At 69.7% G+C, this 113,202-nt stretch carries 110 protein-coding genes (1 of these 110 only partly in view); 56 read left to right on the forward strand and 54 right to left on the reverse strand.

The genetic code is table 11. The annotated features are described in order from the left end of the window. The coding region (locus tag ASC61_RS02255; RefSeq protein WP_235503458.1) for a WS/DGAT/MGAT family O-acyltransferase at positions 1–1,302 on the reverse strand (1,302 nt) is incomplete at its 3' end. 146 nt (positions 1,303–1,448) lie between these two features. Here ASC61_RS02255 and ASC61_RS02260 point away from each other — a divergent pair. The 6 genes from ASC61_RS02260 to ASC61_RS02285 are packed head-to-tail and all read left to right on the forward strand — an operon-like array spanning position 1,449 to position 7,587. Beyond that, positions 1,449–2,504 (forward strand): alpha/beta hydrolase, encoded by a 1,056-nt coding sequence (locus tag ASC61_RS02260; RefSeq protein WP_056208732.1) that lies wholly within the window; start codon positions 1,449–1,451, stop codon positions 2,502–2,504. A gap of 5 nt (positions 2,505–2,509) precedes the next feature. Beyond that, a complete protein-coding gene (locus tag ASC61_RS02265) occupies positions 2,510–2,947 on the forward strand; it encodes a hypothetical protein (RefSeq protein WP_056208735.1) in 438 nt (145 codons plus the stop codon). Positions 2,948–2,995: 48 nt separating this feature from the next. Next, positions 2,996–5,356, forward strand: coding sequence for an FdhF/YdeP family oxidoreductase (locus ASC61_RS02270; RefSeq protein ID WP_056208738.1), 2,361 nt, complete (start codon positions 2,996–2,998; stop codon positions 5,354–5,356). After that, a complete protein-coding gene (locus ASC61_RS02275) occupies positions 5,353–5,790 on the forward strand; it encodes a DUF1810 domain-containing protein (protein ID WP_056208741.1) in 438 nt (145 codons plus the stop codon). Before ASC61_RS02270 ends, ASC61_RS02275 begins: the two co-directional genes overlap by 4 nt. Positions 5,791–5,831: 41 nt before the next feature. Beyond that, positions 5,832–7,094 (forward strand): magnesium transporter MgtE N-terminal domain-containing protein, encoded by a 1,263-nt coding sequence (locus tag ASC61_RS02280; protein ID WP_056208744.1) that lies wholly within the window; start codon positions 5,832–5,834, stop codon positions 7,092–7,094. Continuing rightward, entirely contained in the window at positions 7,087–7,587 is a 501-nt protein-coding gene (locus tag ASC61_RS02285) for a DUF1003 domain-containing protein (protein ID WP_056208747.1), read from the forward strand. Before ASC61_RS02280 ends, ASC61_RS02285 begins: the two co-directional genes overlap by 8 nt. Before the next feature lie 92 nt (positions 7,588–7,679). Here ASC61_RS02285 and ASC61_RS02290 read toward each other — a convergent pair whose 3' ends face one another. After that, a complete protein-coding gene (locus tag ASC61_RS02290) occupies positions 7,680–9,362 on the reverse strand; it encodes an ABC-F family ATP-binding cassette domain-containing protein (protein WP_056208749.1) in 1,683 nt (560 codons plus the stop codon). A 60-nt stretch (positions 9,363–9,422) separates the two neighbouring features. On the opposite strand from ASC61_RS02290, the gene ASC61_RS02295 reads away from it, so the two are divergent. The 4 genes from ASC61_RS02295 to ASC61_RS02310 are packed head-to-tail and all read left to right on the forward strand — an operon-like array spanning position 9,423 to position 12,411. Next, on the forward strand, positions 9,423–10,358 hold the full coding sequence (locus ASC61_RS02295) for a TIGR01777 family oxidoreductase (RefSeq protein WP_056208752.1): 936 nt from the start codon (positions 9,423–9,425) through the stop codon (positions 10,356–10,358). 50 nt (positions 10,359–10,408) lie between these two features. Then, positions 10,409–11,548, forward strand: coding sequence for an Mrp/NBP35 family ATP-binding protein (locus ASC61_RS02300; RefSeq protein ID WP_056208754.1), 1,140 nt, complete (start codon positions 10,409–10,411; stop codon positions 11,546–11,548). 7 nt (positions 11,549–11,555) lie between these two features. Continuing rightward, the gene (locus tag ASC61_RS02305; RefSeq protein ID WP_056208757.1) at positions 11,556–11,873 is read left to right on the forward strand and encodes a sec-independent translocase; all 318 of its coding nucleotides are present in this window, start codon (positions 11,556–11,558) and stop codon (positions 11,871–11,873) included. A gap of 31 nt (positions 11,874–11,904) precedes the next feature. After that, a complete protein-coding gene (locus ASC61_RS02310) occupies positions 11,905–12,411 on the forward strand; it encodes a hypothetical protein (RefSeq protein WP_056208759.1) in 507 nt (168 codons plus the stop codon). Here ASC61_RS02310 and ASC61_RS02315 read toward each other — a convergent pair. Both ASC61_RS02315 and sigE read right to left on the reverse strand, forming a co-directional pair. Further along, positions 12,408–13,250: an anti-sigma factor family protein gene (locus tag ASC61_RS02315; protein ID WP_056208761.1), complete on the reverse strand. Its 843-nt coding sequence runs from the start codon at positions 13,248–13,250 to the stop codon at positions 12,408–12,410. The two genes, ASC61_RS02310 and ASC61_RS02315, sit on opposite strands and share 4 nt — an antisense overlap. Next, positions 13,250–13,816: an RNA polymerase sigma factor SigE gene (gene sigE, locus ASC61_RS02320; protein WP_056215196.1), complete on the reverse strand. Its 567-nt coding sequence runs from the start codon at positions 13,814–13,816 to the stop codon at positions 13,250–13,252. The genes ASC61_RS02315 and sigE overlap by 1 nt, the downstream gene beginning before the upstream one ends. A 122-nt stretch (positions 13,817–13,938) precedes the next feature. Between sigE and ASC61_RS02325 the strand changes: the two genes are divergently transcribed. Further along, positions 13,939–14,595, forward strand: a complete 657-nt coding sequence (locus ASC61_RS02325) for an O-methyltransferase (RefSeq protein ID WP_235503459.1) — start codon at positions 13,939–13,941, stop codon at positions 14,593–14,595. 144 nt (positions 14,596–14,739) lie between these two features. Here ASC61_RS02325 and ASC61_RS02330 read toward each other — a convergent pair whose 3' ends face one another. Together ASC61_RS02330 and ASC61_RS19265 are read right to left on the reverse strand one after the other, a co-directional pair. Beyond that, positions 14,740–15,102 (reverse strand): hypothetical protein, encoded by a 363-nt coding sequence (locus ASC61_RS02330; protein ID WP_056208764.1) that lies wholly within the window; start codon positions 15,100–15,102, stop codon positions 14,740–14,742. After that, complete coding sequence (locus ASC61_RS19265) at positions 15,102–15,263, reverse strand: DUF3117 domain-containing protein (RefSeq protein WP_082530405.1); 162 nt, start codon at positions 15,261–15,263, stop codon at positions 15,102–15,104. The genes ASC61_RS02330 and ASC61_RS19265 overlap by 1 nt, the downstream gene beginning before the upstream one ends. A gap of 108 nt (positions 15,264–15,371) precedes the next feature. On the opposite strand from ASC61_RS19265, the gene ASC61_RS02335 reads away from it, so the two are divergent. Continuing rightward, entirely contained in the window at positions 15,372–16,172 is an 801-nt protein-coding gene (locus ASC61_RS02335; RefSeq protein ID WP_056208767.1) for an enoyl-CoA hydratase-related protein, read from the forward strand. Positions 16,173–16,174: 2 nt separating this feature from the next. Here ASC61_RS02335 and ASC61_RS02340 read toward each other — a convergent pair whose 3' ends face one another. Together ASC61_RS02340 and ASC61_RS02345 are read right to left on the reverse strand one after the other, a co-directional pair. Beyond that, positions 16,175–16,768, reverse strand: coding sequence for a hypothetical protein (locus tag ASC61_RS02340; protein ID WP_157439348.1), 594 nt, complete (start codon positions 16,766–16,768; stop codon positions 16,175–16,177). Positions 16,769–16,813: 45 nt separating this feature from the next. Then, entirely contained in the window at positions 16,814–17,377 is a 564-nt protein-coding gene (locus ASC61_RS02345) for a DNA-3-methyladenine glycosylase I (RefSeq protein WP_056208772.1), read from the reverse strand. Positions 17,378–17,381: 4 nt separating this feature from the next. On the opposite strand from ASC61_RS02345, the gene folP reads away from it, so the two are divergent. The 4 genes from folP to ASC61_RS02365 all read left to right on the forward strand — a co-directional run bounded on the left by folP (position 17,382) and on the right by ASC61_RS02365 (position 21,340). After that, positions 17,382–18,266 carry a dihydropteroate synthase gene (gene folP, locus ASC61_RS02350; RefSeq protein WP_442854207.1) on the forward strand — a complete coding sequence of 295 codons (885 nt, stop codon included), beginning with the start codon at positions 17,382–17,384 and terminating at the stop codon, positions 18,264–18,266. Between the two features lie 110 nt (positions 18,267–18,376). After that, positions 18,377–19,414, forward strand: coding sequence for an efflux RND transporter periplasmic adaptor subunit (locus ASC61_RS02355; RefSeq protein ID WP_157439349.1), 1,038 nt, complete (start codon positions 18,377–18,379; stop codon positions 19,412–19,414). Continuing rightward, positions 19,414–20,112 (forward strand): ABC transporter ATP-binding protein, encoded by a 699-nt coding sequence (locus ASC61_RS02360; RefSeq protein ID WP_056208779.1) that lies wholly within the window; start codon positions 19,414–19,416, stop codon positions 20,110–20,112. The genes ASC61_RS02355 and ASC61_RS02360 overlap by 1 nt, the downstream gene beginning before the upstream one ends. Positions 20,113–20,140: 28 nt before the next feature. Continuing rightward, complete coding sequence (locus ASC61_RS02365; protein ID WP_056208782.1) at positions 20,141–21,340, forward strand: ABC transporter permease; 1,200 nt, start codon at positions 20,141–20,143, stop codon at positions 21,338–21,340. Between the two features lie 73 nt (positions 21,341–21,413). On the opposite strand, the gene ASC61_RS02370 is transcribed toward ASC61_RS02365, so the two are convergent. The 4 genes from ASC61_RS02370 to ASC61_RS02385 are packed head-to-tail and all read right to left on the reverse strand — an operon-like array spanning position 21,414 to position 24,420. Further along, on the reverse strand, positions 21,414–22,154 hold the full coding sequence (locus ASC61_RS02370) for a TIGR00730 family Rossman fold protein (RefSeq protein WP_235503460.1): 741 nt from the start codon (positions 22,152–22,154) through the stop codon (positions 21,414–21,416). Then, complete coding sequence (dapE, locus tag ASC61_RS02375; RefSeq protein WP_056208788.1) at positions 22,151–23,212, reverse strand: succinyl-diaminopimelate desuccinylase; 1,062 nt, start codon at positions 23,210–23,212, stop codon at positions 22,151–22,153. The genes ASC61_RS02370 and dapE overlap by 4 nt, the downstream gene beginning before the upstream one ends. A gap of 37 nt (positions 23,213–23,249) precedes the next feature. Beyond that, complete coding sequence (locus ASC61_RS02380; RefSeq protein WP_056208791.1) at positions 23,250–23,921, reverse strand: VOC family protein; 672 nt, start codon at positions 23,919–23,921, stop codon at positions 23,250–23,252. 28 nt (positions 23,922–23,949) lie between these two features. Beyond that, a complete protein-coding gene (locus ASC61_RS02385) occupies positions 23,950–24,420 on the reverse strand; it encodes a DUF2867 domain-containing protein (RefSeq protein WP_056208795.1) in 471 nt (156 codons plus the stop codon). Between the two features lie 87 nt (positions 24,421–24,507). On the opposite strand from ASC61_RS02385, the gene ASC61_RS02390 reads away from it, so the two are divergent. Next, the gene (locus ASC61_RS02390; protein WP_200935379.1) at positions 24,508–25,083 is read left to right on the forward strand and encodes a TetR/AcrR family transcriptional regulator; all 576 of its coding nucleotides are present in this window, start codon (positions 24,508–24,510) and stop codon (positions 25,081–25,083) included. On the opposite strand, the gene ASC61_RS20355 is transcribed toward ASC61_RS02390, so the two are convergent. Together ASC61_RS20355 and ASC61_RS20360 are read right to left on the reverse strand one after the other, a co-directional pair. Next, a complete protein-coding gene (locus tag ASC61_RS20355) occupies positions 25,080–25,556 on the reverse strand; it encodes an aminoglycoside phosphotransferase family protein (RefSeq protein ID WP_268750598.1) in 477 nt (158 codons plus the stop codon). The genes ASC61_RS02390 and ASC61_RS20355 overlap by 4 nt on opposite strands. A 28-nt stretch (positions 25,557–25,584) precedes the next feature. Then, on the reverse strand, positions 25,585–25,977 hold the full coding sequence (locus ASC61_RS20360) for an aminoglycoside phosphotransferase family protein (protein WP_268750599.1): 393 nt from the start codon (positions 25,975–25,977) through the stop codon (positions 25,585–25,587). Between the two features lie 94 nt (positions 25,978–26,071). Here ASC61_RS20360 and ASC61_RS02400 point away from each other — a divergent pair, with 94 nt between their 5' ends. After that, complete coding sequence (locus tag ASC61_RS02400; RefSeq protein ID WP_056208807.1) at positions 26,072–26,536, forward strand: hypothetical protein; 465 nt, start codon at positions 26,072–26,074, stop codon at positions 26,534–26,536. Between the two features lies 1 nt (position 26,537). On the opposite strand, the gene ASC61_RS02405 is transcribed toward ASC61_RS02400, so the two are convergent. Then, the gene (locus ASC61_RS02405; protein ID WP_056208810.1) at positions 26,538–29,528 is read right to left on the reverse strand and encodes a hypothetical protein; all 2,991 of its coding nucleotides are present in this window, start codon (positions 29,526–29,528) and stop codon (positions 26,538–26,540) included. Between the two features lie 113 nt (positions 29,529–29,641). On the opposite strand from ASC61_RS02405, the gene ASC61_RS02410 reads away from it, so the two are divergent. Together ASC61_RS02410 and ASC61_RS02415 are read left to right on the forward strand one after the other, a co-directional pair. Further along, complete coding sequence (locus tag ASC61_RS02410) at positions 29,642–30,457, forward strand: Ig-like domain-containing protein (RefSeq protein WP_056208812.1); 816 nt, start codon at positions 29,642–29,644, stop codon at positions 30,455–30,457. A gap of 8 nt (positions 30,458–30,465) precedes the next feature. Next, positions 30,466–31,035, forward strand: coding sequence for a DUF3558 domain-containing protein (locus ASC61_RS02415; protein ID WP_056208815.1), 570 nt, complete (start codon positions 30,466–30,468; stop codon positions 31,033–31,035). Here the strand turns inward: ASC61_RS02415 and ASC61_RS02420 are convergent. Beyond that, positions 30,991–32,619 carry a helix-turn-helix domain-containing protein gene (locus tag ASC61_RS02420; RefSeq protein ID WP_056208818.1) on the reverse strand — a complete coding sequence of 543 codons (1,629 nt, stop codon included), beginning with the start codon at positions 32,617–32,619 and terminating at the stop codon, positions 30,991–30,993. The two genes, ASC61_RS02415 and ASC61_RS02420, sit on opposite strands and share 45 nt — an antisense overlap. Before the next feature lie 32 nt (positions 32,620–32,651). After that, positions 32,652–33,803, reverse strand: coding sequence for an acyl-CoA dehydrogenase family protein (locus ASC61_RS02425; RefSeq protein ID WP_056208821.1), 1,152 nt, complete (start codon positions 33,801–33,803; stop codon positions 32,652–32,654). Positions 33,804–33,905: 102 nt separating this feature from the next. Between ASC61_RS02425 and ASC61_RS02430 the strand changes: the two genes are divergently transcribed. Both ASC61_RS02430 and ASC61_RS02435 read left to right on the forward strand, forming a co-directional pair. Then, entirely contained in the window at positions 33,906–34,499 is a 594-nt protein-coding gene (locus ASC61_RS02430; protein WP_056208824.1) for a hypothetical protein, read from the forward strand. A 10-nt stretch (positions 34,500–34,509) separates the two neighbouring features. Next, complete coding sequence (locus tag ASC61_RS02435) at positions 34,510–35,130, forward strand: pyridoxamine 5'-phosphate oxidase family protein (protein ID WP_056208825.1); 621 nt, start codon at positions 34,510–34,512, stop codon at positions 35,128–35,130. Positions 35,131–35,133: 3 nt separating this feature from the next. On the opposite strand, the gene purE is transcribed toward ASC61_RS02435, so the two are convergent. Genes purE through ASC61_RS02460 form a run of 5 tightly spaced genes read right to left on the reverse strand, consistent with a single transcriptional unit; the run spans position 35,134 to position 39,090 of the window. Next, positions 35,134–35,649 carry a 5-(carboxyamino)imidazole ribonucleotide mutase gene (gene purE, locus ASC61_RS02440; protein ID WP_056208828.1) on the reverse strand — a complete coding sequence of 172 codons (516 nt, stop codon included), beginning with the start codon at positions 35,647–35,649 and terminating at the stop codon, positions 35,134–35,136. After that, complete coding sequence (locus ASC61_RS02445) at positions 35,642–36,769, reverse strand: 5-(carboxyamino)imidazole ribonucleotide synthase (protein ID WP_082530408.1); 1,128 nt, start codon at positions 36,767–36,769, stop codon at positions 35,642–35,644. The genes purE and ASC61_RS02445 overlap by 8 nt, the downstream gene beginning before the upstream one ends. A gap of 9 nt (positions 36,770–36,778) precedes the next feature. Then, positions 36,779–37,768 carry an adenylate/guanylate cyclase domain-containing protein gene (locus tag ASC61_RS02450; protein ID WP_056208837.1) on the reverse strand — a complete coding sequence of 330 codons (990 nt, stop codon included), beginning with the start codon at positions 37,766–37,768 and terminating at the stop codon, positions 36,779–36,781. Continuing rightward, a complete protein-coding gene (locus tag ASC61_RS02455) occupies positions 37,755–38,267 on the reverse strand; it encodes a PH domain-containing protein (protein WP_056208840.1) in 513 nt (170 codons plus the stop codon). Before ASC61_RS02455 ends, ASC61_RS02450 begins: the two co-directional genes overlap by 14 nt. A gap of 13 nt (positions 38,268–38,280) precedes the next feature. Further along, positions 38,281–39,090 carry a biotin--[acetyl-CoA-carboxylase] ligase gene (locus ASC61_RS02460; RefSeq protein ID WP_056208842.1) on the reverse strand — a complete coding sequence of 270 codons (810 nt, stop codon included), beginning with the start codon at positions 39,088–39,090 and terminating at the stop codon, positions 38,281–38,283. A 51-nt stretch (positions 39,091–39,141) separates the two neighbouring features. Here ASC61_RS02460 and ASC61_RS02465 point away from each other — a divergent pair, with 51 nt between their 5' ends. The 8 genes from ASC61_RS02465 to ASC61_RS02495 all read left to right on the forward strand — a co-directional run bounded on the left by ASC61_RS02465 (position 39,142) and on the right by ASC61_RS02495 (position 44,339). Then, a complete protein-coding gene (locus ASC61_RS02465; protein WP_056208844.1) occupies positions 39,142–40,734 on the forward strand; it encodes an acyl-CoA carboxylase subunit beta in 1,593 nt (530 codons plus the stop codon). Then, positions 40,731–40,982, forward strand: coding sequence for an acyl-CoA carboxylase subunit epsilon (locus ASC61_RS02470; protein ID WP_056208847.1), 252 nt, complete (start codon positions 40,731–40,733; stop codon positions 40,980–40,982). Before ASC61_RS02465 ends, ASC61_RS02470 begins: the two co-directional genes overlap by 4 nt. Before the next feature lie 2 nt (positions 40,983–40,984). Beyond that, the gene (locus ASC61_RS20010) at positions 40,985–41,509 is read left to right on the forward strand and encodes a hypothetical protein (protein WP_200935380.1); all 525 of its coding nucleotides are present in this window, start codon (positions 40,985–40,987) and stop codon (positions 41,507–41,509) included. Further along, a complete protein-coding gene (locus tag ASC61_RS02480) occupies positions 41,506–42,171 on the forward strand; it encodes a hypothetical protein (RefSeq protein WP_056208850.1) in 666 nt (221 codons plus the stop codon). Before ASC61_RS20010 ends, ASC61_RS02480 begins: the two co-directional genes overlap by 4 nt. After that, entirely contained in the window at positions 42,168–42,761 is a 594-nt protein-coding gene (locus tag ASC61_RS02485) for a Maf family protein (protein WP_056208852.1), read from the forward strand. Before ASC61_RS02480 ends, ASC61_RS02485 begins: the two co-directional genes overlap by 4 nt. A gap of 44 nt (positions 42,762–42,805) precedes the next feature. Continuing rightward, positions 42,806–43,027 (forward strand): hypothetical protein, encoded by a 222-nt coding sequence (locus tag ASC61_RS19585; RefSeq protein WP_056398807.1) that lies wholly within the window; start codon positions 42,806–42,808, stop codon positions 43,025–43,027. 134 nt (positions 43,028–43,161) lie between these two features. Beyond that, on the forward strand, positions 43,162–43,650 hold the full coding sequence (locus ASC61_RS02490; protein ID WP_268750623.1) for an RNA polymerase sigma factor: 489 nt from the start codon (positions 43,162–43,164) through the stop codon (positions 43,648–43,650). Continuing rightward, a complete protein-coding gene (locus ASC61_RS02495) occupies positions 43,647–44,339 on the forward strand; it encodes a hypothetical protein (protein ID WP_056208858.1) in 693 nt (230 codons plus the stop codon). The genes ASC61_RS02490 and ASC61_RS02495 overlap by 4 nt, the downstream gene beginning before the upstream one ends. A gap of 26 nt (positions 44,340–44,365) precedes the next feature. Here the strand turns inward: ASC61_RS02495 and ASC61_RS02500 are convergent, their stop codons facing one another. From ASC61_RS02500 to ASC61_RS02510, 3 genes are read right to left on the reverse strand one after another with little or no spacing between them, the layout of a single operon-like run. Further along, a complete protein-coding gene (locus ASC61_RS02500; RefSeq protein WP_056208861.1) occupies positions 44,366–45,418 on the reverse strand; it encodes a hypothetical protein in 1,053 nt (350 codons plus the stop codon). Further along, on the reverse strand, positions 45,418–46,086 hold the full coding sequence (locus ASC61_RS02505; protein ID WP_056208863.1) for a hypothetical protein: 669 nt from the start codon (positions 46,084–46,086) through the stop codon (positions 45,418–45,420). Before ASC61_RS02505 ends, ASC61_RS02500 begins: the two co-directional genes overlap by 1 nt. Positions 46,087–46,126: 40 nt before the next feature. Continuing rightward, a complete protein-coding gene (locus ASC61_RS02510) occupies positions 46,127–47,293 on the reverse strand; it encodes an acyl-CoA dehydrogenase family protein (RefSeq protein ID WP_056208866.1) in 1,167 nt (388 codons plus the stop codon). A gap of 116 nt (positions 47,294–47,409) precedes the next feature. On the opposite strand from ASC61_RS02510, the gene ASC61_RS02515 reads away from it, so the two are divergent. Beyond that, complete coding sequence (locus ASC61_RS02515) at positions 47,410–49,215, forward strand: vWA domain-containing protein (protein WP_162243634.1); 1,806 nt, start codon at positions 47,410–47,412, stop codon at positions 49,213–49,215. A gap of 78 nt (positions 49,216–49,293) precedes the next feature. Then, complete coding sequence (locus tag ASC61_RS02520) at positions 49,294–51,072, forward strand: acetyl/propionyl/methylcrotonyl-CoA carboxylase subunit alpha (protein WP_082530409.1); 1,779 nt, start codon at positions 49,294–49,296, stop codon at positions 51,070–51,072. A 3-nt stretch (positions 51,073–51,075) separates the two neighbouring features. Here ASC61_RS02520 and ASC61_RS02525 read toward each other — a convergent pair whose 3' ends face one another. The 4 genes from ASC61_RS02525 to ASC61_RS02540 form a co-directional block, all read right to left on the reverse strand. Beyond that, entirely contained in the window at positions 51,076–51,450 is a 375-nt protein-coding gene (locus tag ASC61_RS02525) for a hypothetical protein (protein WP_056208873.1), read from the reverse strand. Positions 51,451–51,492: 42 nt separating this feature from the next. Beyond that, positions 51,493–53,142 carry an N-acetylmuramoyl-L-alanine amidase gene (locus ASC61_RS02530; protein ID WP_056208876.1) on the reverse strand — a complete coding sequence of 550 codons (1,650 nt, stop codon included), beginning with the start codon at positions 53,140–53,142 and terminating at the stop codon, positions 51,493–51,495. A 40-nt stretch (positions 53,143–53,182) separates the two neighbouring features. Next, positions 53,183–56,269 carry a SpoIID/LytB domain-containing protein gene (locus ASC61_RS02535; protein ID WP_082530410.1) on the reverse strand — a complete coding sequence of 1,029 codons (3,087 nt, stop codon included), beginning with the start codon at positions 56,267–56,269 and terminating at the stop codon, positions 53,183–53,185. A gap of 158 nt (positions 56,270–56,427) precedes the next feature. Then, a complete protein-coding gene (locus ASC61_RS02540; RefSeq protein WP_056208882.1) occupies positions 56,428–57,798 on the reverse strand; it encodes an NAD(P)H-quinone dehydrogenase in 1,371 nt (456 codons plus the stop codon). A gap of 74 nt (positions 57,799–57,872) precedes the next feature. On the opposite strand from ASC61_RS02540, the gene ASC61_RS02545 reads away from it, so the two are divergent. From ASC61_RS02545 to ASC61_RS02555, 3 genes are read left to right on the forward strand one after another with little or no spacing between them, the layout of a single operon-like run. Continuing rightward, positions 57,873–58,664: a purine-nucleoside phosphorylase gene (locus tag ASC61_RS02545; RefSeq protein WP_056208884.1), complete on the forward strand. Its 792-nt coding sequence runs from the start codon at positions 57,873–57,875 to the stop codon at positions 58,662–58,664. Then, positions 58,664–59,443: an NAD-dependent epimerase/dehydratase family protein gene (locus tag ASC61_RS02550; protein ID WP_056208887.1), complete on the forward strand. Its 780-nt coding sequence runs from the start codon at positions 58,664–58,666 to the stop codon at positions 59,441–59,443. The genes ASC61_RS02545 and ASC61_RS02550 overlap by 1 nt, the downstream gene beginning before the upstream one ends. A 10-nt stretch (positions 59,444–59,453) precedes the next feature. Beyond that, complete coding sequence (locus ASC61_RS02555; RefSeq protein ID WP_056208889.1) at positions 59,454–61,073, forward strand: phospho-sugar mutase; 1,620 nt, start codon at positions 59,454–59,456, stop codon at positions 61,071–61,073. On the opposite strand, the gene ASC61_RS02560 is transcribed toward ASC61_RS02555, so the two are convergent. Then, a complete protein-coding gene (locus ASC61_RS02560; RefSeq protein ID WP_056208892.1) occupies positions 61,039–61,410 on the reverse strand; it encodes a hypothetical protein in 372 nt (123 codons plus the stop codon). The two genes, ASC61_RS02555 and ASC61_RS02560, sit on opposite strands and share 35 nt — an antisense overlap. 145 nt (positions 61,411–61,555) lie before the next feature. Between ASC61_RS02560 and ASC61_RS02565 the strand changes: the two genes are divergently transcribed. Further along, positions 61,556–62,734, forward strand: coding sequence for an HNH endonuclease signature motif containing protein (locus ASC61_RS02565; RefSeq protein ID WP_056208895.1), 1,179 nt, complete (start codon positions 61,556–61,558; stop codon positions 62,732–62,734). Positions 62,735–62,799: 65 nt separating this feature from the next. After that, positions 62,800–63,336 (forward strand): hypothetical protein, encoded by a 537-nt coding sequence (locus ASC61_RS02570; protein WP_157439350.1) that lies wholly within the window; start codon positions 62,800–62,802, stop codon positions 63,334–63,336. Positions 63,337–63,338: 2 nt separating this feature from the next. On the opposite strand, the gene ASC61_RS02575 is transcribed toward ASC61_RS02570, so the two are convergent. Continuing rightward, on the reverse strand, positions 63,339–63,794 hold the full coding sequence (locus tag ASC61_RS02575; protein ID WP_056208901.1) for an anthrone oxygenase family protein: 456 nt from the start codon (positions 63,792–63,794) through the stop codon (positions 63,339–63,341). An 80-nt stretch (positions 63,795–63,874) separates the two neighbouring features. Here ASC61_RS02575 and ASC61_RS02580 point away from each other — a divergent pair, with 80 nt between their 5' ends. Next, complete coding sequence (locus ASC61_RS02580; protein WP_056208904.1) at positions 63,875–64,810, forward strand: AraC family transcriptional regulator; 936 nt, start codon at positions 63,875–63,877, stop codon at positions 64,808–64,810. Between the two features lie 10 nt (positions 64,811–64,820). Here ASC61_RS02580 and ASC61_RS02585 read toward each other — a convergent pair whose 3' ends face one another. After that, positions 64,821–68,168, reverse strand: a complete 3,348-nt coding sequence (locus ASC61_RS02585; protein WP_056208907.1) for an ExeM/NucH family extracellular endonuclease — start codon at positions 68,166–68,168, stop codon at positions 64,821–64,823. 75 nt (positions 68,169–68,243) lie between these two features. Then, positions 68,244–71,030, reverse strand: coding sequence for a 5'-nucleotidase C-terminal domain-containing protein (locus ASC61_RS02590; RefSeq protein WP_056208911.1), 2,787 nt, complete (start codon positions 71,028–71,030; stop codon positions 68,244–68,246). A 286-nt stretch (positions 71,031–71,316) separates the two neighbouring features. Here ASC61_RS02590 and deoC point away from each other — a divergent pair, with 286 nt between their 5' ends. From deoC to ASC61_RS02625, 7 genes are all read left to right on the forward strand, one after another. Further along, positions 71,317–72,249 carry a deoxyribose-phosphate aldolase gene (gene deoC / locus ASC61_RS02595; protein WP_235503461.1) on the forward strand — a complete coding sequence of 311 codons (933 nt, stop codon included), beginning with the start codon at positions 71,317–71,319 and terminating at the stop codon, positions 72,247–72,249. Between the two features lies 1 nt (position 72,250). After that, positions 72,251–73,693 carry an aldehyde dehydrogenase family protein gene (locus ASC61_RS02600; RefSeq protein ID WP_056208919.1) on the forward strand — a complete coding sequence of 481 codons (1,443 nt, stop codon included), beginning with the start codon at positions 72,251–72,253 and terminating at the stop codon, positions 73,691–73,693. Next, positions 73,690–74,553 carry an aldehyde dehydrogenase family protein gene (locus tag ASC61_RS02605; RefSeq protein ID WP_056208922.1) on the forward strand — a complete coding sequence of 288 codons (864 nt, stop codon included), beginning with the start codon at positions 73,690–73,692 and terminating at the stop codon, positions 74,551–74,553. Before ASC61_RS02600 ends, ASC61_RS02605 begins: the two co-directional genes overlap by 4 nt. Before the next feature lie 72 nt (positions 74,554–74,625). Next, complete coding sequence (locus ASC61_RS02610; protein WP_056208925.1) at positions 74,626–75,198, forward strand: uridine kinase family protein; 573 nt, start codon at positions 74,626–74,628, stop codon at positions 75,196–75,198. A 73-nt stretch (positions 75,199–75,271) separates the two neighbouring features. After that, positions 75,272–75,904 carry an RNA polymerase sigma factor gene (locus tag ASC61_RS02615; RefSeq protein WP_235503462.1) on the forward strand — a complete coding sequence of 211 codons (633 nt, stop codon included), beginning with the start codon at positions 75,272–75,274 and terminating at the stop codon, positions 75,902–75,904. Between the two features lies 1 nt (position 75,905). Next, positions 75,906–76,871 (forward strand): RsiV family protein, encoded by a 966-nt coding sequence (locus ASC61_RS02620; protein WP_056208931.1) that lies wholly within the window; start codon positions 75,906–75,908, stop codon positions 76,869–76,871. A gap of 81 nt (positions 76,872–76,952) precedes the next feature. Further along, a complete protein-coding gene (locus tag ASC61_RS02625) occupies positions 76,953–77,492 on the forward strand; it encodes a DUF488 domain-containing protein (RefSeq protein WP_056208937.1) in 540 nt (179 codons plus the stop codon). 2 nt (positions 77,493–77,494) lie between these two features. Here the strand turns inward: ASC61_RS02625 and ASC61_RS02630 are convergent, their stop codons facing one another. Further along, a complete protein-coding gene (locus ASC61_RS02630) occupies positions 77,495–79,666 on the reverse strand; it encodes a thiamine pyrophosphate-dependent enzyme (protein WP_056208941.1) in 2,172 nt (723 codons plus the stop codon). A 181-nt stretch (positions 79,667–79,847) separates the two neighbouring features. Here ASC61_RS02630 and ASC61_RS02635 point away from each other — a divergent pair, with 181 nt between their 5' ends. The 5 genes from ASC61_RS02635 (at position 79,848) to ASC61_RS02655 (ending at position 87,119) form a co-directional block, all read left to right on the forward strand. Continuing rightward, positions 79,848–81,110 carry a choice-of-anchor P family protein gene (locus tag ASC61_RS02635; protein WP_056208946.1) on the forward strand — a complete coding sequence of 421 codons (1,263 nt, stop codon included), beginning with the start codon at positions 79,848–79,850 and terminating at the stop codon, positions 81,108–81,110. 154 nt (positions 81,111–81,264) lie between these two features. Continuing rightward, on the forward strand, positions 81,265–81,621 hold the full coding sequence (locus ASC61_RS02640) for a cupin domain-containing protein (protein WP_056208948.1): 357 nt from the start codon (positions 81,265–81,267) through the stop codon (positions 81,619–81,621). Positions 81,622–81,718: 97 nt separating this feature from the next. Beyond that, complete coding sequence (gene lon, locus ASC61_RS02645; protein ID WP_056208951.1) at positions 81,719–84,049, forward strand: endopeptidase La; 2,331 nt, start codon at positions 81,719–81,721, stop codon at positions 84,047–84,049. A gap of 158 nt (positions 84,050–84,207) precedes the next feature. Next, positions 84,208–86,064, forward strand: coding sequence for a 2-oxoacid:acceptor oxidoreductase subunit alpha (locus ASC61_RS02650; RefSeq protein ID WP_056208954.1), 1,857 nt, complete (start codon positions 84,208–84,210; stop codon positions 86,062–86,064). Continuing rightward, a complete protein-coding gene (locus ASC61_RS02655) occupies positions 86,061–87,119 on the forward strand; it encodes a 2-oxoacid:ferredoxin oxidoreductase subunit beta (RefSeq protein ID WP_056208959.1) in 1,059 nt (352 codons plus the stop codon). The genes ASC61_RS02650 and ASC61_RS02655 overlap by 4 nt, the downstream gene beginning before the upstream one ends. Before the next feature lie 71 nt (positions 87,120–87,190). Here the strand turns inward: ASC61_RS02655 and ASC61_RS02660 are convergent, their stop codons facing one another. The 12 genes from ASC61_RS02660 to ASC61_RS02715 form a co-directional block, all read right to left on the reverse strand. Further along, positions 87,191–88,273: an adenosine deaminase gene (locus ASC61_RS02660; protein WP_056208964.1), complete on the reverse strand. Its 1,083-nt coding sequence runs from the start codon at positions 88,271–88,273 to the stop codon at positions 87,191–87,193. Between the two features lie 12 nt (positions 88,274–88,285). Continuing rightward, positions 88,286–88,741 (reverse strand): MaoC family dehydratase, encoded by a 456-nt coding sequence (locus ASC61_RS02665; protein WP_056208970.1) that lies wholly within the window; start codon positions 88,739–88,741, stop codon positions 88,286–88,288. A 9-nt stretch (positions 88,742–88,750) separates the two neighbouring features. Next, positions 88,751–90,034, reverse strand: a complete 1,284-nt coding sequence (locus ASC61_RS02670; protein WP_056208973.1) for a thymidine phosphorylase — start codon at positions 90,032–90,034, stop codon at positions 88,751–88,753. Continuing rightward, a complete protein-coding gene (locus ASC61_RS02675) occupies positions 90,031–91,221 on the reverse strand; it encodes a cytochrome P450 (RefSeq protein ID WP_056208976.1) in 1,191 nt (396 codons plus the stop codon). Before ASC61_RS02675 ends, ASC61_RS02670 begins: the two co-directional genes overlap by 4 nt. Beyond that, positions 91,218–91,637, reverse strand: coding sequence for a cytidine deaminase (locus ASC61_RS02680; RefSeq protein ID WP_056208979.1), 420 nt, complete (start codon positions 91,635–91,637; stop codon positions 91,218–91,220). Before ASC61_RS02680 ends, ASC61_RS02675 begins: the two co-directional genes overlap by 4 nt. After that, a complete protein-coding gene (locus tag ASC61_RS02685; protein ID WP_056208981.1) occupies positions 91,637–92,890 on the reverse strand; it encodes an ABC transporter permease in 1,254 nt (417 codons plus the stop codon). The genes ASC61_RS02680 and ASC61_RS02685 overlap by 1 nt, the downstream gene beginning before the upstream one ends. Then, positions 92,887–93,975: an ABC transporter permease gene (locus ASC61_RS02690; RefSeq protein WP_056208984.1), complete on the reverse strand. Its 1,089-nt coding sequence runs from the start codon at positions 93,973–93,975 to the stop codon at positions 92,887–92,889. Before ASC61_RS02690 ends, ASC61_RS02685 begins: the two co-directional genes overlap by 4 nt. Continuing rightward, positions 93,972–95,483 (reverse strand): ABC transporter ATP-binding protein, encoded by a 1,512-nt coding sequence (locus ASC61_RS02695; protein ID WP_056208986.1) that lies wholly within the window; start codon positions 95,481–95,483, stop codon positions 93,972–93,974. Before ASC61_RS02695 ends, ASC61_RS02690 begins: the two co-directional genes overlap by 4 nt. Positions 95,484–95,592: 109 nt before the next feature. Further along, positions 95,593–96,669 carry a BMP family lipoprotein gene (locus ASC61_RS02700; RefSeq protein ID WP_235503463.1) on the reverse strand — a complete coding sequence of 359 codons (1,077 nt, stop codon included), beginning with the start codon at positions 96,667–96,669 and terminating at the stop codon, positions 95,593–95,595. Positions 96,670–96,807: 138 nt separating this feature from the next. Continuing rightward, positions 96,808–97,974, reverse strand: a complete 1,167-nt coding sequence (locus ASC61_RS02705; protein WP_056208991.1) for an amidohydrolase — start codon at positions 97,972–97,974, stop codon at positions 96,808–96,810. 37 nt (positions 97,975–98,011) lie between these two features. Further along, the gene (locus ASC61_RS02710) at positions 98,012–99,352 is read right to left on the reverse strand and encodes an MFS transporter (protein WP_056208994.1); all 1,341 of its coding nucleotides are present in this window, start codon (positions 99,350–99,352) and stop codon (positions 98,012–98,014) included. Continuing rightward, entirely contained in the window at positions 99,349–99,759 is a 411-nt protein-coding gene (locus ASC61_RS02715; protein ID WP_056209004.1) for a MarR family winged helix-turn-helix transcriptional regulator, read from the reverse strand. The genes ASC61_RS02710 and ASC61_RS02715 overlap by 4 nt, the downstream gene beginning before the upstream one ends. A 92-nt stretch (positions 99,760–99,851) precedes the next feature. Here ASC61_RS02715 and ASC61_RS02720 point away from each other — a divergent pair, with 92 nt between their 5' ends. The 4 genes from ASC61_RS02720 (at position 99,852) to ASC61_RS02735 (ending at position 103,272) form a co-directional block, all read left to right on the forward strand. Then, positions 99,852–101,075: a sensor histidine kinase gene (locus ASC61_RS02720; protein WP_162243635.1), complete on the forward strand. Its 1,224-nt coding sequence runs from the start codon at positions 99,852–99,854 to the stop codon at positions 101,073–101,075. After that, entirely contained in the window at positions 101,072–101,710 is a 639-nt protein-coding gene (locus ASC61_RS02725; protein WP_056215208.1) for a response regulator, read from the forward strand. Before ASC61_RS02720 ends, ASC61_RS02725 begins: the two co-directional genes overlap by 4 nt. 75 nt (positions 101,711–101,785) lie before the next feature. Further along, positions 101,786–102,784 (forward strand): hypothetical protein, encoded by a 999-nt coding sequence (locus ASC61_RS02730; protein ID WP_056209008.1) that lies wholly within the window; start codon positions 101,786–101,788, stop codon positions 102,782–102,784. Further along, complete coding sequence (locus tag ASC61_RS02735; protein WP_056209011.1) at positions 102,781–103,272, forward strand: hypothetical protein; 492 nt, start codon at positions 102,781–102,783, stop codon at positions 103,270–103,272. The genes ASC61_RS02730 and ASC61_RS02735 overlap by 4 nt, the downstream gene beginning before the upstream one ends. Before the next feature lie 67 nt (positions 103,273–103,339). On the opposite strand, the gene ASC61_RS02740 is transcribed toward ASC61_RS02735, so the two are convergent. The 6 genes from ASC61_RS02740 to ASC61_RS02765 form a co-directional block, all read right to left on the reverse strand. Beyond that, a complete protein-coding gene (locus ASC61_RS02740; RefSeq protein WP_056209014.1) occupies positions 103,340–104,086 on the reverse strand; it encodes a succinate dehydrogenase/fumarate reductase iron-sulfur subunit in 747 nt (248 codons plus the stop codon). Next, the gene (locus tag ASC61_RS02745) at positions 104,083–106,032 is read right to left on the reverse strand and encodes a fumarate reductase/succinate dehydrogenase flavoprotein subunit (RefSeq protein ID WP_056209018.1); all 1,950 of its coding nucleotides are present in this window, start codon (positions 106,030–106,032) and stop codon (positions 104,083–104,085) included. Before ASC61_RS02745 ends, ASC61_RS02740 begins: the two co-directional genes overlap by 4 nt. A gap of 1 nt (position 106,033) precedes the next feature. Then, the gene (locus tag ASC61_RS02750; protein WP_082530413.1) at positions 106,034–106,756 is read right to left on the reverse strand and encodes a succinate dehydrogenase cytochrome b subunit; all 723 of its coding nucleotides are present in this window, start codon (positions 106,754–106,756) and stop codon (positions 106,034–106,036) included. 103 nt (positions 106,757–106,859) lie between these two features. Next, on the reverse strand, positions 106,860–107,621 hold the full coding sequence (locus ASC61_RS02755) for a succinate dehydrogenase/fumarate reductase iron-sulfur subunit (RefSeq protein ID WP_056209023.1): 762 nt from the start codon (positions 107,619–107,621) through the stop codon (positions 106,860–106,862). After that, complete coding sequence (locus ASC61_RS02760; protein ID WP_056209026.1) at positions 107,622–109,514, reverse strand: fumarate reductase/succinate dehydrogenase flavoprotein subunit; 1,893 nt, start codon at positions 109,512–109,514, stop codon at positions 107,622–107,624. It abuts the gene before it with no gap. Between the two features lie 12 nt (positions 109,515–109,526). Then, positions 109,527–110,345: a hypothetical protein gene (locus ASC61_RS02765; RefSeq protein ID WP_056215211.1), complete on the reverse strand. Its 819-nt coding sequence runs from the start codon at positions 110,343–110,345 to the stop codon at positions 109,527–109,529. An 81-nt stretch (positions 110,346–110,426) separates the two neighbouring features. Between ASC61_RS02765 and ASC61_RS02770 the strand changes: the two genes are divergently transcribed. Together ASC61_RS02770 and ASC61_RS02775 are read left to right on the forward strand one after the other, a co-directional pair. After that, complete coding sequence (locus tag ASC61_RS02770; protein WP_056209029.1) at positions 110,427–111,332, forward strand: LysR family transcriptional regulator; 906 nt, start codon at positions 110,427–110,429, stop codon at positions 111,330–111,332. Between the two features lie 32 nt (positions 111,333–111,364). Next, a complete protein-coding gene (locus ASC61_RS02775) occupies positions 111,365–112,030 on the forward strand; it encodes a hypothetical protein (protein WP_056209032.1) in 666 nt (221 codons plus the stop codon). Positions 112,031–112,036: 6 nt separating this feature from the next. Here the strand turns inward: ASC61_RS02775 and ASC61_RS02780 are convergent, their stop codons facing one another. Then, the gene (locus ASC61_RS02780; protein ID WP_056209034.1) at positions 112,037–112,567 is read right to left on the reverse strand and encodes a 2'-5' RNA ligase family protein; all 531 of its coding nucleotides are present in this window, start codon (positions 112,565–112,567) and stop codon (positions 112,037–112,039) included. After that, a protein-coding gene (trpS, locus tag ASC61_RS02785; RefSeq protein WP_056209038.1) for a tryptophan--tRNA ligase crosses the window boundary here: on the reverse strand, positions 112,564–113,202 show its 3' portion. 384 nt of this gene lie beyond the right edge of the window; only the last 639 of its 1,023 coding nucleotides appear in the window; its start codon lies off the right edge, out of view — the gene reads right to left on this strand; it ends in the stop codon at positions 112,564–112,566. The genes ASC61_RS02780 and trpS overlap by 4 nt, the downstream gene beginning before the upstream one ends.

Raw genomic sequence — 113,202 nt, forward strand, 5'->3', positions numbered from 1 at the left:
GTGAGGGACGGAGCGGCGGCAGCCGATGAGGCCGAAGTCCAGGTAGCCGGCCCGGCTCGTCAGCGTGATGTTGAGGGCGAGTCCGTCGGTGACGATCGACACCGGATACATCCCGTCGAGGCGTGAGCCGTTGAAGTACATCTCATTCTTGGGCCCAGGCACGTTCGACACGACGACGTTGAACGGCGGGTTCGTGTACTTCACGAAGCCGGGAATCGGCGTCAACGCCAGCGGCAGCATCTGAAGCGCCGAGAACGCCAGGATCTGGGTCGGGGTGAGGTCGCTGAGGATCTTCTTGGCCTGCCGCGACGAGTACGAGATCTCCTCGAGGCGGGTCGCCCCCTGGTCGCGGTCGGTCGCGAGGTTGACGATGATCGCACCCGTCGCGTTGCCGGTGCCGGTGTCCTTGCCCGCCGACTCGGCCCGCAGCGACAGCGACACCGGCACCATCGCCGTCATCGGCTCGTCGGGCAGGGCGTGCTGCTCGAGCAGGTAGTCCCGCAGCGCGCCCGACACCATCGCGAGGACCACGTCGTTGAGCGTCGTCGCCGAGGACTTGGCGACCCGCTGGATGCGCTCGATCTCCCACGACTGGGCGGCGAACCGTCGAGCGCCACCGATCGAGCCGTTGAGGATCGTCTTGGGGGCGCGAGGGAGCGTGACGTCGCCCTCGCGGATGATCTGGTTGGCGATCTTGAGCCCGGCCGGCACGAGCCCGGCGATGTCACCCGCAGCACCCGCCCCGGTACGTACGAGGGCCAATGGGTCGAACCCGCGCTTGTCGGACGACGGCTTGCGCGCGGGCAGCGCCCAGGGCGGCAGGCAGTCCTGGGCGTCGGGGTCCTCGCTCAGCGAGCGCTGCATGAGCCGCAACGCCGAGACGCCGTCGACCATGGCGTGGTGCACCTTGGTGTAGACCGCGATCCGGCCGTCCTGCAGGCCCTCGACGACGTGCACCTCCCAGAGGGGCCGACGCCGGTCGAGCAGCGAGCCGTGCCACCGGGACGTCAGCTGCAGGAGCTCACGGATGCGGCCTGGGCTCGGCACGGCCGAGTGGCGTACGTGGTGGTCGTAGTCGATCGTCTCGTCGCTCTTCCACCGCGTGCCGACAGGCTCGCCCGGACGCTTGCGGAACAACGGCGAGATGTTGTCGGTCTGCCGGAACGCCTCGAGCATCTCGCGCACGAACTCGGGGCCCGCTCCGTCAGGCGGCACGAACAGCTGGAGGCCGCCGACGTGCATCGGATGGTCCCGGTTCTCCGCCAGCAGGAACATCGAGTCCGTGGGTGGCATGAACGACATCGGCAATCCTCACGAAAAGTTGGACGTACTGGCAGTACGCTAACGATCGCATGTGGCGCAAGTCACTTTGTGTGAAGTATTCGTTAACGACTGTTCACCATGGCGGTGGGTAAACCACAGTTGCATGACAGTCTGAAGGGATTCCGATGGCTCCGCATCTGTCGCTGGCCGCTCAACCGCAGTTCTTCCGCGGAGCGAGCGTCCAGTCCCGCGTTCTCGGCTTCGGGCTGCGCCACACCGTACGCCCTCTGCTCGGCGCGTGGGCCCGCCTGCCGTTCGACGTCTTCCCGCCCAACGTGGTCGAGCAGATCGCCCGGATCCTGCCGGTGCACGAGGGCACGATGTGGCGGTCCGTCGACCTCGCCGACTGCGGCAGCGAGTGGCTGCAGGCCAAGGGCGTCTCGGACATCCACGGCGGCAACCGCGGCGCGATCCTCTACTTCCACGGTGGGGCGTTCCTCACCTGCGGGCTCAACACACACCGCCGCCTCGTGTCCCGCATCTCGTACGCCGCCAAGCAGCCCGTGCTCAACGTCGGCTACCGCCAGATGCCCTACGAGCCGATCACCGAGTCGGTCGCCGACGGCGTCGACGGCTTCCGCTGGCTGCTCGAGCAGGGCTATGCCCCTGAAGAGATCACCATCGCGGGCGACTCCGCCGGCGGCTACCTCGCCTTCAGCGTCGCCAGAGCGGTCATGGACAAGGGCTGGGGCCAGCCGGCCGGCGTCGTCGCGATCTCGCCGCTGCTCGACTTCGACCCCGCGGGCAAGCAGGGCCACCGCAACGCCAACCGCTGCGAGACGTTCCCGATGAGGGCTGTTGCCAAGCTCACCGACGTCTCGCTGCGCATGGACACCCGCCGTGGCATCTCGGGCCGTCGCGTCGACCCGGTCAACATGCCGCTCGCCGACATGCCCCCCGCCCTGATCCACATCGGCTCCAACGAGGTGCTGATGGCCGACGCCGAGCTGATGGCCAACCGGCTCGTCTCGGCCGGCGTGCCGTGCGACCTGCAGGTGTGGGACCGCCAGGTCCACGTGTTCCAGGCCGCCGCCTCGTGGGTGCCCGAAGCACGGACGGCGATCGACGAGATCGGTACGTTCGTCCGCGGCCTGGCCGAGCGCGAGGCCACCGGCACCGCACCGGTCGCTGCACCGGCGGAGGCAGCGACCTCGCGCCGCAGCCGGGCAGCCGTACGCTGAACCGTGTGAACCGCACCGACCTCGTCGCCGAGCTCGCCAAGAAGTCCGGACTCGTCTGGATCTCGTACGCCGGGCACACCCGCGCGGTGTGGCACGAGTGGATCGACGGCGCCGTGTGCGTCGTCGCCGGTGGCACGGAGCAGCCGCTGCCCGACATCGAGCGGCACGACACCGTGATCCTGAGCCTGCGGAGCAAGTCGACGCGAGCCCTGGTCGCCGAGGTCAAGGCCAGGGTCGAGGTCGTGACACCGGACTCCGAGCACTGGGACGCCGTGACCCTGGCTCTCAAGGCCGGTCGCCTCAACCTCGCCGACGGCGACCACGCGATCGAGCGATGGGCCACCGAGTCCGTCGTGGTGCGCCTCGTGCCGACCGACGAGATCTCGCTGCCGGACCAGATCACCACCTCGATCCGGCACACGTCACCGCATCTCACGCGTTGAGGTCGCGCATCCGGGTAGCGGGAAGCTGAGAGCCGAGGAGAGCCTGACATGCCTGACGACACGATCAACGAGGACGAGCTCGAGATCCACGACCCCAAGCGGACCGCGGCGGGGGTCACCGGCGTACGCGTGTCGTTGCAACGGTCGCTGTCGCACATGGGCCTCAAGAACACCGCCAAGACCCTGCTCAAGCTCAACCAGGCCGACGGTTTCGACTGCATGAGCTGCGCGTGGCCGGACCCCGACCCGGAGAACCGGCACACCGCCGAGTTCTGCGAGAACGGCGCCAAGGCCGTCGCCGAGGAGGCGACCAAGGACCGTGCCGATCCGGCGTTCTTCGCGCGGCACAGCATCGCCGACCTGTCGGCCCGCGACGAGTACTGGCTGGGTCAGCAGGGCCGCATCTCGCACCCCATGGTGAAGCGGCCCGGTGGGACGCACTACGAGGAGATCGGCTGGGAGGAGGCGCTGCGGCTGATAGGGAACCACCTCAACGCGCTGGGCTCACCCGACGAGGCGATCTTCTACACCTCGGGCCGGGCGTCCAACGAGGCCGCGTTCCTCTACCAGCTGTTCGTGCGCGCCTACGGCACCAACAACATGCCCGACTGCTCCAACATGTGCCACGAGTCCAGCGGCACCGCCCTGACCGAGTCGATCGGGATCGGCAAGGGCAGCGTCAGCCTGCGCGACATCTACGACGCCGAGTGCATCGTGATCGCCGGCCAGAATCCCGGCACCAACCACCCGCGCATGCTGTCCGCGCTCGAGATCGCCAAGCGCCGCGGCGCCAAGATCATCGCGATCAACCCGTTGCGGGAGGCCGGACTGGTCAACTTCCGCAACCCGCAGAAGCCTCGCGGCGTCGTGGGCAAGGGCACCGACATCGCCGACCTGCACCTGCCGATCAAGATCAACGGCGACCTCGCGCTGTTCCAGGCGCTCGGCTCGTTGCTGCTGGAGTGGGACGCCGTCGACCACGAGTTCGTCGAGCGGCACACGCATGGCTTCGAGGCGTGGGCTGAGCACGTACGCGCCGTCGACTGGGACGTCGTGGAGTCCGCGACCGGCCTCACCCGCGCCCAGATCACCGAGGCCGCGGAGCTGATCCGCGGCTCGGACGCCACGATCTACTGCTGGGCCATGGGCCTCACCCAGCACCGCAACGCCGTCGCGACGATCCGCGAGGTCGCCAACCTCGCGCTGGCCCGTGGCGACATCGGCAAGCGGGGCGCGGGACTGTGTCCCGTACGCGGCCACTCCAACGTCCAGGGTGATCGCACGATGGGGATCTGGGAGCGCGTGCCCGAGCACTTCCTCGACGCGTTGCAGTCCGAGTTCGGCTTCGACCCGCCCCGCAAGCACGGGCTCGACACGGTCGACGCGATTCGCGCGCTCCGCGACGGCAAGGCGTCGTTCTTCATGGGACTCGGTGGCAACTTCGTCCAGGCCGCCCCCGACACCGAGGTCACCGCCAAGGCTCTGGGCAGCGCCGCCATGACGGTGCAGGTGTCGACCAAGCTCAACCGCTCGCACGTCGAGTGCGGCGACACCGCCCTGATCCTGCCGACGATGGGCCGCACCGAGAAGCTCGTGACCCCGGCCGGCGAGCAGTACGTCACGGTCGAGGACTCGATGTCGGCCGTCCACGCCTCGCGCGGTGTCCTGCCGCCGATCAGCCCGCACGTACGCTCCGAGGTCGCGATCATCGCCGGACTGGCGGAGGCCACCGTCGGCCGCCGGCACGGCATCGACTGGTCGGCGATGGCGATCGACCACGACATCATCCGGCACCACATCTCGCGCGTCGTGCCGGGCTGCGAGGCATACACGCACAACGTCGACCGGCCCGGCGGCTTCGTGCTTCCGCATCCCCCGCGCGACTCTCGAACGTTCGAGACCTCGAGCGGCAAGGCCGAGTTCGTGCCCTCGCCGATCGAGCTGCTGCACGTGCCCGACGGGCATCTCGTGCTGCAGACGCTCCGCAGCCACGACCAGTTCAACACCACGATCTACGGCCTGAGCGACCGCTACCGCGGCATCGAGGACGGCCGCCGGGTCGTGTTCGTCCATCCCGACGACATCGCGGCGCAGGGCTTCGCACCCGGTGACCTGGTCGACCTCGTCTCGCACTGGGACGGCGACGACGTCACGCGCGTCGCCAAACGGTTCCGCATCGTCCCCTACGACACCCCTCGCGGTTCCGCCGCGGCCTACTACCCCGAGACCAACCCGCTCGTGCCGCTCGACTCGACGGCGACCGGCAGCAACCAGCCGACCTCCAAGTCCGTCATGGTCCGCCTCGAGCCGCACCCCACCCAGGACGAGGCCAACGTGGGTGCCGCGCAGGACGACGTGGGCGCCGACGACTCGCACAAGACCGATCGCCAGCCCCGGCACCTCTCGTGACCGATCCCTACGACCTGCAGCGGTTCGTCGACGCGCAGGACGGCGGTACGTACGACCGGGCGCTCGCCGAGCTGCGGGCCGGCCGCAAGACGAGCCACTGGATGTGGTTCGTCTTCCCGCAGGTCGCCGGGCTGGGCCGCAGCGAGATGGCGCTCCGCTATGCCATCGCGACGCTTGACGAGGCCGGGGCGTACGCGACGCACGAGGTGCTATGGCCCCGCTACGCAGCGTGCTGCGAGGCGCTTGCCGGACTCGGCGATGTCGCGATGCCGGACGTGCTCGGGCCGGTCGACGCGCAGAAGCTGCACTCCTCCCTGACGCTGTTCGCCCAAGTCGCTGCCCACCCCACGATCGCCCTGCTGATCGAGCGCCACTTCGGCGGCGAGCCGGACGCCGCGACGATCAGCCTGCTCCGACCAGTTCCGCCGCGCTGAGGTCCCACCTTCGGGGCAGGGCTCGACGGTAGAGTTCGAGCGTGAGCGCAACGCCCGGACGCATCTTCCTGTCCCGCATCGTGGGCCAGGCGGTCTTCGACCCCGCGGGCGACCAGGTGGGCAAGCTCCGCGACGTCGTCGTCGCCGTGCGCTCCGCGCGTCAGCGTCCCCGCGTGCTCGGGCTCGTCGTGGAGGTGCTGGGGCGGCGCCGGGTGTTCCTGCCGATCACCCGCGTCACGTCGCTCGACTCCGGTCAGATCATCACGACGGGCGTGCTCAACGTCCGCAAGTTCGTGCAGCGCCGCACCGAGACGCTCGCGATCCACGAGCTGCTCGACCGCACCGTGACGCTGCCCGACGGCTCGACCGGCACGGTCTACGACCTCGCGATGGAGCAGGACCCACGGCGCGACTGGTACGTCAGCGACGTCGCCGTGCAGGGTGGCGGCAAGCGGTTCGGGCGTCGCGGCCCGCACCAGGTGCTCGAGTGGGACCAGGTCAACGGCCTGACCACCGAGGAGACCGGCCAGGGCGCGACCCACCTGCTCGCCACGATGGACGAGATGCGCGCGGCCGACCTCGCCAACGCGTTGCGCGACCTCGCCCCCAAGCGCCGCATGGAGGTCGTCACCGAGCTCGACGACGAGCGCCTCGCCGACGTCCTCGAGGAGCTGCCCGAGAAGGACCAGGTCGAGATCCTCGGCGTGCTCGACCCCGAGCGGGCCTCCGACGTGCTCACCGAGATGGATCCCGACGACGCCGCCGACCTGCTCGGCGAGCTGCCCACCGCCGTCGCCGAGGCGCTGCTCGCGTTGATGGAGCCTGACGACGCCGAGGACGTACGCCGCCTGCTGACCTACGAGGAGCGCACCGCCGGCGGCATGATGACGACCGAGCCCGTCGTGCTGCCGCCTGACGCGACGATCGCCGAGGCGCTGGCACGCATCCGCAACCCCGACCTCATCCCGGCGCTCGCGTCGATGGTCTACGTGTGCCGGCCACCGCTCGAGACGCCGACCGGGAAGTTCCTCGGCATCGTCCACTTCCAGGCACTGCTGCGCGAGCCGCCCTCGACGCTGGTCAGCGCGATCGTCGACAACGACATCGACTGGCCGCGCCCCGAGGCGTCGCTCGAGCACGTCGCCAACCTGCTCGCCGCCTACAACATGGTCGCGCTGCCCGTCGTCGATGAGAACTCCCACCTGCTCGGGGCGGTGACCATCGACGACGTGCTCGACCACCTGCTGCCCGAAGGCTGGCGTGAGCAGGACGACACAGAGTCGGAGGTGGTCACGCATGGCTGACCGCGCCCGCCTCGACCAACCGCGTTCCGTACGCCGCTCGTTCCGCGGCCGTCGGGATCCCGACCCGGAGCGCTTCGGCCGGTTCGCCGAGTCGACCGCCCGGTTCCTCGGCACGGCGACCTTCATCGCGTGGATGACGGTGTTCGTCGTGGTCTGGATCGGCTGGAACATGCCGTACGGGCCCGACCGGCACCGCTGGGACGACTACCCGTTCATCTTCCTCACGCTGATCCTGTCGCTGCAGGCGTCCTATGCCGCGCCATTGATCCTGCTCGCGCAGAACCGCCAGGAGGCACGCGACCGGGTCACGCAGGAGCAGGACCGCGACGCGACGGCTCAGGCCAACGCCGACATGGAGTTCCTCGCCCGCGAGGTCGCGAGCCTGCGCCTCGGTCTCGGCGAGGTGGCCACCCGCGACTTCATCCGCGGCGAGCTGCGCGGCCTGATGGCCGACCTCGACGAGCGCGACGCCGAGGACGACCCCAAGGACTGACGTCCCCATCGCCGCGATGTGTGGACCTGTGTACGTCTCAGCCCGCCGATAGCGCCTGGAACTTCACACATCGCGAGGGCCGGTGCCCGGGTTCAACGGTCGCGGGCCACGCGGGTCTCGTCCCAGACCGGCTCGTCGGACTCGTAGACCCGGCCGTCGGCGCCGAACACCAGGAACCGGTCGAAGCCACGGGCGAACCAGCGGTCGTGAGTCACCGCCACCACCGTGCCCTCGAACGTCGACAGGGCCTGCTCCAGTGCCTCGGCCGAGTGCAGGTCGAGGTTGTCGGTCGGCTCGTCGAGCAGCAGCAGCGTCGCGTTGGACAGCTCGAGCAGCAGGATCTGGAACCGCGCCTGCTGGCCGCCCGACAGCTGCTCGAAGACCTGGTCACCCGCCTTGGCGAGGCCATAGCGGTCGAGCGCCTTGGCCGATCCTTCGTGCCCCATGCCCGTACGGTGCCCGTCGCCGTGGTGCAGGATCTCGAGGAGCGTGCGGCCGAGCAGTGAAGGGTGCTCGTGGGTCTGCGCGAACCAGCCCGGACGTACGCGTGACCCCAGCTTGGCCATGCCGGTGTGGTCGACCGGCGGCGGGATGACGTCGCCGACCGGCTCGTGCTCGATGTCGGGACGCGACCCGCCGCCGGCGAGGAGGCGCAGGAAGTGCGACTTGCCGGAGCCGTTGCTGCCCAGGACCGCGACGCGCTCGCCGAACCAGATCTCGAGGTCGAACGGCTTCATCAGGCCGGTGAGCTCGACCTGCTCGGCGACCACCGCACGCTTGGCCGTACGCCCACCGTCGAGCCGCATCCGCAGGTTCTGGGCGATCGGGACGGCCTCGGGCGGCCCTTCGCGCTCGAACCGCTCGAGCCGGGTCACCGCGGCCTGGAGCCGCGACGCCATGTCGGCGTTGTAGGCCGCCTTGGCGCGATACATCACGACGAGCGCCTTGAGCTTGGCGCGCTCCTCGTCCCATCGCAGCCGCCGCTCCTCGAGCTTGGCGTTGCGGTCGATGCGGGCCTGCAGGTACGTCGAGAAACGCCCTGGGTGCACCCACAAGGAGCTGCCGGCCGCGCCGGGCTCCAGCGTCGCGATGCGTTGGGCGACGCGCTCGATGAGCTCGCGGTCGTGACTGACGAACAGCACGGTCTTGGGCGACTCCACGAGCTCGTCCTCGAGCCACCGCTTCGCCGGCACGTCGAGGTAGTTGTCCGGCTCGTCGAGCAGGAGCACCTGCTCAGGCCCGCGCAGCAGCGCCTCGAGCACGAGACGCTTCTGCTCGCCGCCCGACAAGGTCGTGACCTGGCGCCACTGCGCCTTCTGGAACGGCACCCCGAGGGCCGAGACGGTGCACATGTCCCACATCGCCTCGTGCTCGTAGCCGCCGGCATCACCCCAGTCGACGAGCGCCTGCGCGTACGCCATCTGGGTGCGCTCGTCGTCGTGCTCCATCATCAGGAGCTCCATGCGGTCGACCTCGGCAGCGGCCTTGCGCACCGCCGGCGGCGCGACGGAGACCAGCAGGTCACGCACGGTCGACTCATCGCGTACGGACCCGATGAACTGCCGCATCACGCCGAGGCCGCCGGAGATCGTGACGGCGCCGTCATGGGGATCGAGGTCACCCGTCGCGATGCGCGTCAGCGTCGTCTTGCCGCTGCCGTTGGGACCGATCAGGGCGACCTTCATGCCCTCGCCCACGCGGAGGCTCACCTCGTCGAGCAAGGGTCGCCCGTCGGACAACGTGAAGCTGATGGAGTTGAGGTCGAGGTGTCCCACCCCGACATCCTCGCAGCACCCAGAATTGAACACGTTCAAATAATGGTCTAGGGTAAAGGCATGACCCATCCCGAGCTGAGAACCGCAGTCGTCGCCGGCGCCTCCGGATACCTCGGCCAGCACCTCGTCCGTACGCTCGCCAGCCGCGGCACCGACGTACGGACGATCGGCCGCAGCGCGGCCAGCGACGCGACGTGGTCCGATCCGGCGAGCCTGGTCGCCGCTCTGGAAGGCGCCGACCTGCTCGTGAACTTCGCGGGCCGCTCGGTGAGCTGCCGCTACACCAAGCGCAACGCCGACGCGATCTTCGCGTCGCGCACCGAGACCACGGCTGCGCTCGGCCGCGCACTGGCCGCGACCGCGCGGCCGCCGAGGCTGTGGGTCAACTCGAGCACCGGCACGATCTATCGCGACTCCCGCGACCGGCCGATGGACGAGGCGAGCGGCGAGCTCGGCACCGGGTTCTCGGTCGCTGTCGCTCGCGCCTGGGAGCACGAGCTGTTCTCCTCGACCACCACGGTCCGCAAGGTCGCGCTGCGCATGTCGATCGTGCTGGGGGCCGGCGGCGGCGCGCTCAACCCGTTCATCAACCTCGCGCGCATGGGGTTCGGCGGGCGCATGGGCGACGGCGAGCAGAAGCTCAGCTGGGTCCACGTCGACGACGTCGTCGCGGCCATCACCCATCTCTTCGAGCACCCCGAGGTCTCCGGGCCGGTCAACGTCGCCGCGCCCGAGGTCGTGACGAACGCCGAGATGATGCACCACGTCCGCGAGGCTCTCGGCCGCAACCGCGGCGTCCCGCTGCCGGCCTGGGCGCTCGAGGCGGGCGCGCGCATCATCCGCACCGAGCCCGAGCTCGTCCTCAAGAGCCGGTGGGTCGACTCCCGCGCGCTCCGCGAGTCCGACTTCCACTTCGCCCACCCCTCGCTCGCCGCCGCGCTCGACGAGATCGCCGGCCACACACCCCGGGGCCTGCTGCCTGTCGCGCTGGGCTGATTAGGTCACACTCAGCCGTTCCCGCAAGAGCGCCCCCGTACGATGGAGGCATGGCAGTCGTCACCGAAGAGCAAGTCCGTGAAGCCCTCAGCAAGGTCAACGACCCTGAGATCAAGCGACCCATCACCGAGCTCGGGATGGTCGACGGCGTCACGATCGAGGAAGCGCAGATCACCGTACGGCTGCTGCTGACGGTCTCCGGCTGCCCCCTCAAGGACACCCTCAACCGCGACATCACCGCTGCGATCGCCACCGTTGCGCCGGCCCACGCCGTCGTCGTCGACATGGGCGTCATGACCGACGAGCAGCGCAAGAGCATGCAGGAGCTGCTCCGCGGCGGCCGCACCGAGAAGGAGATCCCGTTCGCCCAGCCCGGCTCGCTGACCAAGGTCTTCGCGATCGCGTCGGGCAAGGGTGGCGTCGGCAAGTCGACCGTCACGGTCAACCTCGCACTCGCCATGGCCAAGCGCGGTCTCAAGGTCGGCATCATCGACGCCGACATCTACGGGCACTCGATCCCCGACATGCTCGGGGTCGGCGACCTCAGGCCGACCCAGGTCGAGGACATGATCATGCCGGTCCCGGTCAAGGGCATGAAGGTCATCAGCATCGGCATGCTCAAGCCCCGCAAGGACCAGGTCGTCGCCTGGCGAGGACCCATGCTCGACCGGGCGCTCGTGCAGATGCTCAGCGACGTCTACTGGGGCGACCTCGACGCCCTGCTGCTCGACCTGCCGCCCGGCACGGGCGACGTGGCGATCAGCCTCGGTCAGCACCTGCCCAACGCCGAGGTCGTCGTCGTGACGACACCGCAGCCCGCCGCAGCCGACGTGGCCGAGCGCGCCGGCACGATGGCCTCGATGATGCACCAGCGCGTCGTCGGCGTCATCGAGAACATGTCCTACCTCCAGGTCCCCGGCGGCGAGCGCATGGAGATCTTCGGCTCCGGCGGAGCGGCCAAGGTCGCCGAGACCCTCAGTGGTCGGTTCGGCTACGACGTCCCGATGCTCGGCCAGGTGCCGCTCGACCAGAGCCTCCGCGAAGGCGGCGACGCCGGCGACCCGATCGTCGAGACCGACCCCGACTCCGAAGCCGCCAAGGTCCTCCAAGGCGCGGCCGACCAGCTCAGTGGCCGTTCACGCGGTCTTGCGGGCATGCAGCTGGGACTCGCTCCGGCCGGAAGGCTCTAGGCGCCGCATGTTCGGCATGGGCCTGCCCGAGATCGGCGTCATCCTCGTCGTGGCCCTGCTCGTGTTCGGACCCGACAAGCTGCCCGAGATCGCCAAGCAGGCCGGCGGCTTCGTGCGTACCCTCCGCCAGATGGCCGAGAACGCCAAGAACGACCTGGGTCGCGAGATGGGCGAGGACTTCTCCGACCTCAACCTCCGCGACCTCGACCCGCGCGAGATCGTCCGCAAGAACTTCCTCGACGACGACACGACACCGTCACCGACCAAGGAGCAGCGGATCCTGCGCCCCGGCGAGACCCCGCCGTACGACTCCGAGTCGACCTAGAGGGCTGGGCCCGCGGTGCCATGATGGCGTCGTGGGCGCGATCACGATTCGACCGGTCGAGGCTGACGAGTGGCCCGTCGTGGCGTGGCTGTGGCAGTGCTTCCGCCACGACCTCGCACCGATCGTCTCCGCACTCCCCTACGCCGACGGCCGCTACCAGACGGCCGGGCTCCCGGCCGAGCACACGCCCGACACCATGACGTACATCGCGTGGCAGGACCATCCCCACACCCACGTGCCGGCCCCGATCGGCTTCGCGGTCGTCGACGACCTCACGACAAGCCGCCGGTCGCTCGCCGCGATGTGGATCGCCCCAGCCGTGCGCCGCGACGGGGTTGGCATGGCCCTGGCCCTCGACGTCGTCGGCCGTCACGACGGGCCGTGGGCGATCGTGTGTCAGCACGACAACGTCGCAGCACTCGGCTTCTGGCGCCGCTTCGCGGACCGGGCGTTCGGCGCGGGAGCGTGGCGCGAGGAGCAGCGCGCGGTGCCGGAGAAGCCTGGCGTGCCGCCGGACCACTGGATCGAGTCGGGCTAGGCCGCGTCGAGCCAGGCCGTCATGCGGTCGAGACCATCACGTACGCGCTCCGTGGGCGTCTCGTCGTGCGAGCCGCGGGGCAGCTGGGACACCGCGTGCTCGACCCGGGCACGATCGGCGTCGGTCACGATCGTGTAGACGACGCCGTCGTCGTCCCACGTCACGAGCATCGGCTCGCCCTCGCGCACCCAGACGTCGGAGCCGCCCATCTCGACCGGCTCGAAGTCCTTGATGCTGTCGTGGTCGAGCGATCCGTTCTGCTCGAACAGGTTGAGCTTGCTGCTGCCGTTGGAGTAGCTCAGCGCCACGACTTCTTCATGGTCCGCGAACGCGCCGGAGATGCGGTGCATGTCACCGGCAAGGGTCGTGAGGCACGGCCAGCCCGAGCCGTCGAGCTTGGTCATCGTCGCGTCCTCGATGACATGGCCGGCCGGCACAGCGGTGGCGCCGAAGAAGTCGGCTGCGTACTGGTTGAACGGCGGGGCGACCTCGTCGCCGACCCGCGAGTCGGTGCCGCCGACGGCGTAGGCGGTCATCACGACCGCCACCGAGGCGCTGGCCAGCACGACTCCGGCACGGAACGGTGCCGAGCGGCGTATGCGGACCCACCAGCTGTCGTTCTCGGGCGGAGCGGCCGCCAGGCTGGACAGCGAGGCGAGGAGGCCGGGAGGGGGCTCAGGGGCGGCAACCGTCGACATCCGAGACTTCAGCAGCCGCTGCTGACGCACCGCCTTGGCGCACTCGTCGCACGACTGCAGATGGGTGAGCGCCTCGCGCGTCGCGGGCTCGGACAGTTGTCCGTCCACGAACGCCGCGACGTCGGCACCCAGATGAGCCATCAGACCCCGACCGGACCCACGAATCGGGTCCGGCCCTTGCGGGGCGCACGGTGGGCGAGCGTCTCGCGCAGCTGCGTGCGGCCACGGTGGATGCGGGAACGGACCGTGCCGAGCTTGACGCCGAGCACGTCGGAGATCTCCTCGTACGACAGACCCTCGATGTCGCACAGCACGACGGCGACCCGGAACTCGTCGGACAGCGAGGCAAGCGCGAGCTCGATGTCGGGGTCGAAGTTGGCGTCGTGGACCGCGGACTCCGGCAGCACCTCAGAGCTCAGCAGCTTCTCCTCGGCGCCCTCGTAGAAGCCGTCCATGCGCAGGCGCGACTTGCGGCGTACGCGATCCAGGAAGAGGTTGGTGGTGATGCGGTGCAGCCAGCCCGGGAAGTTGCCCGGCTCATAGGTGTCGAGCGACTTGAACACGCGGATGAAGACGTCCTGGGTCAGGTCTTCGGCATCCTGGCGGTTGCCGGTCAGGCGGTAGGCCAACCGGTAGACCCGCGCGGAGTGCTCCGCGACGATGTCGTCCCAGTCGAGCGTTGCCGTGGTCACGTCGTCTTCCTTCATGAATTGATCGAACACCTCGTACCTGAGAGAACGCATGGAAACTCCTGACTGTTCCCCAGATTCCGGGCACATCACATGGTTGAGCCTCCGCAGCCAACGGCGTCCACGCGGATAGTCTGGCCTTGACCACCGCGACCGAGGAGCCGACCATCACCACCGCAGCCAGCCTGGCCTATGCCGAGGACTTCCTGAGCGAGGACGACCATCTCGTCGCCGCGCGGCGCCGGTCCGACGACGTCGGTGTCATCCCGGTCGGTCCCGGAGGCGGCGCGGCACTGTCGTTCCTCGCCTCCGTGGTGCAGGCCAAGTCGGTCGCCGAGATCGGCACCGGCACCGGTGTCTCCGGCCTGTGGCTGCTCCGCGGCATGCAGCCCGACGGCGTCCTGACCTCGGTCGACCTCGAGGCGGAGCACCAGCGGCTCGCCCGCGAGACGTTCACTGAAGCGGGCTACGCTCCGCAGCGCTTCCGCCTGATCGCCGGCGCAGGGCTCGACGTCATGCCGCGGCTGACCGATGCCGGCTACGACGTGGTGTTCCTCGACGGCGACAAGGTCGAGTACGGCGAATACCTCGACCAGGCCATGCGGCTCGTGCGCCCCGGCGGGATCATCGTGTTCGACAACGCCCTGTGGCACGACCGGGTCGCCGACCCGGCACAGCGCGACCCCGAGACGTCGGCGATCCGCGACGTGGTGCAGCGGGTCAGGAACGACGAGCGGCTCCGCAGCGTGCTGCTGCCGCTCGGTGACGGCCTCCTGGCCGCGCAGCTGCTCGCCTAGCCAGCGCGGCGGTGCGAGACCCGCTGCAGCGACGCGCTGTCTCGAGGCCGGCATTCTTCGACGCCTTCGCGTCACGCTCCGTCGTGAAGCGGACCTCACGCAACGGAGGCTGTGGGTCGCCCGTCTGGGGTTCCACGGCGCGCCTCAGTCGTCGTCGCGCTTGTCGTGCTCGAACGAGGCTGATGAGCGGAAGCCGGCAGGCCCGCGTACGACGGCGACGACTTCGTAGGCCTCGATCGTGATGGGTGGGCTGCCGATGATCTTGGAGCCGGCGGAGCCCGCGGCGACCTTCTCGAACGAGTCCTGGAACGCCGAACGCGCGGCGTCGGACACGAACACGTAGCTGCCCTCGAACCACTCACCCTTGCGGGCGCGCCACGTCTTGAACCGCAGGCCGTCGAGAGCCGCGAACTTCGCGAACGACTCGTCCTCGACGTAGCTGCGCAAGGCCTTGAGCGTGCCCTTGGGTGCGTCGGCGAGTGACCAGCGAACGGTCAGCCCGTACATCAGACGGCTTTGAGCTGGTCGCCCAACGTGGCTGCTTCCTCATTGTTGAGCTCGACGACGAGACGTCCGCCGCCCTCGAGCGGGACGCGCATGACGATGCAGCGCCCTTCCTTGGTGACCTCCATCGGGCCGTCTCCGGTCCGTGGCTTCATGGCGGCCATCAGTTCCCCTCTCGATCTTGGAGCTCCCACCGCTACGGCAGGAAGCGTGCCTCCTATTATCGCCTATGGCCGGAGGACGTTCGACCGCAGTACCACCAGGAGGCACAGATGACCGACCCCAGCGCACCACCTGTCACCTACGAGGTGGCCGACGGCGTGGGCACCGTGACCCTCAACCGGCCCGAGGGGATGAACAGCCTGACTCTCGCCACGAAGGTCGCGCTGCGTGACTCGCTGCACGCAGCGGCAGCCGACAGCGCGGTGCGATGCGTCGTCCTGACCGGCACCGGTCGGGCCTTCTGCGTCGGCCAGGACCTCAAGGAGCACGTCGCAGACCTGCAGGACGAGAGCGCGTCGCTGGGCACCACGGTCGCCGAGCACTACAACCCCACGGTCACCGCGATCGCCACGATGCCCAAGCCGGTCATCGCTGCCGTCAACGGCGTCGCCGCCGGCGCCGGCGCCTCGCTGGCCTTCGCCGCGGACTTCCGGCTCGTACGCCGCTCGGCCGGCTTCAACCTGGCCTTCGCCGGCATCGCCCTGTCCTGCGACACCGGGTCGTCGTGGACGCTCCCCCGACTCGTCGGCTTCGGCAAGGCGACCGAGCTGCTGATGCAGCCGCGCACGATCCCGGCCGACGAGGCGTACGCGCTGGGGCTGGCCACCAAGGTCGTCGACGACGAGGAGTTCGACGGCGAGTTGGCCGCGCTGGCCCGCTCGCTCGCGGACGGACCCACGCTGGCCCTGGCGTCGATCAAGCGCTCGCTGGCGTTCTCGGCGAACCACGACCTGCCGGCCTCGCTCGAGCACGAGGGGCAGAAGATGGCGCTGACCGGCAAGTCAGCCGACCATGCGGCAGCCGTGAAGGCGTTCCTCGCCAAGGAGAAGCCGGTCTTCACCGGCCGCTGAGCTCAGGCAGACCGGTCGTGCTGGCGGCGCTCCTCCTGGGTCGCCGCCTCCTCCCACGCGAGGATCTGCGCCCGTGCGTGCAGCTCGGCGCTCTCACTCTCGGCAAGGGCGTCGTTCGCACGTCGCAGGTCGGCACGTGCCGACTCGAGGTCGGACCTGGCCGCATCGACGTCGGCCTCGAGCGCCATGACGCGCGCGCGTTCCTCGGACAAGCGCTCACGCGCCTTGGCGAGGTCGATCTCATGGGTCACCAACGAGTCGCGGAGCTCCTCGATCTGGGCGTCACGCAGCCTGAGGCGCGAGCCCATCTGGTTGGCGAACTCGATGTGCTCACGCGAGCGGGACACGGCGGCGCGCCGGTTGTCGTCGACGATGACCGATCGCTCGAGCGACCAGGCACGGCGCCGGTCGGCGAGCTCGTTGGACAGCAGGCGGGCAGCGACCACGCCGACCACGACGGCATAGACGGTGGCCGCAGCGAGCACGGGCACCGTCGAGACGACGATGCCGGCAGCCGCCACGACGACAGCCGAGATCAGCAGTCCGGTGGCGCCGACTGCCCTGCGGGATCGGGGGGTTCTCCGCGATGAGGCCATGTCCGGATGGTAAGCCGCGAGGTCGCCGAATCCGGGGAGCCACGCCTAGGCGTGCCTCGCGACGCAGTCCTCGAGGTGGTCGTTGACCATGCCGGTGGCCTGCATCAGCGCGTAGGCCGTCGTGGGGCCGAAGAACCGGAAGCCCTTGCGCTTGAGCGCCTTGGCCATCGCGATCGACTCGGCCGTGGTGGCCGGCACGTCGGCGTAGGACTTCGGCGCGGGGCCCGGCGGCGGCGCGAACGACCACAGCAGGTCACTGAACGACTCGTCCAGCTCGACCAGCGTGCGGGCGTTGCTGATGGTCGCCTCGATCTTGAGGCGGTTGCGCACGATGCCCGCGTCGTCGAGCAGCCGGGCGACGTCGGCCTCGCCGAACGCGGCAACGGCCTCGGGGTCGAAGCCGGAGAACGCGGCGCGGAAGTTGTCGCGCTTGCGCAGGATGATCGCCCACGACAGGCCCGACTGGAACGCCTCGAGCGAGAGCCGCTCGAACAGCTCGCGGTCGCCGCGCAGCTCACGGCCCCACTCGTCGTCGTGGTAGGCGATCATCGCCGGGTCGTTGCCCCACGGGCATCGCACCACGAGGTCGGCCTCGGTCGTTACGCTCACGGGTGTGACTCTGCCACCTGCCCCTGACACTCTGCGTCTGGGCACTCGGACGTTCGCGCCCGGCGAGCTCGCGCTGATGGCGATCATCAACCGCACGCCCGACTCGTTCTACGACAACGGCTCCACGTTCGACCTCGAGCCCGCGCTCGTACGCCTGGGCGAGGCCGTGCGCGACGGCGCCGACCTCGTGGACGTCGGCGGAGTGCGCGCCGGCTACGGGCCCGACGTCGACGCCGCGGAGGAGCTGCGCCGCACGGCCGACTTCGTCGCCGAGGCGCGATCCCGATTCCCCGACCTGGTCATCAGTGTCGACACGTGGCGCAGCGAGGTCGCCGACGAGCTCTGCCGCCTCGGCGCCGACCTCGTCAACGACACCTGGTCCGGCCACGACGCCGAGCTCGCTGCCGTCGCCGCCCAGCACGGCGCCGGCCTAGTGTGCAGCCACACCGGCGGCATCGGGCCGCGCACGGACCCGCACCGCTCGGCGTACGACGACGTGGTCGCCGACGTCATCGCGACCGTGACGGCGCTCGCCCAGCGCGCCCTCGACGCCGGCGTACGACCGGACGGCATCCTGATCGATCCCACGCACGACTTCGGCAAGAACACCCGGCACAGCCTCGAGCTCACCCGCAGGCTCGACGAGCTCGTCGCGACGGGATGGCCCGTCCTGGTGGCGCTGTCCAACAAGGACTTCGTCGGCGAGACGCTCGACGTCGACAAGGATCATCGGCTGCCCGGCACGCTCGCCGCGACGGCGGTCTCGGCGTGGCAGGGCGCGCGGGTGTTCCGCGCCCACAACGTCGCCGAGACGCGGCAGGTCATCGACATGGTCGCCTCGATCCGCGGCGACCGGCCGCCCGCGGTCGCCAGGCGCGGGCTCGCCTGACGGTTCGACGCGGAACGCGTTCCACGACTTCGAGTCACCGGTGTCACGAACCACGTACGATGCAGGTCCCGGGCCGCAGCGGCCTGCATCGACAGCGAGGAACGACAGCCGTGAGAGTCTTTCGCAAAGTGGTGCTCCCGGTCGCCTGGGTGGCGATCTTCGCCACCATTGCCGTCAGCCTGGCGGTGATGGCGTTCGGCAACGACGACCCCGAGCCGCCCCGCAGCGGCCTGACGCCCACCGGCAAGATCCCGGTCAGCAACGCCGGGGTGAGCCGGGGCACGATCGAGAACACCCTCACGCTCCGCGGCACGATCGAGGTCGATGCGCCCGTCACCGCGAAGGCCGACCACGACGGCGTCGTGAACTACTTCTTCCTCCCCGTGGGCGCCAAGGTCAAGGTCGGCGAGCCGATCTTCCAGGTCAAGTCCGAGGAGACCGAGGCACCGACGGGCGACGACGAGGAGGGTGAGGCGAAGCCGCAGGTCCGCTACCACAACGTCCTGGCCACCAAGGCCGGCCGCATCGCCTCGTACGCGAAGGAGCTCGAGGACCCGGTGACCAAGGGCGACGCCGTGGCGACGGTACGGCTCGACACCTATCGCGCGACGGGCTCGATCAAGCCGGTCGACCAGTACCGCCTGCTCCACATGCCCCGTTCGGCGCGGGTCACGATCACGGGTGGACCCAAACCCTTCACCTGCGGCGAGCTCACGATCGGTGATCCGGCGGCCAGCACCACCGACTCGGGCGCGAACGCTGGCGCCGATGTCGAGGGACAGATCGACCCCGGCGAAACCGGCGGGGGTGAGGGCGGCGAAGGTGGCGCCGGTGCGAGCATCACGTGCCGCGTGCCCGAGGACGTACGCGTCTTCGACGGCCTCGCCATGACGATGTCGATCAACGCCGGACGCGCGGAGGATGTCTTGGTCGTACCCATCACCGCCGTCCGCGGGCTGGTCGGCACTGGCACGGTCTGGGTCGTCGCGAACGGCGAGCCGACTCCGCGCCGCGTACGCCTGGGGCTCAGCGACGGGCAGAACGTCGAGATCCGCAAGGGCCTCAAGGAGGGCGAGGAGATCCTCGAGTTCGTCCCGGGCGCCTCCCCCGAGGACCTCAACGGGGACCTGGGGCAGGGGAACGGCTGATGTCCGAGCTGCTGCGACTCACCGACGTGACCCGGACCGTCAAGCTGCCTGACGACACGGACCTGCACATCCTCACGGGTGTCGACCTCACCGTCTCGACCGGCGACCACATCGGCATCATCGGCCGTTCGGGCACCGGCAAGTCGACCCTGCTCAACCTGCTGGGCCTGCTCGACCGCCCGACGACCGGCACCCTCGCGTGGGCGGGCCACGACACCCGTACGCTGCGGGCGCGCGCCGCCGCCCAGATCCGGGGTCGCGACGTCGGGTTCGTGTTCCAGCAGTTCAACCTGCTGCCGGGCCGCACGGCGCTCGAGAACGTCGCTGCGCCGCTCATGTACGCACCCGGCAGCGCGTTCTGGAAGCGTCGTGAGATCGCCGCGACGATGCTCGAGCGCGTGGGCCTGGGCGCGCGGCTGGACTCGATGCCCGAGAGCCTGTCGGGCGGCGAGCAGCAGCGCGTCGCCATCGCCCGGGCCATCGTCCGTGGGCCCAAGATCGTGCTCGCCGACGAGCCGACCGGCGCGCTCGACCTGGAGACCGGCGCCGAGGTCATGGGCCTGCTGGACGGCATCACGCACGAGACCGGTGCGGCGCTCATCACGATCACCCACGACGTCGCCGTCGCCGCGATGGCGCGGCAGCGATTCCGCCTCGAGGGCGGCCGGCTGCACAGCCTCGTCGACGTGGCGGCATGACCGAGCGCAGCGAGGGAGCGATTCAGGCATGACGGGGTTTGCCGCGGCGATCGTGGAGGCGTGGCAGGAGCTGCGTATCCACCGGCTCCGTGTGCTCCTCTCACTGATCGGCGTAGGCGTCGCGGTCTGCGCCCTGACCTGCGCCGTCGCCGTCAGCAGCATCGCGAAGCAGGCTCTCGTCGAGCAGGCGGAGCGTGAAGGCGGACGCCCGACGACGTACGGGCTCTATGCGTACAGCAACGAGAACGGCGAGCCACCGCCGCCTGCGGAGTCACGGCGGGTGTTCGACGAGATCATGGACGAGTTCGACATCACCTACCACTCGGCGATCGGCGAGTCCGACGCCACGGTGGCGCTCCCCACCGGCTCGCGGCACGTCTCGTTGCGCGCGGTCGATGTCGCGTACGCCGACCTGCGCCGCATGGTCCCCGAGCAGGGCCGCTGGCTCGATGCCAAGGATGCCCAGAACCTCAGCCCTGCCGTCGTGGTCGACGCCCGCCTCATGAAGGCGTTGCGCCTCGGCCCCGACTCGCTGCCGGCCACCGTGACGTTCGGCGGCGAGACACCCATCACCGCGACGATCGTCGGCCAGGTGCGCAAGGACGAGCAGTCGGGCCGGTCGACGGCCTACATCCTGTTCGACGCGTACGACCGTTGGTTCGGTGCCACGCAGCAGATGTTCGACGTCAACTTCCAGATGTGGGTGCCGCCCAAGGGCGCGAAGCCGCTGAGCAAGGCCGTGGCGCAGGAGTTCAGCTCACAGCTCCCCGGTCTCCAGGTCCAGGTCAACCGGCAGGACTCCTCGGACCGCGGTGAGTCGTTCAAGACGTTCAAGTACGTCGTCGGCGGCATCAGCGCCCTCATCCTGCTGCTCGGCGCCATGAGCCTGCTCAACATCGCGCTGGTGACGATCAAGCAACGCGTGCGCGAGATCGGCATCCGCCGCAGCTTCGGCGCCACCACGTCACGGGTGTTCTTCTCGGTCATGATGGAGAGCGTCGTGGCGACGTTCGTGGCGGGGCTGGTCGGCGTCGTCGGAGCCGTGGGCATCGTCAACAGTCCCCTGATCGCCGATCACGTCATCACGAACGTGACCGACATACCCCCGTTCCCGATCTCGGCGGCGGTGCTCGGCCTCGTCGTGTCCCTCGCCGTCGGCAGCCTCGCCGGCCTGCTGCCGGCCCTCATCGCCGTGCGCGTCAAGATCATCGACGCCATCCGGTTCTAGTCCCCGCGATGTGTGAGGTTGCAGGCGCTACCCGGGCGGTTTGACGCCTGCAACGTCACAAATCGGGGTGTCGCTAGCTGTCCTTCGCGACGAACCAGGCCACGGCCTCGTCGACGTCGTCCGTGAGGTGCAGCATGTCGATGTCGGGCTGGCCGATCTTGCCGTCGGTCAGCATCGTCGTGCGCAGCCAGTCGATCAGGCCGCCCCAGTACTCCGTGCCGAACAGCACGATCGGGAACGACGTGATCTTCTGGGTCTGCACCAGCGTCAGTGCCTCGAAGAGCTCGTCCATCGTGCCGAAGCCGCCGGGCAGCACGACGTAGCCCTGGGCGTACTTGACGAACATCGTCTTGCGGACGAAGAAGTAGCGGAAGTTGATGCCGAGGTCGACCCACTCGTTCATGCCCTGCTCGTGCGGCAGCTCGATGCCGAGACCCACCGAGACGCCGCCGCACTCGCTGGCACCGCGGTTGGCGGCCTCCATCGCGCCGGGGCCGCCGCCGGTGATGACGGCGTAGCCCTCGCCGCAGAGCTTCGCGGCGATCTGCCGGCCCGCCTCGTACATCGGGTCGTCCGGCTTCGTCCGCGCAGAGCCGAAGATGCTGACCGCCGGGCCGAGCTCGGCGAGCGCACCGAAGCCCTCGACGAACTCGGACTGGATGCGCAGCACCCGCCACGGGTCGGTGTGGACCCAGTCGCTCGGACCGCGGGAGTCGAGCAGCCGCTGGTCGGTCGTGCTGGTCGGGCGCTGTGCGCCGCGCAGGCGTACGGGACCCTTGCGGTGATCGGGCCTGGGCTTGTCTGCTGCAGTCATGTCGTGAGCCATTTCTCGAGTCGGTCGCGCACCCGGTGCAGGTGCTCGACGGGAACGTGCTCGTCGGCCTTGTGGGCGAACGTCGGGTCACCCGGTCCGTAGTTGACCGCGGGCACGCCCAGCAGCGTGAACTGGGCGACGTCGGTCCAGCCGAACTTCGGGTTGACCTCACCGCCGACGGCCTCGACGAACGCCGCGGCGGCGGGGTGCGACAGCCCGGGGAGCGCTCCGGGCGCGGAGTCGGTGATCGTGAGGCCGAACCCCTCGAACGTCTCCTGCAGGTGCTGGTGCGCCTGCTCCTCGCTGCGGTCGGGTGCGAAGCGGTAGTTGACCGTCACGACGGCCTCGTCCGGGACGACGTTGCCTGAGACCCCGCCGCTGATCGCCACGGCGTTGAGCCCTTCGCGATAGGTCAGTCCGTCGATGTCGACGGTGCGGGGAACGTACGCATTGAGCCCGTCGAGCACTGGTGCGAGCGCATGGATCGCATTGCTGCCCATCCACGCGCGCGCCGTGTGGGCCCGCTCTCCGGTCGTACGGATGTCGGCGCGCATCGTGCCCTGGCAGCCGGCCTCGACCCCGGCGTTGGACGGCTCCATGAGGATCGCGAAGTCGCCGGCGAGCAGCTCGGGACGCTCACGCGCGAGCCGGCCGAGGCCGTTGAACTCCGCGGCGATCTCCTCGCCGTCGTAGAACACGTAGGTCACGTCGCGCACGGGCTCGGGCACGGTGGCGGCCATCTGCAGGGCGATCGCCACGCCACCCTTCATGTCGCAGGTGCCCAGCCCGTGGAGGATCCCGTCCTCCAGCCGCGACGGCAGGTTGCCGTTGGCGGGCACCGTGTCAAGGTGCCCGGCGATGACGACGCGTTGGGGACGGCCGAGCGACGTCCGGGCGACGATCGTGTGACCGTCGCGCACGACCTCGAGGTGCGGCAGCTCGCGCAGGGCGGCCTCGACCGCGTCGGCGATGACCTGCTCGTCGAGGCTCTCGGACGGGATGTCGACGAGTGCGGCGGTGAGACTGACGATGTCGGCGGTCAGGTCGAGTGCGGGCACGGGTTCATTCCACCACGCGCCACCTCGCCGCCGGCCGTCACTCGCTCGGGAAGACGCAGAACTCGTTGCCCTCGGGATCGGCCATGACGGTCCACGTCACCTCGCCGGCGGGCGTCAGGATCGTGGCACCAGCGGCGACCAGGTCGTCGAGCGTCACGCCCGGCAACAGCTTGACGTCCCAGTGGATGCGGTTCTTGACCGTCTTGGGCTCGGGCACCGGCACGAAGTCGAAGCCCTCGGTCGGCAGACCGGGCACGTTCTCGAGCGGCGAGTAGCCGTCGTCGTGCGAGACGTCCCCACCGATCACCTCGGCCCACCAGTCGGAGATCGCGACGTGGTCGGCGGCGTCGACCACGGTGGACTTGAACTTCTGCGCCGGCGGCTCGTCATAGGTGAACACGCAGAACTCGCCGCCCTCAGGGTCCGCGAGCGTCGTCCACGGGAACTCGCCCTCCTTGGTGATGCGCGTGAAGCCGGCGAAGGGCTCCAGGGACTCGGCACGGACGTCGAGGTGCACGCGTTGCTTGACGGTCCTGGGCTCGGGGACGGTGTTGATCCACACGTCCTCACCGGGTTCGGAGCCGACGAGGTGGACGTCACCGTCGTCGAGCTCGACGATCTCGTAGCCGAGCGTGCTGGCCCAGAAGTCCTTGACCGCGGAGACGTCGCTGGCGTCGATGCAGAGTGCTTGGTAGGTCACGAGAGGCATGAATTCAGCCTGCCACAGCCTGTTCCCTTCAGCGAGCCGCTGAGGTCTCCGCCGGCGGCACGCGTCCTGCGGCCCGTCGCAGCATCGCTCGTACCACCGCCGGATGCACGACGCGGACGATCGCCGAGTAGGCACGACCGCGTCGGTTGTGGAGGTTGACGACCGTGCTCACGACGACGCGGTCGGGCTCGCACAGCACGGACGCGCGGAAGCTGAGGTGGCTCTGGTCGATGCCCAGGAGCACCTCGTCATCCGTGCGCGCGACCGGGTCGAACGCTCCGTGCCCGGCGCGGTCGATGCCCACCAGACGTACGAGTGACTCCCGGGCGAGGAGCAGCGCGCCGACCCACGCCGGCGGCGCGTGGAAGACGGCGTCGGCCCAGTCCTGCGGGTCCGACGAGCTGCCGTCGGGGCGCCGTACGGCGTAGGCGTCGGCCCAGTCGACGTGCGGCAGCGCACCCGCCAGGAGCGGCGTGGCTGGCACCGGGACCGCAGCCACTCCCCGACCATGAATGTGCCGTTCCCACATGGCTGCTTCCTTCCATACGCCCCCGTATGGGGAATATCCGTACGGTAGCGTATGGACATGACTCCTGCCAAGGCCACGCTCACGAGGGAGGACTGGAGCGCTGCGGCGCTCGCTGCCCTGGAACGGCACGGGTTGGCCGCCGTCGCGGTCGAGCCGATCGCGAAGAGCCTCGGGGCGACCAAGGGCAGCTTCTACTGGCACTTCGCGGGACGCGACGACCTCATCGCCGCAGCGCTCGACCAGTGGGAACGCCGTGACACCGACGGCGTCATCGCTACGGTCGACCACGCCGCCGAGGGTGCGGACCGCCTGCGGCTGCTGCTCCGGCTCGTGCTGCAGGCCGTCGTCGGCGCGCCGGGAGCCGGCTCGATCGAGCTCGCGTTGCAGCCGCACGCCGACCACCCGATGGTCGCGCCCGTCCTGGCGCGGGTCACCGAGCGCCGCATGTCGACGCTCGAGTCGCTGTTCACCGACCAAGGCCTGTCGCGGTCGGACGCCCGTGATCGCGCCCGGCTGACGTACGCCGCCTACCTCGGGCACGCGCAGCTCGCCCATGCCACGCCTGGCCAGCTGCCCAAGGGCAAGGCATACGCGGCGTACGTGGACCGCATCGTCGAGACCCTCACGCCCTAGTCCTGGACGGCCTTGATGATGGCGATCGCCGTCGTGACGCGTTCGGGCTCGCCGTCCTCGATCGCCCACATCGCGTTGTGCGCCTCGCGGACGACGACCCAGTCGCGGGCGCGCTCCTCCTCGAGCTGAGCGACGTCGACGGCGGTGTGGAAGCGCCGCCGAACCGCCTCCCGTACGTCGCCGGACGCCACGATCTCGTCCCACCGGTTGAACAGCAGGAGATCGACCTCGTAGTGGGGGTCGCCGGACACCGGCTGCGGGTCGATCGCCAGCCACGGCGCCCGGTCGCCGGCGAGCACGTTCTCGAAGTGCAGGTCGCCGTGGATCAGCGTGCCGTTCGTCGCCGGATCACACGCCAGATCGCGGCCGAGGCGTACGGCCTGGTCGACGATGCGTCGCGGGATCGCCGCGTCCCGGGGCAGTCTCTCGAGGTCGTCGCTGTAGCGCTCGACGTACGAGCTCAGCGTCAGCATCTGCGGCGGAGCCGCAACGTGCAGCTGCCTAGAGCCCGGCGATGATCTCGCACGCCTCGAGGTCCGGGAGGTGCGTCAGGTCACGGGTCGACAAGCGCTCGAGCAGCATCGCGTTGCGGCGGGGGTCGGCGCGCAGCATCAGCACCGCTCCCCGGCCGTGCCAGTGCTGCAGCGCGAGGATCTCGTGCTGGCACTCCTCGTGCGGCCACGCGACCTTGAGCACCTCCGCGCGGCCGTCGGCGCGGACCGGCACGACCAGTGAGGTCCAGCCGTGCATCGGCTCCCCGTCGACCACCAGGTCCCACTCGTCGAGCAGGTCCCGGACCGTACGTGGCACCCCGTCGACCCACGCCGCCCACTCGGGACTGCGGCTCGCCGCGGCCAGGAATGCCGGCGGCAGGTCGAACGGCAGCAGACTCACACCACGAGCCTAGGCGGGGCCGCGCGGGCCATTACGCCACATCCCTACCGTCAACCTCCGGACGTACGGCCCGGCCAGCGGCCATCCTGCTTGCATGGCGGTCGACATGCTGGTGCTCAAGCCCTCTGCGGGCCTGCACGAGCTCGTGGTCCAGCGCCTGGCCGAGGGTCCTCTCGGCGGCGTGGACCGACTCGTCATCGAGGCCGCGGCCGACGAGGTGGTCGGCCTGATCCGCACGCTGGCACCGCGCCAGGACGACTCGCTCGTCGAGGCGGTGCGCCGGTTCCACGACGACGACTGGATGGCCGCGTGCGCGTTCGCGGACGACCAGGCCAATGCCCCCGGTCGCGCGGCGACGGCTCGCCGGGTCGTGCGTGAGCGGGTCGACCTCGCCTTCGGGAGCTCGGCCGCCGACGTGCTGATGCACGCGGCGATCGTGCGTGGCTATCTCGATGTCCACGGTGGGCATCTTGCGGCTCAGCGTGAGCTGCACCTGAGCCGGGCCACGTTCTATCGGACGCTGAGGCGGGCCAGGGGCCGTCTCAGCGACACCGACTGACTCACGGCAGCGTCACGGGTGACGGCGGCTTCACGATGTCGTCGAGGTCGGCCACGGGCGGCTTGATCGTCGCCGTGGCGATGGTCGGGGGCAACAGGCAGTGCGACTGGTAGCGGTCGACGCCCACCTCGAACGAGCGCGGCTGCAGCTGGTCCATCACGTCCGCGCGCGACGAGTTGGGACTCGCGATCATGCTCCCGCTCCATGTGCCCTTGCCGTCCAGCGGCTTGTCCTCGGTCAGCTCGATCGAACGCCACGGGAACGGCGAGACGACGCTCGGCCGGCTCTTGACCAGGGGGTTGAAGGTCACCATGCGGCACGTGGCACCCGTGCCGTCGGCACTGTCCTTGACGAGGCTCGCCTTCACCGACACCCGCAGCGGTTGGAGCTCGGCCCGCGGATCGGGCCGCATCGAGAAGCCCTTGACGCTGGGGAACGCCGGCAGTCCACTCGCCGCCGCCAGTGTCTGCTCGGCGGTCTCCTCGGCCTTGTCCGCGACCGCTGAGACCAGCATCGTGGCCACCGCGAGGCACGGGTTGTCGATCGCCGCGGCAGCTCCATCGGTGTCGGCGCCGAGCTGGTCGCCCGCGAGCTCGAGCGAGTCCCCGAATCCGGCCGGCGCCTTGATGTCGTCGCACGGCACTCCGGCCTGCTTCATGAGCTCGACGGCGAGCTCGGAGAACTCTCCTGCCGCAACGGCCTTGAGCGCGTCACCCGACGGCAGTGACGGCGGGAGGCCGACGCTCGCCAAGGCTGCTGTCACTGCCGCCCGGGTGGCGACGCCGACCACAGTCGAGCAGCCGTCACCCGCGTCGGAGCTCGCCGCACCGAGCCCCACGCACAGCGGGTTGTACTTCGCGATCGCGGTCACGACCGCGTCGATGACGCCGTTGTAGGCGTAGGAGATGAGCGAGAACACCTGGACGACGAAGCCCACGACGGCGCCGGCTGCATCCACGACGAAGTCGACGATGTCGCAGAGCGTGTCGCACTCGGGCGGCGGAAACGCCCCCGGACAGTAGACGCCCGAGCTCGGATAGAACGCGCTGGCCGCCGCGACCATGAACGCCGTGTTGTAGTCGCTGTCGAGCACGTCCGGCGACGGCTGATGACCCTGCCAGGGCACCTCCACGACGAGGCAGCCGGCGGCCGGCTTGTACGGGGCGCGGCCCGCGTCGACCGTGAGCGAGTCGACCTTGAACGTCAGGGAGCTCGTGGCGGACTCGTGGACCGGCAGCACCACGGAGACCGGTGCGGAGGCTGCCGAGACACCGGCACCTTTCGCCCGTGCGAGCACTCTGACGTAGACCACGTCGCCTTCGTGGGGCAGCGGGGTGACGTCCGCGGCGATGTCGCCCGCCTTGGCCACCGGCACGCGCGAGCCGTACGCCGTCGAGCCCAGCGCACCGACGGTAGTCGCGGTGACGGGCGGCTTGAGCAGCACGACTCCCGGGGCACCCTCCCCCGAGCTGGCGGACGACTCGATCGGGATCTTGGCGGTGTCGATCGAGAACGAGCCCGTCCGGCCGCCCCCGTAGGCGTCCGTGCCCCCGTCGCCGACCTCGCTGACCCCGGTCGCCAGGAGCCCCGGAGGCGTGAGGTCGCGGTTCGAGGAGTCGACCTTCTGGGAGAGCACCTGCCACTGCACCGCATCGGTCCGACTCGATGCCGACGACCAGTCGAAGTCCAGCGTCCGGTGGTCGCTGCCGAGCGTGACGCTGCGAGCGGGACCGTCCGGGCCGTCCACGGTCAGGCTCAGCGCACCGGGCTCACCGACGATCGAGGCCAGCGTACGGTCGCCGGGCACCTTCAGGTGTCCGGTCGCGAGCGGCTTGAGCGGCGGCACGTCGCCGCCGGGGTTGGTGCCCCAGACCTCGAGGTCGAGGCGATGACCATCGAGGGCGGGCAGGTGGGCCGCGATGTCGACTCCCGAGTAGAGCGAAAGCAGCTCATCGGCCTGAGCCGGGGCACGCAGCCATGGCCTGCCGTCGACGGACAGGTGGAGGTACGCACCCACGATCCCCTTCGGAAGCAGGAGCGTGCCGTTGACGATCGAGGCCTCCCCGGTCCACCCGAACCGGCTGGCACAGGCTTGCGGCACCGTCACCGACACCTGTGCGCTGACCCGGTCGTCGTCGCGGGCATAGAACACGTGGATCCCCGGCGACAAGTCGTCGAGCGGGGCCGTCAGCTGCTTGCTGGGCCGCGCCACCTGGGCCCACCCGGGCACGGTCGCGCTGGAGCGGTAGAACGTCACGGCACCCGTGGCCCGCGAGGCGGTGAGGTCGACGGCGCAGCCACTCGCCTCGACCGCCAGGGCGAGGCCGCCGTCCGTCACCTTCGCGACCGGATCGACGATGACCCGCTTGCTTCCCAGAGCATCCAGCCCAGCCTTCGGATCGACCAGGACGCTCACGTGTGACTTCCGAGGGATCCGGCCCTTGCCGGTGTACGCGCTCCCGTCCGGTGACTCGATCACCAGCGATGTGGTCGGCACCGCGAACCGCCGGGCCATGACCGCAACGGTCTCCCCGGGCTCGGGGCTGACCGCGACGGGAATCGGAGCCTCGCCCTGCCCCGGCGCCACCTCGACCGTCACCGGCGCCGACTTCGAGACCTTGCCGTCCCGGTCGGTCACCTCCACGTGGATCAGGTGCTCACCGACCGACATCGCCGGCATGTCGAGGGACGTGCCGCGCGCGTGGCGGCCCGCCGTGACGGTCGAGACCCGGCGAGCACCGTCGTACAGCGCGACGTGCCTGGTGCCGGCCGGGCTGTAGCCCACGGCCGAGAACTGCACCCTCGAACCGATCCGTGTCACGGGGCTGCCGACCACCGACAACGAGGTGTCGAACGGCATCGCGGCGAGCGCCGGCAAGGCAGCCTCGTCCGAGCCGCCGATCACGCCGTGCCGCTCCAGCACCAACGTCAGGCCGGTGGCGAACATGGCGAAGGCCAGCAGATGGATCAGCCAGCGCCATTGCCATGTCATGCGCTCACGCTATTGACGGCCGAGCGTCGCCGGGCTTCTCGCCGACACGTTGAGACCTGGATGAGACCCCAACCGGGACCATCCGGCCGGGTCCCGTCACTACCGTCGGCGACATGGTGTGGCCGATCGTGGTGTCCGGCGTCGCTGCCGGCGTTGGCGTGGCGGCGACCGCGGTCACGCTCCTGACTCCGGTCGACTCGGGTGCTCAGGTGTGGATCGACGAGCCGCTCACGTCTGCAGTCCTCGCACCCGGCACCATCACGGTCACCGCGCACGCGACCGACCCGGAACGGCTCGACGGGCTCCAGCTGAAGGTCGACGGCAAGCAGGTCGACCAGGACCGGTCGTTGGCGCGCGACGGCCTCCTCGTGTTCGCGGCGTTCACCTGGCGGGCCACGTCGGGCGCCCACGAGCTCGTGGTCACCCAGCTGGGCGGAGCAGGTGACGTGTCGGAGGCACGCTCCGTCACGGTCTCCGGCCCGACGACAGCTCCCGCCCCGGCACCCACCGGGACGACCCCGACGCCCAGCGCCAGTCCGAGCCCCACCCCGAGCACGCCCACGTCGGCCGTACCGACCGAACCCAGCCAAGCGCCGTCCACCCAACCACCGGACGAGCCCGCCGATCCAGTGATCGACGCGGCAGCATTCGTCGGGACCCCGACGGTCTACCAGGTCACCGGCTGCCCCTACAGCGTCCAGGTGCAGGCGCGGATCAGGGACGCGACCAGCGCCCGCGCCGAGATCAGCGGCGCCGGCGCGGTGCCGATGTCCCGCAGCAGCTCCACGTGGACCGCCACGATCCCGTCAGGCTTCCCGGCCGGGCAGGTCGGCGACCACACCGTCACGGTCAGGGCTTCAGGGCCCGGAGGAACCGCCGATCTCGCCGTCGGCACGCTGACCATCAAGAACGCCTGCCCGAAGGATTGAGGAATCCCATGCCCGCGTCACTGTCCGCCCGTACGTTCACCGCCGTCACGATGCTGGTCGCCCTCGCCGCTTGCGGATCAAGCAGTGGCGGGGACAAGGCCCCGGCCTCGAACGACAAGCCCGCTGCCGCCAGCACGAGCTCCGCCCCGAAGATCCCCGACGACCTCTGCAGCACATTCACCGCCGACGAGCTGGGAGCCGTGGTGGGTGCGACCGTGACCACCGAGACGCAGCCTGGTGGCGGGTGCGGCTTCAAGCAGGAGGACCCGCGCGCGGTGTCGGGCTCGATCACGGCGATGCCCGACGACGCTGGAACCGGCGGGTTCGAGGGCGCGCAGTCGGGAGCGGCCGGCGCCATGGACTCGCCGAAGGTCGTCATGGTCGACGGCGTCGGCACCAAGGCGTTCCTCGCCTTCGGGACGGTCTTCGGCGGCGAGAGCCTCCAGACAGCAGGAGGAACCACCGACGGCAAGGTCATCGCGATCATCACGCTCCAGCAGGCCAAGGGGCTCCAGCAGCCCGCCCTCGAGGACCTAGGGCGCAAGCTCCTCGCGCTCGCCGACGACAAGCTCCACTGAGCCCGACGCCCAGGCGTGAGCGAGGTCGAGCCGCGACCGGGCACCGGATCGCCGAAGCGCCGCCGAGACATGCTTCTCGACGGCCTTCACCGTGACATCGAGCCGCTCGGCGACCTCGGCGTTCGACAGACCCTCCGCCACGAGCGCGACGACCTCGCGTTGTCGCGGCGTCAGCACGTCGCTCATCTGTGCTCCCGCGTGTGAGGGGCCGGCCGCATGAGCGAGGAGCTGCACCCGGGTGCCGACGCCGAACGCGGCGAGGATCCGCGACGTGTGCACCCGCACGGTGTGGGGCGAGATGAACAGCAGCCGGGCGATCTGGGTCGTCTCCCGGCCCTCCAGGATCAGGCGGGCGATCTCGGCCTCCCTGGCGGACAGCGCAGGCCACCCGTCACCAATGACCGGGGGCAGGCGGCGACCTGCGCGACCCAGGGTCTGCCCGGCCGCCCGGCGCACGGCGTGGTGTCCGAGGCGGTCGCTGGCGGCGACCAGCTCGCGCATCGACCGGGCCGCGGTCGACACGTCGTTGCCGGCCAGTCGGACCCGCGCCAGGACGACCTCGGACTCGGCCAGCTCCACGTTGCGGGCGTCCAGCCGGCATCCCTCGACCGCCTGTTCGGCCAGCTCGATCGCCCGTTCGCGGTCGCCGGCCATCTCGGCGAGGCGGGCCTTGAGCCGCTGGATCGTCGGCCGCGCGATGGGGTGGTCCACGAGTGCCTCAGCCTGCGCGCCCCACGCCTCGGCCGCGTCCCGGTCGCCCACCTCGACCGCGGCCGCGACCAGGAGCTCCAGGCCCAGGGCCCGGTCGATGACGGTGAATCGCGACAGGCCCGCGTCGCCGCCCGCGATGAGGACGAGCGAGGCACTTCGCGCGACGTCGCCGATCGCCACGGCGGCAAAGGCTGCCAGCAGATGGAGCCCGCGACTCAAGTGGTCATGGGCCGACAGCCCGGCCGCCTCGATCTCGTCCACGAGAGTGGCGGTGGAGATGACGTCGGAGCTGTTGCCGGAGACCAGCCCGGCGACCGACAGCGTCAGCAGGCGGGCCCGCTCGCAGTCGGCCATCGCCACGGCCCGTCGAGCCGAACCCTGGGCCTCGTCGATGCGGCCGCCGAACGCCGCGATCCGCGCACCGGTCGCCAGCATCATGGCGCAGTAGGAATGCCCCCGCCACGAGTCGGTGATCGTGTCGTCCCACACCGATGCCGCGACCCCGAGCCGCGCCTGGGTCAAGGCGGCCTCGGCCACGAGATAACGGACGAAGTCGTCCAACGAATCGTCAGAAGGGCCCAACGCGGCGACGACATCGTCCAGGGCCGACGAGAGCCGGGGCCGCATCAGTCCGGCATCTGCGAGCGCCACGACGGCCAGGGCGAGGCGGCGATCGACGTCGGACCCCGCGACGGTCAACGCGGCACGACCCGCGCGCTCAGCCGCCTCGAACTCACCCAGCCAGAAGTGCGCCATGCCGCTCATCGACCGGGCCGTCGACCCGGGCTGCTCCGCGAGCTCGGCCACGGCTTGGCCGGCCAGCCCTTCAGCCATGAGGTCGAGCGCCCGCGCGACGGTGCCCCGGTCGTCCATCCCGGCAGGCTAGCGCTCGCAGGTGGCTGGTGTCAGAGCGTTGACTGGACTCCCGCGAGCAGCTGGCGAGCCATGACGACGCGCTGCACCTGGTTGGTGCCTTCGTAGATCTGGGTGATCTTGGCGTCGCGCATCATGCGCTCGAGGGGATAGTCGCGGGTGAAGCCGTAGCCGCCGAGCAGCTGCACCGCATCCGTGGTGACCTGCATCGCGGTGTCGGACGCGAACGCCTTGGCTGCCGCACCGAAGAACGTGAGGTCCTTGTCGCCACGCTCGGAGCGACCGGCGGCGGCGTACGTCAGCTGCCGTGCGGCCTCGATCTTCATGCCCATGTCGGCGAGCATGAACTGCAGTCCCTGGAAGTCGCTGATGGGGTGGCCGAACTGCTTGCGCTCCTGGACGTAGCCGAGCGCGTAGTCGAGCGCACCCTGCGCGACGCCGACGGCCTGCGCGGCGATCGTCACGCGCGTGTGGTCGAGCGTCTTCATCGCCGTCGCGAACCCGGTGCCCTCGTCACCGATCATCCGGTCGCCGGGGATGCGGACGTTGTCGAGGTAGACCTCACAGGTCGGCGAGCCCTTGATGCCGAGCTTGCGCTCCGGCGCGCCGAACGACACGCCCTCGTCGGACTTCTCGACGACGAACGCCGAGATGCCCTTCGTACGCTTCTCGGGATCGGTGACCGCCAGCACGGTGTAGAACTCCGACTCACCGGCGTTGGAGATCCAGCGCTTGACCCCGTTGAGCACCCACCCGTCGCCGTCGCGGACGGCCCGGGTCTTCTGGTTCGCGGCGTCGCTGCCCGCCTCGGGCTCGGACAGGCAGTAGGAGAAGCCCTCACCGTGGGCCAGGCGCGAGAGGTAGTTCTTCTTGAGCTGCTCGTCGCCGCTGATCATGAGCGGCAGCGAGCCGAGCTTGTTGACCGCCGGGATCAGGGATGCCGACACGTCGACACGAGCGATCTCCTCGATCACCAGCACCGTCGCGAGCGCGTCGGCACCCGCTCCGCCGTACGCCTCGGGCACGTGCGGCGCATGGAAGTCGGCGGCGAGCAGCGCTGCGGCGGCCTCGTGCGGCCAGCGCGCGTGCTCGTCGACATCAGCGGCGTACGGGGCGATCTTGGCCTCGGCGACGGCGCGAACCGCTTCGCGGATGGCTTGGTGCTCCTCGGAGAGGACGAACATGTCGGACACGTGGACTCCCGATAGTAGGACGACCTAGTAATTGTACCTCTGCCTCCGACGGCAACCGACCGATCGTCTGGTGGCATCGGACACACTGGCCGCATGACCAGCTCCTTCACCGGGCACATCGCGGGCCTCGGGACGTCGTCGGGCGTACGCCTCGTGGTGGGCGTCTGGGACGCGAGCCCGTTCGGTCCGTTCGCCGACGTCATGGTCGAGGACGCCGACGGACATCGCACTCTGATCGCCCCGAAGCAGGCCGTCGCCGACTTCGTGGCGTCGACCTACACGTTCGACGAGGTCCGCATCGAGCCGGTGTCCGTCGAACGGGGCGCGGAGTGGTCCGTCCACACCCTGTCGCTGCAGCTGCGGTTCAAGCCGGGCCGTCGCCTCTGGGTCGGTCCGCTGCTCGGCCTCGTGCCGGCCCCGCTGCGCCGCACCTCGACCTGGGCCAAGGTCTGCGACCCCGTCGCCGCTCGGGTCATGCCGGGCGTACGGATGCACGGATCGGCAGGCCACGGTCGCACCGAGTGGTACGCCGCGACGGACGTCCGCCGCCTCGACGGCGCCAGGGCGACGTGGGAGGGCGAGGAGCTGGGCGAGCTCTCGCCGGTGCAGCCGCCCGTACGCTTCGGGTTCGCGTCGGCGCCAGGCAAGCCGACACTCACCACCCTGACGTCGTACGTGCGCGAGTAGATTTCTGGTCATGCGGACCGAGATCACGAACGAGGCCGAGCTGCGCGACCTGCTCGGCGAACCGATGCAACGCGTCCTCGACAAGGACTCGGACGTCTTCCTGTCCGAGCACCGCGCCTGGCTGGCGGCATCGCCGCTCTGCCTCGTCGCGACGTCCGACGCGTCGGGGGCCTGCGACGTCTCGCCCAAGGGCGACCCCGCCGGGTTCGCCCACGTCGTCGACGACACGACGCTCGCGATCCCCGAGCGACCGGGCAACAAGCGCGCCGACGGCTTCTCCAACATCTTGCAGAACCCGCACGTCGGCCTGATCTTCCTCGTCCCCGGCCGCGGCGACACGTTGCGGGTCAACGGCCGCGCGACGCTGCTGGCCGACGCCCCGTACGCCGACCAGATGGTCGTCAAGGGTCACAAGCCGACCGTGATCCTCGAGGTCGCCGTCGAACAGATCTTCTTCCACTGCTCCAAGGCGTTCCTGCGGTCCACGCTCTGGGACCCCGAGACGTGGCACCCCGAGCAGGTCCCGAGTCGCGCCCAGATCGCCAAGTCGCTCGAGCGGCCCGATGACTCGATCGAGGAGCTCGAGGCCTACTACGGCCCGCAGTACGCGGAGAAGCTCTACACGAGCTGACGGTCAGCGGAAGCCGAGGCCGCCCGACGGGTTGCGGATCTTCTCGCCCTTCGCCCGCGCGACGTCGGCGAGATCGGCCTGGAACGCGAGCATGCGCTGCGTCAGCTCCGCGTCGCCGGTCGCCAGGATGCGTACGGCGAGCAGGCCTGCGTTGCGGGCATTGCCGATGGACACGGTGGCCACCGGCACACCGGCGGGCATCTGGACGATCGACAGCAGCGAGTCCATGCCGTCGAGGTGCTTGAGGGCGACCGGGACACCGATGACCGGCAACGGCGTCACGGCGGCGAGCATGCCCGGCAGGTGGGCCGCTCCCCCGGCGCCGGCGATGATGACCTCGATGCCTCGTGCATGGGCCTCGCGACCGTAGGCCAGCATCTCGTCGGGCATGCGGTGGGCCGAGACGACGTCGGCCTCGTGGGCAATGCCGAACTCGCCGAGCGCCGTGGCTGCGGCTTCCATCGTCGGCCAGTCCGAGTCCGAGCCCATCACGATGCCGACACGCGCGCGATCAGTCATGGGTCACTCCTGTGGTGAACAGTGCTGCGGATCGGCGGGCCCGGGCGAGCACGTCGTCGAGATCTGAGCCGTACGCCGTCACGTGCCCCACCTTGCGGCCGGCCTTGACGGACTTGCCGTAGAGATGGATCTTGACGTCGGGCTCGGCGGCGAGGACGACGGCACGCTGGGCCTCGAGGTCCTCGACGGCACCGCCCAGGATGTTGACCATGACCGACCACGGCGTACGCGCATCCGTGGCGCCGAGCGGCAGGTCGAGCACGGCGCGCAGGTGGTTCTCGAACTGGCTGGTGACGGCCCCGTCGATCGACCAGTGCCCCGTGTTGTGGGGGCGCATCGCCAGCTCGTTGACCAGCAGCCGCCCGTCAGTGGTCTCGAACAGCTCGACCGCGAGGATGCCGGTGACGTCGAGCTCGGTCGCGATGCGCTCGGCAATGGCGCGTGCCTCGGCGTCGAGCGCAGGATCGAGGTCAGGGGCCGGGGCGATGACCTCGGCGCACACGCCGTCGGCCTGACGCGACTCGACGACGGGATAGGTGCGCACCTCGCCGGACGGCGTGCGGGCGACGAGGGCCGACAGCTCGCGACGGAAGTCGACGAGCTCCTCGGCGAGCAGCTGGCTACCGGACGCGAACGCCTCTGCGGCGTCGACCGTCGAGCGTACGACCCAGACGCCCTTGCCGTCATAGCCGCCGCGGGTCGTCTTGACCACCGCCGGGAAGCCGAAGTCCGTGAGGTCGTCCGCCGACGCGATGCGGGCGTTGCGGGGGCACGGCACGCCCAGGCCGGAGAGCCGCTCCCGCATGTCGCCCTTGTCCTGGGCGTACAGCAGCGCGTGGGGACCCGGCCGGCACGCGTGCCCCTCGGCCTCGAGGGTGCGGAGGTGCTCTGGCGGTACGTGCTCGTGGTCGAACGTGACGACCGGCGCGTCGGCCACGATCGCGCGCAGCGTGTCGAGGTCGGTGTAGTCGCCGACGACGTGGTCGGGGACGACCTGGGCGGCAGAGACGTCAGGGGCCTCGGCGAGGAGCCGGATGCGGATGCCGAGGCCGATCGCGGCCTGCTGCATCATGCGAGCCAGCTGACCACCACCGATGACCGCGAGCTGGGGTGAAGGCACGTGCTCAGACTATCTGGAGCGGAAGCCGCGACGCTCGCTCACCGTGATGGGCGAGACGTTGCCGAACCCGCGGAGCGGCCGAGGCGGCAAGGTGCGGGTGTCGAACTCGTCGCCGAGCGTGGCGGCAGTCGCGGCGTCGATCAGCACGCGGTTGCTGCGGGCGACGTGCGACAGCCGTGCGGCGAGGTTGACCGGGGGCCCGAAGACGTCGCCGAGGCGGCTGATCGCCGAACCGGTCGCCAGCCCGACGCGGATGTCGGGCATGTCGTCGCGTGAGGCGATCTGGCTGACCAGGTCGAGCGCCGTGCGCGTGCCCTCACGAGCATCGGCGATCACGAACAGGACGGCGTCGCCGAGGGTCTTGACCACGCGACCGCCGTGGGCCGTCACGATGTCGGTGCAGCGCGTCTCGAAGTTCTCGACCAAGGCGCCGAGGGTCGAGTCGTCGAGCTCGTTGGACAACGACGTGAACCGCGAGAGGTCCGCGAAGCCGACCGTCATGACGGTCGACAACAGCTCTTCGTCGGCCGCGCCCAGCGCCTCCATCCGCGCGGCCGCGGCCGCGAGATGACGACGCCACGCATAGATCATGAGCTGCTCGAAGCTCGGTGCGACGTCGGTCGCCAGGCCGATGGCAGCGCCGAGGCGGCTGGCGGACTTGCCGCCCTGGACGTCGAGCTCGACCTGGTCGACCAATGTCGAGACCTGCCAGTCGGCGAGCCGCGACATCGTGGTGCCGAGGGCTCGGGTGATGCGGTAGACGGTTTCCTCGTCGAGCGTCCCCGACTCGATCGCGGCCGCCACCGTCGCCACGGCGGCGACGTCCGGCTCGCCGTACGCGATGGCGTCGCCGGTGTCGGGGAACCCGAGGGCACGCCACAGCCGCTGGCCGTCCTCGAGGCTCAACCCACCCTTGTCGGTGACCTCCGAGCTGCTGAGGGTCAGCTCGCCGCCCAGGATCAGGCGGGCGAGCTCGTCACGAAGCTCAGACCGACTCATCCGTCGCCGTCTTGTCGTGCTTCTCGAACACGAGGTTGGTCACGGTGCGGTGGAACGCCTCGATGTGCGGGATGTCATTGAGCTCGAGCCCGGCCTGCTCGCTGGCATCGTGGATGATCAGCGTGCCGCAGCCGAGGATGCGGTCGTTGAGGTTCTTCTCGAACGCGACGTCGTTGATGCGGCTCAGCGGGATGACGCGGCCCGTGCGGGTCAGCAGCCCCTTCTGCTCGACGATGCGCTTGTTGGTCAGCGTGTAGGTCCAGGTCAGCCACTTGAGGAACGGCAGCACCGAGCCCCAGACGATCAGCACGAGCATCGCCGCGACGACGATCCAGCGCGGCACGCCGCTGCCGGAGTCGCCCACCTGGCTGATCGCCCAGCCCCCGACGCCGGCCACGACGAGCAGGATCAGGAAGGGCAGGAACAGCACCTTGACGTGGGTGCGGGTCGTGGCGATGACCTGTTCGCCATCGATCATCAGCTTGCGCGGAAGGCTCATGGGCGTAATTTTCTCACGTCACCGGTCGCACGTGGGTGATATCGCCCGCGCTGATCGCCTGGCCGTCGACCAGCAGTCGGCCGAGCTCGTCGATCCCGGTCGCCTGGCCCTCGAGGGCGTTGCCGTCGGGGAGGCTGACCCGCACCCGCGTGCCCAACGTGACGCACCGCCGGACGTACGAGTCACGGATGCCGGAACCGGGATCACCGCCGGCCGCCGCCCAGGCGCGGTAGAGCGCCTCGAGGTTGCGCAGGAATGCGCGCAGGACGATCGTGCGGTCGGTCTCGGTCGCACCTTCGAGTGCCAGGGACGTCGCGGTCTGCACCGGCAGCTCGTCCCGGCGCAGCGACACGTTGAGCCCGACACCGATGATCGCCGCGGAGCCCTGCGGGGTGTCGACCCGCTCGAGCAGGATGCCGGCGATCTTGCGACCGTCGACGAGCACGTCGTTGGGCCACTTGAGCCCCGACTCGACCCCGCACTCGTGCACCGTCGCGTCGACCGCGAGGCCGACCAGCAGCGGCAGCCAGACCCATCGCGCGGCCGGCACGCCGTCGGGCCGCAGCAGCACCGAGACGATGACGCCGGAGCCGGCGGGCGACTCCCACGCCCGGTCGAGCCGGCCACGGCCCGCGGTCTGCAGATCAGTGGTGTGCACCGTGCCCTCCGGCGCCCCGGCCCGCGCGGCTGCTGCGACGTCGGCATTCGTGCTGCCGGTCTCAGGGGTGACGACGATGTCGGTCCAGAACCGGCCCGGACCCGCCACGGCCGCACGCAGCGCAGCGGCGTCGAGCGGCGGTCGGTCCAGGTCGCGATAAGTCATGAGAACAGACTCACATACCGGTCACAGCCTCTGATCGTTACGCTGACCCCCGTGACCGAACACGAGATCGAAGCCCATCCCGAGCTCCACACGACTGCCGGCAAGCTCGCCGACTTCCAGCGACGCCAGAAGGAAGCCACGGTCGACATGGCCGAGCGCGCGGCCGAGAAGCAGGCCAAGAAGGGTCGCGGATCGGCCCGCCAGCGCATCGAGGACCTCCTCGACGAGGGCTCGTTCGTCGAGCTCGACGCCCTGGCCCGGCACCGCAGCACGGCGTTCGGGCTGCAGGAGAACCGGCCGCTCGGCGACGGCGTGATCACCGGCTACGGCACAATCGACGGCCGCCAGGTGTGCGTCTTCAGCCAGGACTTCTCGATCTTCGGCGGCAGCCTCGGCCAGGTCTACGGCGAGAAGATCACCAAGGTCATGGACCTCGCGATCAAGTCCGGCTGCCCCATCATCGGCATCAACGAGGGCGCCGGCGCGCGCATCCAGGAGGGCGTCGTCTCGCTCGGCCTCTACGGCGAGATCTTCAAGCGCAACGTGCACGCCTCGGGCGTCATCCCGCAGATCTCGCTGATCATGGGCACCAACGCCGGCGGCCACGTCTACTCCCCTGCCGTCACCGACTTCGTCGTGATGGTCGACAAGACCTCCAACATGTTCATCACCGGCCCCGACATCATCAAGACCGTCACCGGCGAGGACGTCACGATGGAGGACCTCGGCGGTGCCCGGACGCACAACACCAAGTCCGGCAACGCGCACTACATGGCGGCCGACGAGGAGGACGCCCTCGAGTACGTCAAGGCGCTGATCTCCTACCTGCCGCAGAACAACATGGAGGAGCCCGAGCCCTACGACGAGGTCGCCGACCTCGAGCCGACCGAGACCGACCTCGCGCTCAACACCCTCGTGCCGGACTCGGCCAACCAGCCGTACGACATGCACACCGTGATCGAGTCGGTGCTCGACGACGGCGACTTCCTCGAGGTCATGCCGCTGTTCGCGCCCAACATCATCATCGGCTACGGCCGCGTCGAGGGCCGCAGCGTCGGCGTCGTCGCCAACCAGCCGATGCAGCTGGCCGGCTGCCTCGACATCGACGCGTCGGAGAAGGCGGCCCGCTTCGTGCGCACGTGCGACGCGTTCAACATCCCGGTGCTCACGTTCGTCGACGTGCCCGGCTTCCTGCCCGGCACCGGACAGGAGTGGGACGGCATCATCCGCCGCGGCGCCAAGCTCATCTACGCGTATGCCGAGGCCACGGTCCCGCTCGTCACGGTCATCACCCGCAAGGCGTACGGCGGTGCGTACGACGTCATGGGCTCCAAGCACCTCGGCGCCGACATCAACATCGCCTGGCCGTCGGCCCAGATCGCCGTGGTCGGCGCATCCGGTGCGGTCGGCATCCTCTACCGCAAGGAGATCGCGGCGGCCGACGACCCGGACGCCAAGCGGGCCGAGCTCATGACGGCGTACGAGGACGAGCTCTGCAACCCCTACCTGGCGGCCGAGCGCGGCTATGTCGACGCCGTGATCGAGCCGGCGCAGACCCGCGCCGAGGTGGTCAAGGCGCTGCGGCTGCTCAAGACCAAGCGCGAGACGCTGCCGCCCAAGAAGCACGGGAACATCCCGCTGTGACCGACTCCGAAGAGACGCCGGAGGCGCCCCCGCACAAGCCCATCCTGCGGGTCGTCAAGGGTGACCTGACCCCGGAGGAGCTGGCCGCGCTCGTCGCGGTCGTCGCCGCACGCAACGCCGCGGCTGCGCACGCCGCGAGCCGCACCAAGCCCAAGGTCCGGTCGCAGTGGGGCCACCCCGCCCGCATGGCGCGCACGCCGCACCGGGTCGGGCCGGACCTCTGGCGCCGGTCGGCCTTCGGCGGCTGACGATGCCGCTGCGCCCTGTGGCGGACGTGTCGCCGGCTGACTGGTTCGTCGAGGCGAACGCACCCTGGTGGACCAAGGTGTGCCTGGGTGCACCAGGCTTCGAGGCGTACGCCCGGCTGCAGCTCATCCCCGACCTCACCGAGGCCAGCACCACGGAGCTGCGCCGCATCCTGGCGCACCACACCACCACGGTGGACGACTGCTACTTCGCCCAGTGGATCGGCAGTGGCTGGGAGCCGCCGCTGGCACCGGTCGGCACGACGTTCTCGGTGATCGACGAGGAGACGCAGCACGCCGTGCGCGACTACCACCTGTTCGCCGGCGCGCTCGACGACAGCGGCGGATGGAAGGGCGACCCACCGCACCTGATGTGGCCGGCCGACCAGGCGTGGTTCGTGGCCAAGGACGTCGATCCTGACTGGATCGGCGTCGGCGGCACCCAGGCGCTCGTCGACGAGCTGCTCGACGTCCCGGGCCTCGACGCCGCACGTTCGGCGTACGACGCGTCCGACTGGGAGACCCGATGACCCTGCGCCCACTCGCCGACATGTCGCCGGCCGACTGGTTCCTCGACGACAACGCGTCAGGTGTCTTGCGTGCCAACCTGGGTCCGTCGGGCTACGAGTCGTACGTGCGAGTGCTGCACAGCCCGATGGGGCCCGATGACGACCGCTACGAGGGACACCTCGACGAGAGTCTCCTCGCCGCGCTGACCGATGTCCTGGCGCGGCACACCGCGTCGGCCGACGACTGCTACTTCGCCCTCTGGGACGGATACGGCCAGATTCACGGGGGCGACGCGGTCGGCTTCCTGATTCGCTTCAGTGGGCCGCCCCGGTGGCCCGGACGGATCTTCGGCAAGGAGAAGCCACCGCCTCCGGTTCCGCCGGCGTTCCCGGCCTCGGTCCTCGAGGGGCCCAAGCTCTCGTTCTTCCACGACTACCTGCTCTTCGGCGGCCCTCTCACCGATGCCGGCGACTGGGGTGCGGCGAGCTACGGTCACTCGATCAGGCGCGACATCAACAGTCCCAACCTGATGTGGCCGGCCGACCACGCCTGGTTCGTCACGACCAACATCGAGAGCACCTGGACCGCTGTCGGCGGCACGGCGGCGTTGATCGACGACCTGCTGGCCGACGACCGCCTCGAGGTCGTCCGCACCCGCTATGACGAAGGAGCCCTGCGATGAGGATCGTCCTCGCCTCCGCGTCGCCCGCGCGGCTCGCCACCCTGCGGGCCGCCGGGATCGAGCCCGAGGTCATCGTGTCCGGCGTCGACGAGGAGCGCATCACGTCGACCGACGCGGCCAACCTCGCCGCTGCCCTGGCACAGCTCAAGTGCCGCACCGTCGCGGCGCAGATCGACGACGACGCCCTGGTCATCGGGTGCGACTCCGTGCTGGCGTTCGAGGGCGAGATCTTCGGCAAGCCCGCCGGACCGGTCGAGGCGTCCGGCCGCTGGCGACGCATGCGCGGCCACAGCGGCGTCCTGCACTCGGGTCACTGCGTACGCCGTGGCGACGAGGAGTTCGTCGAGACGGCATCCACGATCGTGCACTTCGCCGACATCAGCGACGCCGAGATCGACGCGTACGTCGCCACCGGCGAACCGCTGCAGGTCGCCGGGGCGTTCACGATCGACGGGCTCGGCGGCGCCTTCATCACCGGCATCGAGGGCGATCATCACAACGTCGTGGGGATCTCGCTGCCGTTGCTGCGAGACCTCGTCGGCGACCTCGGCATCGCATGGACTGACCTCTGGTCACTGCCGAAGACATGAATCCGTTGGTCTCTCGTGGCAAACAGTGGGAGACTGGACGGACGATGGCAACTTCACCGCGGCGACGCCGCTACCACCCGTCCAGTCCCTTCCAGGCGAAGCCAGAGGTCGCGGACGAGGTGTACGAAGTCGGGGCACGAGTCTCGCACGACACGTTCGGCCTCGGCCGCATCGTCAGCCTCCAAGGCACCCAGTCGGCCCAGGTCGACTTCGGCGACGAGGTCAAGCACATACCTCTGCCGTGCGCCAAGATGACCAACCTGTAGGTCTCCGCGCTCGGTCCTGAGCGGGTCGGAGGAACTGGTTGTGACCTGGCTGTCACAAAGGCATCGGTGCCGGACACCTGCTGGTTGTGAGTAACTTCCTAGACGTCCGGGGCCGCGAGCTTGCGTTCGAGCGCGTGTGGCGTGATGAGATGCCGCGCATCTTCCTCTATGCGGCCCGCCACGTGGGAGCGGCCGATGCACATGACGTCGCCGCCGAGACGTTCACCGTCGCGTGGCGACGGTGTGACGACATCAGCGACCCGCCGTTCCCCTGGCTGCTGGGCGTGGCGCGCCATGTGGTCTCCAACCACGTGCGGACGCTGCAGCGAGGACGGCGGCTGCAGGACCGGGTGCGTCTCCTCACGGCCGTGACCGGGCAGAGCAGCCCCCACCTCGACTTCGCGGAACGCCTCGAGGCCCTTCAACGGTTGGCCGCCCTCAGCGAGAAGGAGCGGGAGGCTCTCCTGCTGACCGCTTGGGACGGGCTGAGCGCAGAAGAAGCCGCACGGTTGCTGGGAGTCAGTCCGGCCGCCGTACGCAAACGCATCAGCAGAGCACGAGCGGCCATCGACGTCAACGAGTTCTCCGCGACTGCCGACACCGACCTGCAGGAGAAGTCATGAGATCGCACATCATCGACGAGCTGCGTCCCGTGGTTCCCGACCTCGATCCGACCTGGGAGTCCGAGACCCGGCGCGCCATCCTCGCCACGACACGAACGTCCAGGAGCGGGACCCACCGACTCCTCGTGCTGGCATCGGCGGCGGCGGTCGTCGCCGCGCTGGCCGGCGGAGCGGTCGTCGCACGGAACTCTTTCACCTCGAACGACGTGCGTCCTCCGGGGCCCGCCTCTCAGGCTCCCCCGTCGACGCCGACCACGACGCCGGGAACCCAGGCGACGACCAGGCCGACTCCGAAGCCCGAACACACGTACGTGCCGGCACCCGGCGATCCGACGACCCACGAGCTGAACGTCACGATCCGCGACAAGGGCATCTCCTACACGCCTGGCACCTGTGCCGCCATCCGGGGTGACAGCCCCGGCCCGGACACGCTTGCGTTCTCCGGACCTGACAAGCAGTACGAGAACCGTCCCCTGGGCCGCGAGTTCACCATCCCCAAGCAGGGCACGAGGCTGGCTGACGGCACCTGCGAGGCCAGGCTGACCGTCACGATCCCCTACGCCCCGAGATATCGGGCGGGCATCGTGCGAGAGGGCCACGGCATCTCTGGCCCCGACGATGCTGGCGAGACTCTCATCGCGACCAAGGGCGACTCCCAGGACGTGGTCGTCATGAACTATCCGCACTGATTCGGCAGGCCGCCGCCCGGGGCAGCTCAGAACGCGTTCGGGCCGAATGCCTCGGCGCGGACCACGAGCTCGGGCGGCGCAGCGGCCATGGGCACACAGGCCGGCAATGCGTCCATGGCCAGCTGCAGCCGTGCGTCGGTCCAGAGGATCCGGCCGGCCGCGCGCTCCTGCGTCAGCTCGGGCCGCTGCCACCACGGGCCCGGCCCGAACGCCTCGGCGAACTGGGCCGCACGTACGGCGTAGAAGCCCGGGTTGCACTCACGTGCCATCTCGATGCGGCGCTGCGTCTCCGCGGCAGTCGGTCCGGCGAAGCGGTCGTCGCGAGCCGCCCAGCTCGTGTGCGCGTCGAGCCAGTCGACGACGAGGTCGAGGAGCCGCGGGATCCGCTGCACGACGGCGTCGCGCAGGGCGATCGCGGGCGCGTGCTGTGCGGCGATGCGGAACCGCTCGAGCTCGAACGTGAACGGGTCGATCGAGCCCGTCGGCGAGGCAGCCGCCATCGCGTCACGGCGCTCGAGCAGGGCGATCGCCGCGGCCTCGCGGGCGACGTCACCGGTCGACCGTGACTGCTCGACAGCGGCCGCGAGGGTCTCCCGGCTGGGTGTGATGGTCCCGCCGAGCGCCTCGTTGAGACCCGCCTCGTCGACCTGCCGGAGGAACACTGGGTAGGTCACGCCGGAACGGCCGATCGCGAGCAGCTGCTCCAGGACCCCGATCGCCTCCTCCTGCCCGGTCATCGTGCGCAGCTGCTGCAGGGACGCCTCGTACGCCTGGAGCGACTGCGCCAGCAACGACGCGTCGTCCGGGATCATCGCCGGAGCGCCGGTCGTCCCGCCACCGGCAGCCGCGGTCATGACGCGGGTGTAGGCGTCGGTGAACCGTTGGTAGTGGCCGCCACCGGCCAGCTTCGCCGAGAAGTCCCCGACGTCGCTGAGCTCCTGGCCCAGCACCTCCATCGCCGCGAGGGCGGCCGCCATCTCGTCGACGTCGTCGCCGGTGGACCCGGAGGTCCTGACGCCGTCGAGCAGGTCGCGGAACGTGCCGAGCATCGCGTCCACCATCGTGGGATCGACGGGCATCAGCGGCCTCCGCGTACGAGTGAGCCGTGCTCGGCGAGCCTGCGCTCGAAGACCGCGTCGGCGACCGGCACGAGGCGACGGTGCCGCTCGGCGCGCGCGACGTCCGGGTCGAATGACCACCCGGGCTGGTGCCGGCTGCCCTCAGCCTCGACCTGCGCCCAGGCCTGCCGCTCGCCGGCGATCGCCTCGGTCGCGTACGTCTCGAGCTCGGCACGCCAGCGCTCCGGGACCTGGGCCGTGCGCCACATCTCGACGTTCTCCAACGTCGTCAGCGACGTGGCCCAGAGCCGGGTCAGCTCGTCGACCGTGACGGCGAATCCGGTGCGCTGCTCGATCGCGGCCAGCAACGAGGCGAGCGCCGGAGCGTCGGTCGCCGACTCCACGGCCGCAAGGACCTCGGCCGGGCCCTGCGCCCGTACGGTCTCGGCAGTCTCGGCATAGACAGCCGCCCGGGCGTTGGCCTGGTCACGGGCGAGGGCGTGCCCCATCGCGAGGGACAGCTCGACCGCGGTGGCCTGCAGGTCCTCGATCGAGGCCGCCGCGTCGACCGTGTCGGCCATCGCCCGCTGGGCGGCCGCGGTCTCCGGATAGAGCGGGTTGGCAGCCGATCGCCGCGCCCGCGAACGGTAGTAGTCGCGGTAGTCCGCCAGCCGATCGCCGTCGCTCATCCGGACAGACTAGGGACTGCCCACCGGCGAGGTGACGGTTTTACTCGACCGGCAGGCCCAGACCTCGTGCGATCAGCATCCGCTGCACCTCGGAGGTGCCCTCGCCGATCTCGAGGATCTTGGCGTCACGGTAGAACCGGGCGACCGGGTACTCCTCCATGAAGCCGTAGCCGCCGAACACCTGCGTCGCGATGCGCGTCGCGGTCACGGCGGACTCCGACGTGTAGAGCTTGGCGATCGCCGCAGCCTGCTTGAACTGCTTGGCAGGCGCTCCGGCGTCCTTGAGCGCTGCCGCCTGGTAGGTCAGCGCGCGGCCCGCCTGCGCCATGACCGCGAGGTCGGAGATCTGGAACGCGACGCCCTGCTTGGTGCCGATCGGCACTCCGAAGGTCGTACGCTCGCCGGCGTACTGGACGCACAGGTCGAGACACGCCTGGATGCAGCCCACAGCGAGAGCCGCGATCGCGACGCGGCCGTCGTCGAGCGTGGCGAGGAACTGCGCGTAGCCGCGGCCACGCTCCCCCAGCAGGTGGTCCGCCGGCACCCGGGCGTCGACGAACGACAGCGGGTGGGTGTCGGAGATGTGCCAGCCGAGCTTGTCGTACGCCGGCTCGACGATGAACCCGGGCGTGCCTGACGGCAGCACGATCGTGGACAGCTCGGGCGAGCCGTTGTCGCGGGTGCCGGTGCGGGCCGTGACCGTGACGAGCGAGGTGATCTCGCTGCCGGAGTTGGTGATGAACTGCTTGGCGCCGTTGACGACCCACTCGTCGCCGTCGAGCTCGGCCTTGGTCTTGGTGGCGCTGGCGTCGGAGCCGGCACCGGGCTCGGTGAGGCCGAAGCCGGCAAGCGCCTGGCCGGCGACGAGGTCGGGCAGCCAGCGCTCCTTCTGCTCCTGCGTGCCGAACGTGAGGATCGGGTTGATGCCGAGACCGACGGCGGCCTCGAGCGTGATGCCGATCGACTGGTCGACGCGGCCGAGCTCCTCGATCGCGACGCAGAGGCTCGTGAAGTCTCCGTCGGCACCGCCGAACTCGTCGGGGGCGGTCAGGCCGAACAGCCCGAGGTCGCCCATCTTGGCGACCAGGTCGACCGGGAAGTGGTGCTCCTTGTCCCACTGCGCCACGTGCGGCGCGACCTCGGCCTCGGCGAACTCGCGAACAGTCTGGCGGAACGTCTCGTGCTCACGTGACAGGGCGAAGGTCATGGCAGCATGTTAACAACCGTTAACCGACGTTAACCACCGTGGGCGGGTCGCGCGGGATCCCGTAGCCTGTCCGGCAACCACAGACGTTCGGGGGAACGATGCGACGGATCCTGGTCATGTCCTTGCTGGCAGCGCTGGCGCTCGGCACGACGCCGGCGAGGGGCGAGGACGCCACGCAGGTCGAGTCGAAGGGCAAGCTCGTCCTCCTGCTCGACTCGTCGGGCTCGATGAAGGAGTCTTCCGGCGGCACGACCAAGATCGCCGCGGCCAAGGCAGCTCTCGAGGACGTCGTGTCCCAGCTGCCCGACAACGCGCAGGTCGGCGTACGCGTGTTCGGCGCCAAGGTGTTCTCCGCCAAGGACAAGGGTGCGTGCACCGACACCCAGAACGTCGTGCCGGTCGGCCCGGTCGACCGCCAGGGCATCAGCAAGGCGATCGCGGGCTACAAGCCGTACGGGGAGACGCCGATCGGCAATGCGCTCAAGGGCGCCGCCAAGGACCTCGGCGCCGAGGGCAAGCGCACGATCGTGCTGCTGTCGGACGGCGAGCCGACGTGCGCCCCCGACCCGTGCAAGGTCGCCAAGAACCTGCGCAGCCAGGGCATCGACCTCAAGATCAACGTCGTCGGGCTCGACGTCTCCGGCAAGGCCCGCAGCGCCCTGCAGTGCATCGCTCGTGCCGGCGGCGGCACCTACTACGGCGTCAACGACCCCGATGACCTGGCGTCGAGCCTCGTCTCGGTGTCGGTACGCGCTCTGCGGCAGTTCACGCTGTCAGGCAAGCCCGTGGTCGGGGGCACGTCGACGGCCGATCCCCTGAAGCTCGAGCCGGGACGCTACACCGACACGACCCAGGGCAAGGCCACGAGCCGCTACTACTCGATCGCGAAGCCCAAGAACTCCGACCTCGTGGTGTCCGCCGTGGCGAGACCGCCGTACGACAGCGGCACGAGCAACAAGCTCGAGGTCGAGCTGCTGACCGCCGACGGGCAGCGCTGCGAGGCCGACTACGCGATCCGGCCCAACGTCCTGCAGGACCAGTCGATCCTCAGCGTCGGAGCCATCTTCTCGTCGCGGCTGCCCAGCACGAACGACGTGTGCGAGGCCGCCACGAGCCTGCTGGCGCGGGTCGGGCTCGACGCCCTGGCCCAGGACCCGTTCGAGCTGCTCGTCAGCACCCGGCCGAACATCAAGGACTTCGCCACGCTCCCGCCGGCACTGACCAGCCAGCAGGTACGCGCGGCGGAGGGTGCGACGTTTGTGCCTGCTGGGAGGCCGACACCGGTTGTCGGCGGCATCACGTTCAACGACGCACCGGCGCTCAAGCCGGGCCGCTACCGGGACACGCTGCGCCCGGGTGAGCAGCTGATCTACCGCATCCCCGCGAGCTGGGGCCAACGCCCGCGCATCCGCGCGACGCTCGAGACCGATGTCCAGGGCGCCAAGGAGCTGTCGATGCCCGGCATCCTCGCCGAGGTGACGATGATCGCGCCGACCCTGCACTCCCTGGGCCGTACCGGCCCCAACGGGGGCAACTTCTGGGACGGCGAACGCCCGGTGACCCTGACCGGCGAGGGGTACGAGCTGCGAGCCCGCAACATCGAGAGCACGACGACCAGCATCCGGGCGGTGTCGGCGGCCGGTGACCAGTACGCCGTGCTGTCGATGGCGCAGCCCCTCGGCGGCGACGGCTCGCACTTCGCCGCTCCGGTGACGATCTCCGTCGACGTGGTCGGGAAGGTGACAGGTGAGCCGGCGTACGCCGGCAAGGTCAAGGGCGCCGGCGAGGCTGTGAAGAAGACCGCCGACGACTCCGAGGAGGGTTCCAGCGTGCCCTGGCTGCCCCTCGGGATCGGGGCCGCAGTGGTGCTCCTCGTCGCAGCCGGCTACGCCCTCGGCCGTCGCGGGCGACCTGCGGCGTAACCAACCTCATAAGGCCAGCGACCGGCCGACGCCCTAGACTGCGGCAGGCAACCGTGTCGGATCGAGGAGAACACTTCAGTGAGCAAGCCCCTGACCAAGGTTCTGATCGCCAACCGCGGCGAGATCGCCGTACGCGTGATCCGCGCGTGCAAGGACGCCGGCATCGGCAGCGTCGCGGTCTACGCGGAGCCCGACCGTGACGCGGTGTTCGTACGCCTCGCCGACGAGGCCTACTCCCTCGAGGGATCCACACCGGGCGACTCCTACCTGTCGATCGAGAAGATCCTCGCCGTCGCCGAGCGCAGCGGCGCCGACAGCGTGCACCCCGGCTACGGCTTCCTCGCCGAGAACGCCGAGTTCGCCCAGGCCGTCATCGACGCCGGGCTGATCTGGATCGGCCCGCCGCCTCACGCGATCGAGAACCTCGGCGACAAGGCCAAGGCCAAGCAGCTCGCCCTCAAGGCCAACGCTCCTCTCGCGCCCGGCACCAAGGACGCCGTGAAGGACGCCGACGAGGTCGTGGCGTTCGCCAAGGAGAACGGCCTGCCCGTCGCGATCAAGGCAGTGTTCGGCGGCGGCGGTCGCGGCCTCAAGGTCGCCCGCACGATCGAGGAGATCCCCGAGCTCTACGAATCCGCGGTCCGCGAGGCGATCAGCGCCTTCGGCCGCGGAGAGTGCCTCGTCGAGAAGTTCCTCGACAAGCCGCGCCACGTCGAGACCCAGTGCCTCGCCGACTCGCACGGCAACGTCGTCGTCGTGTCGACCCGAGACTGCTCGCTCCAGCGCCGTCACCAGAAGCTCGTCGAGGAGGCGCCCGCGCCCTACCTGACCGACGACCAGATCGAGCGCCTCTACGCCTCGTCCAAGGCGATCCTCAAGGAGGCCGGCTACGTCGGCGCCGGCACGTGCGAGTTCCTCGTCGCCCGCGACGGCACGATCAGCTTCCTCGAGGTCAACACCCGCCTGCAGGTCGAGCACCCGGTGTCCGAAGAGGTCACCGGCCTCGACCTCGTACGCGAGATGTTCCGCATCGCCGCCGGCGAGGAGCTCGGCTACGACGATCCCGAGATCCGCGGCCACTCGATGGAGTTCCGCATCAACGCCGAGGACGGCGGCCGCGGCTTCCTGCCCGCCCCCGGCACCCTGACCAAGTGGGCGCCCCCGTCGGGCCCCGGCATCCGCCTCGACGGCGGCTACGAGGAGGGCGAGACGATCCCCGGGTCGTTCGACTCCCTCGTCGCCAAGCTCATCGTCACCGGCACGAGCCGTCAGCAGGTGCTCGAGCGCTCCCGCCGCGCCCTCGACGAGTTCGTCGTCGACGGCATGCCGACCGTCATCCCGTTCCACCGCTCGGTCGTCGACGACCCGGCGTTCACGGCCGCTGACGGCACCTTCGAGGTCTACACGACGTGGATCGAGACGGACTACGTCAACGAGCTCGAGCCCTACGCCGGCACCTCCGAGACCGCGGAGCCCGACGAGCGAGAGCGCGTCACGGTCGAGGTCGGCGGCAAGCGCGTCGAGGTCGTGCTGCCCGGCGGGCTCGGCGCCTCAGCCGTCCCAGCCGGAGGCGGCGCCAAGAAGGCCAAGCGCAAGGGCGGCAAGGCCGCCGGAGCCGCGGCCAGCGGCGACTCGCTGACCGCGCCCATGCAGGGCACCGTCGTCAAGGTCACGGTCGAGGAGGGTCAGACCGTCGCGGCGGGTGACCAGATCGTCGTGGTCGAGGCCATGAAGATGGAGCAGCCGATCAACGCGCACAAGGACGGCGTCGTGACCGGCCTGGCCATCGAGGTCGGCGCCACCGTGACCTCCGGCGAAGTCATCGCAGAGATCAAGAGCGCCGCCGAGGCCGAGTAGTCCTCAGGCGCGCTTGGGCGGCGGGGACGAGTCGACCTCGCCGAATGCGATGCCCGCGGCCCAGACGATCAGCGTGACGCCGATCCACGTGCCGACGCCCTCGATCGCGAAGCCGCTCGCGGGCACGACCAGGTCGGTCAGCACCAGGCCCAGCCACGTCAGGACGAGCCCACCGGCGATCGTGTAGCCCCGGGCGAACCGGTTGACCGTGCTGACCACGACCCCGCGCAGCACCACGGTCAGCGCCGTGAACAGCACCACCGCGACGACGAACCAGCCGAACCGGATGTCGAAGCGGTCGAAGAGCCAGGCAGCGACCGCCAGGGCCGCGGCGTTGGCGGCAGCAGAGATCGCCACCGACTTGAGGAGGGCCGTCATGCGTCGAGTATCCCAGACCCCCCGGCGCGGAGTGACCACCTGTCAGGTCGGGTAGACCGAGACGGCGCCGTTGGTGTGCTGGACGATCGAACCGTGCGCGAAGAAGGCCCGGTAGGCACCGCTCGACAGCCGGCTCATGCTCGTCCTCGGCGCACCCAGCGAGCTCGTGGCCTCGCCGATCTCGACGTACTTGTCCTCGATCTTGCCGTAGAGGTAGTAGGGCACACCGACACTGCCGCGCTGCACGCGATAGACCGTGCCGCGCGCGAAGCGCTGGAGCGTGACGCTGCTGACCGGGGTCGACGCGTGGTTGGCGACCGGTACGCCGAGGCGCCCGGCCTGGGCGCCGCTGGCGTTGTAGCCGTCGCGGAAGGTGCCGCCCACCGAGAACGTGCCGTAGGTCGTCGTCGAGTACATGTCGAGCCGGCCGAGGCGAGCCTTGCGGCCGGTGGGGCTGGTCGTGAACGGGTACTCACCGACGTACACGGGCCCGGTCGTCGCTCGTCCCATCGCGAGGACCTTGGTCTTGATCGGCGACGTGTAGCCGGCGATGTAGTCCTCGACGCGGTCCCGCAGACCGCCGGAGGCACTGAGCCACTCGTACGCCAGCTGGCCCGGGCAGGCCGTGCCCACGACGTCGCGGTGCCCGGCGATGCGGTTGAGCACGAGACCACCGAGCGTGTACTTGCCCGTGGCGGCGTGGAACGTCGTGCCGAGGCGCCAGCCGATCAGCTTGACCATCGCGTCCTTGGTCGCGTCCGTCGGCTGCGTGCTGGTGAACGTGCCCATCATCGAGACGCCCATCGTGTAGGTGTTGACCGGCTTGTTGCCGGCATGCGCACCCCGGACCGGTTTGTCGACGCCCCCGTTGCGGCCCTCGAAGATCTGGCCGTACTTGTCGACCAGGAAGTTGTAGCCGATGTCGCACCAGTCGCGTCCGTTCATGTGGTACGCCTGCACGGCGCGGACGATCTTGGCCGAATCGGCCTTGGCGTACGAGTTGGAGCCTGCCGTGTGGTGCACGACGACCCCACGCGTCTCGCTGCCGGTGCGCGGCGCATCGCAGTAGGTGTTCTTCTTCGCCCCCCACGCCGAGCGCGAGATGATCGCCGGCTTGGGGGTGTAGGCCGGCGAGCCGTCGGCGACCGGGGTGACAGCGACGTCGCCGGCTGCGTCGAAGAGCGCGTTGCTCACGGCGCCCACCTGGGCGGGCGTGCTGCCGGGGTCGATCGTCGAGACGGTGAGCCCGCTCGGCCGTTGGCCGGTGGGGCTCGTCACGCGCACGGCGACTCCGTCCGCGGAGCCGGCCCACAACGGTTCGGTGCCGTCGCGGCCGCCCTCACCCTCGTCGCTCTCGACGTCGAGCTCCTCCCACCCCGACCACGCACCATCGGTGCGCAGCCGCACCTGCACGGTCATGCCCCGGTCGTCGAAGCCGCGGGTCCAGGTGACCCCGACCAGCCCGAAGTCGTCGGTGCGTCGCGCGGGCAGCTGGGCGACCAGGTCGGCCGCGTCGTCGTCAGCCTGCTCAGCCGCCTTGGCGACCGGATCACTGACGGCCGGGACGCGGTTCGTCGCGATGTCGACGGCCTCGGCTGCGGGCTGTGTGTGGGTGTCTTCGGCGTGGGCAGGCGCGGAGACCGTGGCCAGGACCGCCAGCGCTGCGATCGTTCCCGAGATGAAAGGACGCATGCGTTCGACCCTAACCCGAGACCCTGTCACCTACCGAACGTCAGAACCTGAACCAGCTCGACTTGAGTCCGAACGCCCAGCGCGCGTCGTCGCCCGAGATCGTCACGGTCTTCGTCGAGCCCACCAGGCTGATCGTCGTGACCCGGCCACCCCAGTCGCCGAAGCCGTTGCGGGTCGAGACCTTGACCTGCTTGAGGGTGCCGACCGACGGATATGCCTTCTCGATCGTCGAGGCGGCCACCGTGGTGGTCCACGCGTGGTTGGCGTTGCCCGACCAGTCGTCCCACGGGTCGCTGACGGCCTTGAGGTACGGCTGGCTCCCCACGGCGGTGTAGCCGCCCGATGACGACGAGAACTGGGTGAACGCGGGCTTGCCGTCGAACGTGACGATCTTGCCGACCGTCGCCCGGGCCGCCGCGGTCGTCGCCGTGGTCTCGCGGCTCGCCCCGCCGTACACCTGGCACGCCGTGGTGCTGCAGATGTCGTAGTAGCGCGAGCTCGTCATGGCATGCACGCCGTACGTCCGGGCCGCGACGGCCTGCGCCTTGAGGGCCTCCGGCATCCAGCTCGACGGCATCTCGTCGGCGATGACGCCCCGGACGTAGTACTCGATCGGCAGGATGTTGACGGTGTTGCGTGCCGTGGAGCCCGCCGAGGGGATCGCCGAGCGCAGCGCGCCGCGATACTTGACCGCGGAGCCGTCCGGCAGGATCAGCGACATCGTCGACGGGTTCTCGAACTGGCCGTTGCCGGTCCACCTGGTGCCGAGGTAGCTGCGGTAGTCGCCGGTCGTCTTGTACTGCAGCGTCGAGCGCGTCTTGTCGCTCGTGACCTGCAGGATGCGCCAGCGGGCGACGGTCTCGCCGCCGATCGTGGTCGGCAGCTTCAGGGTCTTCCCCGCTGACACCTCACGGAACACCAGACCTGAACGACCGGCGACCGTGACCGGGTCATCGGTGTCCTGCGAGATCAGCACCCTGATCTGCCCGCTCTTGGTGCCGAGCGTCGTGCCCGGGTAGTAGCGCGAGAGGATCTTGTCGTACGTCACGCCCTGCTTCGCGGCGCCCTGTGCGCCGTACTGGCTCATGCCGATGCCGTGACCGTAGCCGTGGCCCGTCACGGTGATCTGACGGGTGCTCGGCACCGTCACGGAGTCACCTGCGAAGAGCAGGTTGAAGCCGCGCAGCGCCGACCACAGGCCCCGGAGATCGCCGTCGACGGCCCGGACCTTGACGTACCAGTCGGTGCCGGCGGTCGGCTTGAGCCCGGTCAGCTGCACGCTCGTCGTGGTCAGCTTGGTCACCAGGCGGCTGCACGTCGTCTGGGTCTTGTCGGCCAGCAGGCACACGTCATAGCTCGTGGCGCCGGACACCGCGGGCCAGGACACGCGCACCGAGCCGAGGCCGACCTTGAGCGTCAGGCTCGTGATGGTCGCGGGACGCGCCGTCGCGCTGGTGCCGATGACCTTGCCGGTCGAGGAGTAGGCCACGGTCTTGTCAGTCGACGCGGTCGAGATGATCCGGCCGTGCGCGAAGTCGACGCGGGTGACGCCGGCCTTGACGGTGTAGGTCGACGAGATCGGTGCGCCGAGCGTGCCGGTCGACTCCCCGAGCCTGGTGTAGACCTTGGCGATGTCGCCGAGCACGTTGAACGCCTTGGGCTTGCCCGAGACGGCGTACACGCTGCCGCGGTCGAAGTGCTGGCGGATGACACCGTCGACCGTGCGCGGGTCGTCCTTGGGGTAGCCGAGCGTGCCGGAGCGCGAGTCGAGCCGGTCGTACTCGGTGCGGATGCGACCCGAGACATAGTGCGCGGTCGCGCCGGTGCGGGCGTACAGGTCCATGAGCTTGGCGTCGAGCCTCCCACCGGAGGAGGACCGGGCCTCCCCGATGTAGATCGCCCCCGTCTTGCTGCTGCCGAGCGACGTGTACAGCGTCTTGATCGGCGTCGAGTACTTGGACATGTAGGCCTCGACGCGATCGCGCAGGCCACCCTCCTGCGACAGCCAGGCGTACCCGTAGCGGCCGGGGCACTCGGTGCTCACGACATTGCGATGCCCGGCGATGCGGTTGAGCGTCAGCCCGCCGATCGCGTACGTGCCCTTGGCCTTGATGTAGTTGGTGCCGAGCCGCCAGCCGACCAGCTTGACCATCGCAGCCTTGAGCGCTGCGGACGGCCGCGTGACGTCGTAGTTGCCCATCATCGAGACGCCCATGGTGTACGTGTTGACCTCGAGGTTGCCCGAGTGCGCCGCCCGCACCGCGCGATCGACACCGCCGCGGCGACCCTCGAAGATCTGGCCGTACTTGTCGACCAGGAAGTTGTAGCCGATGTCGCACCAGCCGCGACCCTTGACGTGATAGGCCTGCGTGGCCCGGACGATTGCCGCCGAGTCGGCCTTGGCGTACGTGTTGGAGCCCGCGGTGTGGTGCACCACGACGCCGCGCGTACGGTCGCCGGTCAGGGGCGAGTCGCAGGAGGTGCCACTCGAGGCGCCCCACTGGCTGCGGGTGATGATCGTGGGCTTGGGCGTGTAGCTCGGTGTGCCGTCGCCGAGGTCCACGGCAGTCGAGGCGTGGGCGACGCCGTCGTACGACGTGTCGGAGGCGGTCGAGGCGGTCGACAGCTGGCCGTCGGTGCCGGGGTCGATCGTGGTGATGCGTACGTCCTGCGGGGTGCCGACGGAGCTGGAGACCCGGGCCGCGACGCCGTCGGCCCTGCCGACCCACAGCGGATCCGTGCCGGGGTTGCCGCCCTCGCCGTCGTCGCCGTCGTAGTCCAAGGGCGTCCACGACGACCAGGTGCCGTTGGTGCGTGTGCGGACCTCGACCTTGATGCCGTGGGCCAGGCCCTGCTGCGACCAGGTCACGCCGATCATGCGGAACTTCGACGTCGAGGTCTTGGCGAGCTCGGCGACGACCTTGCCGGTGCCACCCTTGACTGCGGGGACCTTGGTCTTGGCGACCTTGACCTTCGGCGGCTTGGGCGCGGCCGCGGGCTTTCCCGGAGCGCCACCGGTGACCTCGGTGCCCGCCGCGTGGGCCGTCGAGGGCGCCAGCACGCCAAGCATCAGCACGGCTGCGAGGGAAAGGCCCGACGTACGCCGAGCCGTACGCCAGGAAAGCATGGGGGAAGTCCGATCCTGTGTAACGGGTGTGACTCAAGTGACGGATGAGGTTTTCCGACCGATTATGCCCACAGTTTCGCCCGAAGTTCCACCGAAAATCGGCGATCGCGCGAACTACAACCGTGTCATTCCTGCGGTTGCAGGGGCTGGTCCGACGGTCAGCTGAGCCGGTGCAGGCGCCGCGCCGCCTCGGCGACGGACCCCGACAGCGACGGGTAGACCGTGAACGCGTCCGCGACCTGGTCGACCGTCAGCGACGCCGAGACGGCGAGCGACAGCGCATGGATCAGCTCACTGGCCCGGGGGGCCACGACGACACCGCCGACGACGATGCCCATGCCCCGCCGGGCGAAGATCTTGACGAAGCCGTCGTGCACGCCCTGCATCTTGGCGCGCGGGTTGGACGCCAGCGGCAGCATCGCGACGTCGATCTGGAGGTCGGACTCGTCGACCTGCTGCTGGGACAGGCCCACCGTGGCGATCTCGGGCGAGGTGAAGACGTTGCTCGCCACCTTGCCGAGGTCGAGCGGGTGCACCGCGTCGCCGAGCAGGTGGGACATCGCGATGCGACCTTGCTGGGCCGCGACCGACGCCAGCATCAGCACTCCGGTGACGTCGCCGGCAGCGTAGATGCCGCGCACGCTGGTGCGCGAGACCCGGTCGACGTGGACGAACCCGTGCTCGTTGAGCGCGACGCCGACCGTCTCCAGGCCGAGGCCCTCGGTGTTGGGGATCGAGCCGATCGCCAGGAGGCAGTGCGAGCCGTCGACCGTACGCCCGTCGGTCAGCGTCACCCGCACGCCGTCGCCCGTGCGCTCGACCGACGCCATCCGCGAGTTGCCCATGACCGTCATGCCGCGCCGCGTGAAGACCGCCTCGATGACGTTGGCGGCGTCGATGTCCTCGCCGGGTAGCACCCGGTCACGGCTCGACACCAGCGTCACGGCGGCACCGAGGCCGTTGTAGGCGCTGGCGAACTCGGCACCCGTGACGCCGGAGCCCACGACGATCATGTGCTCGGGCAGGTCCTGCAGGTTGTAGACCTGCTCCCACGTCAGGATGCGTTCGCCGTCGGGCTGGGCGTCGGCGCTGACGCGCGGGTGCGCGCCGGTCGCGAGCAGGATCGCGTCGGTCTCGATCCGCACCTCGCCGTCATCCGTCGTGGCGGTCACGACACCGGCGGACTCGATCGTCGCGGTGCCGTCGATCATCGTGACGTGGCTCGTCGTGAGGCGCTGCGCGATGTCGGCGGACTGGGCCTGGGCGAGCGTCAGGACCCGGGCGTTGACCGCCGCGATGTCCGCACGTACGTCCTTGGGCAGCTGCACACCGAGCTCGGCCGAGGTGCCGACCTCGGTCAGCAGGTCCGAGGTCGCGATGAGCGTCTTGCTGGGCACGCAGTCGGTCAGGACGGTCGATCCGCCGAGGCCGTCGCGCTCGACGAGAGTGACCTCCGCCCCGAGCCTCGAAGCCACGAGAGCCGCTTCGTATCCACCCGGTCCGCCGCCGACGATCGTCACATGGGTCACCTGATCAGTCTCCCATTGCCGCCGAGCGGGTCGCCACCGGTCGGTGCACCGAGGGCTGTCGTAATGTACGGCAGGTGACTACTCAGGAGCTGGCCCAACAGGCCGCTGACGCACTGCGCGAACGTACCGGCGGGGTCGAGCACGACATCGCCCTGGTCATGGGCTCGGGCTGGTTGCCGGCGGCTGACGCGCTGGGCACCGCCGATCACGAGATCCCGCTCGCCGACCTTCCCGGATTCAGCGCTCCTGCGGTCGCGGGCCATGGCGGCACGGTGCGCTCGGTGCGCCTCGGCGACCGCCGGCTGCTGATCTTCCTGGGCCGCACCCACTTCTACGAGGGCAAGGGTGTCGCGGCCGTCGTCCACGGCGTGCGCACGGCTGCCGCCGCCGGCGTCAAGACGCTCGTGCTGACCAACGGTTGCGGCGGGCTCAATCCCGCGTGGGCACCCGGCACCCCGGTGCTGATCAGCGACCACATCAACATGACGGCGACCTCGCCGCTCGAGGGCGCCAACTTCGTCGACCTGACCGACCTCTACTCCTCGCGCCTTCGCGCGTTGTGCCGCGAGGCCGACCCGAGCCTCGACGAGGGCGTCTACGTCCAGCTGCCCGGCCCCCACTACGAGACGCCGGCCGAGATCGGCATGGTCCGCGCGATCGGCGGCGACCTCGTCGGCATGTCGACGACGCTCGAGGCCATCGCGGCCCGGGCCGCCGGCATGGAGATCCTCGGCATCTCGCTCGTCACCAACGCGGCGGCCGGCATGACCGGCGAGCCGCTCAACCACGAAGAGGTCCTCGAGGCCGGCAAGGCCGCCGCGACGCGGATGGGCGCGCTGCTCGGCGACGTGCTGCCGAGGATCTGATGAGGGTCCTCGTCACGGGTGCTGCCGGTTCGATCGGCCGCACCCTCGTACGAGGACTGCCCCGACTCGGGCACGAGCTGCGCGGCCTCGACCTGGTGGACGGCCCCGCGCTGCCGCTCGGCTGGATCACCGGGGACTGCCTCGATCCCGCGGTCGCCGCCGAGGCCGTCGTGGGTGTCGACGCGGTCGTCCACCTCGCCGGCAACCCCAACGAGGCGTCGCTGCCCGAGAGCCTCGAGTCGCACGTCCACAGCACCGGGCGGCTGCTCGAGGCGATGGTCGCAGCCGGCGTCGGCCGCATGGCGTACGCCAGCAGCAACCACGCCGTCGGGCACACCCCCTCCGGCGAGCAGCTGACGACCGGCGTGCGCGCGCGGCCGGACACCTACTACGGGGTCGCCAAGGCGGCTGCCGAGGCGCTGCTCAGCCTCTACGCCGACCGCCGGGGAATCAGCTCGGTCGCCTTGCGGATCGGCTCCTTCCGCGAGCGGCCGACCAGTGTCCGCGAGCTCTCGACGTGGCTGTCGCCCGACGACGCCGTACGCATGGTCGATGCCGCGATCCGCACCACCGCACCAGGGTTCCACGTCCTCTACGGCGTCTCCGCCAACACCCGCGGCTGGTGGGACCTGGGTCCGGGTCGCGCTTTGGGGTACGACCCGCAGGACGACGCCGAGGCGTACGCCGACTCCGTGACTCCGGGACCCGGCGACGAGGCCGAGAACGCGTACGTCGGCGGTCCTCACGTCAGCCAGCTCCACCTGCCACCTGCCTTCTGAAGGGAAACCCATGACCGACGAACTCCTCGCCCGTGCCCACGCGTGGCTGAGCCAGGACCCCGATCCGCGGACCGTCGAGGAGCTGCAGGGGCTGATCGACTCCGGTGACACGGCCGGGCTCGAGGACCGGTTCAAGGAGCGGCTGCAGTTCGGCACCGCCGGCCTGCGCGGAGCGCTGGGCGCCGGACCCAACCGGATGAACCGGGTCATCGTCGCGCAGGCGGCGGCCGGCCTCGCGGCGTACCTGCTGGAGCACGGCTCGAAGCCGTCGGTCGTCGTCGGCTACGACGCTCGGCACAACTCCGACGTGTTCGCCCGCGACACCGCCGAGATCATGGAAGGCGCCGGCGTCCACGCCCATCTCCTGCCCACCCACCTGCCGACGCCCGTGCTGGCGTTCGCGATCCGTCACCTCGGGTGCAGCGCCGGCGTCATGGTCACCGCGTCGCACAACCCGCCCCAGGACAACGGCTACAAGGTCTACCTCGAGGACTCGAGCCAGATCGTGCCCCCCGCGGACGCCGAGATCTCGGCGGCGATCGACGCCGTCGGCCGGGTCGACGAGATGCCGCGCAGAGAGTCGTACGAGCTGCTGGGTCCCGAGGTCGCGGAGGCGTACGTGGAGGCCGTGATCGCGCTGCCGTCCGACGGGCCGCGCGACATCGTCGCGGTCTACACGCCGATGCACGGAGTCGGTCGCGACACCCTCGTCGAGGCGGTGTCGCGTGCGGGCTTCCCGGCGCTGCACGTCGTACGCGACCAGGCCGAGCCCGATCCGGACTTCCCCACCGTCGCGTTCCCCAACCCCGAGGAGCCCGGCGCGATGGACCTCGCGCTCAAGCTGTCGTCCGAGGTCGGCGCCGACATCATCGTCGCCAACGACCCTGACGCTGACCGCTGTGCCGTCGGCGTGCGGGACGGTGAGTCGTACCGGATGCTCACCGGCGACCAGGTCGGCGTGCTGCTCGGCGACTTCCTGCTGCGCAAGGGCGTGCAGGGCACCTACGCGGCCTCGATCGTCTCGTCGGACCTGCTCGGCCGGCAGGCCGCGGCGCACGGGCAGCCGTGGGAGCAGACGCTGACCGGGTTCAAGTGGCTCGGCAAGATCCCGACGCTGGTGTTCGGCTACGAGGAGGCGCTCGGCTACAGCGTCGCCCCCGACATCGCCCGCGACAAGGACGGCGTCTCGGCGATCATCACGGTGCTGGAGATGGCGGCCGCGCTCAAGGCGGACGGTCGTACGCTGATCGACCAGCTCGACGACATCTACCGCGAGCACGGGCTGCATGCGACGTCGCAGCTGTCGGTGCGCGTCGAGGACCTGTCGATCATCGCCCGCGCGATGCAGACGCTGCGCACCTCTCCCCCGTCGTCGTTGGGTGGTCTCTCCGTGACGTCGGTCGACGACCTCGCCGACGGCTATCACGGCCTCCCGCCGACCGACGGCATCCGGCTCGGTCTCGAGGGCAACACGCGGATCATCGCCCGGCCGTCGGGCACCGAGCCCAAGCTCAAGTGCTACATCGAGGTCGTGGTGCCGGTCGACGACTCGATCGAGGCGTCGCGCGCGATCGCCGACGAGAAGATCGCGGGGATCAAGCAGGACCTGGCGGCGGCGCTGGGGATCTAGGTCCGGCCGGCGGGCGGTCCCGGAACCTCCTGTAGACGACGAAGACGGCCAGCACCACGAGGAAGCCACCCCAGATGGAAAGCCCCATGGCCTGTTCGCGGAGCCCCGAGTCGTCAGTCCTCGCTGCGGCGATCCAGAGCACCGCAATACCCAAGGCCGACAGCAGGCCCAACGCCATGGTGGGCCGGTCGTCAGACGGCCGGCCATCTCGGCGCGTCGCCGCGAGCAGAAATGAGAGGCCGATGATCGCTGGGGCGATCGCACCGACTGGATGAGTGGTGCGCAACCACGTCACCGTCAGGTACGTCATCCACAGGAAGATGCTGAGGAGGATCACTGGGGCCCTCCGGTCGCCTTGGCGTGTGAGGCTACGCGAGCGAGCGCAGGAACGCTGGGAGAACGCAGAGGATCGGACCCGAGGCTGTGGATTTCGGCTGCTATTGCTGAAATAAAGTGTCAGTGGTCGCGACTAGGTTTGTCGTATGGAAGCAGTCCTCGACCCCGGCAAGGTGATCCTCGACGAGGTCGCCGCGTTGGAGGTCGAACGTCCCCGCATCGAGGCCCGGATCGCGGCCAGGATGCTCGACTTCGACGACTTGCGCCGCCGCCAGGCCGAGGCCAACCCCAACCCGACCGCTGCCCGGCTGGAGGCCTCCTTCTCCGCAGACGAGCTCGCCGTAGCGCTGCACCAGCCCACGCGAGTCGTGCAGTGCCGCCTCGCCGCCGCTCGCCGGGTCCGCGGCCGGATGATGGTCACCTGGGAAGCGTTCGGTGCCGGCCGGATCGACACCCACCGGATCTCGCTGATCGCCTCCGCCGTCGACAAGCTGCGCCGTGACAACCACGCGATCATCGAGCTGGACCACCGGGTCGCCTCCTACGCGGCCGTGCACACCGCAGCCCAGCTCAAGGGCTGGTTGAAGCGCTTCATCGCCAAGCACCTCCCCGACCAGGCGGCCGCCAAGGCCGAGAAGTCCAAGCGGTCGGTCTGGCTCGACCATCAGGACGACGGCATGTCGTTCCTGCACGCGTACATCCCGACCGCCGACGCGGTCCTCATCGACGCCATGCTGACCGAGAAGGCCAAGAAGCTTGCCGCGAACGACCGCACCCTGGACCAGAAGCGAGCCGACGTGTTCGTCGCACAGTTCCGTGCCGCCCGCGACGGAAGGTCGGCCTCGTCGCGGGCGGTCATCGGGATCACCGTCCCCGTCGCCTCGCTCGCCGGACTCACCGATGCCCCCGGCGAGTCGTTCGACGGATCCTTCGCCCTGCCGGCCGAGATGGTCCGCGACCTGGCTCGGCAGCCCGGCACCCTGTTCCACCGCATCGTCACCGACCCCCTCGGTCGCATCCTCGACGTGACCGAGCTCGGCCGGTTCCCGTCAGACAAGCTCAGAATCGCGATCGACATCCGCGACGGGACCTGCCAGTTCCCCACCTGCACCAAGCCCGCGATGGAGTCCGACAAGGATCACCACGCCTCCCACCCACGTGGACCCACCACCGGATCCAACCTCCGCAGCCTCTGCCGCCGGCACCACCGCATGAAGACCTTCGGCATCACCGAACCGACGCACCACCTGATGCGCAATCACGCGGCCTCCCGGCTCGAGGGCGACATCGCCACCTTCCTCACCCACACCGCATACGCCGCGTGAGTTCGTCCATCGCCGACTCGCGGAATCGACCGACGCCGCACCGCGCGCACCTCTAGGCTCCTGCCATGGCGATCCCGGCGGCACCGACAACACCCACGAGGCCCGGCCGCGGGTGGTACGTCGTGGCGACCGTCCTGGCCGTCATCGCCGCCGCCCTCGTGGTGTTCCTCGCGGTGTGGATCGGGCGTGCCGTCGCCGGCTACTCGGTGACCCCGTTCGAGCAGCAGGACTCCACCACCGTCACGGTCGGCAGCCGCGGTGTCGCGATCTGGGTCTCCCCGCAGGACGCCCCGACGAGCTGCAGCGCGACAGACCTCGACACCCAGCGACCGGCGCTCCACGGTTCCTCCTCCACGGTGACGGTCACCGACGGCGGGCGGACGTGGAGCCGCGTCGGGATCGTCAAGGGCGAGCCGGGATCGACGCACCTCGTCAGGTGCAACCCCACGGGCGAGTTCGGCTATGCCGACAATCCCCGCATCGGCCGGTACGTGCTCTACGGCGTCGTCGGCGGCGCGCTGGCTGCCCTCTCCGGGATCGCGGCGTTCGTCATCGTGCTGGTCGTCGCCATCAAGCGCAACCGCAAGCCGCGTCCGGCCTGAGGTCAGACCTTCAGCGCACCGACCACCAGGCAGACGAAGCCACCCGTCGTCAGCACCGAGCGAGCGTGGTTCCACATCGTCCACCGGTCCTCGAACGCCTCGCGCAACGACGCGGCGCTCCCCTTGCCGGCCTCCAGCGTGTCGTTCATCGGGACGTTGACCGCGAACGTGATGACGTACGCGCCGATCACGTAGAGGACGAGGCCGGCAAGCACCCACGGGCGTGACGCGTCGCCCCAGCCGAGCACCAGCGCCAGGATGCCGACGAAGAACGCACCGCCGAACGTCAGGGCGAACACCGGGTTGAGGATCGCGACGTTGATCCCGCGCATGGCGTCGACGAACGCAGCATCGGAGGCACGCCGGAGTCCCGGCATGACGACGTAGGAGAAGGTGGCGAAAAGTCCGGCCGACAGGCCCATGAGGGCGGTCGCCGTGACGAGTGCTGTTTTGGTCATGACCCCATCTCATCAGCGATGAGTGAGACGTTCCATGGCTGAGATCCGCAGATCCATACGCGAGCGTCTACGCTGCTCTCATGGACACTCTCAGCGGCCTGCTCGACGGCCCCCGTGCCAACGGCGCGTTCCTCATGCGATCCGTGCTCACGTCGCCGTGGTCCCTGCGCATCCAGGACGAGGCACCGCTCTCGATCGCGATCGTCGTACGCGGGGAGGCCTGGGTCGTGCCCGAGGGCGAGGAGCCCGTACGGCTGGGACCCGGTGACGTCATGGTCGCGCGCGGCCCCGAGCCCTACACCGTCGCGGACCGGCCCGACTCCGAGCCGCAGGTCTTCATCAACCCCGGCCAGCACTGCACCGACGCCGAGGGCAACAGCCTCGAGGACGTCATGACGCTCGGCACGAGGTCGTGGGGCAACGACCCGGAGGGCGCGACGATGATCGTGACCGGCACCTACGAGAGCACCCGGGCGATCAGCGCTCGACTGCTGCGCAGCCTGCCGCAGGTGTTCGTGCTTCGCGAGGGCGAGTGGAACGGCGAGCTCGTGACCGTGCTGAGCGCCGAGATGCAGCGCGACGAGCTCGGCCAGGAGGTGTTCCTCGACCGGCTGCTCGATCTCGTCGTCATCGCCGCCGTGCGCGACTGGTTCACCCGCGACGCCTCGCGGGCACCTGCGTGGCACCGGGCCGCCTCGGACCCCGTGCTCGGTCCCGCGCTCCGCCTGCTCGAAGACGACATCGCCCGCCCGTGGACCCTGGCGACGCTGGCTGCCGAGGTCGGGGTGTCCCGCGCGGCGCTGGCTCGACGGTTCTCCACCGTGCTCGGCGAGCCCGCGATGGCCTACCTCACGAGCCTGCGACTCGACCTCGCCGCCGACCTGCTCCGCGAGCCCGACCTCACGATCGCGGCGGTCGCCCGTCAGGTCGGCTATGGCAGCCCCTTCGCCCTCAGCGCCGCCTTCAAGCGCGTACGCGGAGTCAGCCCAGCCCACCATCGGGCGATGGTGGGCTGAGCCGAACCGGCTACTGCTTGACGACCTTGAGCGTGAAGGCCACCTCGGACGGCTCCCCGTAGGTGTTGCCGCCGTACTTCGCCACCAGCTTCTGCGTCCCCGCCGAGGCGAACGTCGCGAGCCGCACGGTGACCTTGCCGTTGACGACCGAGCCGTGGCCCATCAAGGTGCTGCCCCGGTAGACCCGCACCGTGCCGTAAGCGACGGTGTAGCCCGGCGCGGTGACGGTGAACGGCACGTTGGCGCGGGTCCGGTCCTCGACGACCTTGGCGGTGAAGCTGCCCTTCTTGGTCGTCGTGGTGCCTCGCACGACCGTCAGGCTCGCCGTCGTCGTGTCCGGCTTGTAGGTCTCGCTGCCGCCATAGGCGATCGTCAGCTCGTACGTCCCGGGCTTGAACGCGGTCTTGCCCAGCGTGACCTTGCCGGACCCGTCGAGCAGGAAGCCCATGCCGGCGAACGTCCCCTCGTGGGTGACGGTGACGAGTCCCGAGACGCCCGCCTCCGCCGTGACGTCGACGACCGCCGACTTGCCGTACTTGGTCGTCGACACGGTCGCCGCCAGACCGGGATCGGCCTTGACGACCTCGACGCTCACCGTGGTGGACGACGGGTCGTGCCCGGCGTCGCCGGCGTACGACACCGTCAGCGTGTGGTCGTCAACCGACAGCTGGCCGGCATCGACGGACAGCGAGACGGCACCGCCGACCAGGTCGCCGGTCGCGAGGACGACCGAGCCGTCCTTGACCGTCACCGTGCCGGTCGGCGTGACCTCGTCACCGGCCTCGACCTTGGCGTCGACCTTGAACGTCGAGCCGTACGCCACGGTGGCGGGTGCGGTCGCGCTCGTCGTCGAGGCGACCGGTCCCGGCGCCTCGGCGTTGTCGAAGCCGATGATCTCCGGGTCGTGGTCGCTGGCCCGGTAGGGGTTGGGCTTGTAGAAGTCCGTGACGTTGTAGTTGTAGCGGCTGTACTCCCGGGCCACCGACTCGTACGAGTTGATGTTCCAGATGTCCGCCCCCGTCACGCTGGCGTACGCCTCCGTCGAGGCGAACACGTGGTCGAGCGAGCCGACCGCACCGTCGAACTGGTAGGTCTCCTTGTCGGTCAGCGCACGCGGCACGTTGACGAACCCGCCGTCCTCGATGATGCCGACCGGATCCTCCTCGTTGTACGAGTTGAAGTCGCCGGTCAGGAAGACCCGATCGGTCTTGGCGGCCGCCTCGCGCTCAGCGGCGAACGCCATCAGGGCGTGTGCCTGCAGCGTGCGCGCGTGGTTGGACGCACCCTGACCGTCACCCTGGTCGGCGTCCACGCCCGAGCCGGAGCCCTTGGACTTGAAGTGGTTGACGATGACCAGGAAGTCCTCGTACGCCGCGCCGCCCGCCGGACGGAACTCTTGGGCGAGGGGCGCACGGGCGTTGGCGAACGCCGGGTCGTCGAGCGCCACGGACGTGCCGACGGTCTCGACCTCGGCGGGCTGGTAGATGAACGCCGTACGGATGACGTCCTCACCGTTGACCGGGATCGTGGCCGGCGACGGGACCGCAGCCCACCGGTTGGTGCCGGCAGCCGTGTTGAGCGCCGCCACCAGGTGGTGCAGGGCATCGTCGCGGTCGACGCCGAACGCCGCCGAGTTCTCGATCTCCTCCAGCGACACGACGTCGGCGCCGAGCGTGTTGATCGCCGAGACGATCTTGGCCTGCTGCCGCTCGAGGTTGGCGTCGTCGGCAGCACCGCGCGGGCCGTCGGGCGAGCACGTGTTGGCCGTGATGTGGTTGCCCTCGCGGTCGTTGTAGTAGGTGCACGAGCCACCGTCGGCGACGTAGTCGGCCGCGGTCGTCGTGAAGTAGTTGAGCACGTTGAACGTGCCCAGCGTGAGGTCGCCGCCGACGGGCTCGGGCGCGGCCTTGCGCGTGTTGCCGATCACGACCGGCTCGTTGCCGCCGGCGACGAGCTGCTGCGTCGGCTGCAGCTTCCATGCGTTGTTGCGGTAGTCGAGGACGACGGGATCGTCGAACGTGACCGGCGCACCGGCGCGCACCTCGTTGTCGGCGGTCAGCCACGGCAAAGCGATGCCCTGGTTGGCGGCGGACAGGAAGTTGAGCGAAGCGCCGTCGTCGAGCGTCACGAGCTTCTCGTCGTTCTGCGCCTGCAGCGCCAGCGCCGGAGCACCGGGAGCGACGACGTTGGTCGGGGTGTCGAACGGCTTGGTGCCCGGCGCGAGCCCGATCTCGGCGTACTGGTTGGTCGCGTAGTTGTTGGTGATCGTGAAGTCACCCTGCGGCGCCAGGAGCATGCCCTCGAGCGACTCCTTCTGCACGGTGCTCAGCGGGAACGACACCGTCGCCGGATCGACGCCTTCGGCCGGCCCGGCCAGCTTCGCGAAGTTGCCGGTCGACGTCGACAGCTCGGTGAGGCCGTTGAACTCGCTGACGGCTCCCGTGACCTCGACCAGGTCGCCCTTGTCGACCCCCGCGGCGAACGCCGACGAGAACACGAAGATGCCGTCCGACGCCTCGTGGTCTGCCAGGTCGACCGCGCCGCCGGTGCCATCGGTCTGGATGTAGGCACCGTTGAACCCGCCGGTCTTGTAGACCGCCGTCACGACACCCTGCGTCGTCACGGTCTTGCCGGCCAACGGGCTGTCGGACCCGGTCCCCTGGATCTCGGCGATCGTGGCCTTGGTCGGCTCACCGGGGTCGACTCCCCCGCCGTCACAGTCCGTGCCGCACGCCACGGGCGTGGGAGCGGCGGTGGTGAAGTCGTTGGCGTTGTTGTCGGTGTCAGCGGCACCCGTACGCGTGAGCGACGCGGTGACGGAGTAGCCGGAGGACTTGACCGCACCCTCGTACGTCGCGGACGCGCCGTAGCCGACGAGATCCACCAGGTTGCCGTTCGCGAGCACCGTCGCCCGGTCGCCCGTCAGAGGGGTCGTCGACTTGGCCAGCGCAATCGTCCCGCCGTTGGCGCTGCCGGCGTACGAGTAGGACGTGTCGCTGACGTCCGGGGTCGGCAGCGCCGCGCCGCTCGTCGAGTTCGCGTTGCCACCGATCAGGAACGACCCACCCGGCTCGATGTGGTGGTCACCCAGCGCGGTGACGCCCGTGAAGCTGCCGGTCGAGGAATAGGACCTGTACTGGACCGACCATCCCTTGAGGTCGATCACCTTGGTCGTGGGGTTGTGGAGCTCGATGAACTTGTTGAGGTAGGTGGCGCCCGTGCTGCCACCGTTGACGTACACCTCGTTGATCACGACGTTGTCGCCCGCGGGCGTCGCGTCGGCCGTGCTGGGCATCGCGAGCGTCGAGGCGGCCAGCGCGAGGCCGACACCCCACCGGGCGACGAAGGACATCTTCATGAGGGCTTCTTTCCGAGATGGATCCGGGACCGCCCGGGGACGGCGTGCAGCCGTCCCCGGGCCGTCACCAGGTGATTAGTTGACGACGCGGATCGTGAAGTCCGACGTCGAGGGCAGGGCCAGGCTGTTGCCGCCGTAGCTCGCCGTCATCTTCTGCGTCCCTGCGCTCGTGAACTTCTTGAGCGTCACCGTCGCCAGGCCGTTCTTGACCGTCGCCCACCCGTACTGGGTGCTGCCGCGGTAGATGCGGACCGTGCCGGAGGTCACCGTGAAACCGGTGGCGGTGACCTTGACCTTGACCGTCGCAGCGGTCTTGTTGCGGACGACCTTGCCGGTGACGTACGACTTGGTGGCCTTGGTCGCGCCTCGCGTCACGGTGAGCGTCGCCGTCGTGCTGGTCGGGTCGAACTTCTCGTCCCCGCCGTAGAACACCTTGAGGTCGTACGAGCCGGGCTTGAACGCGGTCTTGCCCAGCGTCACGGTGCCCGCGCCGTCGGTCAGGAAGCCCATGCCGACCAGCTCGCCGCCGTAGGTGACGTAGACGAGGCCGGACGCCTCGGCGTCAGCGGTGACCTCGACGAGGGGCGACGTGCCGTACTTGGTCGACGCGACGACCGCGCCGAAGCCCGAGCCGCCCTTGACGATCTCGATGGGCTCGGTCGACGCCGACGACGCCTGGTGGAGGGTGTCGCCGGAGTAGGACACCGTCAGGGTGTGGTCGTCAGCGCTGAGCTTGCTCGCGTTGACCTCGACCGACGCCGATCCGTCGACGAGCGGGCCGCTCGCCAGCTCGGTCGAGCCGTCCTTGACCGTGACCGTGCCGGTCGGCGTGACGCCCGACTCCGAGGCCACGGTCGCCTCGACCGTGAACGTCGTGCCGGTCTTGGCCTTGGCCGGAGCCGTGGCGGTCGTCGTCGATGTCGCCTTGTCGACGACCAGCGGGATGCTCGCCTTGGTGCCGGTCGGCGCGGCCTCGACCTCGAGGGTCGCCGGGCCGATCAGGCCAGCCGGCAGGTCGAACGCCACGGTCGCCGAGCCGGCCGTGACCGGGAAGCTGCCGAGATCCGTCGTGGTGCCGCCGGACTTCAGCTTCGCGGTGACCGAGGTGTTGGCCGGGCTGCCGAGCGACGTGAGGTCGAGCTTCGGAAGCGTCACCGAGACCGAGTCGCCGGCCTCGTACGAGCTCTTGACGCCCGTGACCGCGAGCGAGCGACGCGCGAAGTCCGGGGACACCGGCGAGCTGGCGTCGAGGTAGTCGATGAACGACTGGTAGTCGACCAGGCCGCTGTCGACCGACGTGCCGAGCGTGAAGGCGCGGAAGTTGTCGCCGCCCGTCGTGAGGAACGCAGGCAGCGCGATCCGGTAGTTCTTGGCCGGGTCGATCGGCGCGCCGTCGATCGAGATCGAGGTGATGCGATCGCCCTCTGGCCGCGTCGGGTCGTACGTGTAGTGGACGTTCTTGGACAGCCCGAGCTGCAGGTACGCCCGTGTCGGGACGTTGCCGTCGACGTCGCGCTGCCACTGCTGCTCGAGCACCTTCTTGAAGTTCGCCCCCGAGAGCGTCGTGGTGCTGAGGTTGTTGACGAACGGCAGGACGCCGTTGGCCTCGGCGAACGTGATCTCGCCGTTGGCTCCGGTCGCCGGCGTGGATCCGGCGTACAGCAGCTCCGCGCGCAGGCCACCGGAGTTGGTGACGGCGATGTCGGCGCCGGCCGGAGTCTTGCCGACCGCGGACAGCAGGGCATCCGCCACGAGGTTGCCCAGCGTGGACTCGTTGGCCCGGTCGTCGCGCTTGCCGCCTGAGTAGGCCGTCGTGATGTCGGCGGTCTGCTTCGCGACGACGACGTTGCCCCGCTCAGCAGCGACCGCAAGAGCCGCGTCGGTGATGCTCTTGACCTGGGCCACGTCGGGATAGGCCTGGACGAGGGTCGCGTCGTCGGTCGTGACGCGGGCGACGTTGGACTGCGTGTACGACTTCACGTCGCCGGTGTCGCCGTCGACCGTCAGCTTGATGTTGCCGACGTTGGAGCCGTAGTTGCCGGTCTGGATGATCGGCCGCGTCCTGCTCGGCTCGCCGGGGATCGGAGCGTCGTAGGTGTACGCCTGGTGCGTGTGGCCCATGAAGATCGCGTCGACGTCGGGCGACGTCTGCTCGGCGATCTTCTTGAACACGTCGCTGTGCGCGACCTCGTACGCGTAGGACTGGGTGCCGTCGGGGGCGCCCTCGTGGATCGACGCGACGATGACGTCCGGCGGGGTCTGGGAGGCCTCCAGCTCGGCGACCGTGGCGTTGATCGCGTCGGTCGGGTCGGTGATCGTCACGCCCTCCATGCCGCCGGGGCTGACCAGCGAGAGCGTCTCCTTGGTGACGGCTCCGACGACGGCGACCGAGACGCCGTTGACGTCGAACGTGGCCGACTTGTCCAGGAGCGGAGCGCCGTTGCGGAAGACATTGGCGGCGAGGAACGGGAAGTCGGCGGCGTCGGAGAGCCGGCCGACCAGGTCGTCGGCGCCCTTGTCGAACTCGTGGTTGCCGGCCGCCGAGGCGTCGAGGTGCAGCGCGTTGAGGACGTCGATCGTCGGGATGTCGCCCTGCGTCGCCGAGGCGAACAGCGAGGCGCTGACGTTGTCACCCGCCGAGATCAGCAGCGAGTTGTCGGACCCGCCTTCCTGGCGGATCTTCTCCACCGTGCCGGCGAACTTGACCGTGTTGGCGTCGATGCGCCCGTGGAAGTCGTTGATGCCGATCAGGTTGAGCGTCACGTCGTCTGCGGCGTCAGCCGGAGTGTTGACGAGCAGTGGAGCGGCCAGCAGCGTGGCAGCAGAAGCCGTCGCAAGCAGACGGCGAGAAGCGAACTTCACAGGTGTTCCTTTCGAGCCCCGAGTCCGTGATCGCCCCCGTGACGATCACCTCTGAGAGGAATCTGAAGATTCTCAGGAGTGGAGTAGAGCCACCTCACCCCGACTGAGAAACCTTGTCAACGAGTTTTACGAAGACGAAACGTGTCGAATCGGTGAAGTTTGCCGTGCAACGCGCGTTTCACGCGGGCGGGCGCTCCGGGGCGGCTCCAGCCATTCGCCGGACGGCCCATGCAGGAACTAACCTTGACGAGTGGCCCCGACGACGTGGCCGCATTCAGGAGGATTCGTGACTGGCGCCACCGCGTCCCTGCGCAAGACCCTCGGCGGGTTGCCCGGCGTCGACCAGGTCGGGCTCGAGGCCCGGGCCGCCGGACTCGGCACCCGGTCGATCAAGACCACGGCGAAGGCCTGGGCGATCGACCTCGCGATCTCGATGGTCGACCTCACGACGCTCGAGGGCGCCGACACCCCGGGCAAGGTCCGCGCGCTGGCCAACAAGGCCATGCGCCCCGACCCCACCGACCCCAGCTGCCCGTCAGCGGCCGCGGTCTGCGTCTATCCCGACATGGTCAAGATCGCCAAGGACACCCTCGGCGACTCCGGCCTGCACGTGGCCAGCGTCGCCACCGCGTTCCCGTCCGGCCGGGCCGCGCTCGACATCAAGCTCGCCGACACGCGCGACGCCGTCGAGGCCGGTGCCGACGAGATCGACATGGTCATCGACCGTGGCGCGTTCCTGACCGGCAACTACGAGCTGGTCTTCGACGAGATCGTCGCGACCAAGGAGGCCTGCGCCCGCCCCGACGGCTCGCACGCCCACCTCAAGGTCATCTTCGAGACCGGCGAGCTGCAGACGTACGACAACGTCCGCAAGGCGTCCTGGCTCTCGATGATGGCCGGCGCCGACTTCATCAAGACCAGCACCGGCAAGGTGCAGCCCGCCGCGACACTGCCGGTCACTCTCGTGATGCTCGAGGCAGTCCGCGACTTCCGCGCCGAGACCGGGCGCCAGGTCGGGGTCAAGCCCGCGGGCGGCATCAAGACGTCCAAGGACGCGATCAAGTACCTCGTGATGGTCAACGAGATCGTCGGCGAGGACTGGCTCGATCCCGACTGGTTCCGGTTCGGCGCGTCCTCGCTCCTCAACGACCTGCTGCTGCAGCGCCAGAAGATTGCCACCGGCCACTACTCCGGCCCCGACTACGTGACGTTGGACTGACATGACGAAATTCGAGTACGCACCAGCGCCCGAGTCGCGCGCGATCGTCGACATCAAGAGCTCCTACGGCCTCTACATCGGCGGCGAGTTCGTCGACGGCAAGGGTGGCTCGTTCAAGTCGATCAGCCCGTCGACCGAGGAGGTGCTCGCCGAGGTCACCGAGGCGACCGCCGACGACGTCGACCTGGCGGTCAAGTCCGCGCGACAGGCGTACGACAAGGTCTGGTCCAAGCTGCCGGGCAGTGAGCGCGCCAAGTACCTCTACCGCATCGCGCGCATCATGGCCGAGCGCAGCCGCGAGTTCGCCGTGCTGGAGTCGCTCGACAACGGCAAGCCGATCAAGGAGTCACGCGACGTCGACCTGCCGCTGGTCTCGCAGTGGTTCTTCTACTACGCCGGCTGGGCCGACAAGCTCGGCCACGCGGGCCTCGGCCCTGACCCCAAGGCGCTCGGCGTCGCGGGCCAGGTCATCCCGTGGAACTTCCCGATCATGATGCTGGCGTGGAAGATCGCCCCGGCGCTCGCGGCCGGCAACACCGTCGTGCTCAAGCCGGCCGAGACCACCCCCTTGACGGCGCTGCTGTTCGCCGAGGTGTGCCAGCAGGCCGAGCTGCCGCCGGGCGTCGTCAACATCATCACGGGCGCCGGCGCCACCGGTCAGGCCCTCGTCGAGCATCCTGACGTCGACAAGGTCGCATTCACCGGCTCCACCGCGGTCGGCAAGGCCATCGCGCGCTCGGTCGCCGGCACGTCCAAGAAGGTGACCCTCGAGTTGGGCGGCAAGGCCGCCAACATCGTGTTCGACGACGCCCCGCTCGACCAGGCGGTCGAGGGCATCGTCGGCGGCATCTTCTTCAACCAGGGCCACGTGTGCTGCGCCGGCTCACGTCTCCTGGTGCAGGAGAGCGTCTACGACGAGGTCATCGACAAGCTCAAGCAGCGCATGTCGACGCTGCGCCTCGGCGACCCGCTCGACAAGAACACCGACATCGGCGCGATCAACTCCGCCGAGCAGCTCGCCCGCATCAAGGAGCTGTCCGACGTCGGAGACGCCGAGGGCGCCGAGCGGTGGTCCGCACCGTGCGAGATCCCCGACAGCGGTTTCTGGTTCGCACCGACGATCTTCACCGGTGTCACGCAGGCCCACCGCATCGCGCGCGAGGAGATCTTCGGCCCGGTGCTGTCGATCCTGACGTTCCGCACGCCCGCCGAGGCGGTCGAGAAGGCCAACAACACGCCCTACGGCCTGTCGGCCGGCGTCTGGACCGAGAAGGGCTCGCGGATCCTGTCGATGGCCAACCAGCTGCGCGCCGGCGTCGTCTGGGCCAACACGTTCAACAAGTTCGACCCCGCGTCGCCGTTCGGCGGCTACAAGGAGTCGGGCTACGGCCGCGAGGGCGGGCGCCACGGCCTCGCCGCCTACCTGCAGGGAGCATCGGCATGACCAGGCTCGACGTGCGCAAGACGCACAAGCTCTACATCGGCGGCGCGTTCCCCCGCTCGGAGTCCGGCCGGACGTTCGAAGCCCTCGACGCCAAGGGCGGCTTCCTCGGCAACATGGCACTTGCCTCGCGCAAGGACGCGCGCGACGCGGTGCTCGCCGCCCGCAAGGCGTTCGGCGGCTGGTCGACGCGTACGCCCTACAACCGCGGCCAGGTCGTCTATCGCCTCGCCGAGGTCATGGAGGGCCGGCGCGACCAGTTCATCGAGCAGCTGCGTGCCGCCGAAGGCCTCAACGACAAGAAGGCCACGACCTACGTCGACGCCGCGATCGACCGCGTGGTCTGGTACGCCGGCTGGGCCGACAAGTACGTCCAGGTGCTCGGCAACGGCAACCCGGTCTCGGGACCGTTCTTCAACCTGTCGACGCCTGAGCCCACCGGAGTCGTCGCGACCGTGGCGCCGAGTGGCCCGCTGCTCGGCCTCGTGTCCGTCATCGCGCCCGCCATCGTCACGGGCAACACCGTCGTCGTGATCGCGAGCGAGAAGTATCCCGTGCCGGCCGTGACGCTGTCGGAGTGCATGGCCACGTCGGACCTGCCGGGCGGTGTCGTCAACATCCTGACCGGCAAGGCTGCGGAGATCGCCCCGTGGCTGGCCTCGCACATGGACGTCAACGCGCTCGACCTCGCCGGCGTCGACGACCCCGAGCTCGCCGCCTCGCTCGAGGTCGCAGCCGCCGACAACCTCAAGCGCGTGCTGCGTGCACCCACGGCGCCGGTCGACTGGCTCGCCGAGCCGACGCTGGCCCGCCTCGAAGGGCTTGTCGAGACCAAGACCGTCTGGCACCCGATCGGTGTGTGACGGGACGTCCCTTCGACAGGCTCAGGGACCGTTCCTTGAGCCTGTCGAAAGGACTTCGTCGAGCGGGATCTGATGGGCGTCGTCATCCTCGCCGGGCCTTCGGGGTCGGGCAAGTCTCATCTGGCTGAACGCCTCGGCTGGCCGGTGCTGCGCCTCGACGATTTCTACCGCGACATCGACGAGCCCCACATGCCACGCTCGAGCCTCGGCATCGTCGACTGGGACGACCCTGCGTCGTGGAGCTCCGTCGACGCCGTGGGCACGATCGCCGAGCTGTGTGCGGCGGGCACGGTCGAGGTTCCGGTGTACGACATCGCCGCGAGCCGTCGCACCGGGACCCAGACGTTGTCGGCGCCCGGCGGCCGGTTCATCGCCGAGGGACTGTTCGCACCGGTCATCGTCGACGCCTGCCGCGAAGCCGGCATCCTCGACGCCGCGATCTGCCTGCGGCGCCACCGCGTGATCACGTTCGCGTTGCGCCTCACCCGCGACCTGCGCGAGGGCCGCAAGCCGCCGTGGGTCCTCGTACGCCGGGGCTGGCGGTTGCTCAAGGACGAGCCCCGGATCGTCGCCGAAGCCGTCGCACACGGCTGCGAGGCGATGACTCCTCGCGAGGCGCGGGCCCTTCTTCGCAACCTGCCCTGACGGCTTGGCAACCTCAGGCGTCCCCAGACGTCTACAGGGATGAAGGTTCATCCCTACGACCGATGAGGATCACGTGTCCATCCCGACATTCCGTTCCCGCACGCCGGCACCGCTCGGCGCGCCTCGAACCCCGCCGCGAGTGCCACCATTGCGCATGGACGTCGCGCCGCCCCCGGCCGAGCTGCCCACGCTCGACGAGCTCTATCGCGCGAACCGGCTGCACATGGTCCGGCTCGCGATGTTGCTGGTCGACGACGTCGCGACCGCCGAGGACGTCGTCCAGGACGCGTTCGCGGGCGTGGCCAAGGCGTGGGCCCGGCTCGAGAGCGAAGCCGCCATGCGGGCCTATCTGCGTACGTGCGTCGTCAACACCGCGCGGTCCGTGCTGCGGCGTCGTCGCACCGCACGGTCGTACGTCCCACCACTGAGCCCGACCGCGCCGGGCGCCGACGAGGCGGCGGTGCTCAGCGAGGAGCACCGCGAGGTGATCGAGGCACTCGGCACATTGCCACAGCGTCAGCGCGAGGTCCTCGTGCTGCGCCATTGGTCGTCGCTGTCCGAGGCCGAGGTCGCCGAGACGCTCGGCATCTCCCGCGGCACGGTCAAGTCGAGCAGCAGCCGCGGCCTGGCGGCCCTGCGCTCCGCGCTGGCGACGAGACCTGACCGCCCCTCCCCCGCCACCCCCGACTCCAGAGACGAGAACTGACATGACCCGCACCGACCCCGGCTTCACCGACCACGAGATCGAAGCGCTCCTGGCTTCCGCCTTGACGGCGCGATCGGAGCAGATCGATCACGACGACCTGCACGCGTACGCTCCGCTCGCGGAGCCGCAGCCCCGCCGCGACCGCCTTGCGCCCGTACGCCGCATCGGTTCCTCAGGCTGGGTGCGGCCACTGCCGATCGCTGCGATGGTCGCAACGGCCGCGGCGTTCGTGATCGCGGTCAGCGGGGTGTCGATCCCCGGCACGTCGAGCCCCGACGCCGCACCTGTCGCGTACGTCGTGAGGTTCGACGGTGGACCGAGCGGTGACGCGCACCTGAAGGCGTCGTTCACCCCGCACGACGTGCCGATCGACGGAGGCACCAAGGCGACGAGCACCTATCCGCTCGTCGTGGTGACCGGCGGCACCCCGAAGCTGGAGAAGCAGGTCATGGATGCGGCGAACGCCAAGATCGTGGCGGAGATCAACGCCTACCGCAAGCAGCTCCGCGCCCTCGGCCTGACGTCGCGCAGGCTCAGCCAGACCATCACGGTGCGATCGGATGCCCAGGCCGGCCACGCGGTGTCGATCGTGTTCGACGTCGTCAACGACTTCGGCGGCGCGGTGCCGACCACCACGTCGACGGCAGCCGTGATCGACAAGCGCACGGGCCACGCGTTCAGCGCCACCGACCTGTTCGCCGACGTTCCGGCGGCCGACCGGATCATGCGGCGGGCGATCCAGCGCGCCACCGAACCGGCTCCGGCCACGGCCGAGGACCTCGCGGCCCTCAGCATGGACGACACGGCGACGGGCCTGACCTCACCTCTCACGTGGTACCCGACCAAGGCCGGGCTGCGCTGGGTCGTCGACCGAGGCGCCGTCGCGTCGGACGCCCAGGGCGAGCCGGCCGTGACGGTCTCGTGGGCACGCCTCGCCGGCCAGATCGCCGCTGAGCAAGGCTTCTGAGCCAGAGCCGTCGTGCCGGTCGGCCCTCGGGTCGACCGGCACGCCACGCTCGTCCCTGCGAAAGTGGTGGCAGGAGGTCGTATGCGAGATGAGCCGGAGCTGCTCACCGTCGGGCACGGACGCCTCGACGGCGCGGAGCTCAGCGCGGTGTTGCTGACCGCCCAGGTCGATCTCGTCGTGGACATCCGCCGGTTCCCGGGGAGCCGGCACAACCCCGGCGTCGCCCAGGAGCCCCTCGAGGCGAGCCTCGCCCAGGTCGGCATCGGCTATCGCTGGGACCCACGCCTCGGAGGCCGGCGAACCTCGTCGTCGGTGCCGCCGCCCGATCCGTGGTGGCAGGTGGCGGCGTTCCGGGCGTACGCGGAACACACCCGCACGGCGGAGTTCCAGGACGGACTCCGAGAGCTGCTGGCGTCCGTGTCTGAGCACCGTGTCGCCGTGATGTGCAGCGAGAGTGTCTGGTGGCGGTGCCATCGCCGGATCGTGGCCGACGTCGTCGCCCTGACGACCGACGTCCATGTGCGGCACCTCATGCACGACGGTCGCCGTTCGGACCACCCCGCGTCCGAAGGCGCCCGCGTCGTCGGCGAGCATCTCGTGACGTGGGACCGTGACGTCTGACCTCAGTCGACGATCCGCCGCACGACCTCGGTGATGAGTCCCTCCGAGAGCAGCACGTGATCAGCGGCGGGACCCAACGGGATGAAGCTGTCGGCGCTGGTCACCCGCACGATGCGGCCCGTGTGGCCGCCGTCGACGAGCGCCGTGACGATCGACTCGGACACGCCGCCGCTGCGCCGGGTCTCATCGACGACCACGACCCGGTCGAAGCCGGCCGCGGTGCGGAGCAGCTCTTCGTGCGGGAGCGGTGACAGCCACTGCAGGTCGAGGACCGTGCAGCCGATGGTGGGCGCAAGCTGCGCCGCCGCGCGCAGGCTGAGGCGTACGCCGTTGCCGAACGTCACCATCAGGACGTCGCGTCCCTCGCCGTAGGTGCGGACGCGGCCGAGCTCCGCGCTGGACTCGGCCGGCCACGCCGCCGGCGGCGCGTACGTGCCGGTCCACGCGCCGTCACCGTCCTGCAGGTCACGCTGGTGGTAGAGCGCGATCGGCTCGAGATAGACGCAGACCCGGCCCTCCCCGGCGAGCGCCAGGCACTCGCGGAGCAGCTGTGGCGCGTTGGCCGGATGGCTCGGCACCGCCAGGACGAGTCCGGGGATGTCGCGGAGCACGGCGACCGAGTTGTCGTTGTGGAAGTGGCCGCCGAAGCCCTTCTGGTAGGCCAGGCCGGCGACGCGTACGACCATGCCGTTCTGGTACTGGCCGTTGGAGAAGAAGCGCAGGGTCGCCGCCTCGCCTCGCAGCTGGTCCTCGGCGTTGTGGAGATAGGCGAGGTACTGGATCTCGGGGATCGGCAGGAACCCGGCGAGCGCCGAGCCGAGCGCGGTGCCCAGGATCGTCTGCTCGTCGAGCAGGGTGTCGAACACCCGAGTGGCCCCGAACGCCTTGCGAAGCCCACGGGTCACGCCGTAGACCCCGCCCTTGCGGCCGATGTCCTCGCCGAACACGAGCGCCTCGGGATGGGCCGCCAGCGCGTCCTTGAGCGCGGCGTTGACGCTCTGGGCCAGGCTCAGCGGACCCTCGTCCTCGGGCAGCCTGCCACCGAAGACGGACTGCCGCCGCTCCGGCGTCGCCAGCAGGTCATGGCGGGGCCGGCGCGCCGTGATGGGCTCGGCGATCAGCTCGGGGTCGTCGAGCCGACGGGCGCCCGCCAATGCCTTGGCCCGCTGCATGACGGTGGCGCGCGCGTCCTCGTAGCGCGCGAGTGCGGTCTCGGCGGTCAGCACGCCGGCATCGATCAGCACGCCGGCCGTCGCCAGCACCGGGTCGCGGGCGTAGTCGTCCTCGATCTCGCGCTGGGAGCGATAGGCGATCTCGGCGTCCGAGCCGGCATGTCCCATGAACCGGACGGTGCGCAGGTGCAGGATCGCCGGCCGGCGCTCCGACCGCACCCGATCGGCCAGGCGCGACGCGGTGGCGAGCAGCTCGACCGGCTCCGTGCCGTCGACGACCGCGTACTCGATGCCCGGCCACGACGTCAGCGAACGCTCGACCCAGCCGGCCGGCGACTTGGTGCTGATGCCGATGCCGTTGTCCTCGCAGACGTACAGGATCGGCAGCGGAGCGCCCTGGTGCGCACAGTAGGCCGAGGCGTTGAGCGCTCCGACAGCGGTCGAGTGGTTGGCCGACGCGTCGCCGAAGCTGCACACCACGACCGAGTCGAGCGGCCACGGCGGCACGACCTCGGAGCGCGGTGCCCGCCCGAGCGCGAACGCCAGCCCGAACGCCCGCGGCAGGTGCGAGCCGATCGTCGAGGTCTGCGGGATGACGTTGAGGCCGGCGTTGCCGAAGACCTTGTGCCGGCCCCCGGAGATCGGGTCGCTCGTCGACGCGAGGGCGCCGTTGAGCACGTCGTCGATCGCCGAGGTCCCGGCGACCTGGCCCGCGCGCGCAGCGTAGAAGCCGCCCGACCGGTAGTGCAGCAGCGCCGGATCGCTCGGTCGCAGCGCCAGGGCGACCGCAGCGTTGCTCTCGTGGCCGGCCGACCCGATCGTGTAGAACGCCTCGCCCTTCGTCTGCAGCCAGCGGATCGCCAGGTCGAGATGACGGCTCTGGAGCTGGGCGTCGAAGTAGGCCAGCAAGGTCTCGGGGTCCGGCACGGACGTGTGTGCGTCAGGCCGGGCCGGCCACCCACGCAACCGCCGGACGACGTGATCGTCGATCGACTCGGGCATGTCTCAACGTATCGCGCGCACGGGTCGCCCGGACCCGGGCCCTGACCTGCCCAAACAGCGACTCGGCCGGGCTGGCGAGCAAATAGTGTCGTCCTGACCGTTACCAGTCGGGCGCTGGCTCGTTGACTGATATGGCCGCAGTGACGCGACCTTCGGGGGGTTCATCACTCACGGAGGTCCCATGTCCCGCCGCCCCATCGCACTCCTGGCGTCGGCTGCCACCTTGGCCGCCGTCGCCTTGGCCGCACTGCCGGCCCAGGGTGCCGAACCAGATCCCAACACGCCCTACGCCTATTACGGCGCAGCCGGCGGTACGTACGTACGCGTGCTCGGCAGCACCGTCATCTCTGATCCGACCGCCGCGTCGAGCATCAGCGGCACGACGTACCCGAACCAGCAGTCCAACAACGTCGCCTCTGCCGAGGTCGGCACGTTGGTCAGGGCGGGTGCCGTCACGTCGAGCGTCGACGTCACGAAGGTCGGCACGACGGTGACCGAGACGGCGAAGGCGCAGACCGCCAACGTGTCGCTGCTCAACGGCCTCATCAAGGTCAACGCGCTCAAGACCGTCACGCACGCGACCCGTACCGGCACGGTCCTCGCCGGCGACAGCGACACCGAGCTCGTCGGCGTCGCCATCAAGGGCAAGAACATCCCCCTCGACGTCGACAACAACTTCGGGGTGGACATCGCCGGCATCGCGTCGATCATCCTCAACGAGAAGAAGGTCGAGGTCGTCGGAGGCAAGATCACGGTCACCGGTTCGGCGCTCAAGGTGAAGCTCCTCAAGGCCTACGAGGGCTCGCCGATCGGCACGACGATCACGGTCAACCCGACGACGGCATCCCTGTCGCCCAGCCAGAGCACGGCCACGCCGGTCGGCGGCTTCGCCTACGGGACGTACGCCAAGGTGAACGTCGGCACGAGCATCAAGGTGATCTCCGGGACCAGCGCGTTGGCCGCCACGCCTCAGGGCAGCACGTTCGGCTACGACATCTACAACCGCACCGCACAGCTCAACGTGCCGCTGGTGCTCCAGGTCGGTGCGATCCAGTCCGTCGCCAACTCGATCAGTGGCGCGTCGACGGCCGACGTCACGCACAGCAACGAGACCGCCGGCGTCAACGTGCTGAACGGGCTGATCAGGGCCGATGCCATCAAGGTCAGTGCGAGGTCGCAGAAGTTCTCGCCCGGAGTGCGGACCAACACGGCCAAGACCGAGCTGGTCAACCTCATCATCGGTGGCAAGAAGATCGCCCTCGACCCCGCGGTGAACACGACCACCACGATTCCGAAGATCGTGAAGGTCGTCATCAACGAGCAGACGATCGACGCTTGGAGCTCCAAGGTGGTCGGTCTGCACGTCACCCTCCTCTCACCGAGGAGCGGCCTGACGACGGGCGCGGAGATCTACGTCGCGGTGGCGGCGTCGGTCACGTACTGAGCTGAACGGCACAGGAGCCCGGCCCTCGGGGGACCGGGCTCCTGTGCTGTCCGGAGCCAGGGTGTCGTCGGCCTCTTCCCACGGCCGCGATCCAGGCGCATCATCGATGAAGGGGCCTTCTGCCACAGAAGGATCGACCACCAGGAGATGCCTCATGTCCACGACTTCGCTCAACATCGACACCCCTCACGAGACTCGCCCGTTCAAGGACCACGGCCACCTCGACGTCGTCACCCTCGAAGGATTCACGCTCGGCCGCGGCGTGTTCGAGCCGGGCTGGAGATGGTCGGAGGATGTCAAGCCGATCGCCGGCACCGAGTCCTGCCAGACCCGGCACACGGGCTTCTGCCTGTCGGGGCAGATGACCGTACGCTCCGACGACGGGTCCGAGCTCACCGTGAGCCCCGGCGACGTCGTGGTGATCGAGCCGGGCCACGACGCCTGGACCGTCGGCGACGAGCCGTGCGTCCTGATGGACACCGGCGTCGCCGCGTACGCGGTGTCCGACTGACGCCCCAGTCCGCCGACAGCGAACACGGGACTGTCGGCGGAATGGCTGCACCCTTCACACAGTTGAGCCCATCAGACTCAACTCTGAGGAGAGACCCGTGAGCGCATTGCAGAAGTTCCCCGTGCTGGCCCTCGAGGACGTCGTCGTCCTGCCCGGCATGGTCGTCCCCATCGAGCTCGACGACGCCGCGCGTGCCGCGGTCGACGCGGCCCGCACCAGCAACGACGACCGGCTCCTGGTCGCCCCCCGCCTCGAGGACCGCTACGCCACGCACGGCGTGATCGCGACGATCCAGCAGGTCGGCCGCCTCCCCGGTGGCGGACCCGGCGCCGTGATCCAGGCCGAGCAGCGCGCGCACATCCAGGGCGGCGTGACCGGCCCGGGTGCCGCGCTCTGGGTCGAGGCCGAGCTGATCGACGACGAGCCGGTCACCGAGCACGTCCGTGAGCTGGCCGGCGACTACAAGGGCCTGCTCGTGACGATCCTGCAGAAGCGCAACGCGTGGCAGGTCATCGACTCGGTGCAACGCCTCACCGATCCGAGCGCCCTCGCGGACACCGCGGGCTACGCGTCGTACCTCGACCTCGAGCAGAAGCGCGAGCTCCTCGAGACCCCCGAGGTCGAGCTGCGCCTCACCCTGCTGATCGAGTGGGCCCGCTCCTACCTCGCCGAGAGCGAGGTCAACGAGAAGATCTCCGAGTCGGTCCAGGAGAGCATCGACAAGAACCAGCGTGAGTTCGTGCTGCGCCAGCAGCTCGCCGCGATCCGCAAGGAGCTCGGCGACGACGAGCCCGAGGGCACGCAGGACTACCGCGCCCGCGTCGAGGAGGCAGACCTGCCCGAGGACGTCCGCAAGGCGGCCCTGCGTGAGGTCGGCAAGCTCGAGCGCGGCAGCGACCAGAACCCCGAGTCGGGCTACATCCGTACGTGGCTCGACACCGTGCTCGAGCTGCCGTGGGGCGTCAAGACAGAGGACAACACCGACATCACGGGTGCCCGCGAGGTGCTCGACGCCGACCACCACGGCCTCGACGACGTGAAGGACCGCATCGTGGAGTACCTCGCCGTACGCGCTCGCCGCAGCGAGCGTGGCCTCGAGGTCGTCGGCGGCCGCGGATCGGGCGCCGTGATGGCGCTCGTCGGCCCTCCCGGTGTCGGCAAGACGTCGCTCGGCGAGAGCGTGGCTCGCGCCCTCGGCCGCAACTTCGTCCGCGTCGCCCTCGGCGGCGTGCGCGACGAGGCCGAGATCCGTGGCCACCGTCGGACGTACGTCGGTGCGCTGCCGGGCCGTTTGGTCCGCGCGATCGGCGAGGCCGGCTCGATGAACCCCGTCGTGCTGCTCGACGAGATCGACAAGGTCGGCGCCGACTACCGCGGGGATCCCGCGGCGGCGCTGCTCGAGGTCCTCGATCCGGCGCAGAACCACACGTTCCGCGACCACTACCTCGACCTCGACCTGGACCTCTCGGACGTGCTGTTCCTGGCGACCGCGAACGTGATCGAGCAGATCCCGCAGCCGTTGCTCGACCGCATGGAGCTCGTGCAGCTCGACGGCTACACCGAGGACGACAAGGTCGCGATCGCCCGTACGTACCTGGCCCCGCGCCAGCACGAGCGGGCCGCGCTCACGACCGACGAGGTCGAGATCACGGACGGTGCGCTGCGCGAGATCGCGGCGTCGTACACGCGCGAGGCCGGCGTGCGCCAGATGGAGCGGCTGCTCGCCAAGGTGTTCCGCAAGGTCACGACCAAGCTGACCGATCCCGACGTGGCCAAGCCTGTCGTCGTCGACGAGAAGACCCTCGTCGACTACGTCGGCCGGCCCCGGTTCACGCCGGAGTCGGAGGAGCGCACAGCGGTGCCGGGCGTCTCGACCGGACTCGCGGTGACCGGCCTGGGCGGCGACGTGCTGTTCATCGAGGCCAGCGCGTACGACGGCGACCGCAGCCTCGCGATCACCGGGCAGCTGGGCGACGTCATGAAGGAGTCGGCGCAGATCGCGCTGTCCTACGTACGCTCGCACGCCGAGGCGATCGGCATCGACCCGGCGACGCTGGAGCGGGCGATCCACCTGCACGTGCCGGCCGGCGCGGTGCCCAAGGACGGCCCGTCCGCGGGCGTCACGATGGTCACGGCGCTGACGTCGCTGGCGCTCGGCCGCAACGTCCGGGCTGATGTCGGCATGACCGGCGAGGTCACCCTCAACGGGCGCGTCCTGCCGATCGGCGGCGTCAAGCAGAAGCTCATGGCCGCGCAGCGGGCCGGTCTCAAGACGGTGTTCATCCCGGCGCGCAACGAGGTCGACCTGGTCGACGTCCCCGAGGACGTCCTGGCCGAGCTCGACGTACGTCCGGTGGCCGACGTCGCCGAGATCCTGGCCCTGGCGCTCGAGCCGGTCGCCGAGGTCAGCGCGACCGTCGCCGCCTAGCGGCCCTTCGGTCCTTGGGCTTGTCGCAAGGAGTCCTTTCGACAAGCCCAAGGACCTTTCTCATCTAGAACACGTTCTCGTTTTGCTGGACCCAACGGCCATGTGCTGCCCCGGTTGTGGGTACGGTGTGTTGTAGAGCACACAAGAGGCAGGTGGCGATGACGGCGTCGAAGTCGACCGAAGAGCTCACGCGTGTCGTCATACGTTTTGCCGGTGACTCCGGCGACGGCATGCAGCTGACCGGTGACCGGTTCACGCAGGAGACAGCCGACTTCGGCAACGACCTGTCGACGCTGCCCAACTTCCCGGCCGAGATCCGGGCGCCCGCCGGCACGCTGCCGGGCGTCTCGTCGTTCCAGATCCACTTCGCCGACTACGACATCCTGACGCCCGGCGACCACCCCGACGTCCTGATCGCCATGAACCCCGCAGCGCTCAAGGCCAACATCGGCGACCTGCAGGCCGGCGGCACGGCGATCGTCGACGCGCACGAGTTCACCGACCGCAACCTCAAGCGGGTGGGCTACGAGTCCAATCCCCTCGAGGACGGATCGCTGAGCGACTACCAGCTGCACGCGATCGATCTGACCGGGCTGACCGTCGGCGCGGTCGAGGAGTTCGGGCTGTCGCGCAAGGACGCCTCGCGCGCCAAGAACATGTTCGCCCTCGGCCTCGTCAGCTGGATGTTCGGCCGCCCGATCGACGGCAGCGTCGCGTTCCTCGGCAAGAAGTTCGCGGGATCGCCGGCGATCCGCGACGCCAACGTCGCGGCCCTGCGCACGGGCTACAACTACGGCGAGACGACCGAGTCGTTCGCGGTGTCCTACGTCGTCAAGCCCGCCGTGATCCCGTCCGGCCGCTACCGCAACATCACCGGCAACACCGCGCTGTCGTACGGCATCGTCGCCGCGGGCCAGCTGTCTGGCCTGCAGGTGTTCCTGGGCGCCTACCCCATCACCCCGGCTTCGGACATCCTGCACGAGCTGTCGAAGCACAAGGCGTTCGGCGTCACCACGTTCCAGGCCGAGGACGAGATCGCCGGCGTCGGCGCGGCCCTCGGCGCGAGCTTCGCCGGATCGCTGGGCGTCACGACGACGTCAGGTCCCGGCCTCGCCCTCAAGGGCGAGACGATCGGCCTCGGGGTCATGCTGGAGCTGCCGCTCGTGATCATCGACGTGCAGCGCGGCGGCCCCTCGACGGGACTGCCGACCAAGACCGAGCAGTCCGATCTCCTGCAGGCGATGAACGGCCGCAACGGCGAGGCTCCCGTGCCGGTCGTCGCTGCACAGTCCCCCGCGGACTGCTTCGACGCCGCGATCGAGGCCGCCCGGATCGCGGTCACCTATCGCACCCCGGTCATCCTGCTGTCCGACGGCTACCTCGCCAACGGCTCGGAGCCGTGGAGCCTGCCCGACGTCGCGTCGTTGCCGCGGATCGAGCCCGACTTCGCCACCGCGGATCCCGACGCAGCCTTCCTGCCCTACGCCCGCGACCCGCAGACCCTCGCCCGCCCGTGGGCGCCGCCCGGCGTCGCCGGGCTCGAGCACCGCATCGGCGGCCTCGAGAAGGCCGACGGCACGGGCGACATCTCGTACGACCCGGCCAACCACGACCACATGGTGCGCCTGCGCCAGGCCAAGGTCGACGGCATCGCGGCGACGATCCCCGAGATCGAGGTCGACGACCCGGACGGCCACGCCAAGATCCTGGTGATCGGCTGGGGCTCGACCTACGGCCCGATCGGCGCCGGCTGCCGCCGCGCCCGCGTCGCCGGGCACCGCATCGCCCAGGCCCACCTGCGCCACCTCAACCCGTTCCCGGCCAACCTCGGCGAGGTGCTCGCCGCGTACGACCGGGTCATCGTGCCGGAGATGAACCTCGGCCAGCTGCGCAGCCTGCTGCGGGCCAAGTACCTCGTCGATGCCGAGGGCTACAACGCCGTGCGCGGCATGCCGTTCGGCGCCGCGGAGCTCGGCAAGCACTTCATCGAGCTGTGCATCAAGGAGGGCGAATGAGTGTAGATCTCGGCATGCCGCAGGGGCATGGACTCGAGGGCGTACCCACCGCCGACGAGCCGCAGACCCGCAAGGACTTCTCGTCGGACCAGGAGGTCCGCTGGTGCCCCGGGTGCGGCGACTACGCGATCCTCGCCGCCGTGCAGGGCTTCATGCCGGAGCTTGGGCTGCGCCGCGAGAACATCGTGTTCATCTCCGGCATCGGCTGCGCGGCACGGTTCCCCTACTACCTCGACACCTACGGACTGCACTCGATCCACGGCCGCGCGCCCGCGATCGCGACCGGCATCGCGACGACCCGCGCCGACCTCAGCGTGTGGGTCGTCACGGGCGACGGCGATGCGCTGTCGATCGGCGGCAACCACCTCATCCACGCGCTGCGCCGCAACGTCAACATGACGATCCTGCTGTTCAACAACCGCATCTACGGGCTGACCAAGGGGCAGTACTCCCCCACCTCGGAGCCCGGCAAGGTCACCAAGTCGACGCCGTTCGGGTCGATCGACGCACCACTCAACCCGTTGTCGCTGGCGCTCGGCGCCGAGGCGACGTTCGTGGCCCGCACGATCGACTCCGACCGCAAGCACCTCACGACGGTCCTGTCGGCGGCTGCCCGGCACCGCGGCACGTCACTGGTCGAGATCTACCAGAACTGCCCGATCTTCAACGACGGCGCGTTCGACGCGATCAAGGACCCGGAGACGCGCGACGACGCGATCATCCCCTTGGTGCACGGCGAGCCGATCCGCTTCGGCGTCGACGGCCGGCTCGGCGTCGTGCGTACGCCCGGCGGTGGCGTCGACGTGGTCGAGGTCGACGAGTCCAACGCGGCTGACGTGCTGGTGCACGACGCGCGCGCCGACGATGCGACCACGGCGTTCGCGCTGTCCCGCATCACCGATGGCGGAGCGGTGCGGCGAGCGCCGATCGGCATCTTCCGCCAGGTCGACCGGCCGACGTACGACGACCTGAGCCGTGAGCAGGCCGTGCTCGCGGGCGAGGCACCGTCGCTGCAGGACCTGCTCGACGGCCCCGACGCCTGGACCGTCGCCTGACCTCCGCGACGTGTGGACTTTCAGGCGCTTCCGAGTCGCCGTAGCGCCTCTAGCATCACAAATCGCGGGGACTAGAGCGCGGCGTAGGCAGGTTTGATGACGTCGTTGATGATCGCGAGGCGCTGGTCGAACGGCAGGAACGCGCTCTTCATGGCGTTGATCGTGAACCAGCGCAGGTCGGCGATGTCGTAGCCAAAGGCATCGACCAGGAGCTGGAACTCCCGGCTCATCGACGTACCGCTCATGAGCCGGTTGTCGCAGTTGACCGTGACGCGGAAGCCGAGGTCCTTGAGCTTGCCGATCGGGTGGTCCGCGATCGAGCGCATGTCGGGCACGGCGTGGGTCTGCAGGTTGGACGACGGGCACATCTCGAGCGGGATGCGGCGATCGCGGATGTAGGCCGCGAGACGCCCGAGCACGGGCCCGCCCGGGGCGTCGAAGTCGATGTCGTCGACGATGCGCACCCCGTGACCGAGGCGCTCGGCACCGCAGCGCTGGATCGCCTGCCAGATCGACGGCAGGCCGAACGCCTCGCCGGCGTGGATCGTGAAGTGCGCGTTCTCGCGGCGGAGGTACTCGAACGCCTCGAGGTGCAGGATCGGCGGGAAGCCGTCCTCGGCGCCGGCGATGTCGAAGCCGGCGACACCCCGGTCGCGATAGTCGACGGCGACCTCGGCGATCTCGAGGCCGCGCTTGGCGTGCCGCATCGCGGTGAGGAGCTGCCCCACGACGATCGGGTGGCCCAGGCCGGCGGCCTCCTCCTGGCCCTTGACGATGCCTTCCTGGACCGCCTCGACGGTCTCGGTCAGCGACAGTCCGGCCGACAGGTGCTGCTCGGGCGCCCAACGCAGCTCGGCATAGACGACGCCGTCCGTGGCCAGGTCGACGACGGCCTCACGAGCGACGCGCGCGAGGTCCTCGGGGCGCTGCATCACCGCGACGGTGTGGATGAACGTCTCGAGGTAGCGCTCGAGCGAGCCGGAGCTCGAAGCCTCCTCGAACCACGCCCCGAGGGACGCGGCGTCACCGGCCGGCAGGTCGTGGCCGATCTCGTCGGCGATCTCGACGATCGTCGCCGGGCGAACACCTCCGTCGAGGTGCTCGTGGAGGGCGACCTTGGGGGCCTTGGCGATCTGTTCGGACGTGGCGCTCACAGGGTCATCGTGTCATGACGCCATGAGGAGCACGACGGTCTCCGCCACGCAGGCCGGTTTGTCCTGGCCCTTGATCTCGACGGTGTGCTGCAACGTCGCGCGCTGGCCCTTCTCGATCTCCTCGACCTCGAGCAGCTCGACCCGGTTGCGCACCTTGGAGCCGACCAGCACGGGCGACACGAAGCGCACCTTGTTGAGGCCGTAGTTGACCCGCGCGACGTTGCCGGCGAATGCGTAGACCTGCGCGCCGAGGAACGGCAGCATCGACAGCGTGAGGTAGCCGTGGGCCACGGTCGCGCCGAACGGACCGTCGGCGGCCCGCTCGGGGTCGACGTGGATCCACTGGCGGTCGCCCGTGGCGTCGGCGAACAGGTCGATACGCTCCTGCGTGATCGCGACCCACTCGCTGACCCCGAGCTCCTGCCCCGCGGCCGCTGCGATCTCCTCGCGGTTGTTCAAGATGCGCATGACCTCAACCTAACGAATCCGGTCGATGACGACCGAGGACGAGTCGACGCGACCCGCCCCGATGTCGTACCCGCCGTCGAGGGCGGCAACCGCGCGCTCGAACCGTTCGGGGGTGTCGGTCTGCAGCGTCAGGAGCGGCTGGCCGGCGGTGACCTGGTCGCCGGGCTTGGCATGCATCACGACGCCCGCTGCCGCCTGCACCTGCTCGCCTGGGCGGGATCGGCCCGCGCCGAGCCGCCACGCCGCCACACCGACGCTGAGGGCGTCCAGACGGGTCAGCGTGCCCGAAGCCGGGGCGGTGATCACGTGCGTCTCCTTGGGACTGGGCAGCGGAGCATCGGGATCGCCGCCCTGGGCCGAGATCATCCGCTTCCACACGTCCATCGCCCCGCCTGAGGCGAGCACGTCCGCAGGGTCCACGTGGTCCTTGCCTGCGGCGGCGAGCATCTCGCGCGCCAGCTCGACAGTCAGCTCGACGACGTCGGCCGGGCCACCGCCCGCGAGCACCTCGACGGACTCGGCGACCTCGCAGGCATTGCCCGCGGTGAGGCCCAGCGGGGTCGACATGTCGGTGAGGAGCGCGACCGTCGTGACGCCCGCGTCATTGCCGAGGCTGACCATCGTCTCAGCGAGCTCCCGCGCCATGGGCTCAGACTTCATGAAGGCGCCCGAGCCGACCTTGACGTCGAGCACCAGCGCACCCGTGCCCTCGGCGATCTTCTTGCTCATGATCGAGCTGGCGATCAACGGGATCGCCTCGACCGTGCCGGTGACATCCCGCAGGGCGTAGAGCTTCTTGTCGGCCGGCGCGAGGCCCGGGCCCGCGGCGCAGATCACCGCGCCGACGTCCTCGAGCTGCGCCATCATCTCGTCGTTCGTGAGGGCCGCGCGCCACCCCGGGATCGCCTCGAGCTTGTCGAGCGTGCCGCCGGTGTGGCCCAGCCCTCGGCCTGAGAGCTGCGGCACCGCGATGCCGCAGGCCGCCACCAGTGGCGCGAGAGGGAGGGTGATCTTGTCGCCGACGCCGCCGGTCGAGTGCTTGTCGGCGGTGCGCCACGACAGCGACGAGAAGTCCATGCGCTCACCGCTCGCGATCATCGCGCCGGTCCAGCGGCTGATCTCGCGGCGGTTCATGCCGTTGAGCAGGATCGCCATCGCGAGCGCCGACATCTGCTCGTCGGCGACGACGCCGCGGGTGTAGGCGTCGACGACCCAGTCGATCTGCGCGTCGTCGAGCTCGTGCTTGTCACGCTTGGCCGCGATGACCTCGACAGCGTCAAAGGGTTCGGTCATGCGTGTCCTCCTAGGACCTCGATGCGCTCGAAGCCGCGCAGCACCCACGTCGGGCGGCGCGGCGCCTCTCCCGCCAACGCGAGGTGGGGGAAGCGGTCGAGCAGTGTCTTCAGGCTGATCTGCAGCTCGAGCCGCGCGAGCGGCGCTCCGAGGCAGAAGTGCAGGCCCATGCCGAAGCCGACATGGGGGTTGGGGTCGCGGCCGACGTCGAACGTGTCCGCGTCGTCGAAGGCATCGGCGTCACGGTTGGCCGAGCCCATCAGGCAGGCGATCTTCTGCCCGGCCTTGATCGTCTCGCCGCACACCTTGACGTTCCTGGTGGCCGTACGCTCGAACAGCTGCAGGGGCGCGTCGTAGCGGATGAGCTCCTCGAGCGCCACCTCCACAGGCACCTCCCCCGAGGTCACCCGCGCCAGCTGCTCCGGATGGCTCAGCAGCGCGTGGATGCCGTTGCCGAACACGTTGACCGACGCCTCGTGGCCGGCGTTGAGCAGCAGCACGACCGACGCGACGAGCTCGTCGTCGCTGAGCTTGGCTCCTCGGCCGCGCTCGGTGATCAGGTCGCTGATCAGGTCCTCGCCGAGGTTGGTCCGCCGCTCCGCGACGACAGCGCGTACGTAGTCGGAGAACGCCGTGCTCGCCTCGATGGCCTTGGCCCTGGTCGTGGCACTGACGTTGGGCTCGTACATGTGGACGATGGCCTGCGACCAGGCCCGCAGACGTACGTGGTCCTCGCGCGGCACGCCCAGGAGGTCGGCAATGACGTAGACGGGCATGGGCTCTGCGTAGTCCCCGAGCACGTCGAAGCGGTCGCCGAGCTCCTCGACCATGGATGCGGCGAGCTCCTCGATCCTGGGTCGCATGCGCTCCACGTGGCCCCGGCCGAAAGCTCCGGCCACGAGTCGCCGCAGGCGCGTGTGCTCGGGCGGCTCGTTCTCCATCATCTGGTTGCGGTGGAGCGCGTTGAACGGCTCCATCTGCGCTGCGGGCTCCCAGTCGGTCCAGAGCCGGCCGAACGCCCGGTTGCGCAGGACCTGGCTGACCGCCTCGTGGGTCGTCGCGAGCCACACCCCCATCGGCTCGTGCCACAGCACCGGCCCCGTGGCTCGCAGCGCTGCGAGGACCGGGTAGGGATCGTGCAGGAAGTCGGGGTTGCCGGGGTCGAGCTGGACCGCGTAACGGGTCAACGCTGATCCAGGTCGTCGGCCCCGAAGGCGTCGGGAAGCACCTCGGTCATGGTCTTGACCCCGCTCGGCGTCATGAGCTGCATGTCCGGTCCGCCGTTCTCCCACAGGAGCTGGCGGCAGCGCCCGCACGGCATCAGCGGAGCCCCCTTGGCGTCGACGCAGGCCACCGCGATCAGCCGTCCGCCACCGGTCGCGTGGAGAGCCGAGACCATGCCGCACTCCGCGCACAGCGCGACGCCGTAGGCGGCGTTCTCGACGTTGCAGCCCAGCACGACCCGCCCGTCGTCGACGAGTCCCGCGACGCCGACCTTGAAGTTGGAGTAGGGCGCGTAGGCCCGGCCCATCACCTCGGTCGCGTACTTCGCGAGTGAGTCCCAGTCGATCGGGTCGTCCGGACCCGAGATCCCCAGTGCCATCAACCCGCACTGCCCTTGCGGTAGGGCCGGCCGTCGGCCGCGGGCATGCGTAGGCGTTGCGTGCCGAGCGCCAGGACGAACAACGTCGTGACGTACGGCGTCATGCTCGTGAAGTCGCGCGGGACGCTGTCGGTCGAGAGGAACCACACGAGCAGAGCCGCACCTGGCACCGCCATGGCCACGGCACCGGCGATCTGCCTGCGGACGACTCGGAGCACCGTGATCGCGATCAGCGCCACGGCGACGAGCAGCAGCAGCGAGTGCACCGCGTGCGTGTCGCGCAGCCGCAGCGAGTCGGTGTAGCCGAACGTGAGCGCACCGGCCAGGAGTCCGCCGGGTCGCCAGTTGCCGAAGATCATCGCGGCCAGGCCGATGTAGCCGCGGCCGTTGGTCTGGTTGGTGCTGAAGCCGCTCGAGGCCACGAGGGCGAGGAACCCGCCGCCGATGCCGGCCATGGCACCCGAGATCAGGACCGCCACGTACTTGTAGAGGTAGACGTTGACGCCGAGGGTCTCGGCCGCCTGCGGGTTCTCACCGCACGAACGCAGCCGCAAGCCGAACGACGTCTTCCACAGGATCCATCCCGATGCCACGACGAGCGCGAAGATCACGAGGCTCAGCAGCGAGATCTTGGTCGTCAGCGCGGCCACGAACGACGCGACGTCGGAGATGAAGAACCAGTGCTTGTCGGCCAGGTCGGCCGCCGAGCCCGAGATGCCGGGGATCCGGTCGATCGTCGTGGGGGTCGGCAGGCCGATCAGCTGGCGCGGCCCGCCTCCCTCGAGATCCGTGAACGTCGCCTCGGCGAGATAGGTCGTCGCCCCGACTCCGATCAGGTTGATCGCGACACCCGAGACGATGTGGTCGACCCCGAACGTCACCGTCGCGATCGCGTGGAGCAGGCCACCGATCATGCCGAGCAGGGCGGCACCGAGGATGCCGACCCACGGGCTGCCCGAGTGGTAGGTGAAGAACGCCGCGCCCCAGGTGCCGAGCACCATCTGGCCCTCGAGGCCGATGTTGACGACGCCGGCGCGCTCCGCCCAGAGCCCGCCGAGACCCGCCATGAGGATGGGACAGGTGGCGATGATCGCGGCGCGGATCGTGCCGACCGACGTCAGGTCGTTGGTGTCGGTCACGATGCGGACCAGGGACACGACCGCGACCGCGCCCAGGGCGATGAACAGCCAGTTGGCGCGAGCGGCGTTGCGGACGCGGGTGACGGGACCTGGCGTCGTGGTGGTCGTCGTCATGCCGTCGCCTCCGTAGCAGTGCCGAGCTCTTGTGACACGACCCGTTGCTCGAGCCGGGCGCGCCATCGGCGCACCACCTCGTAGGCCACGACGACTGCGAGGACCGCGACACCCTGCGTGATCTGCACGATGCTGGGCGAGACGTCCGTGGCGAACGTCAGGTCATTGGACTTGACCGAGAGGTAGGCGAACAGCAGGGCGCCGAACAGCATGCCGATCGGCCGGTTGCGGCCCAGCAGCGCGACCGCGATGCCGAGGAAGCCCAGGCCCGCCTGGAACGTCGTGCCGAGGCCGAAGTTGGTGGCCTTGCCGAACAGCGCCGGCATCCAGATGAGTCCCGCAACGCCACCCGAGAGCGCCATCGCCGTGATGATCATGCGGTGCGGGTTGACACCGGAGGCCTTGGCCACCGTCTCGGACTGGCCGCTGGCGCGCAGGTCGAAGCCGAAACGGGTCTTGTTGAGCAGGACCCAGAAGCCGACTCCGGCGAGGATCGCGATGATCACGAGCGTCCAGATCTCGCCGTCGCGGTTCTCGAACGGTGTCCAGCCGCTGACCAGGTCGATCCGCGTCGTGTGCACCGTGTTGCCCTCGTGCACGCCGTACTTGTTGAGCAGGTAGCCGACCAGCGTGATCGCGATCGAGTTGAGCATGATCGTGGAGATGACCTCGCTGACGCCGCGGGTCGTCTTGAGGATGCCCGCGATGGCCGACCACGCTGCGCCGACCGCGATCGCGATCAGCAGCGACACGAAGACGTTGGCGAAGCCGCTGAGGTAGGCGCCGCCGGCGAAGGCAGCGGCGGCGTACGAGGCCAGGGTGTACTGGCCCTCGAGGCCGATGTTGAACAGCCCCATGCGGAAGCCGATCGCCGCCGCCACCGCTGCGGTGTAGATCATCGCCGTCTGGTTGATGATGTCGACGCGTGAACGGGGCTTGGGGAAGTCGAACATCGTCGACCAGAAGTCTCCGGGCGAGCTGCCCACGGCGGCGATGACGAGGGTCGTGACCAGGACGCTGGCGACGATCGCGATGGCGGGGCCGAGCAGGGCCAGGCCGATCGCGCGTGGGTTGAAGGACTTCATGCTGCCTCACCGCCGGTCATCGCGGCACCGAGGTCCTGCGGCGTGACGCTCGCGGGATCGAAGGTGCCGACCAGCCGGCCACGCAGGATCACCTGGATCGTGTCTGACAGGCCGATCAGCTCGTCGAGGTCTGCCGAGATCAGCAGCACGGCCAGGCCGGCACGGCGTGCCCGCTTGATGTGGTCCCAGATCGCGGCCTGGGCGCCGACGTCGACGCCGCGGGTCGGGTGCGAGGCGATCAGCAGCACCGGGTCGCCGCTCATCTCGCGGCCGACGATGAGCTTCTGCTGGTTGCCGCCGGACAGCGCCCGCGCAGGGGTGTCGATGCCGGGCGCGCGTACGTCGTACTCGGTGACGATGCGCTGGGTGTCCTTGCGAGCCCCCGACCGGTTGATCCACGGTCCCTTGGCGTTGGGCGCCTGGGTCTGGTGGCCCAGGATGCGGTTCTCCCAGAGCGGCGCGTCGAGAAGGAGGCCGTGGCGGTGACGGTCCTCGGGGATGTAGCCGATGCCGGCCTCACGGAGCTTGCGGGTGTGCCAGTGCGTGACGTCCTCGGTGCCGAGGTGGATCCTGCCGGCTCCCGGGATGCGCATGCCCATGATGGTCTCGACGAGCTCGGCCTGGCCGTTGCCCTCGACCCCGGCGATCCCGAGGATCTCGCCACGGCGGATCGACAGCGAGACATCGGTGAGCAGGTTGCGGCCGAACTCGTCGGCCAGCGTCACGTCGGCGAGGGTGAGCTGCACCGTGTCCGTCACGGTCGACTCCTCGGTCTCGGGCGACGGCAGCTCGGAGCCGACCATCAGCTCGGCGAGCTCGCGCTTGGTCGTCGTGCGGGGATCGGCGGTGCCGACCGTCGTGCCGCGGCGCATGACCGTGATGTCGTCGGCGATGTCGAGCACCTCGTCGAGCTTGTGCGAGATGAACAGGACCGCGTTGCCGGCGTTGCGCAGCTCGCGCAGGTTGGCGAACAACGCGTCGACCTCCTGCGGCACAAGGACCGCGGTCGGCTCGTCCAGGATGATGATGCGGGCACCGCGATAGAGGACCTTGGCGATCTCGAGGCGCTGCCGGTCGGCGACGCCGAGCTTCTCGACCAGGACGTCGGGCTGGAGCCCGAAGCCGAAGGCGTCGGAGATGCGCCGGATCTCGGCCCGGGCGCGGTCGCCGATGCCGTGCAGCTTCTCGGCGCCGAGCACCATGTTCTCGAGCACCGTGAGGTTGTCGGCGAGCATGAAGTGCTGGAAGACCATGCCGACACCGTTGGCGATCGCGTCGGTGGGAGTGCGGAGGGCGACCTCGCGACCGTTGATCGAGATCGTGCCGTCGTCGGGCTTCTGCACGCCGTAGAGGATCTTCATGAGCGTCGACTTGCCGGCGCCGTTCTCCCCGATCAGTGCGTGGACCGTGCCGGCCCTGATCGTCAGGTCGACATCGTGGTTGGCGATCACGCCGGGAAACCGCTTGCCGATCCCGCGCAGCTCTACGGCCACACTCTCCTGGGTCACTGGTGCTCCTTGCTCACGTCTCGGAAGGACTCTACGGCACGCAAAAGGGTCGAACCTGGGCCAGACGCGGTTTGCGTCCGGCCCAGGTTCTGGGTCGTGCGGGTGCTGCTTACGGCTTCGTCGGGACCTTGATCTCGCCGCTGACGATCTTGGCCTTGTAGCCGTCGATGTCGGACTTGATGTCGTCGATGAAACCACCGGACGTCGCGTAGCCGACGCCGTCGTTCTTCAGGTCGTACGTCGTGTAGCTCGTCGCCGGCTTGCCGTCGTTGACCGTCTTGATGAAGTCGTACGTCGCGACGTCGACGCGCTTGAGCGCCGAGGTCAGGATGTGCGCCTTCTGGGCGGTCGTCGCCGTCAGGTACTGGTCGGAGTCGACGCCGATGGCCCACTTGCCATCGCCGGCCTCGACCGCGGCGTCGAAGACACCGGAGCCCGAAGCGCCCGAGGCGTGGTAGACGACGTCGGCACCCTTGTCGAACTCACCCGTCGCAGCAGCCTTGCCGCCGGCCGGGTCGCCGAAGCCCTTGAGGTCCGACTCCTGGATGTAGGCGACGTCGACCTTGATGTCGGGCTTGGCGGCCTTGGCACCAGCAACGTAGCCGGCCTCGAAGCCCTTGATGAGGTCGTTGTGCACGCCGCCGACGAAGCCGATCGTGCCGGTCTTCGTCTTCTCGGCAGCCGCGACACCGACGAGGTAGGAGCCCTCGTTGGCCGCGAACGTCAGGTAGGCGACGTTGTCGTTGGGCTTGGTGTCGGGGTCGAAACCGTCGACGATCGCGAAGTTGACCTTCGGGTAGTCGGGGGCCACCGCGTTGACGGAGTCGCTGTAGGCGAAGCCGACGCCGACGATCGCCGTGGCGCCGCTGTCTGCCATGTTGCGCAGGCGGTCCTCACGGGCAGACTCGGGCTCGCCGTCGCTGGCCTCGCCCTCGACGCACGAACCGTCGAACTCTTCGACGGCCTTCTTGAGACCGACATATGCCGAGTCGTTGAACGACTGGTCGCCACGTCCGCCGACGTCGTAGGCGAGACCGATCTTGGGTCCATCGCCCTTCGCGGTCTTGCAGACATCCTTGCTGGCGGCGGGCTTGTCGCTGCCGCCGTCACTGCCGCCACTGTCGCTGCTTCCACAGCCCGCGAGAGCGAGCGCGGCAACGGCTGCGACGGCGGAAAGCTTGGTCAATCGACGCAAAATTCCTCCTCGGTAGAGCCGGGGAGCCCGGCACGTCCTCAGACCCTAGTTGTCCCGCAGGCCATGCGGGAGCCTGTCGAGGACATTCAGCCCAGTCGTAACCGATTTGTCATACGCGAGCGGGGAGGCTCAGGACACTGCGGCACACGCGAGGACCTTGGCACCGATCGCGATCGCGCGCTCGTCGACCCTCAGGTTGCCCTGGTGCAGGTCGTACGTCGGACCGTCGGGCGTACGCGTGCCCAGCCGGCCCATCGCGCCGGGCACCGCCTCGACGTACCAGGCGAAGTCCTCGCCGCCGAGGCTCTGCGCGGTCGACGCGACACCGCTCGGGCCGATGGCCTGCGTGACCGCGCGGCGCATGATCTCGGTGGCGCCGAAGTCGTTGACGACCGGCGGGACGCCACGGGTGTAGGTCACGTCGGCGCTGACGCCGAACGGCTCGATGATGTCGCTGATGAGGCCCCGGACCAGGTGCTCGGCCTGGTGCCACGCCGCGGCGTCGAGCATGCGGAGCGTGCCGCTCAGCTCGCCGGTCGACGGGATGACGTTGGCGGCGTTGCCGGAGTGGATCTGGCCCCACACCATGCTGGCGCCGGCCCTGGGATCGAAGCGCCGGGACAGCACCGCCGGCAGCTGCGTCAGCAGGCTGCCGAGCGCGTAGGTGAGGTCCTCCGTGAGGTGCGGGCGCGAGGTGTGGCCACCGCGACCGCTGAGCTGCACGTGGATGTGGTCGGACGCCCCGGTGATGGGACCTTCGCGCAGCCCGACGTGACCGACGTCGAGCGAAGGGTCGCAGTGCAGCGCGAAGATGCGCGAGACGCCGCGCAACGCGCCTGCGGCCAGGAGCTTGAGCGCGCCGCCGGGCATGACCTCCTCGGCGGGCTGGAAGATCAGGCGTACGCGGACGGGGAGCTTCTCCTCCGCATCAGCCTGGGCCAGCGCCACAGCAGCACCCAGGAGGGCGGCGACGTGGACGTCGTGGCCGCAGGAGTGCGAGACACCGGGGACGCTCGACTTCCACGGGTCCTGCGACGTGTCGACGACGGGGAGCCCGTCGAGGTCGGCACGCAGCGCGACGATCGGTCCGCCGTCGGGGCCGATCTCGGCCATCAGCCCGGTGCCCTCGAACCGCTCGTAGGTGATGCCGCTCTTGTCCATCCACGTCGCGACCACGTCGGTCGTACGCTCCTCGTGCCACGAGAGCTCGGGGTAGGCGTGCAGCTCACGGCGCACCTCGATGAGGTCAGGCGTGACCACGTCGACGGAGCGCGCGAGGGCGTCGGACAAGGGCATCTGCTCAGGATATCGCTGTTTCACGGGTGCCCCGGCACTACTGCCCGCGCGTGGACGCCTGGGACGTGCTCGACCACGTGGTCCGTCCACCGGGCGCCGTCACCCCGACGGGACGTCGCACGGGCCAGCGCATGTCCCGTGCGAACGTCTCGAGCTCCGGCCGATGGATGTCCTGCCTGTGCAGGTACCACAGCGTTCCGATCGTGATGCCCAGCAGCGACACGGCGCCACCGCCGATCAGCATCCAGCGGGCGCCGAACTCCTCGCCCACCCAGCCGATCAGGGGGGCGCCGAGGGGCGTGCCGCCCATGAAGATCATGAGGTAGAGCGCCGCGACCCGGCCGCGCATCATCGCGCTCGTCGTCATCTGCATCATCGCGTTGGCCGAGGTGATCATCGTGAGGGCGCACAGCCCCAGCAGGGGCAGGATCGCGGCGAACGAGGTGTAGCCGGGCATCAGCCCCGAGACGATCTCGACGACCGAGAACGCGGCGCCGGCAAGCACGACGAACGCCAGACGGGGGCGCGAGCGCCGCGCCGCGAGGAGCGATCCGATCAACGAGCCGACCGCCATGATCGACGCAAGGATGCCGTACTCCCCCGCGCCCTTGTGGAACACCTCGGTCGCCATCAGGGCGCTCGTCATCTGGAAGTTCATGCCGAACGTGCCCACGAAGAAGACACAGGTCAGGATCAGGATGAGATCGGGGCGTGATCGTACGTATCGCACGCCGTCGCGGACGGCACCCTTGCGCGTGCCGGTGACCGGCGACGGCCGCAGGCGGCTGCCGTCGAGGAGCTGGAGCGAGATGAGGACCGCGACGTAGCTGATCGCGTTGGCCAGGATGACCCAGCCGGTCGCCCGCACCCCCGAGCCGAGCGCGGCGATCAGGACACCGGCGACGGCCGGGCCGATCATGCGAGCGGAGTTGAACGACGCGGAGTTGAGGCCGACCGCGTTGGCGAGGTCCTCCTTGCCGACGATCTCGACGACGAACGACTGTCGCGCCGGCGCGTCGAACGCCGTGCCGATGCCGAACACGAAGGCCAGGACGTACACGTGCCACGCCTGGACCACGCCGGCGATCGCGAGGCCACCGAGGACCGCCGCAGGTACGGCCATGGCGGTCTGGGTGAACCGCAGGACCGTGCGCTTGGGGATCCGGTCGGCGACGACGCCGGCGATCGGTGAGAAGAGCAGGACGGGCAACAGCTGGAGGCCCGTCGTGATGCCGAGCGCGGTGCCGCTGTGGGTCAGCTGCAGGATCAGCCAGTCCTGGGCGACGCGCTGCATCCACGTGCCGATGTTGGACACGAGGGCGCCCATCGCATAGATGCGGTAGTTGCGGATCGACAGCGCCCGGAACGTGGGGCTCAAGAGGCGGCCAACCGTTCCAGCAGTGCGGTCGCCTCCCTCAAGGTCCTGCGCTCGGCCGTGGTGAGCTCGGCGAGCCGCTGCGCGAGCCACTCGTCGCGGCGTACGCGTTCCTCGGCGAGCACCGCGTCGCCCTTGTCGGACACCGAGATGAGCACCTGGCGGCCGTCGTCGGGGTGCGGCTCGCGGATCGCGAGGCCCTCGTCGACGAGGCACGTGAGCGTACGGGTGATGGAGGGCGGCTGGACCCTCTCGAAAGCGGCGATCGCGCTCGGCGTGGACGGCCCGAGCTTGAGGATCGAGCCGAGCACCGAGAGCTGCGTCGGCGTCAGGTCGGTCTGGCGCTCCTGGCGGAGGCGACGGTTGAGACGGGCCACCGACCGAGCGAGCTGGTGGGAGTCAGTGGGCATATCGTTAGCATACCTCATTACCTATGCTAATCAAGTTCGATATCCCTCGCTCAGGGGATCTCCTGAGGGCCACCTCGTGGCAACATCGAAGCGTGAATCCGGCTCGTCTCGCCCTGCGACCCTTGGGGCCCACGACGTGGCGTCGCTGGGTCTACCTCGTCCTCGGCGGCGCCGTCTTCACCCCCTATCTCGTCGTCGGGGTCTATCCCTCGCTGCTCGCCTGGGGCGACGGCACCGGTGCCATCGCAGCCGCGGCCGCGGGCGGTCTGCTCATGATGGCCGGGGTCATCGCGTTGACCGCGATGCTCGAGGCAGTGCGGCAGCTCGAGGTCGTCGCGGCAAAGCAGCTGCTCCGCGGCCCGTTGGTCGCCGAGCTGATCCCGGCGTCCGTCAGCGGTGCCGACCGTGTGCGTGCCGGTGCGTTCTTCGCGCTGCACCTCGTGTGCGGCGGACTCGTCGGCGTCGGGACGATCATCGTGCTGCCCAGCGGCGTGACGTTCCTGCTCGGTGCGACCGGACTCGTGAACCTGAGCGGCGACAGCCCGTGGCAGGGCCAGCCGTGGCCGGCCATGGGACTCCTGGGGATCGGCTGCCTCGCCGTGTTCGCCTACGGCACCGCCAGCCTGGGCGCGCTGATGTCGTGGGCGGCCCCGCGACTTCTCGGGCGGTCGTCGACGGCACGACTGGCTGAGATGGAACGGGTCACCGGTGAGCTGTCGGAGCGCAACCGGCTCGCTCGCGACCTGCACGACTCGGTCGGCCACGCCCTCAGCGTCGTCGCCGTGCAGGCGGGGGCAGCGCGCAAGCTGATCGATGCCGACCCGGAGTTCGCCCGGGAGTCGCTCGCTGCCGTCGAGGCGGCGGCGAGCCAGGCATTGGCCGACCTCGACGGCGCGCTGGCGACACTGCGCGACGAGGGGCCGCCAGGTCACCGCCGGACGCTCACCGACATCGACTCGTTGGTCAGCCAGAGCGCTGCGGCCGGCCTGGTGATCGACACCGAGCTCGCCGGCCCGATCGCCTCGTTGCCCGAACCGTTGTCGAGCGATGCGTTCATGGTCGTGCAAGAAGCGCTCGGCAACGCCTTGCGGCATGCCGGTCCGGTCCCGGTGTCGCTGCGCATCACTGTCGAGGGCGGCGTCGTACGCCTGCACGTCTCGAACCCCGTGCCCCCGGTGCCCGCGGCTCCCCGGCCCTCAGGCGGCCGGGGCCTCCGCTGGATGGCCGAGCGTGCCCGGTCCCACGGCGGCGCGATCGAGGCGCGAGAGGTCGGCGGCCTGTGGACCGTCGACGCGACGATGCGGGCGAGCGCATGACGACGGTCATGGTCGTCGACGACGAGCCACTGATCCGGCGCGGCCTGCGCGCGGTCGTCGACGCCGAGCCCGACCTCGAGGTCATCGGCGAGGCCGTCGACGGCACCGAGGTCGTGCCGCTCGCCCGCCGGCACCGGCCCGACGTCGTGCTGATGGACGTACGCATGCCGCGCATCGACGGCATCCGGGCCACCGAGCTGCTGCTCGCGGCATTCGACCAGCCGCCGCACGTCCTCGTCGTCACGACGTTCGAGAACGACGAGTACGTCTATGACGCCCTGCGGGCCGGTGCGAGCGGTTTCCTGCTCAAGCGCGCTGGACCCGAGCAGGTGGTCGAGGCGATCCGCATCGTCGCGCGCGGCGAGTCGCTGCTGTTCCCCGCCGCGATCCGGTCGATGGCCCGCACCCATGTCGGCACGCCGCGAGCCCGACGGTGGTCGCTGACCGAGCGCGAGGAGGAGGTGCTGCGCCTCGTCGCCCAAGGGGCGAGCAACTCCGAGATCGCCGAGACCCTGTTCGTGACGGTCGAAACCGTCAAGACCCACGTCAGCAACGTGCTGGCCAAGCTGGGGGTCCGCGACCGGCTCCAGGCGGTCATCGAGGCGTACGAAACAGGGTTCATCGCGACCCGCTGAGTCTCCCCCGGACGCGCCAGCGACCTCCCCCGCACGAGCGATGGCGGATGCGTCGCGTTCCACGACGGTGGAGCCATGTCACCCACCGAGCAGCACAACATCCTGGCCCGCACCGCACTGCTGTGGGCGCTGACCTATGGCGCCGTGCGTACGTACTGGCAGCTCGACGGCGCGCCCTCGCACCTCTCGGCGATCGGCAGCGACCTCGTCGTCTTCACCGGCTGGTGGGGCGTCATGCTCTGCGGCGCGGCCGCACTGCTGGCGGCGATGATGCTGCGCCCGGGCCGTCGCGCCGCAGTGCCAGTGCTGGCCGGCGCGACGGTCGTCGCCCTGGCGCTGACCGCCGCGGCCGTCATGCTGGTGCTCGACCTGATCGGCAACGTGTTCCCCGGCATGGGGATAGATCGCTACCCGGTGGGCGCGGCCAGCCGTGTCGCCTGCGTGACCAGTGGCGTCCTGCTGGGCCTCGCCGCTCGCTCGTTCCGGCAGCAGGCCGGCATCGCGATCCCCGCGGTGGACCGCCTGAAGACGCTGCTGACCCCTCTGGACCGCACGCCCTGCTGGGCATACGTCGCGGCGTACGTGTCGATGGGCGGCTGCCTGACGCGGGTCGCCGCGCAGGCGGTCGTGGGGTTCGACGATTCGCCCCTGTCGGGCATCGCGTTCGAGGGCTGCTTTGTGCTCGCCGGAACGCTGCTGCCGCTTGCGCTCGTGCACTCCTGGGGGATGGTGTGGCCGCGCTGGGTCGTGGGCCTCGCCGGGCGCCGCGTACCTCGCCGACTCGTGCTCTGGTCGGGCGCGGGCGTCTCCGTCATGATCGTCTTCTACTTCGGCGTCATGCTCGGCCAGATGGTCGCCGAGCGTCTCCATGGCCGCAACCCTTTCCCGCCGGATGCCCGGATGGACCTGCCCGAGGCGTTCTTCTGGGTCGCCGTCCCGGCATACGTCGTGTGGGGTGCCGCGCTGGCCGTCGCCACGCTCTCCTATCACCGGCGGACCCGCTCCCACGAGGGATCCGGTTCCCTCGCTGGAGGGATGGGTGGGGCGCCGCGGCCGAGCAGGCTGGACGCATGACAGCTCTCGACACCCGGCCCGTTGAGGCCTCAGCGCAGATCCGCCGGGTCGCCCACCTCGTCCCGCTCCTCACCCTGCCGTCGGGCCTCTGGCGCATCGCGCTCGTGGTCGGGCTGCCGCTGACCACCGCCGAGGTCGGTGGGTTCTGGATGCGCGTCTACATCGTGTCGCTGTCAGTCGTGTCCGAGGGCGCGGCACTGCTGACCCTCGGGCTCGTGCAGCCATGGGGTGAGGTCGCGCCGCGATGGATCCCGTTGATCGGCGGGCGACGCGTACGACCCCTGGCGGCGTTCGTCCCGGCCATCACCGGCGCCACGTTCCTCACGGCGCTCTGGACCTGGGTGTTCTGGGGCATGGCGCGCACCGAGTTCTACGACTACTTCAACGGGCCGCAGGCGGTCATCGTGACGGTCGCCTACCTGCCGCTGCTGCTCTGGGGCCCCCTGCTGGGGGTGGTGGCCATCGCCTACCTGCGCCGCCGCCGCTAGCCAGGTTTCGAAGCGTTGCGCAGGTTCCCGGCGTGGAGAACCTGCGCAACGCTTCAGAAGGTGGCGATCAGGCCTTGCCGTGCGCCAGGGCGCCGAGCAGGTCGCGGTTGAGCTGCGCGATCGTGTCGAGCGGGATGCCCTTGGGGCACGCCGACGTGCACTCGCCGATGTTGGTGCAGCTGCCGAAGCCCTCGTGGTCGTGCTGCTCCACCATGCCGATGACCCGCGACTCGCGCTCGGGCTGACCCTGGGGCAGCAGACCGAGGTGGGTGATCTTGGCCGACGTGAACAGCATCGCCGAGCCGTTGGGGCACGCCGCGACGCATGCGCCACAGCCGATGCAGGTCGCCGCGTCGAACGCGTGGTCGGCATCGTCCTTGGGGACCGGCACCGCGTGGGCGTCGGGGGCCGAACCGGTCGGCGCACTGATGTAGCCGCCGGCCTGGATGATGCGGTCGAACGCCGAACGGTCGACGACGAGGTCCTTGACGACCGGGAACGCGCCCGCGCGCCACGGCTCGACGTCGATGACGGCGCCGTCCTCGAAGCTGCGCATGTGCAGCTGGCACGTCGTGGTGACCTCGGGGCCGTGCGCGATGCCGTTGATCACGACGCCGCACATGCCGCAGATGCCCTCACGGCAGTCGTGGTCGAACGCGATCGGGTCGTCGCCGGCCAGCGTGAGCTGCTCGTTGAGGACGTCGAGCATCTCGAGGAACGACATGTGCTCGCTGACGTTCTCGACGCCGTAGGTGACCATCCGGCCCTTGTCGTCGGCGTTCTTCTGACGCCACACCCTGACGGTGATGTTCACTTGTAGCTCCTGGACTTCATCTCGACGTACTCGTACTCCAGCGGTTCCTTGCGCAGCGTGGGCTGCTCCTCGCCGAACTCCCACGCCGAGACGTACGCGAACTCGTCGTCGTGGCGCAGCGCCTCGCCGTCCTCGGTCTGGCTCTCGGCGCGGAAGTGGCCGCCGCACGACTCGCGACGGTTGAGCGCGTCGATGCACATGAGCTCGCCGAGCTCGAAGAAGTCGGCGACGCGGCCGGCCCGCTCGAGGGTCTGGTTGAGCTCCTCGTTGACGCCGGTCACCTTGACGTTGGACCAGAAGTCGGCCTTGAGGTCGCGGATCATGCTGATGGCCTTGATCAGGCCCTCCTCGGTGCGCTCCATGCCGCAGTAGTCCCACATGATCTGGCCCAGCTCCTTGTGGAACGAGTCCACCGTGCGGGTGCCGTTGATCGACAGGAACTTCTCGATCCGCTCCTCGACCGCCGTGCGAGCCGCGACGACCTCGGGGTGCGAGTCGTCGATCTTCTCGTACGGGCCGTCGGCCAGGTAGTTGGCGATCGTGTAGGGCAGGACGAAGTAGCCGTCGGCCAGTCCCTGCATCAGCGCGGAGGCGCCGAGGCGGTTGGCGCCGTGCTCGGAGAAGTTGGCCTCACCGGCGACGAACAGCCCCTCGAGGTTGCTCTGCAGGTCGTAGTCGACCCAGAGGCCGCCCATCGTGTAGTGCACCGCGGGATAGATGCGCATCGGCTGCTCGTACGGGTTCTCGCCCGTGATCTGCGCATACATGTCGAAGAGGTTGCCGTACTTGGCCTCCACCTCGTGGCGGCCGAGACGCGCGATGGCGTCGGCGAAGTCGAGGTAGACGCCGAGCCCGCCGGGGCCGACGCCCTTGCCGGCGTCGCACTGGTACTTGGCGGCGCGCGAGGCGATGTCGCGGGGCACCAGGTTGCCGAACGCCGGGTAGATGCGCTCGAGGTAGTAGTCGCGCTCGTCCTCGGGGATGTCGCTGGGGGCCCGGTCGTCGCCGGCCTTCTTGGGCACCCAGATGCGGCCGTCGTTGCGGAGCGACTCCGACATCAGGGTCAGCTTGGACTGGTAGTCGCCGCTGACCGGGATGCAGGTCGGGTGGATCTGCGTGTAGCACGGATTGGCGAAGAACGCGCCCTTGCGGTGCGCGCGCCACGTCGCCGTGACGTTGCAGCCCATCGCGTTGGTCGACAGGAAGAACACGTTGCCGTAGCCACCCGTCGCCAGCACCACGGCGTCGGCGGTGTGGGTCTCGATCTCGCCGCTGACCATGTCGCGGACGATGATGCCGCGGGCCTTGCCGTCGATCATGATGAGCTCGAGCATCTCGTGCCGGGTGTTCATCTCGACGGTGCCGGCGGCGATCTGGCGCTCGAGGGCCTGGTAGGCGCCGATCAGGAGCTGCTGGCCGGTCTGGCCGCGGGCGTAGAACGTACGGGACACCTGCACGCCACCGAACGAGCGGTTGTCGAGCAGTCCGCCGTACTCACGGGCGAACGGGACGCCCTGCGCGACGCACTGGTCGATGATGTTCACCGACACCTGGGCGAGGCGGTAGACGTTGGACTCGCGGGCGCGGAAGTCGCCGCCCTTGACCGTGTCGTAGAACAGGCGGTAGATGCTGTCGCCGTCGTTGCGGTAGTTCTTGGCGGCGTTGATGCCGCCCTGCGCCGCGATCGAGTGCGCGCGGCGGGGGCTGTCCTGGTAGCAGAAGCTCTTGACGTGGTAGCCGGCCTCGCCGAGGGTCGCGGCGGCGGAGGCGCCCGCGAGGCCCGTGCCGACGACGATGACGCTGAGCTTGCGGCGGTTGGCCGGGTTGACGAGCTTGGTGCTGAACTTGCGCTCGTCCCAGCGCCGCTCGATCGGGCCCGCAGGCGCCTTGGTGTCGTGGATGTCCTCGCCGACGGCGTGGAACTGTTCGGAGACGTTCGTGGTCATGTCAGCCTCCCAAGCCGAAGAAGTAGATGGCGAACGGCGGCGCGAGGAAGCCGATCGTGATGAGCGCGGCAATGGCGATCGCCGCTGAGTTCCAGAACGAGTCGCGGCGCTTGGCGCTGTAGTTCTGGCCCAGGGTCGTCAGCGCGCTCCAGAAGCCGTGCCACAGGTGGAAGCCGACGGCGATCATCGCGACGGTGTAGGCCAGCAGGACCCAGAAGCTCTGAAAGCTGTTGTGCAGCTTGCCGTAGGGCGTGTCCGCGGCGCCGCCGGGATGGATGTCGTTGGTCGTCAGGTTGAGGATGTGGAAGACGATGAACAGCGCGATCGTCACGCCGCCCCAGCGCATCGTGAACGACGCATAGCTCCGCTGGATGCCGGTCTTGTTCTGCTTGGTCTGGTAGCGCTTGGCGCCGACGTAGCCGGCCGCCTTCTTGTTGCGCCGCCACAGGTTGATCGCGGTGTAGGCATGGATGAGGACCGCGGCCAGCAGCACGACGCGGATGATCCACAGCAGGCCTTCGCGCGGCAGGATCGGCGTCAGCATCGTGCGCAGGTGGTGCGCGTACTCGTTGAACGAGTCCGGCCCCGCGAACGCCTTGAGGTTGCCGTACATGTGCGCCAGCAGGTAGGCCACCATGATGAGGCCCGACACCGCCATCGCGTATTTCTGCGCGACGGTGGACCTACGGGCCGACGGTCGCTTGCTCAGTTGGGTAGTCGCCACAACTCGCCAGCCTAGGACCGGTTGCGTACTTCCGCAAAGGCATAGTGAGGGAAGGGTTCATAGCCATCGGCTATGAACCTGCGATTCGCGATGCCCTCCAGGGTCAACCCTTCGCAGCGCGCTTCTTGCGCCGGATCAACGGGTCGAACTTGAGGTCGACGACGCGCTCCTTGAGCGGGATCAGCGCGTTGTCGGTGATCTTGATGTGCTCGGGGCAGACCTCGGTGCAGCACTTGGTGATGTTGCAGTAGCCGAGGCCGTGCTCGTCCTGGGCCGCCTCCTTGCGGTTGAGGCCCTGCTCGGCCGCGGCGTCGAGCGGGTGCATGTCGAGCTCGGCGACCCGCATGAGGAAGCGTGGCCCGGCGAACGCCGGCTTGTTCTCCTCGTGGTCGCGCAGCACGTGGCACGTGTCCTGGCAGAGGAAGCACTCGATGCACTTGCGGAACTCCTGTGACCGCTCGACGTCGACCTGCTGCATGCGGTAGTCGCCGGGCGCCACGCCCTCGGGCGGCACGAACGCCCGCACCTCGCGCGCCTTCTCGTAGTTGAACGACACGTCGGTCACGAGGTCGCGGATGACCGGGAACGTACGCATGGGGGTGACGACGATCGGCTCACCCGGTGGCAGGGTCGACATGCGCGTCATGCAGAGCAGCCGCGGCCGGCCGTTGATCTCGGCGCTGCACGAGCCGCACTTGCCGGCCTTGCAGTTCCAGCGGACCGCCAGGTCCGGGGCCTGGGTCGCCTGGATGCGGTGGATGATGTCGAGGACGACCTCGCCCTCGTTGACCTCGACGTCGTAGTCGACGAAGTCGCCGGTCTCGTCATCGCCGCGCCATACGCGGAAGTGCTCCTGGTTGCCCATCTAGATCCTTCCGCCCAGCTCTGCCGTGGTGAAGTACTTGCCGAGCTCGTCGCTCTCGAACAGGTCGAGCAGGTCGCTCCTGACCGGGATCTGCTCCTGGCGCTCGACGTCGATCGTGCCGTCGTCGTTGAGCGTGCAGACCAGCAGGACGTGCCGCCATTCGGCGTCCATCGTCGGGTAGTCGTCGCGCGTGTGCCCGCCGCGACTCTCGGTTCGCAGGATCGCCGCCTTGGCCACGCACTCGCTGACCAGCAGCATGTTGCGCAGGTCGAGCGCGAGGTGCCAGCCGGGGTTGAACTGGCGGTGGCCCTCGACCACGACCTGCTCGCCGCGCGCCTTGAGGCCTTCGAGCTTGTCGAGCGCCTCCTGGATCTCCTCCTCCTTGCGGATGATGCCGACCAGGTCGTTCATGGTCTGCTGGAGCTCCTGGTGCAGCGTGTAGGGGTTCTCGGAGCCCTCCTGGCCCCCGTCACCGAACGCCGCGACAGAGCGACGCGCGGCGACCTGGACGTCGTCGTCGCTGATCGCGGGGCGCTGGTCGCCGAGGGAGTCGATGTAGGCCGCAGCACCCGCGCCGGCCCTGCGGCCGAACACCAGCAGGTCGGAGAGCGAGTTGCCGCCGAGGCGGTTGGAGCCGTGCATGCCGCCCGAGCACTCCCCCGCCGCGAACAGCCCGTCGACCGAGGCGGCACCCGTGTCGGGATCGACCTCGACGCCGCCCATGACGTAGTGGCACGTCGGGCCGACCTCCATCGGCTCCTTGGTGATGTCGACGTCAGCCAGCTCCTTGAACTGGTGGTGCATCGACGGCAGCTTCTTGATGATGACCTCGGCCTTGAGCCGGCTCGACACGTCGAGGTAGACGCCGCCGTGCGGCGTGCCACGGCCGGCCTTGACCTCGGAGTTGATCGCCCGGGCGACCTCGTCGCGGGGCAGCAGCTCGGGAGGACGCCGGTTGTTGTCCGCGTCGGTGTACCAGCGGTCGGCCTCTTCCTCGGTCGTCGCGTACTGCGCCTTGAACACGTCCGGGATGTAGTCGAACATGAAGCGCTTGCCCTCGGAGTTGGTCAGCACGCCACCGTCACCGCGTACGGACTCGGTGACGAGGATGCCCTTGACCGACGGCGGCCAGACCATGCCCGTGGGGTGGAACTGGATGAACTCCATGTTGATCAGCGACGCACCGGCCCGCAGCGCGAGCGCGTGGCCGTCGCCGGTGTACTCCCACGAGTTGCTGGTGACCTTGAACGACTTGCCGATGCCACCGGTCGCCAGGATGATCGCGGGCGCCTCGAAGACGAGGTGGCGACCGGACTCGCGCCAGTAGGCCAGGGCACCGGAGATCCGGTCGCCGTCCTTGGTCAGGTCGGTGACGGTGCACTCCGCGAAGACCTTGATGCGGGCCTCGTAGTCACCCGTCGCGGCGAAGTCCTCCTGCTGCAGCGACACGATCTTCTGCTGGAGCGTACGGATGAGCTCGAGGCCCGTGCGGTCGCCGACGTGTGCGAGCCGTGGATAGGTGTGGCCGCCGAAGTTGCGCTGACTGATCTTGCCGTCGGGCGTACGGTCGAACACCGCGCCGTAGGTCTCGAGCTCCCAGACCCGGTCGGGCGCCTCCTTGGCGTGCAGCTCGGCCATGCGCCAGTTGTTGAGGAACTTGCCGCCCCGCATGGTGTCACCGAAGTGCACCATCCAGTTGTCCTTGTCGTTGACGTTGCCCATCGACGCCGCACAGCCACCCTCGGCCATCACGGTGTGGGCCTTGCCGAACAACGACTTGCTGATGATCGCGGTCTTCTTGCCCTGCTCGCGCGCCTCGATCGCCGCCCTCAGGCCGGCGCCGCCGGCTCCGATGACGATGACGTCATACGACAGTCGCTCGATCTCCGTCATTCACGATCCTTGTCAGTTGATGATGCGGGGGTCGGAGAACCAACCGGCCGAGACGGCCATGATGTAGAAGTCGGTCAGCGCCAACGTGCCGAGCGTGATCCACGCGAGCTGCATGTGCTTGCCGTTGAGCCGGGTGACCCAGCCCCAGAGCTTGTAGCGCACGGGGTGCTGGGAGAAGTGGTTGAGCCGGCCGCCGATGATGCTGCGGCACGAGTGGCACGACGCGGTGTAGGCCCACAGGGCGACGACGTTGACGAGCAGCACGAGGTTGCCCAGCCCGATGCCGAACTCACCGTCACCGGTCTCGAACGCCTTGATCGCGTCGTAGGTGTTGATCAGCGAGATCAGGACCGCGGCGTAGAAGAAGTAGCGGTGCAGGTTCTGGCCGATCAGCGGGAAGCGGGTCTCGCCGGTGTACTTCGCGTGGGGCTCGGCGACCGCGCAGGCCGGCGGCGAGAACCAGAACGCCCGGTAATAGGCCTTGCGGTAGTAGTAGCAGGTCATGCGGAACAGCAGCAGGAACGGCAGGGTCAGTGCGGCGTAGGGCAGCCACCAGACGTCGGGCAGGAACGTGCCGAAGTGCGAGGACTCGGGGACGCAACCGTTGGAGATGCAGGGCGAGTAGAACGGCGTGAGGTAGTTGTAGTCGCCGACGAAGTAGTCCTTCTGCATGAACACGCGCACCGTGGCGTACGTGATCCAGGCGATCAGCCCGACCGCGGTCGTCAGCGGTGGGATCCACCAGCGGTCGGTGCGCAGGGTGCGGGCGGCGATCGCAGCCCGGCCGGCGCCGGCTTCCGGAGACGAAGTGCTGGTTCGCAGTGTGGCCACCGTCACACAGTAAGGGTGGCCCACCCATCCGCCAAGTCATTGTGAGGTCGCCTTTCATAGCCGTCGACTATCGTGACTGGCGTGCAGATCCAGCAGCTCGCCTACTTCGTCGCCGTCGCCCGGACCCGTCACTTCACCCGCGCTGCCGAGCTGACCGGGGTCTCCCAGCCCAGCCTGTCCAAGCAGATCCGCGTGCTCGAGAACTCGCTCGGCACGCCGCTGTTCGTCCGCAACCGCGGCGCGATCGAGCTGACCAGCGCCGGCGAGGCCCTGCTGCCCCACGCGCAACGCATCCTGATCGACAGCGAGAGCGCCGAGCGCACCGTGCGCGAGGTCGCGACGCTGCGCCGTGGCCGCGTACGCATGGGCGCGACGCCGTCGCTGTGCGAAGGCCTGCTGCCGGAGGCGCTCAAGGAGTTCCACGCGTCGTACCCGGACATCGAGCTCGAGGTGCAGGAGGCCGGCTCGCGCGTGCTGACCCGCGAGCTCGCGGACGGCCGGCTCGACGTCGCGCTGCTGATCGTCCCGCTGCACAACGCCGACCCCGACATCGAGACGACGCCGATCCTCCGTGAGCGGCTCGTCCTCGCCAGCCCGGCCGACGCCGACCTCCCCGACCGCCTGGAGATCCGGGACCTCGAGGACCTGCCGCTGGTGATGTTCCGCGAGGGCTACGACCTGCGCGAGGTGACGCTCGGCGCCTGTGCCGATGCGGGTTTCGAGCCGAAGCTGTCGGTCGAGGGCGGCGAGATGAGCGCCGTGCTGCGGTTCGTCCAGGCCGGGCTCGGGCATGCCGTGGTGCCGAGCATGGTGCTGACGACCCGACCGCACCTCAAGGCGACGCAGCTCGACAGCCCCTCGCTCGAGCGCGTCATCGCCCTCGCCCACCGCAGCACCGAGGCGCTGCCTCTGGCGGCGCGCGCCTTCAAGTCCGAGCTGCTCAAGCACCTCAAGACCGTCGTCTCGGAGGACTTGGGAATCGTCTGACGGGAGCTGCCCTCCGGGTCTACGCTCCCGGGATGCGCATCCGCCAGCTCGTCTGCATCGGCACGCTGGTCATCCTGTCCGCGTGTGGTGGTGGCGGCAGCGACGGCGGGTCGGACCAGCCCGCTCCGTCAGCACCGCTGTCCGAGGCCCAGGCGCAGAAGGCGCTGCTCACGATCGGCGACTTCGAGTCGGACTGGAAGGCCGAGCCCGTCGACGACTCGGATGCCGGCATCACGATCACCCAGGGCGACCCGTCGTGCTCGGTGCTGGCGAAGGGGCCGGACGACAAGGCCCCGACCGAGGTCGAGTCGTCGTTCACGCGTGCCGACCAAGCCTCGATGAGCGACACCATCGAGTCGTACGACGACAGCTCGCAGGCGAAGACGCAGTGGCGTGCCCGCCTCAAGGCCGTCTCCGCCTGTCACGCGTTCACCCTCGGAGGCTCCGGCACTCCGAGCGTCGAGGTCCAGGTCGAGCCGACCGACGTCAGTGACCTCGGCGACGAAGCCGCCGCGTTCCGGGCGACCGGGACCGTCCAGGGCGTCACGATGAACCTCGACCTGATGACCGTCAGGATCGGCCGCAACGTCGTCGCGATCACGACCTTGGCGTTCAACGACCGGCCACCGCGGGACAAGCTCGAGCAGAAGGTGCAGACGGTGCTCGACCGGCTCGACGCGCTGGACGACGCGAGCTGACAGCGGCTAGGAGGGTCCGAGCGCGAACGTGTGCTGCGGGACCCAGCCGGCGACGTCGTCGTGGTGGTAGAGCGCGAACTCGTCGACCGAGAACTGGCACTCGAACGAGCCGAGCTCGTCGTAGGCCCGATCGAGGGTCGCGTCGTCGAGGTTGTGCGCGATCGTGACGTGCGGGTGGAACGGGAACTCCGGCTCCGGTGCGTCGAGCGCCCGGCGCACGGCCTTGGCCAGCATCTCGGTGTAGGAGATGCCCTGGCTCACGGCGATGAACACGACGGGCGACACCGGCCGGAACGTGCCGGTGCCCCGGAGGCGCATGGGGAACGGCGGCATCGTGGCCGACGCCCGCTCGAGCGCCGCGTAGACGCCGTCGAGCTCCTCGGGTGCGTACTCGACCGGCGGGATCAGGGTGACGTGGCTGGGCACGGTCTCGGCCATCGGGTCGCCGAAGCCGGCGCGCATCGTGCGCAGCTGGCTGCCGTACGGCTCCGGCACCGGGATCGCGATCCCGATGGTCAGGCGGTCCGTGCTCGTCATGCCGGACGCACGAAGCCGGAGCGGTCGTAGACGAGGTCGAGGGTGACCGACGCGACCTCGCGGGCGCGCTCGGCACCTTTGGCGAGGATGCGGTCGAGCTCCCCCCGGTCACTCAGCAGCTCACGGGTGCGCGCGCCGAACGGCTCGACGAAGTCGGCCACGATCTGCGAGAGCGCGACCTTGAAGGCGCCGTACTGCTGGCCCTCGTACTGCGTGACGATCTCGTCGATCGGCTGACCCGTCAGCGCCGAGTAGATCGTCAGCAGGTTGGAGATGCCGGGCTTCTCCTCGACGTCGAAGCGGATGTCGCTGCCCGAGTCGGTCATCGCCGAGCGGATCTTCTTGGCGGCCTTCTTGGGGTCGTCGAGCAGGTCGATCACGCCGTTGGGCGACGACTGCGACTTGCTCATCTTGTTGGTCGGCTCCTGCAGGTCGTAGATCTTGGAGACGCCCTTGACGATGTGCGGCTTGGGGACGGTGAACGTCTCGCCGAAGCGGTGGTTGAACCGCTGGGCGAGGTCACGGGTGAGCTCGACGTGCTGGCGCTGGTCCTCGCCGACCGGGACGCTGTCGGCCTGGTAGATGAGGATGTCGGCGGCCATGAGGATCGGATAGGTGAACAGGCCGACGCTGGC

It is taken from the genome of Aeromicrobium sp. Root344, from assembly GCF_001425755.1.
Lineage (GTDB): Bacteria > Actinomycetota > Actinomycetes > Propionibacteriales > Nocardioidaceae > Aeromicrobium.

Excerpts from the sequence above, each read along its gene's own strand:
- ASC61_RS02260 (WP_056208732.1), top strand. The coding sequence starts at position 1,449 with ATGGCTCCGCATCTGTCGCTGGCCGCTCAACCGCAGTTCTTCCGCGGA.
- ASC61_RS02270 (WP_056208738.1), top strand. The coding sequence starts at position 2,996 with ATGCCTGACGACACGATCAACGAGGACGAGCTCGAGATCCACGACCCC.
- ASC61_RS02285 (WP_056208747.1), top strand. The coding sequence starts at position 7,087 with ATGGCTGACCGCGCCCGCCTCGACCAACCGCGTTCCGTACGCCGCTCG.
- ASC61_RS02295 (WP_056208752.1), top strand. The coding sequence starts at position 9,423 with ATGACCCATCCCGAGCTGAGAACCGCAGTCGTCGCCGGCGCCTCCGGA.
- ASC61_RS02300 (WP_056208754.1), top strand. The coding sequence starts at position 10,409 with ATGGCAGTCGTCACCGAAGAGCAAGTCCGTGAAGCCCTCAGCAAGGTC.
- ASC61_RS02305 (WP_056208757.1), top strand. The coding sequence starts at position 11,556 with ATGTTCGGCATGGGCCTGCCCGAGATCGGCGTCATCCTCGTCGTGGCC.
- ASC61_RS02315 (WP_056208761.1), bottom strand. The coding sequence starts at position 13,250 with ATGGCTCATCTGGGTGCCGACGTCGCGGCGTTCGTGGACGGACAACTG.
- sigE (WP_056215196.1), bottom strand. The coding sequence starts at position 13,816 with ATGAAGGAAGACGACGTGACCACGGCAACGCTCGACTGGGACGACATC.
- ASC61_RS02330 (WP_056208764.1), bottom strand. The coding sequence starts at position 15,102 with ATGTACGGGCTGACCGTTCGCTGGTCACTCGCCGACGCACCCAAGGGC.
- ASC61_RS19265 (WP_082530405.1), bottom strand. The coding sequence starts at position 15,263 with ATGGCCGCCATGAAGCCACGGACCGGAGACGGCCCGATGGAGGTCACC.
- ASC61_RS02335 (WP_056208767.1), top strand. The coding sequence starts at position 15,372 with ATGACCGACCCCAGCGCACCACCTGTCACCTACGAGGTGGCCGACGGC.
- ASC61_RS02340 (WP_157439348.1), bottom strand. The coding sequence starts at position 16,768 with ATGGCCTCATCGCGGAGAACCCCCCGATCCCGCAGGGCAGTCGGCGCC.
- ASC61_RS02360 (WP_056208779.1), top strand. The coding sequence starts at position 19,414 with ATGTCCGAGCTGCTGCGACTCACCGACGTGACCCGGACCGTCAAGCTG.
- ASC61_RS02365 (WP_056208782.1), top strand. The coding sequence starts at position 20,141 with ATGACGGGGTTTGCCGCGGCGATCGTGGAGGCGTGGCAGGAGCTGCGT.
- ASC61_RS02370 (WP_235503460.1), bottom strand. The coding sequence starts at position 22,154 with ATGACTGCAGCAGACAAGCCCAGGCCCGATCACCGCAAGGGTCCCGTA.
- ASC61_RS02380 (WP_056208791.1), bottom strand. The coding sequence starts at position 23,921 with ATGCCTCTCGTGACCTACCAAGCACTCTGCATCGACGCCAGCGACGTC.
- ASC61_RS02390 (WP_200935379.1), top strand. The coding sequence starts at position 24,508 with ATGACTCCTGCCAAGGCCACGCTCACGAGGGAGGACTGGAGCGCTGCG.
- ASC61_RS20355 (WP_268750598.1), bottom strand. The coding sequence starts at position 25,556 with ATGCTGACGCTGAGCTCGTACGTCGAGCGCTACAGCGACGACCTCGAG.
- ASC61_RS02400 (WP_056208807.1), top strand. The coding sequence starts at position 26,072 with ATGGCGGTCGACATGCTGGTGCTCAAGCCCTCTGCGGGCCTGCACGAG.
- ASC61_RS02405 (WP_056208810.1), bottom strand. The coding sequence starts at position 29,528 with ATGACATGGCAATGGCGCTGGCTGATCCATCTGCTGGCCTTCGCCATG.
- ASC61_RS02410 (WP_056208812.1), top strand. The coding sequence starts at position 29,642 with ATGGTGTGGCCGATCGTGGTGTCCGGCGTCGCTGCCGGCGTTGGCGTG.
- ASC61_RS02415 (WP_056208815.1), top strand. The coding sequence starts at position 30,466 with ATGCCCGCGTCACTGTCCGCCCGTACGTTCACCGCCGTCACGATGCTG.
- ASC61_RS02420 (WP_056208818.1), bottom strand. The coding sequence starts at position 32,619 with ATGGACGACCGGGGCACCGTCGCGCGGGCGCTCGACCTCATGGCTGAA.
- ASC61_RS02425 (WP_056208821.1), bottom strand. The coding sequence starts at position 33,803 with ATGTTCGTCCTCTCCGAGGAGCACCAAGCCATCCGCGAAGCGGTTCGC.
- ASC61_RS02430 (WP_056208824.1), top strand. The coding sequence starts at position 33,906 with ATGACCAGCTCCTTCACCGGGCACATCGCGGGCCTCGGGACGTCGTCG.
- ASC61_RS02435 (WP_056208825.1), top strand. The coding sequence starts at position 34,510 with ATGCGGACCGAGATCACGAACGAGGCCGAGCTGCGCGACCTGCTCGGC.
- purE (WP_056208828.1), bottom strand. The coding sequence starts at position 35,649 with ATGACTGATCGCGCGCGTGTCGGCATCGTGATGGGCTCGGACTCGGAC.
- ASC61_RS02450 (WP_056208837.1), bottom strand. The coding sequence starts at position 37,768 with ATGAGTCGGTCTGAGCTTCGTGACGAGCTCGCCCGCCTGATCCTGGGC.
- ASC61_RS02455 (WP_056208840.1), bottom strand. The coding sequence starts at position 38,267 with ATGAGCCTTCCGCGCAAGCTGATGATCGATGGCGAACAGGTCATCGCC.
- ASC61_RS02460 (WP_056208842.1), bottom strand. The coding sequence starts at position 39,090 with ATGACTTATCGCGACCTGGACCGACCGCCGCTCGACGCCGCTGCGCTG.
- ASC61_RS20010 (WP_200935380.1), top strand. The coding sequence starts at position 40,985 with ATGCCGCTGCGCCCTGTGGCGGACGTGTCGCCGGCTGACTGGTTCGTC.
- ASC61_RS02480 (WP_056208850.1), top strand. The coding sequence starts at position 41,506 with ATGACCCTGCGCCCACTCGCCGACATGTCGCCGGCCGACTGGTTCCTC.
- ASC61_RS02485 (WP_056208852.1), top strand. The coding sequence starts at position 42,168 with ATGAGGATCGTCCTCGCCTCCGCGTCGCCCGCGCGGCTCGCCACCCTG.
- ASC61_RS19585 (WP_056398807.1), top strand. The coding sequence starts at position 42,806 with ATGGCAACTTCACCGCGGCGACGCCGCTACCACCCGTCCAGTCCCTTC.
- ASC61_RS02495 (WP_056208858.1), top strand. The coding sequence starts at position 43,647 with ATGAGATCGCACATCATCGACGAGCTGCGTCCCGTGGTTCCCGACCTC.
- ASC61_RS02500 (WP_056208861.1), bottom strand. The coding sequence starts at position 45,418 with ATGCCCGTCGATCCCACGATGGTGGACGCGATGCTCGGCACGTTCCGC.
- ASC61_RS02505 (WP_056208863.1), bottom strand. The coding sequence starts at position 46,086 with ATGAGCGACGGCGATCGGCTGGCGGACTACCGCGACTACTACCGTTCG.
- ASC61_RS02510 (WP_056208866.1), bottom strand. The coding sequence starts at position 47,293 with ATGACCTTCGCCCTGTCACGTGAGCACGAGACGTTCCGCCAGACTGTT.
- ASC61_RS02515 (WP_162243634.1), top strand. The coding sequence starts at position 47,410 with ATGTCCTTGCTGGCAGCGCTGGCGCTCGGCACGACGCCGGCGAGGGGC.
- ASC61_RS02525 (WP_056208873.1), bottom strand. The coding sequence starts at position 51,450 with ATGACGGCCCTCCTCAAGTCGGTGGCGATCTCTGCTGCCGCCAACGCC.
- ASC61_RS02530 (WP_056208876.1), bottom strand. The coding sequence starts at position 53,142 with ATGCGTCCTTTCATCTCGGGAACGATCGCAGCGCTGGCGGTCCTGGCC.
- ASC61_RS02535 (WP_082530410.1), bottom strand. The coding sequence starts at position 56,269 with ATGCTTTCCTGGCGTACGGCTCGGCGTACGTCGGGCCTTTCCCTCGCA.
- ASC61_RS02550 (WP_056208887.1), top strand. The coding sequence starts at position 58,664 with ATGAGGGTCCTCGTCACGGGTGCTGCCGGTTCGATCGGCCGCACCCTC.
- ASC61_RS02555 (WP_056208889.1), top strand. The coding sequence starts at position 59,454 with ATGACCGACGAACTCCTCGCCCGTGCCCACGCGTGGCTGAGCCAGGAC.
- ASC61_RS02565 (WP_056208895.1), top strand. The coding sequence starts at position 61,556 with ATGGAAGCAGTCCTCGACCCCGGCAAGGTGATCCTCGACGAGGTCGCC.
- ASC61_RS02570 (WP_157439350.1), top strand. The coding sequence starts at position 62,800 with ATGGCGATCCCGGCGGCACCGACAACACCCACGAGGCCCGGCCGCGGG.
- ASC61_RS02575 (WP_056208901.1), bottom strand. The coding sequence starts at position 63,794 with ATGACCAAAACAGCACTCGTCACGGCGACCGCCCTCATGGGCCTGTCG.
- ASC61_RS02580 (WP_056208904.1), top strand. The coding sequence starts at position 63,875 with ATGGACACTCTCAGCGGCCTGCTCGACGGCCCCCGTGCCAACGGCGCG.
- ASC61_RS02585 (WP_056208907.1), bottom strand. The coding sequence starts at position 68,168 with ATGAAGATGTCCTTCGTCGCCCGGTGGGGTGTCGGCCTCGCGCTGGCC.
- ASC61_RS02600 (WP_056208919.1), top strand. The coding sequence starts at position 72,251 with ATGACGAAATTCGAGTACGCACCAGCGCCCGAGTCGCGCGCGATCGTC.
- ASC61_RS02605 (WP_056208922.1), top strand. The coding sequence starts at position 73,690 with ATGACCAGGCTCGACGTGCGCAAGACGCACAAGCTCTACATCGGCGGC.
- ASC61_RS02610 (WP_056208925.1), top strand. The coding sequence starts at position 74,626 with ATGGGCGTCGTCATCCTCGCCGGGCCTTCGGGGTCGGGCAAGTCTCAT.
- ASC61_RS02620 (WP_056208931.1), top strand. The coding sequence starts at position 75,906 with ATGACCCGCACCGACCCCGGCTTCACCGACCACGAGATCGAAGCGCTC.
- ASC61_RS02625 (WP_056208937.1), top strand. The coding sequence starts at position 76,953 with ATGCGAGATGAGCCGGAGCTGCTCACCGTCGGGCACGGACGCCTCGAC.
- ASC61_RS02630 (WP_056208941.1), bottom strand. The coding sequence starts at position 79,666 with ATGCCCGAGTCGATCGACGATCACGTCGTCCGGCGGTTGCGTGGGTGG.
- ASC61_RS02635 (WP_056208946.1), top strand. The coding sequence starts at position 79,848 with ATGTCCCGCCGCCCCATCGCACTCCTGGCGTCGGCTGCCACCTTGGCC.
- ASC61_RS02640 (WP_056208948.1), top strand. The coding sequence starts at position 81,265 with ATGTCCACGACTTCGCTCAACATCGACACCCCTCACGAGACTCGCCCG.
- ASC61_RS02650 (WP_056208954.1), top strand. The coding sequence starts at position 84,208 with ATGACGGCGTCGAAGTCGACCGAAGAGCTCACGCGTGTCGTCATACGT.
- ASC61_RS02655 (WP_056208959.1), top strand. The coding sequence starts at position 86,061 with ATGAGTGTAGATCTCGGCATGCCGCAGGGGCATGGACTCGAGGGCGTA.
- ASC61_RS02665 (WP_056208970.1), bottom strand. The coding sequence starts at position 88,741 with ATGCGCATCTTGAACAACCGCGAGGAGATCGCAGCGGCCGCGGGGCAG.
- ASC61_RS02670 (WP_056208973.1), bottom strand. The coding sequence starts at position 90,034 with ATGACCGAACCCTTTGACGCTGTCGAGGTCATCGCGGCCAAGCGTGAC.
- ASC61_RS02680 (WP_056208979.1), bottom strand. The coding sequence starts at position 91,637 with ATGGCACTGGGGATCTCGGGTCCGGACGACCCGATCGACTGGGACTCA.
- ASC61_RS02685 (WP_056208981.1), bottom strand. The coding sequence starts at position 92,890 with ATGACGACGACCACCACGACGCCAGGTCCCGTCACCCGCGTCCGCAAC.
- ASC61_RS02690 (WP_056208984.1), bottom strand. The coding sequence starts at position 93,975 with ATGAAGTCCTTCAACCCACGCGCGATCGGCCTGGCCCTGCTCGGCCCC.
- ASC61_RS02705 (WP_056208991.1), bottom strand. The coding sequence starts at position 97,974 with ATGCCCTTGTCCGACGCCCTCGCGCGCTCCGTCGACGTGGTCACGCCT.
- ASC61_RS02715 (WP_056209004.1), bottom strand. The coding sequence starts at position 99,759 with ATGCCCACTGACTCCCACCAGCTCGCTCGGTCGGTGGCCCGTCTCAAC.
- ASC61_RS02725 (WP_056215208.1), top strand. The coding sequence starts at position 101,072 with ATGACGACGGTCATGGTCGTCGACGACGAGCCACTGATCCGGCGCGGC.
- ASC61_RS02730 (WP_056209008.1), top strand. The coding sequence starts at position 101,786 with ATGTCACCCACCGAGCAGCACAACATCCTGGCCCGCACCGCACTGCTG.
- ASC61_RS02735 (WP_056209011.1), top strand. The coding sequence starts at position 102,781 with ATGACAGCTCTCGACACCCGGCCCGTTGAGGCCTCAGCGCAGATCCGC.
- ASC61_RS02745 (WP_056209018.1), bottom strand. The coding sequence starts at position 106,032 with ATGACCACGAACGTCTCCGAACAGTTCCACGCCGTCGGCGAGGACATC.
- ASC61_RS02755 (WP_056209023.1), bottom strand. The coding sequence starts at position 107,621 with ATGGGCAACCAGGAGCACTTCCGCGTATGGCGCGGCGATGACGAGACC.
- ASC61_RS02760 (WP_056209026.1), bottom strand. The coding sequence starts at position 109,514 with ATGACGGAGATCGAGCGACTGTCGTATGACGTCATCGTCATCGGAGCC.
- ASC61_RS02775 (WP_056209032.1), top strand. The coding sequence starts at position 111,365 with ATGCGCATCCGCCAGCTCGTCTGCATCGGCACGCTGGTCATCCTGTCC.
- ASC61_RS02780 (WP_056209034.1), bottom strand. The coding sequence starts at position 112,567 with ATGACGAGCACGGACCGCCTGACCATCGGGATCGCGATCCCGGTGCCG.